Origin of the sequence: Paenibacillus praedii, from assembly GCF_049725345.1 — a bacterium.
GTDB lineage: Bacteria > Bacillota > Bacilli > Paenibacillales > Paenibacillaceae > Pristimantibacillus.
This window is the reverse complement of the sequence record NZ_JBMWAM010000003.1, coordinates 55,256-168,901: the sequence shown is the minus strand read 5'-3', so window position 1 is coordinate 168,901 and position 113,646 is coordinate 55,256. Positions and strand designations below refer to the sequence as shown.

At 47.4% G+C, this 113,646-nt stretch carries 115 protein-coding genes, 2 riboswitches and 1 other annotated feature (1 of these 118 running past the window's edge); of the genes, 84 read left to right on the top strand and 31 right to left on the bottom strand.

The annotated features are described in order from the left end of the window. From ACO9K6_RS04910 to ACO9K6_RS04895, 4 genes are all read left to right on the top strand, one after another. Positions 1-690 carry the 3' portion of a Gfo/Idh/MocA family protein gene (locus tag ACO9K6_RS04910; protein ID WP_424766426.1) on the top strand. It extends 330 nt beyond the left edge of the window, so the window shows 690 of its 1,020 coding nt (coding positions 331-1,020); its start codon lies beyond the left edge, outside the window; the stop codon is at positions 688-690. A gap of 199 nt (positions 691-889) precedes the next feature. Continuing rightward, the gene (locus ACO9K6_RS04905; protein ID WP_424766425.1) at positions 890-1,603 is read left to right on the top strand and encodes a peptidoglycan recognition protein family protein; all 714 of its coding nucleotides are present in this window, start codon (positions 890-892) and stop codon (positions 1,601-1,603) included. A 234-nt stretch (positions 1,604-1,837) separates the two neighbouring features. Then, complete coding sequence (locus ACO9K6_RS04900) at positions 1,838-2,590, top strand: CAP domain-containing protein (protein ID WP_424766424.1); 753 nt, start codon at positions 1,838-1,840, stop codon at positions 2,588-2,590. A 117-nt stretch (positions 2,591-2,707) separates the two neighbouring features. Beyond that, on the top strand, positions 2,708-3,349 hold the full coding sequence (locus ACO9K6_RS04895; protein WP_424766423.1) for a 3D domain-containing protein: 642 nt from the start codon (positions 2,708-2,710) through the stop codon (positions 3,347-3,349). A 54-nt stretch (positions 3,350-3,403) separates the two neighbouring features. Here ACO9K6_RS04895 and ACO9K6_RS04890 read toward each other — a convergent pair whose 3' ends face one another. Next, positions 3,404-4,228 (bottom strand): polysaccharide deacetylase family protein, encoded by an 825-nt coding sequence (locus tag ACO9K6_RS04890; protein WP_424766422.1) that lies wholly within the window; start codon positions 4,226-4,228, stop codon positions 3,404-3,406. A gap of 353 nt (positions 4,229-4,581) precedes the next feature. Then, on the bottom strand, positions 4,582-5,847 hold the full coding sequence (locus tag ACO9K6_RS04885; protein WP_424766421.1) for a methyl-accepting chemotaxis protein: 1,266 nt from the start codon (positions 5,845-5,847) through the stop codon (positions 4,582-4,584). A gap of 397 nt (positions 5,848-6,244) precedes the next feature. Between ACO9K6_RS04885 and ACO9K6_RS04880 the strand changes: the two genes are divergently transcribed. Beyond that, the gene (locus ACO9K6_RS04880) at positions 6,245-6,649 is read left to right on the top strand and encodes an O-methyltransferase (RefSeq protein ID WP_424766420.1); all 405 of its coding nucleotides are present in this window, start codon (positions 6,245-6,247) and stop codon (positions 6,647-6,649) included. 89 nt (positions 6,650-6,738) lie between these two features. Here the strand turns inward: ACO9K6_RS04880 and ACO9K6_RS04875 are convergent, their stop codons facing one another. Then, positions 6,739-7,164, bottom strand: a complete 426-nt coding sequence (locus tag ACO9K6_RS04875) for a DUF1980 domain-containing protein (protein ID WP_424766419.1) — start codon at positions 7,162-7,164, stop codon at positions 6,739-6,741. Further along, positions 7,161-8,174: a permease gene (locus ACO9K6_RS04870; RefSeq protein WP_424766418.1), complete on the bottom strand. Its 1,014-nt coding sequence runs from the start codon at positions 8,172-8,174 to the stop codon at positions 7,161-7,163. Before ACO9K6_RS04870 ends, ACO9K6_RS04875 begins: the two co-directional genes overlap by 4 nt. Positions 8,175-8,293: 119 nt before the next feature. After that, positions 8,294-8,553: a binding site (T-box leader), on the top strand. A 60-nt stretch (positions 8,554-8,613) separates the two neighbouring features. Here ACO9K6_RS04870 and trpS point away from each other — a divergent pair. After that, positions 8,614-9,603 (top strand): tryptophan--tRNA ligase, encoded by a 990-nt coding sequence (gene trpS / locus ACO9K6_RS04865; protein ID WP_424766417.1) that lies wholly within the window; start codon positions 8,614-8,616, stop codon positions 9,601-9,603. Positions 9,604-9,639: 36 nt separating this feature from the next. Here trpS and ACO9K6_RS04860 read toward each other — a convergent pair whose 3' ends face one another. Beyond that, positions 9,640-9,816, bottom strand: coding sequence for a hypothetical protein (locus ACO9K6_RS04860; RefSeq protein WP_424766416.1), 177 nt, complete (start codon positions 9,814-9,816; stop codon positions 9,640-9,642). Positions 9,817-9,949: 133 nt separating this feature from the next. Between ACO9K6_RS04860 and ACO9K6_RS04855 the strand changes: the two genes are divergently transcribed. Further along, positions 9,950-10,168 carry a small, acid-soluble spore protein, alpha/beta type gene (locus ACO9K6_RS04855; RefSeq protein WP_424766415.1) on the top strand — a complete coding sequence of 73 codons (219 nt, stop codon included), beginning with the start codon at positions 9,950-9,952 and terminating at the stop codon, positions 10,166-10,168. 129 nt (positions 10,169-10,297) lie between these two features. Here the strand turns inward: ACO9K6_RS04855 and ACO9K6_RS04850 are convergent, their stop codons facing one another. Next, positions 10,298-11,284 (bottom strand): metal-dependent hydrolase, encoded by a 987-nt coding sequence (locus tag ACO9K6_RS04850; protein ID WP_424766414.1) that lies wholly within the window; start codon positions 11,282-11,284, stop codon positions 10,298-10,300. A 61-nt stretch (positions 11,285-11,345) separates the two neighbouring features. On the opposite strand from ACO9K6_RS04850, the gene ACO9K6_RS04845 reads away from it, so the two are divergent. Further along, positions 11,346-11,678: a hypothetical protein gene (locus ACO9K6_RS04845; RefSeq protein ID WP_424766413.1), complete on the top strand. Its 333-nt coding sequence runs from the start codon at positions 11,346-11,348 to the stop codon at positions 11,676-11,678. Here the strand turns inward: ACO9K6_RS04845 and gerQ are convergent. Both gerQ and ACO9K6_RS04835 read right to left on the bottom strand, forming a co-directional pair. Then, entirely contained in the window at positions 11,668-12,306 is a 639-nt protein-coding gene (gene gerQ, locus ACO9K6_RS04840; protein WP_424766412.1) for a spore coat protein GerQ, read from the bottom strand. The two genes, ACO9K6_RS04845 and gerQ, sit on opposite strands and share 11 nt — an antisense overlap. A gap of 40 nt (positions 12,307-12,346) precedes the next feature. Continuing rightward, the gene (locus ACO9K6_RS04835) at positions 12,347-12,769 is read right to left on the bottom strand and encodes a cell wall hydrolase (RefSeq protein ID WP_424766411.1); all 423 of its coding nucleotides are present in this window, start codon (positions 12,767-12,769) and stop codon (positions 12,347-12,349) included. 239 nt (positions 12,770-13,008) lie between these two features. Here ACO9K6_RS04835 and cyoE point away from each other — a divergent pair, with 239 nt between their 5' ends. Together cyoE and ACO9K6_RS04825 are read left to right on the top strand one after the other, a co-directional pair. Then, positions 13,009-13,887 (top strand): heme o synthase, encoded by an 879-nt coding sequence (gene cyoE / locus ACO9K6_RS04830; RefSeq protein WP_424766500.1) that lies wholly within the window; start codon positions 13,009-13,011, stop codon positions 13,885-13,887. A gap of 19 nt (positions 13,888-13,906) precedes the next feature. Beyond that, a complete protein-coding gene (locus tag ACO9K6_RS04825; protein WP_424766410.1) occupies positions 13,907-14,512 on the top strand; it encodes an SCO family protein in 606 nt (201 codons plus the stop codon). Here the strand turns inward: ACO9K6_RS04825 and ACO9K6_RS04820 are convergent. Together ACO9K6_RS04820 and ACO9K6_RS04815 are read right to left on the bottom strand one after the other, a co-directional pair. Further along, positions 14,509-14,880: a toprim domain-containing protein gene (locus ACO9K6_RS04820; protein WP_424766409.1), complete on the bottom strand. Its 372-nt coding sequence runs from the start codon at positions 14,878-14,880 to the stop codon at positions 14,509-14,511. The genes ACO9K6_RS04825 and ACO9K6_RS04820 overlap by 4 nt on opposite strands. 182 nt (positions 14,881-15,062) lie before the next feature. Further along, complete coding sequence (locus ACO9K6_RS04815; protein ID WP_424766408.1) at positions 15,063-16,226, bottom strand: MFS transporter; 1,164 nt, start codon at positions 16,224-16,226, stop codon at positions 15,063-15,065. 161 nt (positions 16,227-16,387) lie between these two features. Here ACO9K6_RS04815 and ACO9K6_RS04810 point away from each other — a divergent pair, with 161 nt between their 5' ends. From ACO9K6_RS04810 to ACO9K6_RS04735, 16 genes are all read left to right on the top strand, one after another. Continuing rightward, positions 16,388-16,837, top strand: coding sequence for a hypothetical protein (locus tag ACO9K6_RS04810; protein WP_424766407.1), 450 nt, complete (start codon positions 16,388-16,390; stop codon positions 16,835-16,837). Between the two features lie 5 nt (positions 16,838-16,842). Continuing rightward, positions 16,843-18,000 (top strand): transglutaminase domain-containing protein, encoded by a 1,158-nt coding sequence (locus ACO9K6_RS04805; RefSeq protein WP_424766406.1) that lies wholly within the window; start codon positions 16,843-16,845, stop codon positions 17,998-18,000. Between the two features lie 44 nt (positions 18,001-18,044). After that, positions 18,045-20,144 carry a peptidoglycan D,D-transpeptidase FtsI family protein gene (locus tag ACO9K6_RS04800; protein WP_424766405.1) on the top strand — a complete coding sequence of 700 codons (2,100 nt, stop codon included), beginning with the start codon at positions 18,045-18,047 and terminating at the stop codon, positions 20,142-20,144. A 204-nt stretch (positions 20,145-20,348) separates the two neighbouring features. Next, positions 20,349-21,311 (top strand): metal ABC transporter solute-binding protein, Zn/Mn family, encoded by a 963-nt coding sequence (locus ACO9K6_RS04795; protein WP_424766404.1) that lies wholly within the window; start codon positions 20,349-20,351, stop codon positions 21,309-21,311. Between the two features lie 28 nt (positions 21,312-21,339). Continuing rightward, entirely contained in the window at positions 21,340-22,146 is an 807-nt protein-coding gene (locus ACO9K6_RS04790) for a metal ABC transporter ATP-binding protein (protein WP_424766403.1), read from the top strand. A 3-nt stretch (positions 22,147-22,149) separates the two neighbouring features. After that, positions 22,150-23,091 carry a metal ABC transporter permease gene (locus tag ACO9K6_RS04785; RefSeq protein WP_424766402.1) on the top strand — a complete coding sequence of 314 codons (942 nt, stop codon included), beginning with the start codon at positions 22,150-22,152 and terminating at the stop codon, positions 23,089-23,091. Beyond that, entirely contained in the window at positions 23,088-23,957 is an 870-nt protein-coding gene (locus tag ACO9K6_RS04780) for a metal ABC transporter permease (RefSeq protein ID WP_424766401.1), read from the top strand. Before ACO9K6_RS04785 ends, ACO9K6_RS04780 begins: the two co-directional genes overlap by 4 nt. A gap of 210 nt (positions 23,958-24,167) precedes the next feature. After that, positions 24,168-24,920, top strand: a complete 753-nt coding sequence (locus tag ACO9K6_RS04775) for a Cof-type HAD-IIB family hydrolase (protein ID WP_424766400.1) — start codon at positions 24,168-24,170, stop codon at positions 24,918-24,920. Between the two features lie 7 nt (positions 24,921-24,927). Next, a complete protein-coding gene (locus ACO9K6_RS04770) occupies positions 24,928-25,410 on the top strand; it encodes a DUF456 domain-containing protein (RefSeq protein WP_424766399.1) in 483 nt (160 codons plus the stop codon). A gap of 22 nt (positions 25,411-25,432) precedes the next feature. Then, positions 25,433-26,158 (top strand): ThuA domain-containing protein, encoded by a 726-nt coding sequence (locus tag ACO9K6_RS04765; protein WP_424766398.1) that lies wholly within the window; start codon positions 25,433-25,435, stop codon positions 26,156-26,158. Between the two features lie 20 nt (positions 26,159-26,178). Next, positions 26,179-27,819, top strand: coding sequence for a putative polysaccharide biosynthesis protein (locus tag ACO9K6_RS04760; protein ID WP_424766397.1), 1,641 nt, complete (start codon positions 26,179-26,181; stop codon positions 27,817-27,819). 187 nt (positions 27,820-28,006) lie between these two features. Continuing rightward, positions 28,007-29,614: a copper amine oxidase N-terminal domain-containing protein gene (locus ACO9K6_RS04755; protein ID WP_424766396.1), complete on the top strand. Its 1,608-nt coding sequence runs from the start codon at positions 28,007-28,009 to the stop codon at positions 29,612-29,614. 30 nt (positions 29,615-29,644) lie between these two features. After that, entirely contained in the window at positions 29,645-29,989 is a 345-nt protein-coding gene (locus tag ACO9K6_RS04750) for a thioredoxin family protein (RefSeq protein WP_424766395.1), read from the top strand. A gap of 189 nt (positions 29,990-30,178) precedes the next feature. Then, positions 30,179-31,114: a COX15/CtaA family protein gene (locus ACO9K6_RS04745; RefSeq protein WP_424766394.1), complete on the top strand. Its 936-nt coding sequence runs from the start codon at positions 30,179-30,181 to the stop codon at positions 31,112-31,114. A 170-nt stretch (positions 31,115-31,284) separates the two neighbouring features. Further along, the gene (locus ACO9K6_RS04740) at positions 31,285-31,998 is read left to right on the top strand and encodes a Cthe_2314 family HEPN domain-containing protein (protein ID WP_424766393.1); all 714 of its coding nucleotides are present in this window, start codon (positions 31,285-31,287) and stop codon (positions 31,996-31,998) included. Further along, positions 31,968-32,801 carry an SDR family oxidoreductase gene (locus tag ACO9K6_RS04735; protein WP_424766392.1) on the top strand — a complete coding sequence of 278 codons (834 nt, stop codon included), beginning with the start codon at positions 31,968-31,970 and terminating at the stop codon, positions 32,799-32,801. The genes ACO9K6_RS04740 and ACO9K6_RS04735 overlap by 31 nt, the downstream gene beginning before the upstream one ends. Positions 32,802-32,916: 115 nt before the next feature. Here the strand turns inward: ACO9K6_RS04735 and ACO9K6_RS04730 are convergent, their stop codons facing one another. Beyond that, on the bottom strand, positions 32,917-33,165 hold the full coding sequence (locus ACO9K6_RS04730; protein ID WP_424766391.1) for a NifU family protein: 249 nt from the start codon (positions 33,163-33,165) through the stop codon (positions 32,917-32,919). A gap of 86 nt (positions 33,166-33,251) precedes the next feature. On the opposite strand from ACO9K6_RS04730, the gene ACO9K6_RS04725 reads away from it, so the two are divergent. Further along, on the top strand, positions 33,252-33,524 hold the full coding sequence (locus ACO9K6_RS04725; RefSeq protein WP_424766390.1) for a YuzB family protein: 273 nt from the start codon (positions 33,252-33,254) through the stop codon (positions 33,522-33,524). A gap of 5 nt (positions 33,525-33,529) precedes the next feature. Here the strand turns inward: ACO9K6_RS04725 and ACO9K6_RS04720 are convergent, their stop codons facing one another. Continuing rightward, the gene (locus tag ACO9K6_RS04720) at positions 33,530-34,597 is read right to left on the bottom strand and encodes an NAD(P)/FAD-dependent oxidoreductase (protein WP_424766389.1); all 1,068 of its coding nucleotides are present in this window, start codon (positions 34,595-34,597) and stop codon (positions 33,530-33,532) included. A 63-nt stretch (positions 34,598-34,660) separates the two neighbouring features. Further along, positions 34,661-35,764: an aminofutalosine synthase MqnE gene (gene mqnE, locus ACO9K6_RS04715; protein WP_424766388.1), complete on the bottom strand. Its 1,104-nt coding sequence runs from the start codon at positions 35,762-35,764 to the stop codon at positions 34,661-34,663. Between the two features lie 265 nt (positions 35,765-36,029). Here mqnE and erpA point away from each other — a divergent pair, with 265 nt between their 5' ends. Further along, entirely contained in the window at positions 36,030-36,392 is a 363-nt protein-coding gene (gene erpA / locus ACO9K6_RS04710) for an iron-sulfur cluster insertion protein ErpA (protein WP_424766387.1), read from the top strand. Between the two features lie 121 nt (positions 36,393-36,513). Continuing rightward, a complete protein-coding gene (locus ACO9K6_RS04705; RefSeq protein WP_424766386.1) occupies positions 36,514-36,906 on the top strand; it encodes a hypothetical protein in 393 nt (130 codons plus the stop codon). 114 nt (positions 36,907-37,020) lie between these two features. Here ACO9K6_RS04705 and ACO9K6_RS04700 read toward each other — a convergent pair whose 3' ends face one another. After that, a complete protein-coding gene (locus ACO9K6_RS04700) occupies positions 37,021-37,407 on the bottom strand; it encodes a collagen-like protein (RefSeq protein WP_424766499.1) in 387 nt (128 codons plus the stop codon). Between ACO9K6_RS04700 and ACO9K6_RS04695 the strand changes: the two genes are divergently transcribed. Then, complete coding sequence (locus ACO9K6_RS04695; RefSeq protein ID WP_424766505.1) at positions 37,290-37,664, top strand: hypothetical protein; 375 nt, start codon at positions 37,290-37,292, stop codon at positions 37,662-37,664. The genes ACO9K6_RS04700 and ACO9K6_RS04695 overlap by 118 nt on opposite strands. A gap of 211 nt (positions 37,665-37,875) precedes the next feature. Further along, a complete protein-coding gene (locus ACO9K6_RS04690) occupies positions 37,876-38,166 on the top strand; it encodes a DUF7667 family protein (RefSeq protein ID WP_424766385.1) in 291 nt (96 codons plus the stop codon). A 93-nt stretch (positions 38,167-38,259) separates the two neighbouring features. On the opposite strand, the gene ACO9K6_RS04685 is transcribed toward ACO9K6_RS04690, so the two are convergent. Further along, complete coding sequence (locus ACO9K6_RS04685) at positions 38,260-38,610, bottom strand: hypothetical protein (RefSeq protein WP_424766384.1); 351 nt, start codon at positions 38,608-38,610, stop codon at positions 38,260-38,262. Between the two features lie 198 nt (positions 38,611-38,808). Further along, entirely contained in the window at positions 38,809-41,091 is a 2,283-nt protein-coding gene (locus tag ACO9K6_RS04680; protein WP_424766383.1) for a glycoside hydrolase family 3 C-terminal domain-containing protein, read from the bottom strand. Positions 41,092-41,248: 157 nt separating this feature from the next. Here ACO9K6_RS04680 and ACO9K6_RS04675 point away from each other — a divergent pair, with 157 nt between their 5' ends. Beyond that, positions 41,249-42,490 carry a helix-turn-helix domain-containing protein gene (locus ACO9K6_RS04675; protein WP_424766382.1) on the top strand — a complete coding sequence of 414 codons (1,242 nt, stop codon included), beginning with the start codon at positions 41,249-41,251 and terminating at the stop codon, positions 42,488-42,490. 245 nt (positions 42,491-42,735) lie between these two features. Here ACO9K6_RS04675 and ACO9K6_RS04670 read toward each other — a convergent pair whose 3' ends face one another. Then, a complete protein-coding gene (locus ACO9K6_RS04670) occupies positions 42,736-43,884 on the bottom strand; it encodes a metallophosphoesterase (RefSeq protein ID WP_424766381.1) in 1,149 nt (382 codons plus the stop codon). Positions 43,885-44,058: 174 nt separating this feature from the next. Here ACO9K6_RS04670 and ACO9K6_RS04665 point away from each other — a divergent pair, with 174 nt between their 5' ends. The 4 genes from ACO9K6_RS04665 to ACO9K6_RS04650 all read left to right on the top strand — a co-directional run bounded on the left by ACO9K6_RS04665 (position 44,059) and on the right by ACO9K6_RS04650 (position 47,846). Beyond that, positions 44,059-46,233: a DNA topoisomerase III gene (locus ACO9K6_RS04665; protein ID WP_424766380.1), complete on the top strand. Its 2,175-nt coding sequence runs from the start codon at positions 44,059-44,061 to the stop codon at positions 46,231-46,233. A 231-nt stretch (positions 46,234-46,464) separates the two neighbouring features. After that, entirely contained in the window at positions 46,465-47,136 is a 672-nt protein-coding gene (locus ACO9K6_RS04660; RefSeq protein ID WP_424766379.1) for a YheC/YheD family protein, read from the top strand. Positions 47,137-47,465: 329 nt separating this feature from the next. Then, positions 47,466-47,609: a sporulation histidine kinase inhibitor Sda gene (locus tag ACO9K6_RS04655; protein ID WP_424766378.1), complete on the top strand. Its 144-nt coding sequence runs from the start codon at positions 47,466-47,468 to the stop codon at positions 47,607-47,609. An 84-nt stretch (positions 47,610-47,693) separates the two neighbouring features. Next, entirely contained in the window at positions 47,694-47,846 is a 153-nt protein-coding gene (locus ACO9K6_RS04650) for a hypothetical protein (RefSeq protein ID WP_424766377.1), read from the top strand. 138 nt (positions 47,847-47,984) lie between these two features. Here the strand turns inward: ACO9K6_RS04650 and ACO9K6_RS04645 are convergent, their stop codons facing one another. Beyond that, positions 47,985-48,986, bottom strand: coding sequence for an NAD(P)/FAD-dependent oxidoreductase (locus ACO9K6_RS04645; protein WP_424766376.1), 1,002 nt, complete (start codon positions 48,984-48,986; stop codon positions 47,985-47,987). A 320-nt stretch (positions 48,987-49,306) separates the two neighbouring features. Here ACO9K6_RS04645 and ACO9K6_RS04640 point away from each other — a divergent pair, with 320 nt between their 5' ends. Both ACO9K6_RS04640 and ACO9K6_RS04635 read left to right on the top strand, forming a co-directional pair. Next, entirely contained in the window at positions 49,307-50,500 is a 1,194-nt protein-coding gene (locus ACO9K6_RS04640) for an NAD(P)/FAD-dependent oxidoreductase (protein WP_424766375.1), read from the top strand. Further along, positions 50,500-50,766: a hypothetical protein gene (locus ACO9K6_RS04635; protein WP_424766374.1), complete on the top strand. Its 267-nt coding sequence runs from the start codon at positions 50,500-50,502 to the stop codon at positions 50,764-50,766. Before ACO9K6_RS04640 ends, ACO9K6_RS04635 begins: the two co-directional genes overlap by 1 nt. A 77-nt stretch (positions 50,767-50,843) precedes the next feature. Here the strand turns inward: ACO9K6_RS04635 and hemQ are convergent, their stop codons facing one another. Then, positions 50,844-51,590, bottom strand: coding sequence for a hydrogen peroxide-dependent heme synthase (hemQ, locus tag ACO9K6_RS04630; RefSeq protein ID WP_424766373.1), 747 nt, complete (start codon positions 51,588-51,590; stop codon positions 50,844-50,846). Between the two features lie 164 nt (positions 51,591-51,754). Between hemQ and ACO9K6_RS04625 the strand changes: the two genes are divergently transcribed. The 7 genes from ACO9K6_RS04625 (at position 51,755) to ACO9K6_RS04595 (ending at position 58,201) form a co-directional block, all read left to right on the top strand. Continuing rightward, positions 51,755-52,045 carry a YuiB family protein gene (locus ACO9K6_RS04625; RefSeq protein WP_424766372.1) on the top strand — a complete coding sequence of 97 codons (291 nt, stop codon included), beginning with the start codon at positions 51,755-51,757 and terminating at the stop codon, positions 52,043-52,045. A 106-nt stretch (positions 52,046-52,151) separates the two neighbouring features. Further along, positions 52,152-53,684 carry a replication initiation and membrane attachment family protein gene (locus tag ACO9K6_RS04620; protein WP_424766371.1) on the top strand — a complete coding sequence of 511 codons (1,533 nt, stop codon included), beginning with the start codon at positions 52,152-52,154 and terminating at the stop codon, positions 53,682-53,684. A gap of 20 nt (positions 53,685-53,704) precedes the next feature. Then, positions 53,705-54,661, top strand: a complete 957-nt coding sequence (gene dnaI, locus ACO9K6_RS04615) for a primosomal protein DnaI (RefSeq protein ID WP_424766370.1) — start codon at positions 53,705-53,707, stop codon at positions 54,659-54,661. Between the two features lie 366 nt (positions 54,662-55,027). Next, positions 55,028-56,146, top strand: a complete 1,119-nt coding sequence (locus ACO9K6_RS04610) for a sulfate ABC transporter substrate-binding protein (protein ID WP_424766369.1) — start codon at positions 55,028-55,030, stop codon at positions 56,144-56,146. A gap of 34 nt (positions 56,147-56,180) precedes the next feature. After that, positions 56,181-57,020, top strand: a complete 840-nt coding sequence (gene cysT / locus ACO9K6_RS04605) for a sulfate ABC transporter permease subunit CysT (RefSeq protein WP_424766368.1) — start codon at positions 56,181-56,183, stop codon at positions 57,018-57,020. Positions 57,021-57,049: 29 nt separating this feature from the next. Continuing rightward, positions 57,050-57,934: a sulfate ABC transporter permease subunit CysW gene (cysW, locus tag ACO9K6_RS04600; protein ID WP_424766367.1), complete on the top strand. Its 885-nt coding sequence runs from the start codon at positions 57,050-57,052 to the stop codon at positions 57,932-57,934. A gap of 27 nt (positions 57,935-57,961) precedes the next feature. Beyond that, on the top strand, positions 57,962-58,201 hold the full coding sequence (locus ACO9K6_RS04595) for a YezD family protein (protein WP_424766366.1): 240 nt from the start codon (positions 57,962-57,964) through the stop codon (positions 58,199-58,201). Between the two features lie 108 nt (positions 58,202-58,309). Here ACO9K6_RS04595 and ACO9K6_RS04590 read toward each other — a convergent pair whose 3' ends face one another. Continuing rightward, positions 58,310-58,456 (bottom strand): YqzM family protein, encoded by a 147-nt coding sequence (locus ACO9K6_RS04590; RefSeq protein WP_424766365.1) that lies wholly within the window; start codon positions 58,454-58,456, stop codon positions 58,310-58,312. Between the two features lie 179 nt (positions 58,457-58,635). Between ACO9K6_RS04590 and uvrC the strand changes: the two genes are divergently transcribed. Next, entirely contained in the window at positions 58,636-60,570 is a 1,935-nt protein-coding gene (gene uvrC, locus ACO9K6_RS04585; RefSeq protein WP_424766498.1) for an excinuclease ABC subunit UvrC, read from the top strand. Here the strand turns inward: uvrC and ACO9K6_RS04580 are convergent. Further along, positions 60,539-62,164, bottom strand: coding sequence for a CPBP family intramembrane glutamic endopeptidase (locus ACO9K6_RS04580; protein ID WP_424766364.1), 1,626 nt, complete (start codon positions 62,162-62,164; stop codon positions 60,539-60,541). The genes uvrC and ACO9K6_RS04580 overlap by 32 nt on opposite strands. A 246-nt stretch (positions 62,165-62,410) precedes the next feature. After that, positions 62,411-62,613: riboswitch (cyclic di-AMP (ydaO/yuaA leader) on the top strand. Between the two features lie 92 nt (positions 62,614-62,705). Here ACO9K6_RS04580 and ACO9K6_RS04575 point away from each other — a divergent pair. Together ACO9K6_RS04575 and ACO9K6_RS04570 are read left to right on the top strand one after the other, a co-directional pair. Then, positions 62,706-64,046: a TrkH family potassium uptake protein gene (locus ACO9K6_RS04575; RefSeq protein ID WP_424766363.1), complete on the top strand. Its 1,341-nt coding sequence runs from the start codon at positions 62,706-62,708 to the stop codon at positions 64,044-64,046. 17 nt (positions 64,047-64,063) lie between these two features. Then, positions 64,064-64,726: a potassium channel family protein gene (locus tag ACO9K6_RS04570; protein ID WP_424766497.1), complete on the top strand. Its 663-nt coding sequence runs from the start codon at positions 64,064-64,066 to the stop codon at positions 64,724-64,726. Between the two features lie 58 nt (positions 64,727-64,784). Here ACO9K6_RS04570 and ACO9K6_RS04565 read toward each other — a convergent pair whose 3' ends face one another. Beyond that, positions 64,785-65,693: a LysR family transcriptional regulator gene (locus tag ACO9K6_RS04565; protein WP_424766362.1), complete on the bottom strand. Its 909-nt coding sequence runs from the start codon at positions 65,691-65,693 to the stop codon at positions 64,785-64,787. Positions 65,694-65,894: 201 nt separating this feature from the next. On the opposite strand from ACO9K6_RS04565, the gene ACO9K6_RS04560 reads away from it, so the two are divergent. From ACO9K6_RS04560 to sdhB, 3 genes are read left to right on the top strand one after another with little or no spacing between them, the layout of a single operon-like run. Beyond that, positions 65,895-66,566 (top strand): succinate dehydrogenase cytochrome b558 subunit, encoded by a 672-nt coding sequence (locus tag ACO9K6_RS04560; protein ID WP_424766361.1) that lies wholly within the window; start codon positions 65,895-65,897, stop codon positions 66,564-66,566. A 24-nt stretch (positions 66,567-66,590) separates the two neighbouring features. Then, positions 66,591-68,348 carry a succinate dehydrogenase flavoprotein subunit gene (gene sdhA, locus ACO9K6_RS04555; protein WP_424766360.1) on the top strand — a complete coding sequence of 586 codons (1,758 nt, stop codon included), beginning with the start codon at positions 66,591-66,593 and terminating at the stop codon, positions 68,346-68,348. 2 nt (positions 68,349-68,350) lie between these two features. Continuing rightward, positions 68,351-69,115, top strand: coding sequence for a succinate dehydrogenase iron-sulfur subunit (gene sdhB, locus ACO9K6_RS04550; RefSeq protein WP_424766359.1), 765 nt, complete (start codon positions 68,351-68,353; stop codon positions 69,113-69,115). A gap of 171 nt (positions 69,116-69,286) precedes the next feature. Here sdhB and ACO9K6_RS04545 read toward each other — a convergent pair whose 3' ends face one another. The 5 genes from ACO9K6_RS04545 to corA all read right to left on the bottom strand — a co-directional run bounded on the left by ACO9K6_RS04545 (position 69,287) and on the right by corA (position 73,501). Beyond that, positions 69,287-69,595, bottom strand: a complete 309-nt coding sequence (locus ACO9K6_RS04545; RefSeq protein ID WP_424766358.1) for a winged helix-turn-helix transcriptional regulator — start codon at positions 69,593-69,595, stop codon at positions 69,287-69,289. Positions 69,596-69,664: 69 nt separating this feature from the next. Next, positions 69,665-70,510 (bottom strand): EamA family transporter, encoded by an 846-nt coding sequence (locus tag ACO9K6_RS04540; RefSeq protein WP_424766357.1) that lies wholly within the window; start codon positions 70,508-70,510, stop codon positions 69,665-69,667. A gap of 165 nt (positions 70,511-70,675) precedes the next feature. Then, positions 70,676-71,485 (bottom strand): histidinol-phosphatase, encoded by an 810-nt coding sequence (locus ACO9K6_RS04535; protein WP_424766356.1) that lies wholly within the window; start codon positions 71,483-71,485, stop codon positions 70,676-70,678. 42 nt (positions 71,486-71,527) lie between these two features. Beyond that, positions 71,528-72,430, bottom strand: a complete 903-nt coding sequence (locus ACO9K6_RS04530; protein ID WP_424766355.1) for a LysR family transcriptional regulator — start codon at positions 72,428-72,430, stop codon at positions 71,528-71,530. Positions 72,431-72,565: 135 nt separating this feature from the next. Next, positions 72,566-73,501: a magnesium/cobalt transporter CorA gene (gene corA / locus ACO9K6_RS04525; RefSeq protein WP_424766354.1), complete on the bottom strand. Its 936-nt coding sequence runs from the start codon at positions 73,499-73,501 to the stop codon at positions 72,566-72,568. A 308-nt stretch (positions 73,502-73,809) separates the two neighbouring features. Continuing rightward, positions 73,810-73,917, top strand: a riboswitch (SAM riboswitch). Between the two features lie 140 nt (positions 73,918-74,057). On the opposite strand from corA, the gene metA reads away from it, so the two are divergent. The 10 genes from metA to ACO9K6_RS04475 all read left to right on the top strand — a co-directional run bounded on the left by metA (position 74,058) and on the right by ACO9K6_RS04475 (position 84,951). Next, complete coding sequence (gene metA, locus ACO9K6_RS04520) at positions 74,058-74,975, top strand: homoserine O-acetyltransferase MetA (RefSeq protein ID WP_424766353.1); 918 nt, start codon at positions 74,058-74,060, stop codon at positions 74,973-74,975. Positions 74,976-75,002: 27 nt separating this feature from the next. After that, on the top strand, positions 75,003-76,166 hold the full coding sequence (locus ACO9K6_RS04515; RefSeq protein WP_424766352.1) for an aminotransferase class I/II-fold pyridoxal phosphate-dependent enzyme: 1,164 nt from the start codon (positions 75,003-75,005) through the stop codon (positions 76,164-76,166). Positions 76,167-76,169: 3 nt separating this feature from the next. Continuing rightward, on the top strand, positions 76,170-77,342 hold the full coding sequence (locus ACO9K6_RS04510; protein ID WP_424766351.1) for a trans-sulfuration enzyme family protein: 1,173 nt from the start codon (positions 76,170-76,172) through the stop codon (positions 77,340-77,342). 168 nt (positions 77,343-77,510) lie between these two features. Continuing rightward, positions 77,511-78,647, top strand: a complete 1,137-nt coding sequence (mqnC, locus tag ACO9K6_RS04505) for a cyclic dehypoxanthinyl futalosine synthase (protein ID WP_424766350.1) — start codon at positions 77,511-77,513, stop codon at positions 78,645-78,647. 212 nt (positions 78,648-78,859) lie between these two features. After that, a complete protein-coding gene (locus tag ACO9K6_RS04500; protein ID WP_424766349.1) occupies positions 78,860-79,792 on the top strand; it encodes a putative sporulation protein YtxC in 933 nt (310 codons plus the stop codon). A 404-nt stretch (positions 79,793-80,196) separates the two neighbouring features. Continuing rightward, positions 80,197-82,131 carry a threonine--tRNA ligase gene (gene thrS, locus ACO9K6_RS04495; protein WP_424766348.1) on the top strand — a complete coding sequence of 645 codons (1,935 nt, stop codon included), beginning with the start codon at positions 80,197-80,199 and terminating at the stop codon, positions 82,129-82,131. 65 nt (positions 82,132-82,196) lie between these two features. Then, positions 82,197-82,730 carry a 3D domain-containing protein gene (locus ACO9K6_RS04490; RefSeq protein ID WP_424766347.1) on the top strand — a complete coding sequence of 178 codons (534 nt, stop codon included), beginning with the start codon at positions 82,197-82,199 and terminating at the stop codon, positions 82,728-82,730. A 61-nt stretch (positions 82,731-82,791) separates the two neighbouring features. After that, positions 82,792-82,926 carry a hypothetical protein gene (locus tag ACO9K6_RS04485; protein ID WP_424766346.1) on the top strand — a complete coding sequence of 45 codons (135 nt, stop codon included), beginning with the start codon at positions 82,792-82,794 and terminating at the stop codon, positions 82,924-82,926. Positions 82,927-83,130: 204 nt separating this feature from the next. Next, complete coding sequence (locus tag ACO9K6_RS04480; RefSeq protein WP_424766345.1) at positions 83,131-84,453, top strand: methyl-accepting chemotaxis protein; 1,323 nt, start codon at positions 83,131-83,133, stop codon at positions 84,451-84,453. Between the two features lie 93 nt (positions 84,454-84,546). Then, positions 84,547-84,951 (top strand): hypothetical protein, encoded by a 405-nt coding sequence (locus ACO9K6_RS04475; protein ID WP_424766344.1) that lies wholly within the window; start codon positions 84,547-84,549, stop codon positions 84,949-84,951. A gap of 56 nt (positions 84,952-85,007) precedes the next feature. Here the strand turns inward: ACO9K6_RS04475 and ACO9K6_RS04470 are convergent, their stop codons facing one another. Further along, positions 85,008-86,309 carry an ammonium transporter gene (locus ACO9K6_RS04470; protein ID WP_424766343.1) on the bottom strand — a complete coding sequence of 434 codons (1,302 nt, stop codon included), beginning with the start codon at positions 86,307-86,309 and terminating at the stop codon, positions 85,008-85,010. A gap of 265 nt (positions 86,310-86,574) precedes the next feature. Here ACO9K6_RS04470 and liaF point away from each other — a divergent pair, with 265 nt between their 5' ends. The 11 genes from liaF to serC all read left to right on the top strand — a co-directional run bounded on the left by liaF (position 86,575) and on the right by serC (position 99,340). Beyond that, positions 86,575-87,570 carry a cell wall-active antibiotics response protein LiaF gene (gene liaF / locus ACO9K6_RS04465; RefSeq protein ID WP_424766342.1) on the top strand — a complete coding sequence of 332 codons (996 nt, stop codon included), beginning with the start codon at positions 86,575-86,577 and terminating at the stop codon, positions 87,568-87,570. A 9-nt stretch (positions 87,571-87,579) separates the two neighbouring features. After that, positions 87,580-88,611 (top strand): sensor histidine kinase, encoded by a 1,032-nt coding sequence (locus ACO9K6_RS04460; protein ID WP_424766341.1) that lies wholly within the window; start codon positions 87,580-87,582, stop codon positions 88,609-88,611. Beyond that, positions 88,608-89,273: a response regulator gene (locus tag ACO9K6_RS04455; RefSeq protein ID WP_424766340.1), complete on the top strand. Its 666-nt coding sequence runs from the start codon at positions 88,608-88,610 to the stop codon at positions 89,271-89,273. Before ACO9K6_RS04460 ends, ACO9K6_RS04455 begins: the two co-directional genes overlap by 4 nt. A gap of 60 nt (positions 89,274-89,333) precedes the next feature. After that, positions 89,334-89,747 (top strand): YugN family protein, encoded by a 414-nt coding sequence (locus ACO9K6_RS04450; RefSeq protein WP_424766339.1) that lies wholly within the window; start codon positions 89,334-89,336, stop codon positions 89,745-89,747. Between the two features lie 191 nt (positions 89,748-89,938). After that, the gene (locus tag ACO9K6_RS04445; RefSeq protein WP_424766338.1) at positions 89,939-91,606 is read left to right on the top strand and encodes a S1C family serine protease; all 1,668 of its coding nucleotides are present in this window, start codon (positions 89,939-89,941) and stop codon (positions 91,604-91,606) included. Between the two features lie 88 nt (positions 91,607-91,694). After that, the gene (locus tag ACO9K6_RS04440) at positions 91,695-92,387 is read left to right on the top strand and encodes a response regulator transcription factor (RefSeq protein ID WP_424766337.1); all 693 of its coding nucleotides are present in this window, start codon (positions 91,695-91,697) and stop codon (positions 92,385-92,387) included. 3 nt (positions 92,388-92,390) lie between these two features. Beyond that, positions 92,391-93,914, top strand: a complete 1,524-nt coding sequence (locus tag ACO9K6_RS04435; protein ID WP_424766336.1) for a sensor histidine kinase — start codon at positions 92,391-92,393, stop codon at positions 93,912-93,914. A gap of 31 nt (positions 93,915-93,945) precedes the next feature. Continuing rightward, positions 93,946-94,932, top strand: a complete 987-nt coding sequence (locus ACO9K6_RS04430; RefSeq protein WP_424766335.1) for a 4-hydroxy-3-methylbut-2-enyl diphosphate reductase — start codon at positions 93,946-93,948, stop codon at positions 94,930-94,932. A gap of 380 nt (positions 94,933-95,312) precedes the next feature. After that, positions 95,313-96,374, top strand: coding sequence for a 3-deoxy-7-phosphoheptulonate synthase (gene aroF, locus ACO9K6_RS04425; protein ID WP_424766334.1), 1,062 nt, complete (start codon positions 95,313-95,315; stop codon positions 96,372-96,374). 242 nt (positions 96,375-96,616) lie between these two features. Then, complete coding sequence (glnA, locus tag ACO9K6_RS04420; protein WP_424766333.1) at positions 96,617-98,041, top strand: type I glutamate--ammonia ligase; 1,425 nt, start codon at positions 96,617-96,619, stop codon at positions 98,039-98,041. A gap of 213 nt (positions 98,042-98,254) precedes the next feature. Then, positions 98,255-99,340, top strand: coding sequence for a 3-phosphoserine/phosphohydroxythreonine transaminase (serC, locus tag ACO9K6_RS04415; protein ID WP_424766332.1), 1,086 nt, complete (start codon positions 98,255-98,257; stop codon positions 99,338-99,340). Between the two features lie 90 nt (positions 99,341-99,430). Here serC and ACO9K6_RS04410 read toward each other — a convergent pair whose 3' ends face one another. Continuing rightward, positions 99,431-100,147, bottom strand: coding sequence for a response regulator transcription factor (locus ACO9K6_RS04410; protein ID WP_424766331.1), 717 nt, complete (start codon positions 100,145-100,147; stop codon positions 99,431-99,433). A gap of 150 nt (positions 100,148-100,297) precedes the next feature. Between ACO9K6_RS04410 and trmL the strand changes: the two genes are divergently transcribed. The 3 genes from trmL to ACO9K6_RS04395 all read left to right on the top strand — a co-directional run bounded on the left by trmL (position 100,298) and on the right by ACO9K6_RS04395 (position 102,664). After that, entirely contained in the window at positions 100,298-100,762 is a 465-nt protein-coding gene (trmL, locus tag ACO9K6_RS04405) for a tRNA (uridine(34)/cytosine(34)/5-carboxymethylaminomethyluridine(34)-2'-O)-methyltransferase TrmL (protein ID WP_424766330.1), read from the top strand. A 121-nt stretch (positions 100,763-100,883) separates the two neighbouring features. After that, complete coding sequence (locus ACO9K6_RS04400; RefSeq protein WP_424766329.1) at positions 100,884-101,132, top strand: AbrB/MazE/SpoVT family DNA-binding domain-containing protein; 249 nt, start codon at positions 100,884-100,886, stop codon at positions 101,130-101,132. Positions 101,133-101,467: 335 nt separating this feature from the next. Then, positions 101,468-102,664: an aminotransferase-like domain-containing protein gene (locus tag ACO9K6_RS04395; protein ID WP_424766328.1), complete on the top strand. Its 1,197-nt coding sequence runs from the start codon at positions 101,468-101,470 to the stop codon at positions 102,662-102,664. Here the strand turns inward: ACO9K6_RS04395 and ACO9K6_RS04390 are convergent. Continuing rightward, the gene (locus ACO9K6_RS04390) at positions 102,648-103,373 is read right to left on the bottom strand and encodes a DUF2161 family putative PD-(D/E)XK-type phosphodiesterase (RefSeq protein ID WP_424766327.1); all 726 of its coding nucleotides are present in this window, start codon (positions 103,371-103,373) and stop codon (positions 102,648-102,650) included. The two genes, ACO9K6_RS04395 and ACO9K6_RS04390, sit on opposite strands and share 17 nt — an antisense overlap. Positions 103,374-103,614: 241 nt before the next feature. On the opposite strand from ACO9K6_RS04390, the gene ACO9K6_RS04385 reads away from it, so the two are divergent. From ACO9K6_RS04385 to ACO9K6_RS04355, 7 genes are all read left to right on the top strand, one after another. Further along, positions 103,615-105,510 (top strand): PrkA family serine protein kinase, encoded by a 1,896-nt coding sequence (locus tag ACO9K6_RS04385; protein WP_424766326.1) that lies wholly within the window; start codon positions 103,615-103,617, stop codon positions 105,508-105,510. A gap of 164 nt (positions 105,511-105,674) precedes the next feature. Then, positions 105,675-106,658, top strand: coding sequence for a protoglobin domain-containing protein (locus ACO9K6_RS04380; RefSeq protein ID WP_424766325.1), 984 nt, complete (start codon positions 105,675-105,677; stop codon positions 106,656-106,658). Between the two features lie 162 nt (positions 106,659-106,820). After that, positions 106,821-108,278, top strand: a complete 1,458-nt coding sequence (locus tag ACO9K6_RS04375; protein WP_424766324.1) for a circularly permuted type 2 ATP-grasp protein — start codon at positions 106,821-106,823, stop codon at positions 108,276-108,278. Positions 108,279-108,325: 47 nt separating this feature from the next. Continuing rightward, positions 108,326-109,321 carry an alpha-E domain-containing protein gene (locus ACO9K6_RS04370; protein WP_424766323.1) on the top strand — a complete coding sequence of 332 codons (996 nt, stop codon included), beginning with the start codon at positions 108,326-108,328 and terminating at the stop codon, positions 109,319-109,321. Continuing rightward, positions 109,318-110,208 (top strand): transglutaminase family protein, encoded by an 891-nt coding sequence (locus ACO9K6_RS04365; RefSeq protein WP_424766322.1) that lies wholly within the window; start codon positions 109,318-109,320, stop codon positions 110,206-110,208. Before ACO9K6_RS04370 ends, ACO9K6_RS04365 begins: the two co-directional genes overlap by 4 nt. A 169-nt stretch (positions 110,209-110,377) precedes the next feature. Beyond that, on the top strand, positions 110,378-110,998 hold the full coding sequence (locus tag ACO9K6_RS04360) for a YhcN/YlaJ family sporulation lipoprotein (RefSeq protein ID WP_424766321.1): 621 nt from the start codon (positions 110,378-110,380) through the stop codon (positions 110,996-110,998). Positions 110,999-111,123: 125 nt separating this feature from the next. Beyond that, positions 111,124-111,852, top strand: coding sequence for a polysaccharide deacetylase family protein (locus ACO9K6_RS04355; RefSeq protein ID WP_424766320.1), 729 nt, complete (start codon positions 111,124-111,126; stop codon positions 111,850-111,852). Between the two features lie 88 nt (positions 111,853-111,940). Here the strand turns inward: ACO9K6_RS04355 and ACO9K6_RS04350 are convergent, their stop codons facing one another. After that, a complete protein-coding gene (locus ACO9K6_RS04350) occupies positions 111,941-112,288 on the bottom strand; it encodes a WGxxGxxG family protein (protein ID WP_424766319.1) in 348 nt (115 codons plus the stop codon). 235 nt (positions 112,289-112,523) lie between these two features. On the opposite strand from ACO9K6_RS04350, the gene ACO9K6_RS04345 reads away from it, so the two are divergent. Both ACO9K6_RS04345 and ACO9K6_RS04340 read left to right on the top strand, forming a co-directional pair. Next, positions 112,524-112,790 carry a hypothetical protein gene (locus tag ACO9K6_RS04345; RefSeq protein ID WP_424766318.1) on the top strand — a complete coding sequence of 89 codons (267 nt, stop codon included), beginning with the start codon at positions 112,524-112,526 and terminating at the stop codon, positions 112,788-112,790. Positions 112,791-112,826: 36 nt separating this feature from the next. Next, positions 112,827-113,528: a class F sortase gene (locus ACO9K6_RS04340; protein ID WP_424766317.1), complete on the top strand. Its 702-nt coding sequence runs from the start codon at positions 112,827-112,829 to the stop codon at positions 113,526-113,528. Positions 113,529-113,646 lie beyond the last annotated feature (118 nt).

The window sequence follows — 113,646 nt, the reverse complement described above, 5'->3', positions numbered from 1 at the left end:
GCAGCTAAGAAAAACGGCGTTCATTTGATGGTTGGCCATAACCAACGCTTCATGCCGCCGCATGTGAAAGCAAAGCAAATTCTGCAATCGGGCGTGCTTGGCAAAGTATTGACATTCCGCACTTCCTTCGGCCACCCTGGACCAGATGCATGGAGTGTAGATGGAGCAAGCAGCTGGTTCTTCCGCAAGCCAGAAGCAATCATGGGCGCAATGGGCGACCTTGGCGTTCACAAATCGGATCTTATCCGTTGGATGCTTGACGATGAGGTTTCCGAAGTAGCGGGCTTCGTTGGCACGATTGACAAAGATACTGACGTTGATGACAACGCCTCCTGCTTGCTTCGCATGAAGAGCGGCGCTATCGGCACGCTTGTAGCAAGCTGGACATACTACAAAGGCGAAGACAACAGTACGATTCTATGGTGCGAGAACGGCGTCATGAAAATCGGTACGCACCATGACGATCAAGTTATCGTTGAATTGCGTAATGGTACAGTTGAAAAGCACAAGGTGGGCGCAATCTCCACTAACGACAAGCAAGAGACAAGCGGCGTTATTGATGCATTCATTGAGAGCATCGTGACGAACACCACTCCTGCTGTAACTGGAGAAGACGGCCGCGCATCCTTGAAGGTTATTTTGTCCGCATTTGAATCGCAAGCAACTGGCAAATTCATCAGCGTAAACTAATAATTCAAGCTTAACGATACCTCTGACAAGCGGATATGATCCGATTTGTCGGAGGTATTATTTTTTGTAGAAGCTTGGATCAGATAGGCTTGAGATAGGAGGGCTTTATCCAGCACGGGTTACATAACGTGCGGGAGAAAGTCCTCCTTTGTTTCTTACAGCCGTTTCGATTTCTACAATGATAGCATAGGATGTATAAATGTTTACAGGAATGGAGCGATGCATGATGGCTGTTGAACGCCAAAGCTTCCGTAGATTTACGTATGCGGAGTATGTTGAATATTTAAAAACTTTTGTTTCAAGGGTGAAATTTTCACAGGTTCACGTACATGGTACATGGAAACCGACGATTGCCGATTATCGTAAAGCAGCAGACAAGATGAGAATTATTCAAGCGATGTGGCGCTTTCACGAGATTACGAATAACTGGGGCGATATTGCACAGCATGCTACGGTTGATCCTGACGGCTACATTTGGGAGGGACGTTCATTGCTAGTGGCTCCGGCTTCTGCGGTAGGCTTTAACGATTCTGATCGGGATGGCATTCATCCATTCATGTTCGAAATGATCGGTAATTTTGATACCGGCGCCGAGAAGCTGGAGGGGGCGCAGCTGGCGACAGCGGTCAAGCTTACGAGCGCCATTTTAAAGCTATGGAACTTGCCGGATTCGCAAATCAAATTTCATCGGGAAATGAATCCGACAAAAACCTGTCCAGGCTCAGGAGTGAGCAAGGCTTCTTTTGTCCAACTCGTACAGGATTGGAGGAGTTCAGAAATGAGTATAGAGGATGCGAACAAAATCATTGCTACTTGGCTATCGCCTGCATGGTTCGCAGCAACTACCAAAGCGGAAAGAGATGAAATTCACCGCTTAGCGAACGAACTGCGCAAAGCTAGCGGTCAATTGTAAATTACGGCACTCTATCATGATGAGCATATTCTCATAAAGCAGTAATGATGCGGAGTTAAGGGCTACAATTGATAGATTACCAGTTTTTGTGTCATGAATCCTCCAAAATCCCATGATAAGATAAGTGGCGTCGGGAAGAACGACGCGCAAACAAAACGGATGCGCTGGTAGATTGGCAGTCGAGAACGCAAGACGTTTTGTATAAAAAACTTATTTTATTAGGAGGAAGTAATCATGAAGATGCAACCAATACGAGTAGGTGTCGCTAGCATAATCGCAGCAACGGTCATCGGCGCGGGCCTCACGGCTCCAACATCGGCAGGTGCAGCACCAGCTGTGAAAACGTACTCCATCCCTCAAAATTGTACGATTGATCAAAATATGCTTAACAATATCGCAAACCAATACCGCATTGATCTTAGCAAAATTTCGTTTAATGGCGGTACTATTCAATTCCCAGCAATGGGCGGTTCAACAGGCAACACTGGCGCAGTAACAAAACCAAGCACAGGCACAACAACGAAGCCAAGCACAGGGACAGTGACAAAACCAAGCACAGGCACAACAACAAAGCCAAGCACAGGCACAACAACGAAGCCAAGCACTGGTGCTTCTAATATGAGCGCATACCAGTCTCAGGTCATCGATCTTGTTAACCAAGAGCGTGCTAAAGCCGGTTTATCTGCACTGAAAAGCGATTCTCTGCTTGTAAAAGTAGCAACAGAGAAAGCAAGAGATATGGATGTCAACAACTACTTTAGCCATACTTCTCCGACTTACGGATCGCCTTTTGATATGATGCGTTCTTACGGCGTAACTTATTCCTATGCCGGCGAGAATATTGCATCTGGCCAAAGAACACCACAGGAAGTTATGAATGCATGGATGAATAGTCCGGGTCACAAAGCAAACATTCTAAACAAAAACTTCACAAAAATCGGCGTAGGCTATGTAAACGGCGAATGGGTTCAAATGTTTATCGGTTAATAAATACCTTTGGTATGAATGACTGACTGAACGTTAAGGGCGCAGGATGCCCTTAACGTTTTTTAATAACGCGGCTGAAGTTGCGAAACTTCAGAAGCGCACAGGAGGACAACCCCCATGATTAGAAAGAGCACTTTAGCGGCAGCCGTAATCGGCTTGTCTGTTATGCTGGCGGCAGGAACCGCGAGCGCAGCTTCAAAGACACATACAGCATCAGACAATGATACATTCTGGAAGCTATCGAAGCAATATAATGTAAATTTAAATACTTTGCTTCAAGCAAATCCAACGATTGACCCGCTTAATGTATATAAAGGATTAAAGCTTACGATTCCTGTTTCAGAAAGTGAAGCAGCAGCCAAGCCATCAAACACCATGCAAGCCTTTTCCAGCAAATCTGAACCAATGGTTAAAGCTATTGATGGAAAAGAATACGCTTACTCTAAGGCGATGGACGTAAAGGCAACGGCTTATACAGCAGCGGCATCGGAGAATAGCGGATGGGCAGGGCTTGATTATTTCGGCAACAAGCTGGCAGTAGGAACAATAGCGGTTGATCCGAACATGATTCCACTCAATTCGAAAGTATATGTGACGGGCTATGATTATAGAGGCTTGCCGGTAGGCGGGATGGTTGCAACAGCGACAGATATTGGCGGCTCTATTAAAGGCAATCGCATCGATTTATTTGTGCCGGGCACGACAAGCCAAGCAATGTCCTTTGGAATTCAGAATGTTAAGGTTTATGTTTTAGAATAATTCATGTAAAAGCCGGTACAGCTCTCCAAGAGAGGTGAACCGGCTTTTTGTACATCATCGGCTGGCTGGTTGATTTACAAGCTCGGGAAGTGTTACAAATTCGTACCCTTTGCTTCGTAAAAGCCGGATCAGCTGTGGAAGAGCATTTATTGTGCCAGACAGATCCTGCCCAGCGCCTCCACCCGCATGCTGCAGCACGATTGATCCTGGCTGCAGTGTTTTTTTTATATTTTTGATGATGCTTACGCTGCTAGGATTGTTTTTCCAATCAATGGAATCAACATCCCAATTAACAATTGTGAACCCGGCTTGCTTGCTCCACATGACCTGCTGAGGAAGAAGTTCGCCATAGGGAGGACGAATAAAATGCGGAGAATAACCAATTTCGCTTCTTATAATGGAGTCAGTTTGCAAAATCTGCTGGCGGAATTGATTTAAGGTCAAGGTGGATAATACAGCATGATTATAAGAGTGATTGCCGATGATGTGGCCTTCATTATGTATTCGTCTTACGATTGAAGGGTGTTTGGCAGCGCGATTTCCAACAACGAAAAAGGTGGCGCACACATCATATTTTGCTAATATATCCAAGATTGCCGGGGTAAATCTGTGGTCTGGGGCATCATCGAACGTCAGGGCAATCCGCTTGCGATTACGCGGTCCATTGGTGAGAAAAGCGTCAGGAAACTGCTTATGCAGCTCAACCCATGACATATTCGCTTTACGTCGTTTACTGCTTTTTTGAACCGGCTTTACTATGGTTTCATGATGCTTAATAGCCTGGAGAGCAGATGAATGAACAGTTTGATGAAACGGGATAGCGCTTAGTAAAGCAGCTGTCGCAAAAAAAGTTGTTGTCATTCTTAATAATTTCCACATGCCATATCATCCTCAATGTGTATTAATAATACATAAGCTGTGCAGATATTTTACCCAAGCAGCTTGCTTTCATGCGTTATCTTCCTTCATTGAATTTGATAATCATTATCAACTTTTTATAATAAGTGCTATTAAAAGTGCATGAAATGCAATAGGTGTGAGAGAACATGATCTGTCACGCACAAGTCGAGATCATGTCGTATATCGCTTGTCCGCAGCCGACTGCTGTTTGTCGTTAAGATGAAGGAGCTATTAGAGCTATATACTCCGATGATAAGAGGAGATGAAGCCGCATTGACGACAAAAGAAAGACCTTCACTCACTTGCAGCAAATGGAGTGAAGGCCTTTTTTATTATTTCATTTTAAAAACGTTAATGGTGCGCAGGAGCTGAGCGGCCATCGTGCGCATACGCTCTGTTTCCTCAACAACCGCTTGTACAGAAGCGATTTGCTCATTCATAGAAGCAGATACCTGCTCTGTGCCTGCTGCTGATTGCTGCGTGATGGCAGAAATATTTTGAATAGCTTCTGAAATCTTTTGCGCGCTTTCAAGCATAACCTCGCTTTCTTGTGAGAAAGCATATATTTTATCGGTTATAAACTGGACGCTATGTACGATTTCCGAGAAAACCATTTCCGATTCTTTAATGTGTTCGGTTTGCAGCTTAACGACCTCTTCATTGATTTTCATATTATTGATCGTTAGTTTTATGCCCTCGTCAATGCTTCTGACGAGTTGAAATACTTCCTTCGTAGAAGCAGTCGATTCTTCCGCAAGCTTGCGTACCTCCTGGGCGACGACTGCGAAGCCTCGTCCATGCTCGCCTGCTCGGGCGGCCTCGATGGAGGCATTAAGCGATAATAAATTTGTTTGTTCGGCGAGATCGGAGATTGTCGTCGTAATAGCACTTATTCCCTGCGCTTTGCGGGCAAGCTCTTCAATTGTTGATGATACCTTCTCTGTTGCTTCAACGTTGCGGCGCATGCCTTCGGATTGAACGTCAAGTGCTTGACGACCCTTGTTCACAAGCTCAAGCGTTTGCTCGGAGCGTGAGTTCATTTCCTTTGCAGAGCTGGCATAGCTGGATACCTTTTCTTCAATTTCGGTAATGGATTCACTCATCTCCGCTACATCTTCCGAAATTTCATTCGCGCCGGTTGCAAGCTCGTTGGCGGAAGCCGCAACCTGCTGCATAGCGGTTTGAATATTATTGTTCTTATCAAAGATGCTGTGGCTTGTATCTGATACATGACGGATAATATTCGAGGTTTCCGTCAGTATGTCTCTGAGCTTATCGATCATGCTGTTGAAGGAATGGCCGAGTTCTCCCAGAGAAGATGAAGAGCTGGTATCAACTCTTTGAGTAAAGTCCCCTTTGGCAATACGAAGCGCCGTACCTGAAATTTCATCAAAGGATTGATTTATGGATTTCTCGATGAAGGAGGCAAGCGGATACGCTGCAATAGCGACAATGATGGTCACAATGATTCCGGCTAAGATAGAACCTCCTGAAAAATGTAAAACGAGAAGCATGATGAGTGAAAAAAGCAATAAATTGGAATACGTTGTGGTCAGAAGCTTATTGCGCACCGATAACGAATAGTACCATTGGACCATTATGTAAGCGCTCCTTTTATAAGAATATCCATATTGTAGCACTTCGTACGAATTTGGTCTATATTTGTCGAATTTATAATATTAAGAAATAGGACCGCATGCGGTCTTTCGGAAAATACTAATGATATTTTCGGTGTCAGAATTAGTATATGGTGCTACCATTATAAGCATGAAGTATCAAATGAACATAAATACATTACAATGCTTCTTGGTTGTCTACCAAAAAGCTTATTTATATTTGTACTAAATGTAATTTAATAGAATTATAAATCAAAAATACTAGAATTTTGTATTATTTTGTTAACAATATATTGCAATTATGATAAAAGAACTATATAATAAGCTCTGAGACCTAGATAGAAACAATAATGTTATTTTAAAAAGGAGGATAATTTGTATGCAATTGGATTCTGTATCACTCGCACGACAAGTTGATTTTGTATTTCGTCAGCTCGAGGGGGAGCTGACGAATGCCGCTGCCGGAACGGTATTGATTCATATTCGGAACAATGCGGTCGGGAAGTTTGGTCTTCGACATCATCCAATCGAAAGCAAGAACGGTAAGTTTGAAGCTGGAAGCCAAGGATTGACCTCTACGCAAGTACAAGCCTTCCGCCAAATGGCAATCGAGGCGCTAAAGTACAGAAAAGATTGGACGCACGGAGAAATTATGTATGATTTCTCGGTTCGCTCCAGCGCAAACACTTGGTCGGCAAGTATACTCTACGAATCTAATTACAACATGGCAAATTGGAACTCCCGCTTTTATCCGAAACCAAACGTATTTAGAGAATCGCAATAATACATATTGCAATTAAGCTGTTCAATCACGACACACTTCACAAAAATATAGGACCGTTCCCTGCAGTCTTGCCTGACTGAGGAACGGTCCTATTTATCTTCGGATGGGAACAACAGATCGATTGCTCGGGCTGATTGTTGCCCATTGCTTTCTTGCGTATGTGTCTGGTCCGCATCATGCGCTGCAAAGGCGCTTCCTAAAGTTCCTGTTGGGACGAGAAATCCGAGCAGGAGCGGGAAGATGAATATACTGTATATGAGGATGTTTTTAAAAATAGATGAAGAAGGCTCATGCTCTTGCTCACAAACACAGGAAGGAGTCTGCTTGCCCATTCTTTTCTGCAAAGCAGCATATACTTGATATATTGCAGCGGCATACAGTCCCAGCGCAGAAAGCTTAATATAGAGCTCCATATGCGGAGCAATATACAACCTCATTTCACCGGTACGATCCAAATAGACAATAAACATGGCAAAGCCTGTGAGAATCGCCGCTCTTATCAAGTGATGTATCATAGAAGCACCTCCATGAACCAAGCTCCAATAAGCGTGAGGGAAGCCGTTAAAGCAATAAGAATAAGTACGAATTTAACACGGAAAGTTGTAAGCAGCATAAATGTGTTTTTCAAATCGGTCATCGGCCCAAATACAAGAAAGGCAAGCAGCGGGCCGAAATCGAACATGCCGCTGAACGACGAAGCGATGAAGGCATCTGAAGTCGAGCAAATCGATAAAATAAAAGCGAAGACCATCATAAACAGGTAGGCGAACATCGGCTGATCGGCGAAGGACTCAAGTGTGCTGCGTTTAATAAGGGTCTGTATGATAGCGGTTAGGAAGGCGCCGAAAATAAAATATTTTCCCATTTCGAAAAATTCATCCGAGGAATGAGCCAGAATCGATGCTGTTCTTCCGCGCAAGCCTTTGCGATGCGTACTGTGATCGTGGCTGTGCTCATGATGCAGTACTTTGAGGGCGGGCGAAGCCTTTAGCGGACTGCTGCGCATAAACTTGTAGAGAAGCAAGCCGATGACAACAGCTACTGTAAAGGCTAGTCCCATCCGAGAATAAGCCATTTCGGGTGTTGTGCGGAATGCAGTATATGTGGAGGTAAAGACAATCGGATTGACGATAGGGCCAGCCAGCAAATATACGACACCAATATAAGCAGGCATACCTTTACGAATAAGACGGCGTATGACGGGAATCATTCCGCATTCACACAATGGAAATAGTAACCCGAGCAAGCCTCCGAATAGAACGCCTGCAATCGGGTTTTTCGGTGTGAATTTCTGAATCAGCTCGTCCGTAACAAATACCTGCAGTAGTGCGGAGAATAGAACGCCAAGCAGAATGAACGGAAATGCTTCCAGAATAATACTTATAAATAATATTTTAAAGGATTGCAGATTGGCAACGCTAAACAGATGAACGGGCATTTCACGATTCGTTGCGATGAGTACAGCCATAATAAGACAGCCTATCGCGAGTGAAGGAGTGCCGAAGCGAAATACAAATTTTAGCATACTGAAAATCCTCTCTTAATGTAAGGATTACGAATGTCAGTATAGCTTATGCATGAATAGCCTAAGATAGGACAACTTTCTAACTGCTTGACATTGCTGTATACATAAGTATAATCATTTTAAATGCAATGATGGGAACAAGTAAGCTCGATTGATTTGCTGCAGAGAGCCGGTGGTTGCTGTGAACCGGTGCAAGCGTCGAAGCGGAATGGGCCCCGGAGCATATGAACGGAAGTCGGCAGCAGCGCTGCGGATGATGTTTGTACGGCAACTCCCCGTTACGGAGAAACAAGGCTTATGGATCATTGTCGCGGGGCGTCACGCCTATCGCGCATACTATAAGCGAATTAGGGTGGCACCACGGTCCCTCGTCCCTTGCGGCGGGGGTTTTTTGCGTTTTTATCGTTTGAATAATTGGGAACGAAGGAGTTGAAGTCCAATGAAGAAGGTGCTATCAGGCATTCAGCCAAGTGGTCAGCTGACACTCGGAAACTACATCGGGGCGATGCAAAATTTTGTGAAGCTTCAGAACACCGAGGAATGCTTTTTTATGGTCGTCGACCTGCATGCCATTACGGCCGCGCAGGAGCCGGCAGCTTTAAGAGAGCAGACGGAGGCAGTGGCTGCACTATTTATTGCGGCAGGCATTGACCCAGCGAAGGCAAATGTATTTGTCCAATCCCACGTGCGCGCGCATGCGGAGCTTGGCTGGTTGTTTACAACGCTTGCCAATATGGGCGAGCTCGAGAGAATGACACAGTTTAAGGATAAATCAGCAGGCAAGGATTCGGTAGGCGCAGGTCTTTTTGTATATCCGACGCTTATGGCAGCTGATATCCTCATTTATAATGCCGATCTTGTTCCTGTAGGTGACGATCAGAAACAGCATTTGGAGCTCACGCGTGATTTGGCGCATCGTTTTAATACCAGATTCGGCAACTACTTCACTATACCAGAGCCCTATATTCCTAAGGTTGGCGCACGGGTTATGTCGCTGGATGATGCAAGCAAGAAAATGAGTAAGAGTAATCCTAACGCGGGCAGCTATATTGCGCTGCTTGATTCACCCGATGTCATTCGCAAGAAAATTAGCCGGGCTACCACAGACTCAGGCCGCGAAGTAAAATATGATCCAATAAACAAGCCGGAGATCAGCAATTTACTGAGCATATACGCGCATTGCGCGAATATGACGATTGAAGAAATTGAGGCCCGCTACGAAGGTCAGGGCTATGGTCCGTTTAAGAAAGAGCTTGCTGATTATGTCGTCTCGGTCATTGAACCGCTTCAGGCCAAGTATAACGATATCCGCAGCTCAGGAGAAATCCATCATATTCTGAAGCAAGGCGCTGAGAAAGCAGCGGTCATTGCTGATCGTACGTTAGCCGATGTGAAGGAAAAAATGGGTTTTCTGCCTCCGCGCGGCTAGTATCTATAATAGAAAAAAGGCTGACGCTCGCTGGCGTCAGCCTTTTTTTCTGCGGAGCATGCGCGCCCGTACGATAAACCCGGCTCCAATTGTGAATAGTGTCAGCAAGCCGAACAGCAGCACGAGCCAGATGCTGTGGCTTATGGAGATGGACATTGCACTCATAAAGATTATGGCGAGCACCGAAAAAAACAAAGACAACGGTTTGGACATCAAATAATTTCTCCTTTACAAGCAGTTAATATCTTTTTTTAGAATGTAGAATAGTTTGCAGACGCGAGCACATAATAAGTTTGCAAGCTTGCAACACACATCAAAGCGCAGAAGACGAAAGGAGAAATAGCTTATGGCAGGAAACAGAAGAAGCAATCAACTCGTTGTTCCACAAGCTAATCAAGCTTTGAATCAAATGAAACTTGAAGCCGCGCAAGAGCTAGGCGTGCAAATTCCGCAAGACGGCTATTACGGTAATGTTTCAACTCGTGATGCAGGCTCCCTAGGTGGTTACATTACGAAAAAGCTGGTCCAAATTGCTGAGCAACAGCTATCTGGCGGCAGCCGTTAATCGCTTCTCATACACAACGAAGAATTGAAGCCCCGGGCATGCCCGCGGGCTTCTTTTCTATATCACCATTTTAACACAAATAAGAAAGCCCCTCTATTAATTGAAGCGAGGGACTTCTGAGAATCTGTATTAGTAGGTGTTCATCCGCAATCTTTTCATTAAGCGCTCATCACTAAGCCAACCGACATACGAGCCGATTGTTTCATAATGCTTGTTCATGAGCAGTACGCCAACGAACGGGTATTGCTTGCGATGCCGGTAACGAACGTCCGACCATCTGACCTCATATCCCCATTCATGCTCCCGGACTTCTGCACAGGCAAAGCTTGTGAAATACAGAAAAGAGTAGATCGCAGGGTCGCTTTTAGACCGCTCTGCAGCAGGATGATCGGAGCAATGCGCGTGATCGAGCCATCTTAATACGCCGTTATTGAGGTCTCCAATCACAAAACTGCCATTTTTTAAATGTTTGACGACATTCCATTTACTTAAGGAAATCGTTGGAATAGCAATATAATTATCGCCAGTCTGATGCTCTTTGTCGATCACTGGCAATAGTTGAACCGTTTTTCTGGCTGTTAAAGTTCGCCACACAAAGTAGATCGTTAAAAATAAATACATCAGGGGAAACAAAAATGCGGGATTTACGAAACCACCTGCCCACAGTAAAATGGCTATGACATGTACCGTGAAAATAATCGGATCGAAGATGTGGATAATATTCCATGATATCCATTTTTCACTGAAGGGTCTCATCGCCTGCGTACCATAGGCATTGAACAAATCTGTAAATACATGTATACCTACAGCCAGCAGAACCCATCCTCCTATATGCAGCAAAGGCAGCGCACCTTGGTATATCAATTGCAGCAGGCCTGTAATTAGCGCGGTCCATATGGCGATTGCAGGCAAGGAATGAGAAATGCCGCGATGATTGCGAATATAGCTGGCGTTTCCTTTTAGTCGAAGCAAGGTATCCAGATCAGGCGCCTGTGATCCGACAACTGTTCCGAGCAGTACAGCAGTTAGAACCGTTTGATTTGTCGCAACAACGGGATCAACGGTAGCTAGCCCAGCTAATCCAATTCCCATAACAAGATGTGTGCCTGTATCCATGTTGTGTCCTCCCATGTTAATTGATTAGGAGTAGTATCGGCTGAGCGGGGGAACTTTATCAATGTTAGCAAAAGGAGACGAAGGGGAAATGTACATTTGTTTTGCAGAATATAAAATATTGCCTGAGCATCGAGCGCAGTATATCATTTACACGAAAGGTTTGCTTGCTGAGAGCGGGAACAGCGTCTATTTATATGAAGGAACAGATCAACCGGGACTATTCGTCGAGGTGTGGAACGCAGCTTCCGAGGCAGAAGCCGAGCGCATCAAAAAAGAACGCTGCAGTGAGCGTTCTTCTTGGTTCCGTATAGCTTCTTGGATCTCTGGGGGGATGGAGAAAATGCATGTCTGGACCTTTAAGCCGGTACATCAGGCTGATAAATTTAACGGCTAGAGCTCACTGTCCCTAAGGTTGCCATGCCAAGGGGGGTGGTTGAGCTTACAACGCCGCCTTGAAACGGGTATTCGTAAGCGATCGGCTCATCAAATGTGACATAGTCGAGGTTCAGCGTCAATAATAAGTAACGCATACCTGTCGTTGGATCGCTAATAATAATATGATCGCGACCGGCAGCCTCAACGACTCCTTTGAATATTTTGGCATTCCATTCACGATTGTTTTCGTAGGTCATATAGAAGGTTCCGATTTTACCGCGATTTAGACGCAAAATGTTCTCAACATAGGATTCCTCTGTGACCGGAGAAGGAGCGATTGTGCCGCCAGTTGGTGTAACAAAGGAGCCGCTCGGAACGGCTGGCGGCATTTGCGAAGGCTGCATTTGCATAGAAGGCATTTGCGCATTTGGCATCATGGACTGTGCCTGCAGATTAGGGGCCAACGACTGCAATTGAACGTTAGGCGTCAATGATTGCACTTGCATATGAGCAGGCAATGTTGCCGGTAAAGCAGTCGGCTGCGGACTGCCCATGGGATATGAATAATTTCCGTAGCCGCCGTAGCCTTGGTAAGAATGGACGTTAGCCGGGCTTACTTGATTTTTGAAGCCGTAACCATTAGACATTCAGATATTCCTCGCTTTCACATTTTACAATCGTATAAATTTAATAAACAGTAGGACAATCCTCAGGGGTAGGTACGAAGAAGCAATGATTCTTATAACGTCCGCTGTTGCCTTGGTCGTACCAGGTGTCCGGGCAGTCTCCAGCCGGACGGAAAAACCAAAGCGCATTCGATGCCGGATGCTGGCGCTCGCCGTTTATGACTCGTTGTGCCAATCGGATATCGCTTTCCCGGGCCCGTTGATAGAAATAACCCTTCTGCGTTGCTTCGAAACCGCCTGGCGACTGGAAAACCATATCCGGAATCGAACGAATATTTCTAAAATCCAAGCAATTTCCGCGAATGCGGTTTACGCCGACATTGCCTACCATAAGCATTCCTAGCTCGCCTTCCCCCTCAGCTTCCGCTCTCATGAGCCGGGCGAGCATCCTCGTGTCCGCGGTGTTTGTTTTTATGACGGCCATAGACTTGATGGTTCACTTCCCTTCGAATACGGATGGACGGTTTGATGCGGGATTGAAATAGGCACCAAACTATATAGTTATTGTATTGGCAGCCCAGCCAAATGGTTACTAGAAGATTTGTCACAATTTGAGTGGCAAAATGATGAACAAAGCCAGTGAACGTTGTCATTGGATACTTTTTTCGGTATGATTAGTAACGATTCATCAATGAAAGATAGACGCCTGCGGCGTCTTGTCGCATAACTCGGGAGGCTAGCTTCGTGCTGAAGGACTTTATTGCATTAACAAAACCGCGGCTGCTTCGGCTAAATGTATTCGCTGCGTTAGGTGGTTTCTTGGTTGCTTCCAAATGGGACATTAATGTTCCATTGCTGATATGGATGCTGATCGGTTCGACGCTGACGATCGCTTCCGCGACCGTCATTAATAATTTCTGGGATCGAGAGCTTGACCAGAAGATGGAGCGGACGAAGGATCGGGCGCTTCCTACGGGTCGTATGCAGCCTGGAACAGTGCTTGCTTATGGTATTATTTTAGGACTGGCTGGGCTTGTTGTCCTGTTTGCAATTGTCAGTCCTTTGGCTGGCTGGCTCGGATTTCTCGGTTGGTTCGTATATATCGTGATCTATACGATGTGGCTGAAGAGAACCTCAACTTGGAGTACCTCGGTCGGGGGGATTTCTGGAGCAATGCCTCCGGTAATCGGCTATTGCGCGGTGACGCAGGAGATCGATGCTGGCGCTTGGATTTTATTCGCGCTTATGTTCTTATGGCAGCCGGCTCATTTCTGGTCGCTGGCCATTCGCAGGGTAGAGGAATATCGGGAGGCAGGTTTTCCGCTGCTGCCGGTAGTAAAAGGAATTAAGCGCACCAAGCTGCAGATGATCCCTTATATCGCGTTACTGATTCCAACCGGAATTTTGTTTTATATGTATGGCTATGTGGGTATTTATTTTCTCATTATTTCCGTTATCGGCGGAGTTGTATGGCTGATCCATACGCTGCGCGGCCCAAGTGCTCCAGATACCGAGAAATGGGCAAAAACAAACTTTTTGATCTCAGTTAACTATTTGATGGTTGTCTTTTTGGTTATGATTTTGGATACGATTGGTTCTTAATGTTTAAGGAGTGATTATAGTGGCATTTGTAAAGAAACATAGCTTTAAAATTGCTGTGCTGGCACTGTGCGCCGCAATGGGCATTTATTTATTGTTTACTTACGTTATTCAGCCTAAGGAGCCGCTGCCGATTCTGCAGGCTGCTCCCGCATTTGAGATGACAGACATCGACGGACAGCCGGTATCGCTCGAATCGACCAATGGCAAGGCGCGCATCGTTTATTTTTATTTTGCGAATTGTCCGGACGTCTGTCCACCTACGACCTTCCTGCTCTCGCAAGTGCAGGATCAGCTCGAAGCGGACAAGAAGCTTGGCAGTGAAGCGGAGCTGATCTCGATTACGTTCGACCCCGAGCGGGATACGCCTGAAGCGATAAAAGATTTTGTTGACCGCATCGGTGCGGACACGAATGGCTGGCATTTCCTTCGCGGCGATGAGGATGAGACGTTAAAAGTGGCTAGAGAGTTTGGCGTAGGCGTTAGAAAAGAGGAAGATGGCTCCTATACGCACACGAATGTGATTACGCTGGTTGACCAAAACGGACAAATCCGAGCATGGATCAATGGCAGCGACGAGGATTTGACGGCCGAACAGATCGTTGAAGAGATGAACAAGCTGCTTTAAAATTGTTCTTTATTCCACATAGAAGCGGGACTCTGAGCAGGGTACAGGATATGCTCATCGAGGCCCGCTTTTTCTAATTGCTCGATCAAATATTCCTCGGGCGTATGCTCAACGCCGGAATAACCTCTGCGAGTATAAATATGCTCGGCATCGGGAAAGGTTTCCCGCAATAAAAAGCGAATCCGTTTGCCGGAGGCATCATTGTCTGTAAATATGTAAACCTGACTGTGTCCTACCTGCTTAACCAGCTTCTGCAGCTGCTCGGAGCCAGGTGTCCCAAAGGTGCAATAAATAGGTACGCTATCAGCGAGAACACGCTTTAGCCGGCTCTTATCATTTTTTCCTTCCACGATAATAGCTATGTCCATGAGGTCACCTCAAATCAGCGATAGTTGGCAATTAGATTATTAAAGCTATACGATTAGTTTACCACTGAATAAGGTTTTTCAACATGAATATTCATCGACTGCAGCGTAGCTGTTTTAGCAGGTTAACTGCCTAATTTATTAGATATCCCATCGTGTTCAGCGAACTATGCATATACCCATTGTTATGAAAAATGGGTGCGTGAGGAAATCAACCGTGAGGTTTGAAAAGGAAGCACCGACACGGCGATCATTAGTGCCAGGAATGCGATATAGTAAGGCGAAATATAGTCGCGAACCTGTCCAGCCGCCATAGGTCCTATGAAGGCTCCAATGGAAAAAGCTATCGAGAGCACGGAGAACGTACGGCCGTATCGCGCTCCCCCGCTTAGCTCGATTAACAGCGTAGAAAGGGCAGGTAAAATGATACCTTTAGCCATACCGACCAGCAGTAGCATCATTGCAAGCGGTACTTGCGCATCGGAAGCGATGCAGAAATAAATGATCGCTAGTCCAAGCGAGCCCCATAATGTCCGTTGAAAGGCAGATACGCGATTTAAAAACAGCATACTGAGCGTGACGAGCGCGCCGATGCTTACAACGGAAAATAATAGGCCGGTCGTGAGCATCGCTTCCTGCGTCTTGGCAAGCAACGGGAGCTCGAAGGAGAGAATGCCTTGGGCGCAGCTAAGTGCAATTGGCAATATATAGACTAGCCAAGGTGTGGGAAGTGCTGGTTCTAGTGGAAGCTTTTTTTTTGGCAGCGGATTATTTGCTGGTGAAGGTTCCGGATCAACCGTTGCAGGCATGTCTTTGATGAAGAAGAGCGCGCATATAGCAGTAGCAATCAGAATCCAGCCTAGCAAGGAGAAGGCGGTTGTAAAACCGATTTTAGCAACGAGATAAGCTCCTGCTGCGGGAGAGACGACGGATGCGAGTGTATGTACGAGACCATTGCCGGCCATCAGCTTCCCTTGCTCTGTTCGGTCGCTTGTCATTTTGGCCAGCAACGATAGACATGCCGGGGAAAGGAAGGCAAGCACGAAGCCGCTGATCGAGCGAAGAATGAGCAATTGCCAAGGATCATCTACATGCGATTGAAATAGAAGCACAATACCGCCCGCCATTAAGCTGAATACAATAAAAAATCTGCTGCCGTAACGGTCGACGCCAAAGCCGGCAATAAGATTGCCTGGCAAATGTGTTATCGAGTACATGCCCATCATGAGTCCAATAAAAGATGGCGCAGCACCTAAAGAGATAGCAAAAGGTGTCAGGATCGGATATTGCGCATGCAAATCAAAAAACGCCACAAACAAAAATAAATAAAGCCATACAGCGGTTTTCAAAGGGCCGCACCTCCTTGCCGATTATGTTCTTATATACTTGTACGTTTCAATGGGACAGGATATGTCTGGTGAAACTGAGCACATGCGTTTACGCCTCATTATTCGTAGGTTATAATATTTTGTAATGGGAAAATGTACGAGGTATAATGGAGGAGATACAATTGGATTTTTTAAATTTTTCTGCGTATGACTTAGACACATGGACGGCCTTCTTCAAGGAGCATTGGCTTGTGCTTGCCATAGCGTTGGTTGTGCTGTTTCTCATTATTCGGATTGTGAAGACGGTTGTGAAATGGGCAATCGTTGTCGTTATTGTACTTGGTCTTGTTGTATACAGCGGCTATACGATGGATGATCTGAAGGAGATCGGAACTAAGGTTGCCGATACCGTAAAGCAGGAAGCTATAAACGCGATGGTTGGCGAAGCAGAGGATGCCACCTTTGTGGATAATGCCGATGGAACCTTTTCAGTAAAAACAAAAAATGTAGAGCTTACCGGTGAACCAGGGGTGAACGAGGTTGAGCTTTCCTTTCGCGGAACTTCGTTAGGGAAATGGGAGCTTGATAGCACGATACAAGCCTTCATCGATCAAGCGAAGCAGAACGGGTAGCGCTTATGAGTGAATTCATTCAATTATTCCGCGAGCCGGAGCCTATTGCTTTGATCGTGCTGCTGCTCTTAATCGGCTCGCTTGTGCAAGGGATGAGGAGAGGCGCATCGGGTTCTGCGAGGCGCTTTTTCTTTTTTGTGTGGGAGGGCGTTGTCGTCATCGTTTGTCTGGTGCTTGCTGGACAGCTTACAAAGCAGCTATCGCCGATCGTGGCCGACTGGCTCGTGCGGGTCGTTGATGTACCGCTGCGCGAGCTGAGTGGCATTGAACAGGCGTGGTTCACGCTGCTAACGAGCCTAAGGGATTTCGCGCTTCTTCGCTTTGGTGTGCTGTTCTTGCTCGGCTATTTACTGCTCCGGGCAATAGCGGCATTTGCTGAGCCTCTGCTTGCACGGGCTGTAGATGCTATGCTGCATCGTGAGCGACCAGAGCCTGCAGATCGCGCGTCAGGCGGGCGGAGCGCAAGTCGTGTAATTGGGGCTCTCATCGGCGCGGCGCATGGTGCGGGACGCTCCTTCATCTTTGTAGCTTTATTGTTCGTCTATGTCTCGCTATTGCCTAATGGCTGGTACGCGGACAAAATTTCAGAGTCTCCGTTATATCGAGAAACGGCTTCTTGGCTTGTTCCGGTAGCAGGAGATATGCTTGCAGGACAAGGCCCGGTGCTGAGCGATGCCGTTCAGGCGCAGTTTCAGCAAGTTTTGCAGCGCAAATACGAAATTGTTGATTACAACATACCTGTGGAAATTGAGCAGGCAGCGCTTTATGTGACGAAGGACGCGCAGACAAAGGAAGAGAAGGCGCGTATACTTTATGATTGGTTAGGCAGTAGAATCGCATACGACTGGGACAAAGCCAATAATTATGTCCAGTATGGCATTTGGAAGGAACAAACGCCGCCGGAGACATTTGATTCACGCCGCGGCGTATGTATAGATATAGCCCGTTTGTATGTTGTGATGGCGCGAGCTGCCGGACTGGAGTCGCGGGTGGTGACGGGTATGGGCTCCGACGGACGGGGGGGCTATGGTCCGCATGCCTGGAACGAGGTTCAAATTGGCGAGAGCGGGCAGGAATGGATTCCGCTTGATGCGACCTGGGCAACCTCGGGGGACTGGTTTAACCCGCCGCGATTTGAAGAAACGCATATTCGAGACGTTTAAGTAGGGCAGGAACGGATTTATTTAAAGTTAAGAGGTGGTTCAGTATGCAAGACGATCCGCAAAAGCGGGATATTATAAATCGGCGTCATTTTTCTTTTCGTTTAAATTTCTTTTTCTTTATCACCTTTGCTTTATTCAGCGTGTTGATCGTTCGGCTGGCGATTTTGCAATTTGTCGAGGGGCCTATTTTAAGCGCCGAGGGCATTGACAAAAGCACGCGGAGCGTCAAATTGCCGCCGATTCGCGGTAATATTTATGATTCAACGGGTTCACCAATCGCCTATTCGACATCGACGCAATCCTTATATTTCAGTATTCAGTCTGATTTAAGCGTGTCTGACGCTACGGAGAACGCGAAGCAGCTGGCGGTGGAGCTCGAGAAAGTATTCAAAAAATACGGAGATCCGGAGAAAGCGATGACGGTTGACGATATTATTCGTCAAATGGATCTGGATTTCAGAAGAAACAACATATCGACGCCGCGTCGAATTAAATCTGGACTGACTAACGGGGAAATTGCTTATTTTATGGAAAATAGAACCTCCTATAAGGGGATAGACATTATGGAGGAGAGTGTCCGCAATTACGATAAAAATTCCGTCGCTGTGCAATTGGTCGGTTATTTGAAGAAGTACAAGGGCGTTCGCGAGACCGTTGATTTTTATAAGGAAAAGCGTCTCGAGAAGGACGAGAAGCTTCAGTATTTAGAGGAAGAAGATGTTGGCCTGGATGGTTTGGAGCGCATGTACCAGGACGTGCTGCGCGGTAAGAACGGACTTAAGACTTATCCGGTCAATAATGCGGAACGGATTATCGGACCGATGCAAATTACGAATCCGGAGAAGGGCGCCGATCTCTACCTGACCATTAATAAAAACGTCCAGTTAAAAACGGAAACAGCCATTATGGAGCATTTGAAAAAAATATCAACGTCCACGAATAGATATGAGAGGGCAGAATACGCCAAAACCGGCTTTGCGGTAGCGATGGAGGTTGATACAGGCAAGGTGGTCGCCATGGCGAGTATGCCTGATTACGATCCGAACATTTGGTCGGGCGGAAGCATAAGCCAAGAGGACTACGACAATTTTGGAAATGTTTTACAAAATGGTACCATTAGCACTGTCTATGGGAAGTATGAGACGGAGGAAGAGCGAAGCAAGCATCCTTCATCTATTGTACCGTCTGGCTCTACGCTTAAGCCGTTATCCGTGCTTATTGGCCTGAATGAAGGCCTGTTCACAACTACAACTCGTTATATGGATACAGGCGCATTTTATTATGGTAAAAAAGGCTATGAGACAAGAGTTGGAAACTCACAAGGTCATGTATACGGAAGTATTGACGGGGCGGGTGCGATTCGGGATTCCTCCAATCCGTTCATGGCTGCGATGGTCGGCAACCAGCTTTATATGCGCGGCAGCCAAAATGGCAAGAGCAGCGTTGAAATCTGGGATGAGTATATGAAGCAATTTGGCCTTGGCGTGCTTACGGAAAGCGGCTTGCCCGGGGAGTCAAGAGGAGTCATCGATTATTTCAATTCGGCTGAGAGATTCAGCGCTCAGTCCGCGCTTATAATGGCGTCCTACGGCCAGCAGGGCCGTTACACGACTCTTCAGCTCGCGCAGTATACAGTAATGCTTGCGAATCGCGGCAAGCGATTGAAGCCTCAATTCGTGAACGAAATTAAAGATACAGACGGCAATGTTATCCAGAGCTTTACTCCGCAGGTGTTGAATACGGTAGATTTTCCTGATTCGTATTGGGAAGAGGTTGAAGATGGAATGTCGCAGGTTAAGTCACAGGGCTTTGATGGTTTCCCTTATAGCTACAATCGAAAGACGGGTACATCTGAGCAGGATGTTGCTACCCGACGTGCGGAGAATGCTGTATTTATCGCGTATGCGCCGGCCGAGAACCCCAAGCTGGCGATAGCGGTTGTCGTACCTGACGGCGGCTTCGGCGGCTATGGCGCCTCGCCGATCGCCCGCAAAATTTTTGATGCATACGACGAGGAGATCGGTCTTACTGGCGTGCCAAAGAAGAAAACGGCTGATGCGGCAGCGGGAACCGATACGCAAGTCTCACAAGCTAACACAACTGAAAACGCATCGGTGAACGGAGAAGCAGTTGGCGCAGAGTAAAATGGATATAAACGAGAAAAGGAGTTGTCCCGCAGGGTCTTATCGACCTGAGGGACAGCTCCTTTTATTTTTGATGCAAAAAAAATGTTGCACAAGAGAAACATTTTTGTGTATTATTAAAAAAAAGGCGTATGGCAAAATAAGATTCAGAGGGGCAAAATTAACGGCGTTTAATAATTGAATTTGGTGCAGGAGGTTTTATTCATGCGTAAAGCTCGACAAATGAATTCAGCGCTTTGTCGTTTTATGATCACGATCGTATTTCTGGCAGCGGCACTCATGCTTGTAACGGCCTGCGGTCAGAGAGCGACCGCAGGCAATGACGGACAAAAGCTGAAGGTAACAGCTACAACAGGCATGATTGCCGATGTTGTACAGCAGATAGGCGGCGAGCATGTTGAGGTCAGCGGCTTGATGGGACCTGGAATTGATCCCCATTTGTATAAAGCGTCACAAGGCGATGTGAAGAAGCTGGACGACGCGGACGTTATTTTTTACAACGGGCTCCATCTTGAAGGAAAGATGGCGGAAATGTTCGAAAAGCTGGAGAGGAGCAAGCCGACCGTAGCTGTATCCTCCGCGCTTACGGAGGACCAGCTCCATTCCGACCCTCAGGCGGGGGATGGCATGCATGACCCGCATATTTGGTTTAACGTCAAGCTGTGGATTTCGGCTGCGGAGGTCATTCGCGATACGCTAGTCGAGAAAGATTCCAGCCATGCGAGTTCTTATGAGGAACGTGCTGCGGCTTATATCAAGGAGCTTGAAGAGCTGGACGCTTATGCGAAGGAGCAAATTGCGCTTATACCGGAAGAGAGAAGAATACTCGTTACGGCGCATGATGCATTCGGTTATTTTGGAGCAGCATACGGGTTAACTGTCACGGGCCTGCAAGGGATGAACACAATGTCGGAAATAGGCTCTAAGGATGTTAGTGAGCTGCGCGATTATTTGGTGAAAAACAAAATAAAAGCCGTATTTATTGAGTCCAGCGTTCCAAAGAGAACGATTGAATCAGTCATTGAAGGGGCGCGTCAGTTAGGTCATGAGGTATCGATCGGGGGAGAGCTGTTTTCCGATGCAATGGGCGATGCGGGAACGGTGGAAGGCACTTATATCGGCATGGTTAGGCACAATGTGGATACGATAGTGGCTGCTTTGAAATAAAGAACTAGACCGGCGAAAGAGAGTGATTATGATGAGCCATATTTCTACAATTGCAGCGGATAAAAAGACGGCGGCTCCATTGGTAATTCATGGATTAAGCGTAGCCTATCAGAAGAAGCCGGTGCTGCGAAATGTTTCTTTCGAAGTGAACGAAGGCGAGCTGATTGGCGTTATCGGTCCTAATGGAGCGGGTAAATCAACGTTGATGAAAGCCGCTCTCGGGCTTATTCCGAGCATAAGCGGTGAGGTGCTTGTTTATGGCAAGCCTTATAAGCAGCAGAGAAAGCTGATTGGGTATGTACCGCAGCGCGAATCGGTAGACTGGGATTTTCCAACCAATGCGCTTGACGTTGTGTTGATGGGCAGATATGGGCATCTTGGCTGGTTCCGCCGTCCAGGCGCGAAAGAGAAGGCGATTGCGATGGAATGCTTGAGCAAGGTTGGAATGGCTGACTTTGCAGGTAGGCAAATTAGCCAGCTTTCAGGCGGTCAGCAGCAACGGGTGTTTCTGGCCCGCGCCTTGGCGCAGGATGCGACGCTGTATTTCATGGATGAACCATTTGCCGGCGTTGACGCAGCTACTGAGAAAGCAATTATTACTTTGCTGCAGGAGCTGAAGCTGCAGGGAAAAACTGTCATTGTTGTCCACCATGATCTTGCCACGGTTCAGGATTACTTTGACTCCGTACTGCTGCTGAATGTTGAGCTGCAAGCTTATGGGCCTACGGATCAAACCTTTACGCAGGAGCAGCTGCAGCGTACCTACGGCGGCAGATTAGCGTTTCTTGAACGTCATTCGCAGCCTGCGTCCATTCCCGTTGGAAAGGGTGAGTAAGAGATGGAGACGTTATGGTCAATGCTCACTGATCCGAACATGCAGTGGATTTTTCTCGGCTGTACGCTGCTCGGCTTAAGCAGCGGAATTGTTGGATGCTTTTCTTATCTCCGCAAGCAAAGCTTATTAGGTGATACGCTTGCTCATGCCGCATTGCCAGGCATATGTATTGCTTTTATGCTCACAGGGGTAAAGTCCATTGGCATTTTTCTGATTGGCGCAGCCATTGCGGGGTTGGCTGCAACGTTTGGTATTGGCTTTATTACCCGGCACTCCAAGCTAAAACAGGATTCGGCGCTGGGGATCGTTTTATCAGCATTTTTTGGTTTTGGCATTGTCTTGCTTACTTTCATTCAGCATGGCGATTACGGCAATCAGGCAGGTCTGGATAAGTTTTTGTTTGGGCAGGCGGCTTCGTTGATTGGTAAAGACGTGCTGACAATGAGTATCGTGTGTGCTTTTTTAATAACGGTTTGTACACTTTTATTTAAGCAATTCAAAATTATTTCCTTCGATCCCGGCTTTGCCAAAGGCATCGGATATCCGGTTGCATTTCTTGAGCAGCTGCTTATGATGCTTATCGTTGTTGCTGTTGTCGTCGGTATACAAGCGGTTGGTGTTGTACTTGTTGCGGCGCTTCTTATTACACCGGCTGTATCGGCAAGATATTGGACAGATCGGCTTGGTGTCATGGTTATCTTCTCTGGATTATTCGGAGCCGCCAGCGGCGCGATTGGAACGCTCATTAGCGCCTCCGTCTCAAATTTGCCTACAGGTCCAATAACGGTGCTTGTCGCAACCCTATTGTTTTTTATTTCAATTTTATTCGGACCTCAGCGCGGAATAATTGCCAAGCGGCTGATGAGAAAACGAGTGAAGCAGAGCTACAGCCGTGAGGGTGAGCTGCTAAGCCAAGGAAGCGCGCAGAAGGAGGCAGCCTTATGAGTGAATTTTGGATACTGCTTACTGGATCGCTCGTCGCTTCCTGCTGCGGGGTGCTTGGCGTATTTCTAGTGCTGCGCAAGATGGCCATGATTGGCGATGCCATCAGTCACTCGGTCATGCCAGGCATTGTGATCGCCTTCCTGTTAAGCGGTTCTAGGGATTCCATGCTGATGATGATTGCCGCACTCCTATTTGGATTGCTAACGACTTTTTTGATTCAAATGTTTCAGCAAAGCGGCATTCAAGCCGATGCGTCGATCGGCGTCGTTTTTACCGCATTGTTTGCGGTCGGAGTCGTACTCGTAAGCTTATTTGCCAGACAGGTCCATCTGGACCAGGATGCGATTCTATATGGCGAAATCGCTTACGTGCATTGGAACATTTGGGAGCTTGGCGGGATGAGCATGGGGCCGAAGGCGGTCTGGCTTCTCGGATTTACGCTCATTGTTATTTCGATCGTTCTCGGCTTGTTCTATAAGCAATTCAAGCTTTGTGCCTTCGATCCGACGCTCGCTGCCGCAATCGGGATTCCTGTCGCCCTTTTCCATTACTTGCTCATGGGACTTGTATCGATGGCAACGGTAAGCTCTTTCGAAAGCGTAGGGGCAATACTTGTTGTTGGCTTGCTCATCATCCCGGCATCAACCGCTTACCTGTTAACGGATAGGCTTGGCGTTATGATCGGGCTTAGCGTAGCTGTCGGAATTGCAAGCACCTTCATCGGGTATGGAGCAGCAGCTCTACTGGACGTATCTATCGCTGGAAGCATGGTGTGCGCTGCCGCGCTGCTGTTTATTGCAGCGTTTCTATTCTCGCCTTCGCAAGGCATCGTAGTTAAAAAGCTTAGGCTAAAGCAAATGGCGTAGCCCAGTTTTATTAGATATGATCCCTATAGGGAAAGCATTCGTTAACGTTGAGGAAGCATGCATTCGCGATTTGGCGGAGGCTGCTTCTTTTTTATGATTGTGACTTTCGTTTGGAAATTGGCGCAAATGTGCTAAAATGATTTACTAGTTAGATATTTACCGATTGGATGAACAGATGACAAATGTTTAGGCTTGCGAGGAGGCACGGAATTGGAAGAATATAAACTGATTGCGCTTGATATGGATGGGACATTGCTGAATGACATGAGTGAAATAAGCTCGGAAAATGCGGAGTGGATACATAAAGCGCTCGCTGCGGGGATCATTGTGAGCTTTTCGACGGGGCGCGGCTTTCGCAGCGCATTGCCTTATGCGGAGCAATTAAACCTTGAAACGCCGATGATTACGGTTAACGGCAGCGAAATTTGGCATCGGCCGCATGTGCTGCATAAACGGACGCATCTAAGCTCGGCATATGTGAAGAGGCTGCATGAGCTTGCGCAGGCACATGGTGAGCCTTGGTTCTGGGCGTATACAACCGATGATATTTTCAATAAAGAAAAGTGGATCAGCCCAGAAGATGATTACGAGTCGCATCATTGGCTGAAGTTCGGCTTTTATACAGAGGATGACAGCATACGCGAGCAGATTTTGGCTGAAGTGCAAAGCTGGAACGCGCTCGAAATAACTAATTCGTCGCCGTGGAATCTCGAACTGAATCCGCTTGGCGTATCGAAGGCGTCTGCTCTTCACGAGCTTTGCGGCTTGCTGAATATAGAGATGTCGCAAGTAATAGCGGTAGGAGACAGCTTGAATGATATTGCTGCCATTCGCGAGGCAGGGTTAGGTGTGGCCATGGGCAATGCCCAAGACGCTGTGAAGGAAGCCGCAGACTTTATTACCCTTACCAATAATGAGCATGGCGTGGCGGAAGTCATTAAACGTTATGTGTTGAAGGGATAAGGATCGTATGGATATTATAGGCTGGGTTTTAGTCATTTTGCTGTTTGTGGTGGGCATGGCCGGCGCTATTTATCCGATCCTGCCTGGTGCGCTGGCTATTTATGGTGCATTTTTTGTTTATGGACTTTTTTTTTCCTTCAGTGAGTTTGGTATTTGGTTTTGGCTTATTCAGACCGTCATTCTCATCGTGCTGTTTGTGGCGGATTATGCGGTCAGCGCCTGGGGCGTCAAGCGATTCGGCGGCTCGCGGGCTTCGATCATCGGGAGCACGATCGGTCTCATTATTGGTCCTTTCGTCATTCCCGCGTTTGGTCTCATTATCGGTCCATTCGCCGGCGCGGTTATCGGAGAGATGATTGTAGGCTCTAATTTTGAAAAATCGCTTAAGGTTGGACTGGGCTCGGTGGTTGGGCTTTTCACTAGCGTTGTTGTGAAAGTTATTCTTCAGCTTGCGATGATTGTGCTATTTATTCTGTGGTTAATATTCTAAATTATAAAAAGGTGGATATCAGATGATTAAAGTAACGGTTTGGAACGAGTTTTTGCACGAGAAGCTTCATGACGAGGTTAAAGCGGTTTACCCGGATGGGATCCATTATGCGATAGCGAAAGGAATCGTTGGCAAAGATATTGAGGTTGCAACAGCTACGCTGGAGGAGCCGGAGCATGGCTTGACTGAGGAGCGTCTTGCGAATACTGATGTTCTTATTTGGTGGGGCCACATGGGTCATGACAAAGTGGATGATGCAATCGTGGAACGCGTTCAACAGCGCGTGTGGAACGGTATGGGCTTGATTGTGCTTCACTCTGGTCACTTCTCGAAAATTTTCAAAAAGCTTATGGGCACAGGCTGCGACTTGAAATGGCGTGAGGCTGGCGAGAAGGAGCGTATTTGGGTTGTGAATCCAGCGCATCCCATCGCAGCGGGCCTGCCTGAATATATTACGCTGGAACATGAGGAGATGTATGGGGAGCATTTCGACATTCCGACACCAGACGAGCTCATTTTTGTCAGCTGGTTCGAGGGCGGCGAAGTATTCCGCAGCGGCTGTACGTTCAGCCGCGGCCAGGGCAAAATTTTCTACTTCCGTCCAGGACATGAAACGTACCCGACTTACTACAATCCGCAGGTATTGCAGGTCATTCAGAACGGCGTACGCTGGGCTGCCCCTTCAGGTGCTGCTGTGCCGGTTCGCGGCAACCACCAGCCGTTAGAGCCAATTGCGAATAAGGAATAGGGAGACTTGACTGAATTATTATGCTGAAAAAAGACTCCTTAATTAAAGGTACGCTGATCCTGGCGGCAGCAGCGCTGACAGCCCGCTTTCTCGGGCTCTTTCAGCGTATTCCACTCGATTATATACTAAGCGCGGAGGGGCAGGCTGCCTTTAATGCGGCGAATCAAGCCTACTTGCTCCTGCTTACGATAGCTACAGGCGGCATTCCGATTTCCATTAACAAAATGATATCGCAGCGCTATGCACTTGGCAGACCCGATGAAGCGAAACGTATTTATAAGGCAGCATTAATATTCGGTACGGTTGCCGGTCTTGTGCTTGCCGTCGCGATGTTCGGCTTAGCGCCGCTCTATGCGCGAATCTCGAAGGTGCCTTCTTCGGTCCTATCCCTTCAAGCCATTGCTCCTGCGCTGCTGCTGTTTCCCATCATCGCGATGATGCGTGGTTATTTTCAGGGCAGGCAATTCATGTCCGCGGGCGGCATTTCGCAAATCGTTGAGCAGATATTACGGGTTATCGGTGGAATCGGCCTGGCGCTTATCGTGCTCGGCTTAGGCTGGGGAGACGAATGGGGCGCCGCGGCTGTCGCGTTAGGCAGCGTATTCGGCAGCATAGGCGCTATGGCGGTTATGCTCTGGTTTGCAAGAAAGCTGAAGAAGCATGATCAAGCGGAGCGTTTAAGTTCTCACGCTGGAAGGAAGGCGGAAGCGTCAACAGAAGCGCCGCTTCCGTTTCGCTCTATTTACCGGGAAATATTCAGCATGTCGATTCCTGCGGTTGTGACGGCGATGACTGTTAATTTTGTATATTTCTTTGATCAAACATTTTTCATGAGGCTAACACAATCGTTCTACAACGAGGAAACAGCTACACAAGTACTGACAAGCTACGGAACAAAGGCAATGGCGCTTGCGGGTATTCCCCCGATTCTAGCCATTGCGCTCGGCGCTTCGATGATACCCGTTATTTCATCGGCTTTTTCGCTGAACAAATTGGATGAAGTGCAGCGGCAAGCGTCTCTCGTCATGAGAATCGTCTGCTTTACTGGAGTTCCCATTGCCTTGATGCTAACCGTTGCGGCTTATTCCGTAACGGGCTTGCTGTTTTCCAGTCCAAGCGGCAGCGGAGTGGTAGCCCTGCTTACTGCGGGCACGATCTTTCAAATAACGATGATGACAACCAATTCGATTTTGTTCGGACTTGGTAAACCTAATTTACCGATGATACACACATTTATTGGCTTTGGGCTGAAGGTGCTGTTTAGTATCGTGTTATCGCCATGGCTTGGTGTATATGGACTTATTATCGCTTCATCTATATGCTTTATTGTTATCACTGTGCTAAATGTAAGGAAGATCAATCAGAACGTGAAGCTGAATGTGCTTGGACGTCGCTGGGTTCCCTATATGGCCGCAATTGCAGTAGCGGCGCTGGCTGGATGGGGCGCTGAATACAGCATGCTCGCCTTGTCGGCATCTTGGGCGAATAAGCTTTCTTACTTGGCATCGGGCGGTGCAGCTGCGCTGGTTATCGGAGGGCTTTATATTATTTTGTTAGCCGCGCTTCGCGTCATAACGCCGGAGGACGCTCGTTCCTTTCCGGGACCGCTTCGCAAGCTGATGACGCTTATATTGAAGCCTTTTTACCGGAAAGCAGTATAACAGGATTCATAGATACAAGAAGAAGAGGATGCATCCAGCAGGCTGGAGAGCGTCCTCTTCTTGTTCCCTTTCGACAAAACTAGTGTATTTCCATACATTTACAAGTGATAGAGTCTCCTGTACAATTTAGAATAGTTTTTCATAGCAGTTAGGTTATTATTTTAATTATAAGGGAGAGGTCTTCAAGATGAGGAAATTCGGTAGATTGAGCAAGTTGATTGCGCTCTTGCTGACGTTGACGCTTGTATTTGTCGCGGGCTGTCAATCGATTGGAAGTGTTAATTTCAACACGGTGTTAAAAAATGCGCTTAAAGTAACGTCAAGCGAAAGCAAGCAAACGGTTGAGCTCAAGCTGATGCTTGATGAGAAAGCGTTTGTCGGCTTGCCGGAGAATGATCTGGCGCTGATGAAGCTGGTGTCCAGCATCAAGCTGGAGCTAAACAACGTGAAGCTTCAGGATACTGAGCACATGTCGTTGGACGGCAATTTAATTTTTGGTGATGAAGCGACCATTGCTTTTAACTTGAAAATGTCTAATACGCTAGCTGTTCTGGAGCTTGATGGCGCGAAGCAGCCAATCGTGCTTGATCTGACGAGCGAGGCTCTGCTTGGCTTCTCGGGTATGCCGGCGGATGCAGCTCAAGAAGCAGAGGCAACTGCTCCAGCGCTGGATAATGCTTCGCTGACAGCGCTCGGTCATCAATTCGTTGATACGATTGCCGATTATATCATTCATAATATGCCTAATCCGGAAGGCATCGAAGTAAAGCCTGCAAACGAAACCATCAATGGGCAAGTAACGTCCTTGATGCATGTTCATTTGGCGATGAATGGTCCGGAAATTTGGGCATGGGTGAAAAAATATGTCGATGCGCTCGTTGCGGATCGCGCGGGTATGGACAAAATGATTGCAGGCGTTTTTGAAGTTCTTGCAAGCAACCCGGAAATTTTGGAAGCGGCAGGATTCATGACTCCTTTTGAGGAGGGTGGTCTTGATGCTCCTACTCCTGAAGAAACGCTGAAGGCGACTACGGACGAAATTGCTGTTCTGCTGACTGATTTGCAGGCAGAGCTTAAGTTGCTTGAGGAAGAAGAGCAGGAGACGATGCAGGAGATATTCAGCGAGGAGCTTGTGATAACCGCCGACGTCTATGTCGACAGTAAGCTTGATATCCGTAAGCAGGTTTATGAGCTGTCCTACATGCCAGGCGAGGCGTCAGAGCTCGGTATGCTTCCATTTAAGGGGCTCAGTATTAAATTGTCGGGTGAAGCATGGAACGTGAATGGGGAAGTGAAAGCAGATGCTCCAGTCGCTTCAGATACAGCTATTCCTGCTGAGGACCTGGCGATGATGCAGGGCTACCAGATTTTAAAGCAGCTTGACGAGAAGTCCGTCATTTATGATTTGTTGAAAAACAAGCTTCATATTGGAAAGCAAACGATTAATTGGTATCCTTATGATGATTACAATCCAGCCATTATTACAGCTGCAAATATAACGATTATTCCACTTCGTGACACAGTTGATCAATTAGGCGCAGAGATTGCATACGATGCGAAGACAAAAAACCTCAAGGTGTTTGACGAAGCGACGAATACAACGATTAATGTGAAGATTGGCAGCGATACAGCCGTTATTAATGGCAAGTCGGTCAAGTGGTCATTCCCTGCTACGGCAATTGAGGGTACGACGTATGTTTCGGCACGAGATGTTGCAAAAGCGCTTGGTGCAAAAATTTACTGGACAACGATCTACATAGATGAGAAAGTATTTACATTCGAACGGGAAGTCTAAGCTGTAGAAATGAACATATAGGGGTGCATCATGAGAAAATTAACGACTGAAGCAGAATTCCGTGAAGTGGTCGCCAATGATGAATTGACGATTGCCGTATTCAAAACAACCTGGTGCCCGGATTGTCATTTTATTAATCCATTCATGCCTGATCTAGAGCGCCAATACGAAGGCCGCGTAACATTCGTTGAGCTTGACCGCGATGATCTGCCTGACCTGTGCTCAGAGCTGAATATACTGGGCATTCCCAGCTTTATTGCTTTCCGCGGCAGTCAGGAGCTGGTAAGATTCGTCAGCAAGCTTCGGAAGACACGCGAGGAAATTGAGCAGTTTGTGGAAAGAGCGATACAAGTAAGCGATACGCTTAACCAATAGTTGAATGTTAGTCCGCGCATAATGGGATGAATTCCTTTCCCTAAAGCGCGGGCTTTCCTTTTTTAGAAGTGAGTTTCGTTGGAAGTGTCACATTTTCAACATGGCTTTTGCTGTTTTTTATGGCTATAATTGAACTGTTCCTAATTAAGACGTTATTTATTATATATTTTGAAAATAGGTGATTTTATTATGGTAACCGGCCGTTTTCGCGCGTTAGCGATTGCTGCGTGCATCGGAATGCTTGTTGTACTATTAGGCGGGGCACTTGTGACAAATACCGATTCAGGCCGTGGCTGCGGTGATGATTGGCCGCTGTGCCATGGGAAATTTATACCCGCTTATACACTGGAGTCGATGATTGAATATATGCACCGGCTTGTAAGCGGTATTGAAGGGCTGCTTGTTTTGGCCATTTTCATTATGGTCATCATGAAGTTCAGAAGAAATCGTCCTTTTTTTAAGGAGCCGCTCTTTTATGCGGGGGGCTCGCTGCTCTTCACGATCATACAAGCGCTGATGGGGGCCGCAGCCGTCAAATGGCCGCAGTCACCGCCTGTTATGGCGATTCACTTCGGTATTTCGTTGATTGCCTTTGCCTTCACGCTGCTGCTGGTCATTTGGACCTTTCGAGTTAAAAATGGACCGCAGGCCGTATTCCAAGTGCCTCGCTCTATTTTTCCAAGGGTACTTCTTGTTTCTATTTATTGCTACGTCGTTGTTTATTTAGGAGCCTTCATCCGACATACGGAATCCGGGGGGGGCTGCATGGGCTGGCCATTATGCAATGGAGAGGTCATCCCTGAGCTAAGCGGTGCTTCAGGGGCTGTATTTATACACCGCGTAGCCGCTCTATTGTTGGCAGTTTCCCTTGCCGCTCTATATATCCACATCCGCAAGGTAAGCAGTGGCGGAGCAGGATTAACGAAGGCGTCAGCGTGGACGCTGGGACTCGTCGTTACACAAATATTTAGCGGTGCCCTGCTGACTGTGACGATTACAAATCCAGATGTATTCATTTTTACGAATTTAATTCATAATTTAATCGTTACCGGTTTATTCGGAATATTAATGGATATGTTAATTCGTTCATGGCGGCTTAGGGAAGGAAGTTCACGTAACAATTAATCGAAGCGTTTGTCGATCCGTATTTTGAGCTGACTGAGATCTATCGACGCTTCATCGAGAAGTAAGGAACTGCGCTGCTTTTCACGAATGTGAAGGCAGCTATTTCATTATTGTGACGAATTTGCTCGGAACAAGCCATGATAATTTCAGGTGAAGGAGTCTGTTCAATTATGCTGCGTTTTCTGTTTGATGAGCCTCAAAGAGAAGCAGAAGGAACACTGGCAGAGACGCTCCGTTTAATGGAGCAATTTGCTTCGATGGTTTCACAGCGAATTAAGGCCGGAGACGACAATGGGCTTAAGCTCCGCAAATACGAAATATGGACGCTCGGCTTGCACGCGTCTTTGGATGAGCTTGAGCAAAGCCACTTTGCGGCCTTAAGATTTCAGCAAAAAATTACATCCTCCTCGGTGAAACAAATGACAGATGAGGAGAAAATCAATTATAATCGATATATCTATTTCGATAAAAACGGTTTTATCCGTGTTTTTTCCTTACTGGATAAGCTTGGCACACTGCTTAATGAGCTTCTTGCTATGCGTACGGAACGGATTAAGCCCCATTTCTCCTACTTTACGGTTTTGCGCAACATGCGGGAAAAGAAGGCGCATCCTGAGCTAACGTGGAAGCTGAATCAGGTGAAGGAAAAATATAAGGAGCCAACGGCCAGGCTGCGTAAACGAAGAAATACAGAGATTCATTATATGAATTCGGAAATGCAGGATGATTTGATCCAAAGCAACCGTATGTATGGGCAAGAGATTCAATTGGAAAATATTACGGAGCAATCTGCTGATTTGTCACAAGGCTTATATTTTGTGATGGAGTCTTTATTGCTAACGTTCCAATACGCATGCCAATTAATGCGAAAGCAGCAACCATAATCCCGTGGGGGGGAAATCTTGTGGAGCTCAAGGGAAAAACGGCATTAGTGACAGGAAGTGCCAAAGGACTTGGAAAGCGGACCGCGCTTCAGCTGGCAGAGCAGGGCTGCAACATCGTTATTAATTATTTCGAGAGCGAGCTGGAAGCGCATCAGGTGAAGCAGCAAATCGAACAGCTGGGCATGCAGGCCATTACCGTGCAAGCAGATATCTCGACGACAGAAGGCGCACACAAGCTGGCTGACGCTGCGGAAAGCTGGGCTGGCGGCGTTGATATTTTGGTGAACAATGCCGGTCCATTCGTGCGCAAGCGGACACTATTCAGCGAATATGACGAGGAGACGATTGTCCGCTTGCTGCATGGCAATCTGCTTAGCGTCATGCTGCTTGATCATCGACTACTTCCCGGAATGCGTGACCGCAAATGGGGACGAATCATACACTTCGGCTTTGGGCATGCGAATGAAGCGAGGGCATGGCCGCATCGGGCGGTTTACGCAGCAGCTAAGACGGGACTCGTATCCTTCACCAAATCATTAGCAGTTGAAGAAGCGCCGCATGGCATTACAGTGAATTTGATCGGACCAGGCGATATTCGCGGTGTCAACAAGGAGCGTTCGATTGACGAGGCGGAGAATGAATATGATTCGGAATCCCCTCTGGGACGTCCAGGAACCGGCGAGGATGTTGCCAGAGTCATTCTATTTCTATGTGAGAAGAAGTCGAATTTCTTGACTGGCAATGTCATTGACGTCACTGGCGGCTTCGATCCGATTCGAGCTAACATTAAAGGAATGTTCTAGACACGAAATCATAAAATAAGAGTCTTATCTGACAGCGCTGGAGCTGTGCTCCATGCTCTCCGATAAGACTCTTTGTCATACTAACCTAAAGATGGGATCTGTTAGTTCAATTATATTAGAATACTTGAACGACTTCGACTACGCCCTCAACCTCTTCAAGAAGAGCGCGTTCGATACCCGCTTTAAGCGTAATCGTCGAGCTTGGGCAGCTGCCGCATGCACCCATCAGGCGCAGCTTGACGATGCCATCCTCTACATCAACCAATTCTACGTCGCCACCGTCGCGTTGCAAAAACGGACGAAGCTTATCTAATACGTCTAATACTTCATCGTACATCGTGTCTTGTGTTTGTTGTTCACTCATTGCATTCATCTCCTTTCTCCTCTATTATAGTACAAAGCGCATGAAATGAAAATGGTTAGTAACTAAGAAAAGTAAGGTGAGACATGATGTTTAAACCAATGATCGAATTTTGTGCCAGTAATATGCATCACGGCACGGATCGAATCATGAAAATATTTGAACAAGATGATGAGTACGAAGTTACCGAATACGGCTGTCTTGGCAATTGCGGCGAATGCTACTTAAATCCGTTCGCGCTCGTGGACGGTGCGATCGTATCGGCCGAAACATCGGATGAGCTGCATGATAACATTTTGAAAGCAATCGAGCAGCAGAAAGCCGACCGCGAGGCGCTCAATAAGCTGCTGGACGATCTGTAAATCAATTACCCTAAATGGCGCTTCGAGCGCCAGAGCACACCGCTTTTGATGAGGCGCGGAACGCGTCCCATGATTGGCGTGCCGCCCATAAGACCAAAACCGCTCTTCTTCCCAAGTGAGCCGAGGACGCCCTTCAGCTTGATTTTACCGAGCCGAGGGGTTTTGTCATTCCAAATCGCTTGAAGCACCTCGGCGATTTGCTTGCCCTGCGCTCCAGCTGCTTGGCCGCTTGGAGACAATGGCAGCGCGGCACAATCGCCGACGACGAATACGTCGTTGTAGTCTGGCAGCTGATGATACTCATTGATAATTAATCTGCCTTGATTATCCTTCGGCAGGTTCAACTGTTGGACTAGCGATACAGGCTGAATGCCTGCCGTCCATACGGTGGCATCCGTATAAATTGGAGTGGAGGTGTTCGCATCATGCAAAATGCCTCCTTCAAGCCTCGACAATGCAATATGACCGCGCATCTCAACTTGATGCTCCTGAAACCATTCCGCAACAAAGGCTTGAAGCTTGCCTGGAAAAGCAGACAATATCTTTGGTCCCCTGTCCAAAATACGAATATTCAGATCAGGTCGGCTCTCGCGCAGCTCAGCAGCAACCTCTACGCCGCTAAGCCCTCCACCAACGATCGTAACCTGTCCGTATGGCTTTACATCGTTTAGCATCGCATAGGTTCTTCTTGCCGATGAGAAAGTTTGAATACTTGTGGAGAACTGCTCAGCACCTTCAATGCCGTGGTATTTGTCGGTGCAGCCAAGTCCGATCACGAGCCAATCGTAGGAAATGGGATCAAGACTTTCCAAATGTACGAGTTTAAGCTCCATATCGATATCCGTGACTTCGCCGTAGGCGAGAGAAATTCTAGGGTCAACCGGAAATTTAACCCGCAGCTCCAAATCGGATACCGTTCCTGCCGCTAATGCATAATATTCCGTTTTTAAGCCTTGAAAAGGCATTCTATCTATAAGAGTAATCGTAACGTTATGCGGCAGCTGCTTCTCCAGCAGCTCATTCGCGATGGCTAAACCGCCATAGCCGCCGCCCAAAATAACAAGGTTTTTCATATCATTTCCCACTCCAAAATTCTAGATGATGATTTTATCATGTGCTTCCGTCGATCAGATTACTCATTCGTAAACTTTGATTTCGTTGTAAAAGGTATCACGTTCTACTGGGATGCGTCCCGCACCCTTAATCAACCAGATCAGGTCCTCGCGTGTAATGCCTTCTGGCGTGAGTGCGCCTGCCGCGTGGCTGATTTTTTCCTTCACGATCGTACCGTGCGCATCGGAAGCGCCCATCGTCAAGGCGACCTGCGTCAGCTGAACGCCGATATTAATGAAATATGCTTTGATGTGCTGGAAGTTATCAAGCATTAATCGGCTGATCGCGATCGTCTTCAGATCCTCAAAGGCGGAGTTGCGGCGGCGAATGCCGGCTCTCGGGTTAATCGGCTGCATCGACAGCGGAATAAATACGAGGAAGCCGTTCGTTTCATCTTGAAGCTCGCGAATATGAATCATATGATTAATTCGTTCTTCCTTCGTTTCGATTGAGCCGTACAGCATTGTCGTATGCGTTTTTAATCCCAGCTCGTGCGCTGTCCGGTGAACCTGCAAATACTGGGTAACATCGGCTTTGTCAACGCGCATTTTTTTGCGGTAATGATCAGATAATATTTCGGCACCGCCGCCCGTCAGCGATTGCAGTCCTGCTTTTATAAGCTCCTGCAGCACTTCCTTATAGGAAAGACCGCTGATCCGCGAGAAAAAGTCGATTTCCGCAGCGGTATAAGCTTTTAGCGTGACCTCTGGGAAACGCTCCTTCAACGCTTTAAGGGAATCGACATAGTATTGAAAAGGGACATTTGGATTATGACCGCCGACAATATGGAATTCTCGAACGCCCGGGTGAAAATGCTGCTCAACATACTCGATCATTTGCTGGCCGCTAAGCGTATAAGAGCCTTCCTCTCCTTCATCCTTTCGGAAGTTGCAGAACGCACAGTGCGCCTCGCATACATTCGTGAAATAAAGGCTCATGTTCTCGATAAAATAAACCTTTTTGCCGTTTTTGCGCAGCGCTACCTCATTGGCCAATTGACCAATCGTAAGCAGATCATTCGATTGATATAAGAAAACACCATCTTCCAGCGTTAAACGCTGGCCATGACGCACTTTTTCAATAATGTGCTGCATTTGTTTATCCTCTGTCGGTATAACGACGTTCATGGCGGGCCTCCTGTAATAGTTAGTTTGTGAAAAAAATAACTTGCTTTTCCGATTAAGAAGCTGTAACTATTATAAACCTCCCGTGAAGCAGGGGCAATAAGAAAAGTATTTTCATAGCGAACCGGCAATTGCCAAGCCAAGAGGGATAACTTTTACCTGGCTGCTTACTCTTGAGGAAGTGAACAAAAAGGAGTATACTACAGATAAGTAAGTGAACTCTTATGGATGAACTAAACGATTAGACTTGCAAATGGAGGGATGTAGCATGATCACAATCAGTGAGCTTGCATCTGACAAAATAAAAGAAATGCTTGAGCAAGAAGAAACGCCTGATTTGTTTCTACGTATTGGCGTGAAAGAAGGCGGCTGCAGCGGCTTCTCCTATGGAATGGGCTTCGATGATGAGCAGCATGACGGAGACAAAGCGCTGGAAATGCAGGGATTAAAGGTTGTTGTCGACGAAGATAGCATTAAATATTTGAATGGTCTTGTTATCGACTTCAAAGAGTCGGCAATGGGTGGCGGATTCACCATTGATAATCCGAACGCATCTGCTACATGCGGTTGCGGCAGCTCGTTCCGTACGGCTGCTGATGCAGGTAAGCCTGCTGCTGCCGGCGAGTGTTAATAACGTATGATTAAGGATATCTTCCGAAATGCGCATGAGGAACGTACGCATTTCGGAAGGTTTTTTTGTTGTCTATTTTGCTTCAAGACTATTAATCAAACATCCCGGGGGATAACAACTAATGAAATTTATTCATGATTATAGACACTTTATCGAGGTAGGATGTACGTCATGCGGCAGGAAGCATACGGTTCAAATTGGCAGCTACAACGTTTCCCCGCAAGGCTATAAGTTCCATTCGCCCGTAAAATGCGTTTGCGGCCATACTGCTGTTACGGCAGGCAAAGAAGACAAAAAAACATGGATAAATAAGACTGAAAATAATGAATTTTTGAAGAGAAATAAAGCGACAACTATCAAAGTGCTGCTTGTCATGGCCTTTGTAATCGTATTTTTTGCAGCCGAGATCACTTTTATGTTCAAGACGAATGAAACCGAACAAAAAAGCGCTCACCATGAAGCGGATCGAGAGGTCTCAAGTCATTTTGTTCAGAAGCAGAGCTCTAGATTATAGGGAACAAGCCATTCTTTTGAATGAATCGAATCGAACTATCGGGCAGGTTGATGATGGAATAAGAAAAAAGGAATGGCGATGCGGCCCAGGCTGCATCGCCATTCCTTTTGAAGCCTAAAAGCAGGTAAAGGTGCTGATTTGTCTTAAATCAAAACCGGTATACATCCAAAATCGTCCATTCCATCTAAATCCGGCAACTGAATTGCGTCCGACAAAAACAGGGAAATACCAGAAGTTTTGTCCGTTGTTGAGCCAAATATAAGTATTTCGGAATAAACAGCGGGCAATGGCTCCCGGGTCAACGGCAAACGGTGATGCCATTGGCTGCTGGGGGATGAATTGCGGCGGAGGAGCTGTAGGAGCCTGAAATCCCTGAGGATCTTGTGATCCTAACATGCCGGGAAATCCCGGTCCAGGCATGCCCAGCATTCCCGGAAATCCTGGTCCAGACATTCCAGGTCCAGGCATACCTTGCATTCCCGGAAATCCTGGTCCAGACATTCCAGGTCCAGGCATACCTTGCATTCCCGGAAATCCTGGTCCAGACATTCCAGGTCCAGGCATACCTTGCATTCCCGGAAATCCTGGTCCAGACATTCCAGGTCCAGGCATACCTTGCATTCCCGGAAATCCTGGTCCAGACATTCCAGGTCCAGGCATACCCTGCATTCCCGGAAATCCTGGTCCAGGCATTCCAGCTCCAGGCATACCTTGTGGTCCTTGAGGGAATAAAAATGACATTTAAATTCACTCCTTAGTTAGTAGGCTAAAGCAGTGTATGCCGTTATGGGCGAAGTGGATTGGGCATGTTAAATATTTACAATTAACAGCGGGGAGCGAATGAATTCTCTTTTAAAAGATGTTACAATTGCCAATGCAAAAGGCTAGCTTTGTTCCAATAAAACACAGGAAAGTGAATGCTGTCTGCTTATTAACAGAAATGACTATCTCCCTCATAATAGGGACAGAATGGTAACAAAGACAATGATGATTGGGCTGATTAGCATGATGCACATTCATTGGCGGTTGGCGGAGCTGTGGCTACTGCAGCAGAGTAGATCGTTATCGGGGCAGGAATGCTTTGAGCTGGAAAGCTGTTTGAAGCTGAATGCCCAATACGCTCAGAATCTGGCGAGGCAGTATAATCTGGGTTTGCTGGCCAGCATGACCTGCGATAGGGGGTGGCTGCACGAGGTTACCGCCGAGATGGATAAGCTGGAGACCCGCTACCAGAGTAAAAGGCCATCATATTTCGAATGATGACAGAGAAAAAACAGCGCCGCTGCGCAATTCGGAACGGTAACCGCGAGCGGTCGCAGTTTTCGAATACGCAGGCGCTGTTTTTTTATCCTTTTAACGCTCATAGCCCGGATAATTATAATCGGTATTCTGCAGCTTGTTCAAAATATTCATTTGTTGGATATGCTCCTTCGTCTCCGCCGTACCTAGCTCGTAAATGGCGCGATAGACCTTCAGAATATCCTCGTTAAACTGTTCAGTTGCCTGATCATGATCGGCGGACTTGTAAGGAATGGGCGCCCGAAATTGGGTTCTCTCATCATCCTTCTGAATGGTTTCGAGCAGCAGCTGCAGCTTGTCGATTTCCTCTGTCGTTCCATTCACCGTTAGCTGATCATTCATGGAAGCTGTGGGCTCGACTCTCTTGCCGGATACAGATACATAATAGATTTGTTTATCATCCATGGCTATCACTCCTCGGTCTCATTGTTACTATGTTATAAAACAGTATTACAACAAATGAAACGCTGGATTAAACTTATCAATTGAGAGAGCTTAAAGAGAATAAATAAAGAAGCTATCCTTCATGCCATTTAGCTGAGGATAGCTTCTTTCATTTCTACTATGTTGAACATAACTCAACTGAAATCGCCAGTTTTTCGGTTATGCCTCGTCGACCGCATTCATGCGCTCGATCAATCCCATGAGCATCTCTTCTGAGACCGCGCCTTGACTGAACATGGCAAGGGCGCGAAGCGGCATATAATTGAGCATGGCTGACATCATCTCAGGAGCATCCTCGCTTAAGGAGTCCATCAGACCGCCGCCTCCGGCAAATTGCTGCAGCATCTCGTTAGCGATTTCCGCCCGCTGTGGATCGCTCAGCAGATCGCCAAACGTCGTATTCAAAGTGACTGGATGACGAACCGTAACGGTAGACAGAACGTTGACTGCAGCGCTGGCGGCAATATCCCTCGAGGAGGCGCCCACCAAAATTTCGAACAGGCCGGTCTCTACATGCCAATCCTGCAAATCGACGTTGTAATAAGCGAAGGCTCTTTTGCCAAGCTCGAAGGTCGCTGTTTTTGTTTCGCCGGGCTGAAGCTCAAGCTTGGCAAAGCCCTTCAGTTCCTTGGAGGGACGGATGACGGAGCTGACCACGTCCTTCACGTACAGCTGCACGATTTCTTTACCAGCCCGCGAGCCTGTATTCGTTACATCGACGCTAACCGTTACCGTGTCTTGATCCGTCAGCTCCGTACGGCTTACCGTCAAGTTGCTGTAAGCGAAGCTCGTATAGCTAAGTCCGTAGCCAAAAGGGAATAGAGGCTCGATTTCCTTCGTATCGTAGTAGCGGTAGCCAACGAACACGCCTTCCTTGTATTCAACCTTGTCGCCTTCACCCGGAAAATTCAAAAAGGAAGGGTTGTCGCTAAGCTTCAGCGGGAATGTTTCCGCCAGCTTGCCTGAAGGGTTTGCATCGCCGAACAACAGCGCCGCGATCGCTCCGCCGACCGCTTGCCCGCCTAAATAGCCTTCAAGCACCGCTTTTGCTTTATCGAGCCAAGGCATGACGATCGGTGCGCCGTTGCTGAGCACAATGACCACATTGCTTTGAACTTCGGCAACCGCATCGATCAACGCACGTTGATTGTCCGGAATGTTCAGGTGCTGGCGGTCATAGCCCTCTGACTCGTAGCGATCCGGCAATCCGATGAACAACACGGCAACATCGGCTTCAGCGGCATGAGCTTTCGCTTCCTGCAGCAGCGCTTCATCTATATCGTCATTTTCGAGCTTGTAGCCTTGAGCGTAAGCAACCTTTGCTCCAGGGCCGGCTGCGCGAGTAATTTCGGCATAGGTGTGATCAAGCCTAGTCGGTTTAATATGCGAGCTTCCTCCACCTTGGTAACGAGGCTTATTGGCAAAAGCACCGATAACAGCAATCGAACCGCTTTTCTGAAGCGGGAGAATGGCGTCCTCGTTCTTTAGCAGCACCATGCTTTCCACAGCGACCCTCGCGGCCAATTGGTGATGGGCTTCTGCATCGTATACCGCATTTTCCTTTTTATTGTCGACAGCTTTGAACACAACCGTCAAAATCCGTTCAACCGCGTTGTTTAGCGTATCCTCTGACAGGGCTCCACTGCGAACGGCCTCGACGATTTTGCGGTCGCCTGCACCATTGCTGGATGGCATCTCAAGCTCTAGTCCTGCCGCTAAGCCTGCCACCCGCTCGTTAACAGCGCCCCAGTCGGAAACGACAAATCCTTCATGACCCCATTCCTTCTTTAATATTTCCGTCAGCAAGCGTGTATTCTCAGAAGCGTAAGCACCATTCACTTGATTGTAAGCGGACATTACCGTCCAAGGCTGCGCCTTGATGACGGCACCCTCAAAGCTGGCCAAATATATTTCACGAAGTGTGCGCTCATCCACAACCGCGTTCGTCGTCATCCGGCGATGCTCCTGATTGTTGACAGCAAAATGCTTAAGAGATGTGCCGATGCCCTGGCTTTGCACACCGTTAATATGAGAAGCTGCCATCTCGGAGGACAAGTAAGGATCCTCTGAGAAGTATTCGAAGTTTCTGCCGCACAGCGGTGAGCGTTTAATATTCGCGCCAGGGCCGAGCAGGACGGCAACGTCCTCCGCCTGACATTCCTCGCCGAGCGCCACGCCTACTTGGCCCACCAGCTCCACGTCCCAGGAGCAAGCAAGCCCTGCCGCCGAAGGGAAGCACGTAGCCGGAACACTGTCGAGCAGGCCGAGATGATCGCTGCTGCCGCTTTGCTTGCGAAGGCCGTGCGGGCCGTCCGTTACCATGACTGATGGAATGCCTAATCGTTCTACACCCTTGGTATGCCAAAAATTAAGTCCTGAGCATAACCCTGCTTTTTCTTCCAGTGTTAATTCAGCTATGATTTGCTTCAAATCTCTTGTCATTATATTTGCTCCTTCCGCTCTATTTACAGCGCTTTCATTTTATTGTGTAGATCTATTTTAATCGAAAGAGTGTGGAAATTATGGTACATTTTAAAGAAAAATAGTATTATTATTTCGTTCCCTAATGTGGAAAAAGTGGCCGAAAGAGGGGCGTGCGATGGAACCATTAACGTTGGAGCAGCAAATCGTTTTTATATGTAAGCTTATGTATAATAATTTTCAAATTCCGGCTCGATACATAAATAACGATAGGATTGTTATTTTCGAGGCGGGTCCCCCGGAGCTGACAGTCCATCCGCTCTATCCGACCGTAAACTTGTTAATGAAGCAGTTGGATGCGGGGGCTGCAGCCACGACTAAACCATTAGTAAGGAGCCTTAATAAGCTGGAGAACTATGTCATCTTAAACATTCAGCGGAAGGATCGAAATCAAGGATATATTTTATTCGGGCCCTCCGCCTACAATAGTATTTCAGATAAAGCCGCTACGGGCTTAATGAATGATTTTCATATTCGGGGACACGCGAAGGTGACACTTCGTTCCTATTTTGCTTCGCTTCCTATTATTGGAGGACTTCATTTGCTGCATGCCGCTGTGCTTTTGAATTATATGGTTTATGGCACGGAACTGGAGGCAGTTGACCTGCTCAAGCAGAACGAAGGTTATCTGCGTGAGGATCACGAAAGCTTTGAGCGCCATCTGGACCGCAGCTTGTCCGCACGGCGTGAAACAACGATGCTTCATCATGACAGTGAGGCTGAGAAAAGACTCCTTGAGGGCATCAAGGAGGGGCGGCCGGAGAAGCTCCTGGAGTTGTCGGCTCTTGAAACAGAAAAGCTGGGCATATTGTCCAAAAGCAGCCATTTGCGAAGCCAGAAAAATTTGGCAATTGCCGGGATAACGCTTGCGACGCGAGCGGCGATTGAAGGCGGTCTTCACTCCGAAATTGCCTATACGATGAGCGATCTATACATTCAGCACCTGGAGGAGCTGCACGATATTGAAAGTGTGAGCCGTTATCGAACTGAAACGATGTATGCATTCGCAGAGCGGGTAAAGCAGAATCTGGCGGGCAACTATTCGAAGGCGGTTGCGCAGTGCCGCAGCTATATTTTTGACCATATTTACGAGGGGATCTCGGTTGAGCAGCTGGCGGAACGTGCTGGGCTGCATTCGAATTATTTGTCGCAGCTGTTCAAGAAAGAAGTCGGCATACCGCTACAAGCCTATATTACGCAGGAGAAGGTAGAGGAGGCGAAGAAGCTGTTGTCCGATTCAAGCTTGACGCTGACAGACATCTACACGCGGCTTAACTTTTACGATCAGAGTCATTTTACAAAAGTATTCAAGAGACTTACTGGCATTACACCGAAGCAGTATCGTCTGTACCAGCGGTAGCGCTTGGAAAGCCATTCAAGCCGTTCAAAGGCAGCATACGCTCATTATTCCCAATTGGATTGGAATGAGCTGGGCGCCTAACGGGCGAGAGCGTATCATGGCGGAGCTGCTGCAATGGAAGGCTTTCAAATAAATAGTGGCAGGATTATGTATTAAAGGGTCTTATTTATCCAATGGCTCGATTGCGGGCAATTGGATAAATAAGACCCTATTTAACAACGACGTGATGCAATGAAAAGAAACACCTAAGCTTTCACGAACTCTACCTCGATTTGAACGACTTCCGAACGACTGCCGATCCGAATGGGAGGCCCCCATGTGCCAAAGCCGGAGGAAACGATGGCATGCAGCCCGCCTTTTTTCAAATATCCCCAATCGAGCTCGAAGATCCTTCTCGTAATGAGATGGTTTGGCAGCATTTGTCCCCGGTGCGTATGGCCGGATACAGAAATGTCGATACCGTTCTCGGCGGCTTTCGCAATATCCGATGGCTGGTGATCGAGCATAATGAGCGGACGCGATTTGTCGAGCGGAGCAATAAGCTCATCGATCGGCAATCTCTTGTCATTGGCAAAGCCCCCGGAGGCTTTATCCTTTCGTCCGACGACATAGAAGCTGTCATTAATGAGCGCGGCTTCGTCCATAAGGACGCGAATACCAATGGCATTCATGGCCGAGATGAATTCGGGAACCTTTCGGCCGATATATTCATGATTACCGGTCACCGCGTAAACGCCGAGCGGAGCCTTCAACTTACCGAGCACGGCTGACATATTTTTGCGGAGAAAAGGCTCAATATCATCATCCAATATGTCACCTGGCAGTAGGATTAAATCCGGCTTGATCTGCTGCACCTTATCGATAAGTCGTTCTAAATGCCGATTGCCAACGATATTGCCTAAATGAAGATCGGAGGCCATCGCGATCCGCAGCTTGTTCAGTTTTCCAGCTTGTTTAGGAACCTGCACCTCGTATTTTCTGACGACGGGGCTCCAGGCATTCCAGCTACCCCGAAGCAGGAGGAAGGCCATGATCAACAAGGCAGCACTGCCGACACCTACGATATAAACGGACTCCTGCGCGCCCGCCGCTTTCAATAGCAGTGCTGTAATATTAGCGAGAGGAAGGATGAGCACCGCATATTCCAAAATAGCAAACCAATAGGAACCGACTAGCTTAAGTACTTCCGCCAGCGGTTTGAATGGTGCACGGTAGGCTGCACGCCCTATGATATAGGCATAGGTGATAATGGCCACGGCTGCTGAATATAGGCCTGCATTGCTCCAGTCCAGCAGGGTAGAAAGAAACAGCCAGCCGTTCCAGCCAATATAGAAGGAAATACCGCTGTATACGAATAAAATAACAAAGAGAATAGCAATAAAACGTGGCTTCATTTCTCAACGCTCCTTGAATCATAATCTAATAGCAATCAAGCTGGAATTACTATATCATATCGGGATTATGGTATCCAAATGGATACAATAAGCAGGAATAGATTGCTAAAGGACTATTAATTATTTAACATAGGTATGGAAACCCGTATTCAATGAAATGGAGCGAATAAACCAATGAAATCGCTGGTACTGGCAGAGAAGCCGAGCGTGGCGAAGGAAATTGCCCGGGTACTCGGCTGTGGACAGAAGCATAAAGGATATATGGAAGGCCCAAGGTATGTTGTAACCTGGGCGCTGGGCCATCTTGTTACATTAGCGGAGCCCGAGGAATACGATCCTAAGTATAAAATATGGAATCTGGAGGATCTGCCTCTGCTTCCGAAAAAAATGAATTTAAAGGTTATGAAGGAAACCTCGCAGCAGTTCCGATCAGTGGCCCAGCTATGCAAGCGGCAGGATATTAACGAGCTTATCATTGCAACGGATGCAGGACGCGAGGGCGAGCTGGTAGCGCGCTGGATCATGGAGCTTGTCCATTGGCGCAAGCCGTTCAAGCGGCTGTGGATTTCATCGCAGACGGATAAAGCCATCAAGGATGGCTTCAATCATTTGAAGCCTGGCAAGGATTATAACCATTTATATGCGTCAGCGGTTTGTCGTGCGGAAGCGGATTGGTTGATAGGCCTCAATGTGACTAGAGCGCTCACAACTAAATACAACGCGCAGCTGGCTGCGGGCCGCGTTCAGACGCCGACGCTGTCGATGCTGATAGAGCGCGAGCAGGAAATAGAGTCTTTTCAGTCTCAGCCTTACTGGAATGTGACGGCGGACTTCGGTACATTCTCAGCGCTGTGGAAAGAGCAGGAGGGTCATGACGGACGGGTTTGGAATTTTGCAGACGCGGAGGCTGCGGTTAGCCGTATCCAGAAGGGGTCGGTTAAGGTGGATAAGCTTCGGACAGTCGAGAAGACGGAGCCTCATCCGCAAGCCTACGATTTGACCGAGCTGCAGCGGGATGCGAATAAGAGGTTTGGCTTCTCGGCGAAGCAGACGTCGAACATTCTTCAGAAGCTTTATGAGCAGCATAAGCTGGTTACGTATCCGCGTACGGACTCACGTTATTTGTCCAGTGATATGGTATCGACACTGAAGGCTCGACTGGAGAGCATCGCTGTCGGTCCCTATGCGCAGCTTGCCCGCAGGCTGCTCAGAGGTCAGCTTAACGTCACGAAGCGGATTGTCGATGACAGTAAAGTAACCGACCACCATGCTATTATTCCTACAGAGCAATTTGTCAATTTGGCCGCTCTTAGCAACGAAGAAAGAAAGCTGTACGATCTTATTGCAAAACGGTTCATTGCTTTATTTTATGGTCCTTATCGTTATGATGAGACAAGTGTTGTGCTTGCTCTTGGAAAGGATCGTCTTTACGCGAAGGGGAAGATCGAGAAGGACAAGGGCTGGAAGGAAATCTATCAGGCTGATTCCTTTTCTGCACCTCTAGATGAGGAAGAGGATGACGATAGCCAGGATTCGGGACAAAGCAAAGCTGACCGGCAGCCGGCGCAGCTGCTTCCCCCACTCACGCTAGGACAGGCACTGCCTATCAAGCAAAGCAGAGTCCGTGAGCTTAGGACTCTGCCGCCTTCGCGATACACCGAAGCAACGTTGCTTACTCGCATGGAAAAGCACGGTCTGGGAACGCCTGCGACCAGGGCAGATATTATAGAAAAGCTGCTGGGAACGGATACCATTGCCCGAACGCAAAACAAGCTGATGCCTACTGGCAAAGGCAAGCAGCTGTACGAGCTTGTTGTGAACGAGCTGAGAAGTCCGGAGCTAACCGCGCGATGGGAGCAGGAACTGGAGCGGATTGCCAAAGGGAAGGGCGATCCAGCAGCATTCATGACGAATGTTCGCGAGCAAGCCTCTAAATGGGTCTCTGAGGTTATTGCAGAGACGAAGGAATACAAGCCGCATAATTTGACGCATTCCCGTTGTCCGGAGTGTGAGAAGCCTTTGCTCGAGATTAAGGGAAAACGCGGCAAGTCGCTTGTGTGCTCAGATCGCGAATGCGGCTATCGCCGCGCAGCTGAGCCGATGCTGTCTAATAAGCGCTGCCCGCAATGTCACAAGAAAATGGAAATTAGAGATGGAAAAGCTGGGAAGTTCGCGCAGTGCAAGCCCTGCAATGTAATCGAAATGCTAGGAGACAAGCAGAGCCTGGGCGGGAAAGCAGGCCGCAAACAGAGTCAGAAGCTAATCGAGCAGTATAGCGATAACACAGCGCTTTCCAATAGTCTAGCTGATAAGCTGAAGGCTGCGCTTGAGGGTAAGTCAGATAAATAACTGTTTACTCATTCGAAGGGGCTGTTCAAAATGGTCGAAAATGACCTGAGGACAGCCCCTGCTTTATTTTCGTATGGGTTTCTAGCTTATTCGAATCCTAATAAAATCGCAAACTGAAGCTCGCATCGCGGCTTGGTAATAAAGGCTCTTAACTAACGACATTCATCCAAGAGACAGATAGCACGTAATCATATGCTATGGATGAAGCAGCAGGAAAGGAGAGTGAAGGCTTTGGGTCAACACCAGGGTAGGCAGCTTGCCAGTAAGTGGGCTAAGACTGCTGCACTGCTGACCAACGCAATTCTAGCTCCGCATATCCCCCCTACAAAAAAGTTTACATCCGGTAATTTGCGGAGCATGCTTAATGAGCATCAGATGGTCGTTGTGAAGCCTGTGGTAGGTGCTGGAGGTCATGGTGTGATAAAGGTGATGCACGATAGCGATGGATATGCCTATACCTATTATTCAATGACAAAACGATTTACTAGCTTTGAAGAGTTAAAAGCTAGTCTCAACAAGCAACGTAAAGGTCGTTCATACCTTATTCAAAAAGGGATTTACCTGGCTACTGTAGACGGCAAGCCTATCGATTACCGCGTAAAGTATGTGAAGACGGAGTCCGGCTGGGTTTACCGCTCTATGGTCGGTCGTATTGCCAGGAAAGGTTTGTTTGTCACAAATTTATGTCGCGGAGGTAAGATGGTTTCGGCTTCAAAAGGAATTAGCCGTTCCTTGTCCTCTAAGGAAGTATCTGATAAGAAAGCGAAGATGAGAGAGCTTACCGTATTGTCTACTAGTGTACTGGAATTGAAGTATCCAGGTATTGGGCAGTTGGGCTTCGATTATGGTATCGATAAGCAGGGCAAGATTTGGATCATCGAAGTGAACACCAGGCCACAATAAGCGAAGCGGTATAGGGAACACGACAGGATAGGAAGAAAGCCTTCGATTGGGCTTTTTTTCGTGAGAAGATTTAACGCTGTTAATATATTCCATTGATAGATTTATAGTATTCAATTAAAGTTTTTTATTGATTTGAGGCATCTTCTGGTTGTGGATAACTGTATCCACATTATCCACGCTGATATTCCTCATCATTCGATAAATATGCACATGCTATTCACACTGTATCCACAGTATTGTGTGCGTAAGTAGGACTGTTGTCCTCTGGAATAGTACCATGCTACTATGAGATAGTAATCACCAAAGGATGGAAGAAAGGGTGTGTAGTAATGGAGCTACTATCTGACGAAATGCTGGTAGAAACTTATTATGCAGCTATTCAATTTCAACTAGAGCCAGACTTTATTCGAATGTTAGCTGTTGAATTGAAGCGTAGACATGTTAACCCAGAGGCTCGTAAAATTACAGCTTAGTGAGTTCATCATTTTAATAGAAGCTTAACGCCATTCTGTAATCGAAACCTCAGTTTTTTGCGTGCAGGACGGACAATAAATAAGATGTTTGCAGATGGGGCTGTCGTGCATTTGTATGTCGTCATGAGAAAGCTGCTCGTCAATTTGCCCGTATGGGGAATAAGGGCCAGCCAAATCGGACAAGCGTCCAAAATCGACTGCTTCTCCGTTACAAGCAGGGCAGCTTTCTTGAAGTAATTGTAATCCGTTGCAAACGGGACAAAGCATAAGGGTATCCTCCTCGGCGTGCCGCGCATATAGATGCGATAGGCACATGTCATGATTTTGCCATGGTTAGGATACCCTTAATTGTATTGTTTTAATGCTAATGCTGTATTACAGCTTCATGTTGCTGCTATGACCAGGTGAAAGCTTGGCAGTTGGATCGACGTATACCTTCGCGTTATTGATAGCCGTTGGTGCTTCACCGAAGCCGACAGCAATCAGCTTGAGCTTGCCCGGGTAGGTTGTTATATCGCCCGCTGCGAAAATGCCAGCTACATTCGTCTCCATTCTTGTATCCACAATGATGGAGCCGCCTTGAATATCGATCCCCCAGTCAGCTATAGGTCCAAGTGATGAGATGAAGCCGAAGTTCACGATAACAGCATCAACCTCCAGCTCGGAGGTTTCTTTACTTTTAACATCGGTTAAGATGACCTTGTTAATGTTTTGATCACCGTGAAGGGCTGTAATTTCTACTGGCGTTAACACCTTCACCGATGAACTCATCAAATTTTGGACGCTGTGCTCATGTGCCCGGAATTTATCGCGACGATGAATGAGCGTGACGCTTTCTGCAATAGGCTCGAGCATAAGCGACCAATCGACCGCAGAGTCGCCACCGCCGCTTACGAGCACCCTCTGTCCCTTGAAGCGCTGCAAATCGCCGACAAAATAATGAAGATTTGTTTTCTCATAGCCTGCGGCCTCCGGCAATTCAAGCCGGCGGGGCTCGAATGCTCCAACTCCAGCAGTGATTATAACGGCTCTGGCATAATGAACGGCTTTGTCTGTCACAACTTCAAACAGCCGCTCATCATGCTTGATGACGTTCACAACTTTCTCCTCCAGGCAAATTTCCGGCTTGAAATGCTCAAGCTGCTCGATGAGCCGGTCCACAAGTTCCTGCGCCGTTACTTTAGGAAACCCTGCAACGTCGTAAATGTATTTTTCAGGATAAAGGGCTGCAAGCTGACCGCCCAGCTGCGGCATGCTCTCGATGAGCTTGACCGAGGCCTGGCGCATTCCGCCATAGAAAGCAGCGAACAATCCTGCAGGTCCGCCTCCGATAATAAGGATATCCACAGGGGTGACGGATGTTTCCGTATTAGACAATATAACCACCTCCAAAGTAAGCTTTACGGTTATCATTATAATCTTTCGTACTGGAAGAAGGAAACAACTAATTTGTATAGAGTTCTAAACAATTTCGTACATTTTGCTCTTGAACTTTTTATGAAAACTCTGTAATATTTCTGATGTATGTAATGTACGGACTGGCTGCAAAAAATGGAGTAATCTTCCATCTGCAGCGAGAAGCACACTGATAAAAAGGTTTCAAAATGAACACACTGAACATATCTCATTATTTTTTTGGTATGCTTGTGTAATTTTTCACAATATAAAAAGACATTAGGAATGGATGGGATCATACTATGAGTAACATACCCAAAATCGTTATTCTTGGCGCGGGCTATGGCGGCATTTTGACAGCGCTGCGTCTGCAAAAGGAACTTAATTACAATGAAGCAGACGTAACGCTCGTGAATAAACACGACTACCACTATATTACTACTCATCTTCATATGCCTGCTGCGGGTACCGATAACCCTGAAAATGCGCGCGTGAGCATTTCCAAATTAATCGATGAATTTAAAATTGATTTTGTAAAATCAACGGTCGTACAAATTCGTCCGCAAGATAAGAAGGTTATTTTGGAGGATGGCACACTCTCTTATGATTACCTTGTCATCGGTCTTGGCGGCGAGCCGGAAACCTTCGGTATTCCAGGCCTGGGCGAGTATGCCATGAACATCCGAAGCATCAACTCGGTTCGTTTGATCCGTGAGCATATCGAATATCAATTCGCCCGTTATAAACGCGAGCCTCATCGTACGGACTATTTGACATTTATCGTCGGCGGCGCAGGCTTCACGGGCATCGAATTCGTAGGCGAGCTTTCTGATCGTATTCCTGTGCTTTGCAAGCAGTTCGACGTAGATCCAGCGCTTGTCAAAATTTATAATATTGAAGCTGCTCCAACAGCGCTTCCAGGCTTTGATCCTGAGCTTGTTCAGTACGGAATGGATGTATTGACGAAGAAGGGCGTAACCTTCCGTATTGGTACGGCCATCAAGGAATGTTCGCCAGAGGGTGTTATTGTTGGTGAAGGAGAAGAGATTAAATCACAGACCGTTATTTGGACCGGAGGTATCCGCGGTAACCGTCTGATTGAAGAGGCTGGCTTCGAAACGATGCGCGGCCGCGTGAAGGTGGATGAATTCCTTCGTTCGCCAGGTACAGAGAACATTTATATTGTTGGGGATAACTCGTTGATGTTTAATCCGGAAGGTCGTCCTTACCCGCCAACTGCCCAAATCGCGATGCAGCAAGGTGTTGTGTGCGCGCACAATCTTGTGGCTTCGATTCGCAATCAGCCGCTGAAGAACTTTACATTCAGCAACAAGGGCACTGTGGCATCGCTAGGTAAAGGTGAAGCAATCGGTATCGCTTTCGGAAAGAAATACAAAGGCCGAACCGCAGCTTGGCTGAAAAAAATGATCGACCTTCGTTACTTGTTCATTATCGGCGGTATTCCGCTTGTACTTCGTAAAGGGAAGTTTCTATAATGAGACACTGCAGCGTACAAGTCCGCGGTTTGTTAACGAGAGATGAGCTTGATCGTTACAACGCGTTGATGGAGGTCGGTTCCTATCTGGAATCGCAAACACGGTATGACTTGGCCTATACGGTGCAGAAGGAAGTTGACCTGCTCATTCAGCCCGCCATCGAGCGTTTGAAGGACAAAGGGCGAGCGCGAGACAAAGCGACACAGGATTATTTGGAAGCAAAGCGTCTTGGCTTGGATGTAGATGACGAGGAAGACGATAACTAATTAGAAAGGCTCTCCATTATCAACTTGCATGAAAGTGCAGGTCGATCACGGAGAGCCTTTTTATAATATTTACAAATTTAGACGAGCAGTAAGGCAGCGAACTTCCGCTCATCGAGAAGGTTGCCGACATAGAAGTCGCCAAAGTCTGCGAAACGCGCGCTAACCTCGTCAAAACGCATTTCGTAAATCAATTTTTTAAATTGAAGAGCATCGTCCGCGAAGAGGGTTACACCCCACTCCCAATTGTCGAAGCCGACGGAGCCGGTAATGATTTGTTTGACCTTGCCGGCGTACGAGCGTCCAATCATGCCGTGACTGCGCATCATTGTGCGACGCTCGTCCATGCTTAGCATGTACCAGTTATCGCTACCCTCCCGGCGCTTGTTCATCGGGTAGAAGCAGATGTGGTTAGCCTTCGGCAGAGCAGGCTTCAGTCTTGCGGCAACCTCCGGGTTATCCATCGGATCGGTGCCCGGCTTAGCCATATAATTACTTAGCTCCACAACGCTTACGTATGAATACACAGGATAAGTAAAGCTTGCGAACGATGTTTTATTAAACGCCATTTCAATGGCGTTCAGCTCCTCGAGCGTCTCGCGCAAATGCATGAATACGAAGTCAGCCTTCTGACCGACTATGGAATATACAGCGGTACTGCCTTGTTTATTCGTTTCAACCTCTGTCCACTGCTGCAGGAACGACTGCAGCTCATCTAATGCGCGTTTGCGCTCGCTTTCATCGGCTAAGCGCCAAGCCGTCCAATCGATGCTGCGGAAATCATGCAGCGCGTACCAGCCTTCTAATGTCTGTGCTGCTTCACTCATAAGATAAATGCTCCTTTCAAGCTCTTTAATGATGCTGCAACCATTGTATCGTAATGTGGCTAAGCGGAGCAAATGGCGGTCTTGTGACATTTGTCGTCATTCAATTGACTTCCACAGCCCCATTAATTAAACTAAGTAACGAGAGTCTGAAAGGGGAAGTTTGGATGCTGCAATTAATAATAGCGACGGTGCTCTTTATGGTTATGATGTTTGGCATCGGCTTTATTTTGAATATGCTGTTAAAGACAACATGGTTTCCAATCTATTTGTTTATTCTCGTATTGATTCCGCTTGGCATATGGGCGCCTTGGGATCCGAACGCTACGGCTACGGTAGAAAATTTTTCAAACTATACAATAATAGATTATATTCCTGTAATTGGCGCATTGGTTGGTGCCTATGTAAGCGGTTGGGCCATTCAAGCGCTGCGCAAGGGCGGATACAAAATGTTTTAATACGAAAATCCCTCATTCGGGGGATTTTTCTATTTTTTTGACTCCTCCTGGAGCGTGGATTTTATGCTAAAATGATAGAGAGAAAGCAAGGGATGGAGTCGATGCAATGCGCATCCATAATATATTGCAATATACAGAACATCACCGGTATTATATATTTCGTGATTTTTCGCTAAGCAGCTTGGACTATAAAATGTTATCGCTAATCTATCAGCCGATGGTTGGCGGTTTTGCAGTCGCATTTTATCAGCAGCTGTATCACGGAATTGCGGAGGGATGCTCAGGATATTCCACACTAGAGCCGCAGCGCAAGCTGTTTCTTGGTTTGGGGCTGGAGATGAATGAACAGGGACGCAAGTATCTGATCGAGCAGGCATCGAAGCTGGAAGCAGTCGGTCTGCTGCAGACGTCAAGGCTCGGTTTACCCGATAATGGTGATGTTATTTATGAATACGAGCTGGCGCAGCCGCTCTCGCCTGCCGAATTTTTCCGCAATATGCATTTGACGATGCTGCTGCGGGATAAAGTAGGCAAATATGCAGTTATTTCCTTGCGTGAATCATTTGGTGCGAATGAGCCGGATGAGCTGGCAGGTGCACAGTTGACCAAGGAAAATATTTCGGTTCCGTTTTATGAGCTGTTCAAGCTTAATATGCAATCCGTCGATGATGAGCTGGAGCAGGCACTTGCTGAGGTCGCGCCCTCGCGCCAAGCGTCTTCGAGGCCTGCGCTTGCAACGGCGGGTATTCCATATGGCGAAATCATTTTGCGTTTTCCCCGTAATTCTGCGAACCGCCGTTTTGTGGAACGGCTTCGAGGTGATGAGGAGCAGCTGGCGCAGGTCAACTATGTCGCTTACAAATATAGCTTGAACGTACCTGATCTATGCCGGCTGCTTGATGAGGACGCTGTATTCAACGATAGCGGCGAGTTGAATATTGACGAGCTTCAGCTGAGAGCCAATCAGCTTTATCGACAGGATAAGAAACGAGAAGGCGAACGTGAGCGCACGCTCGCTCGCACGCAGATTATAACAAGTGAGGAAACAGTCGACACAGATGATTTGACGGAGGAGTATGAGGTAAAGGAGCAGCATTATTTGCAGGTGCCGAATCAGCTGATGGGGCGTTGTGATATACAGCAATACAATATGCTGATGCGCAATGAGCCTCATACACGATTCCTGCAGCGGTTTTTCCCTGGTGCTGTGCCGGAGTGGATCGAGCGCGTCTTTGAACGAATCGACTTGAATTATAAGCTGGCAGCGCCAGTTATTAATGTTCTTATTCATTATGTTATTGGAGCGAATGATGCTCAGCGTGTAACAAAAACCTTTCTTGATGCTGTGGCATCAAACATGCTGGTTAAGCAAATCGATACCTTCGAGAAGGCCGTGCAATATGTAAGGGAGCAAGCGCAGATTGAGCAGGACAAAGAGCGTCGTAAGGAAGCGGCAGTCTATAGCGGTACGAGTGGAGCTTATAGCGGAGCAAAAGGCGGCGCTCGAAGCGGAGGCAGTCGCGGCATATCGCGCAAGCCAGCTATCCCGATCGTACAGAACGGTCAATCCGGCGGGGCTGTATCAGCGGAAGAGCTTGAAGAGCTCCGAAAGCTGGCACGAAAATTGGATGGAAAATAAAGGGGTGAGGTGAGCGGACTATGGAATCTTTAGGCGAAATGCTGAAGGCATGGCCAACAGGTCGAGCGATAACGGAGCAGGCTGAACAGAAGCTGAAAGAGCTGCTCGCGGAGCCGCTTGTCGAGAAGCTTCGGAACAAATATCCCGAGCTGGATGAGCATACCATCCGAATCAATCTCAATCGCGTTTACCAGTATGTAACGGAATATAAGAGCTGCTCCAATTGTCCGGGTCTTGAGAATTGCCCGAATGATTTCGAGGGACACTACACGCTGCTGAGCTGCGATACCGTGAATGGCTATACCCAGTTAAATGATCGCAAGGCTGCTTGCAAGAAGTTTATCTCTAGACAAAAGGAAGACCAAATTCGGAGCCGCATCCGCAGCTTTTACATCGATGAGAAGGCACTGCAGCGCGGATACTCATCGGATGAGATTTTGGAAAATGATCCAGAACGCATGAAAGCAGTGGGACAAGTGCTCCGCTATATCGACCGGACGAAGGAGCATGGTCTGCAGGAGGAAGGACTGTATTTGGCAGGACGGTTTGGCACGGGCAAAACCTTTCTTATGTGCTACCTGCTGCACGAGCTTGCGAAGGCGGGATATTCTGGCGTGATCGTCTATATGCCTGACTTTGTGGAGGACCTGAAATCGCTGATGCATGAGCCTGGCAAGCTGAAGGAAACGGTCGAGATGATGAAGGAAACGGATCTTCTCATCTTCGACGATATGGGTGCGGAAAACTTGAATCCTTGGGTGCGCGACCATGTGCTTGGTGCCATCCTAAATTATAGAATGCAGCGCAAGCCGACGTTCTATACGTCCAATTACGAGATGGATGCGCTGGAGAAGCATTTTAGCTTCACGAACAAGGATGGCGATGAGCTTCACAAAGGCCAGCGAATTATGGATCGTATACGGCCTTATGTGGAGGTAGTCATGGTCGCGGGAGACAATAAGCGCGGTCGGAAATAATTGGACTGTTTATAAATGGATGTCTTCAAGGGTCTTAATAAACCCATGGGACATCCTTTTTTATTTCCTGAAATCAAGAACACATACGTGCTTACAGCAACCACTCGCTCATCCTGCGACAAAAGCCTATATAAGCTTCGCTTATGAAAACAATAATTTTTTAAAAATAATGTATTGACAGCTTATGGGGGACGCTGGTAATATTCACACATAACCAACTAAACAGGTAGGAATAATTGTTTAACTACCGGACGAACCGGAGTAGACACCTATTTGACCGCGGAATGAGCTTGCTGCTGCTGCAAGAAGTGTAAGGCATACGTCGATTTCCGTTATCCTGTCAAATTTATTAAGGGGTGTATTCTTATGAGAAAGCTTACTCAAGTTCGTTCCGTCGTTATTATTTTTCTATTGGCGCTGGTACTGGCCGCTTGCGGTCAAGGAGGCGGCAATGAAACAACCAACAACGAGAGCAATAAACCGGGTAATGGCTCAGGAGGTACGGATACGGCCGCAACGAATGCGCCGGTCAAGGAAGAACCGAAGTCTCCAGTAGAGCTTCTGAACGTATCTTATGACCCGACCAGAGAGCTCTATGTTGAATTTAATGAAGCATTCGCCAAGCACTGGAAAGCAGAAACCGGCCAAGAGGTTACCATTAAACAATCACATGGCGGATCCGGCAAGCAAGGTCGCGCCGTCATCGACGGACTAAAGGCAGACGTTGTTACTTTGGCGCTTGGCTACGACATCGATGCGATTGTGGAATCAGGTCTGATCAATGAGGATTGGCAATCAAAATACAAGCATAACAGCTCCCCCTATACATCTACAATCGTGTTCTTGGTCCGAAAAGGAAATCCGAAGGGCATACAGGATTGGAACGATCTCGTGAAGGAAGGGGTAGAGGTCATCACGCCAAATCCAAAAACCTCTGGCGGCGCACGCTGGAACTATCTCGCGGCTTGGGGCTTTGCTTTGAAGCAGAACGGCGGCGATGAAGCTAAAGCGCAGGAATTTGTAGCTCAATTGTTCAAAAATGTGCCGGTGCTTGATTCCGGAGCCCGCGGATCAACGACGACTTTTGTAGAACGCGGTATCGGGGATGTATTGCTCGCATGGGAGAACGAAGCCTTCTTGTCCATTAATGAGCTTGGTCCGGATAAGTTCGAAATCGTATATCCGTCGCTTAGTATTTTGGCAGAGCCGCCAGTCGCAATCGTCGACAAAGTGGTAGATAAGCACGGAACCCGTGAAGTGGCTGAAGCTTACCTGCAATATCTGTATACAGAAGAAGGGCAGGAAATTGCGGCGAAAAACTACTATCGTCCGATCTCCGAAAAGGTAGCGGCTAAGTATGAGGAGCAGTTCAAAGCGCTTGAGCTTTTGACCATTGACAAGGATTTCGGCGGTTGGAAGGAAGCGCAGTCGAAGCATTTTGCGGACGGCGGCGTATTTGACAAAATTTATACGCCAGGCTCGTAATGACCGATTTGATGAAGATTGGAGCTGACTTCACATGAAAGGTTCCAAGCCCCGTAACCGCAACGTTCTGCCGGGTTTTGGCTTGTCGCTAGGATTTTCATTATTTTATTTAGGCATCATCGTTTTAATCCCGCTGATAGCCGTTTTTATCAAAACAATGGAGATTAGCTGGCAGGAGTTTTGGAGCACAGTAACAAGCGCCCGAGTATTAGCTTCCTACCGGATCAGCTTTACTACCGCTTTCGCAGCGGGGGTTGTAAATGCCGTGTTTGGCTTAATTATCGCATGGGTGCTGGTCAGATTCCGATTCCCGGGTAAAAAGCTGGTAGACAGCTTGGTGGATTTGCCGTTTGCGCTGCCGACAGCCGTTGCCGGGATCGCATTGACCGCAATTTATGCTCCGAACGGTTGGGTAGGCTCGCTGTTAGAGCCGCTGGGCATCAAGGTTGCCTACTCCCCGATCGGGATCACAATTGCTCTTATTTTTATTGGATTGCCGTTTGTTGTCCGAACTGTTCAGCCGGTGCTGCAGGATTTAGAGAAGGAAACGGAAGAGGCTGCCGTAATACTAGGCGCATACAGACTGCGGACATTTTGGAAGGTTATTTTACCGGAGCTTATGCCAGCGCTGTTAACAGGGTTCGCGCTTGCATTTGCAAGAGGTATCGGCGAATATGGCTCGGTTGTATTTATTTCCGGCAATATGCCGCTTAAGACGGAGATCACGCCGCTCCTTATTATGACGAAGCTGGAGCAGTATGATTATGCCGGAGCTACCGCAATCGCACTCGTTATGCTTGTAGTGTCCTTCCTTATGCTGCTGGTCATCAATCTGCTGCAGTGGCGCATGAATCGCCGCACAGTAACGGAATAAGCCAAGTCTTACGATGGAGGGAATCTAATATGGCTGGAGCAATCACCGTCCACACCTCTGATGAGGCTGCAAAGCGGCCTCTGCATATAACCGAATCTGCACCTATTCGCTGGACGCTTATTGGAATCTCTATGCTTTTTCTTAGTCTCGTTGTTTTATTGCCGCTTGTTTCGGTATTTGTTGAAGCCTTCAAGAAAGGCGTGGGGGTCTACATCGACTCCATTACTGAACCGGATGCGCTGGCGGCGCTTAGACTTACGTTAATGGTTGCGCTGATTGCTGTCCCCATCAATACAATCTTCGGTATCGCGGCGGCCTGGGCCATCAGCAAGTTCCGATTTCGGGGCAAAAACATACTTATTACGCTCATTGATTTACCCTTTGCCGTATCGCCTGTCATTTCCGGTTTAATCTATGTGCTCCTATTCGGCGCACAAGGCTTTTTCGGACCTTGGCTCAACGAGCGGGGAATACAAATTATTTTTGCGCTTCCGGGCATGGTGCTCGCAACGGTGTTCGTAACGGTGCCGTTCGTTGCGCGTGAGCTTATTCCGCTCATGCAGGCTCAAGGCGTGCAGGAGGAAGAGGCGGCAGCAAGCCTCGGAGCGAAGGGCTGGCAAATATTTTGGAGGGTAACGCTACCGAATATCAAATGGGGATTGTTGTATGGTATCATTTTGTGCAACGCGCGGGCGATGGGCGAATTCGGAGCTGTATCTGTCGTCTCGGGCCACATTCGCGGCGAAACGAACACGCTGCCGCTCCATATTGAGATTTTGTATAACGAATATCAGTTTTCCGCATCGTTCGCGGTCGCATCGCTGCTTGTTATGCTGGCAGTCGTCACTTTAATTGTGAAAAGTATTGTGGAATGGAAGTCCGGTCAGCAAAAAGCCGTCATACCAGAGGGTTAAAAACAATAAAAAATGGAGGGGTTTTCTATGGCAAAGCCGTTTGAAGCGGATCAGCACTGGTTGGAGCGTATTGCCGATCAGGTAAGTGGAATTTCTTATGGGCAAGTTACCATTACGGTTCATGATGGTAGAATCGTACAGATCGACCGGACGGAAAGAACCCGCTATGACGGATCTTCCCAGAAGCAGGCTCCCTCCGAGCCAAAGCAGCAGTCCCGGTCGCGCGAGGCCCATTCCGCTGGTGAGACGCTCCGCATTGTGCAGTAGAACAATTGAAGCTAACTGTAAAAAGCTCCGCAACGTGGCTGTTGGCCGTGTTAGCGGAGCTTTTTTGGGTGAAGATAAAAAAAGGAGCAGCACGCTGCTCCCTCCCCATTACGAGATGATAAACTTCACAATTACGGCTACGGCGAAAATAACGGTCATAAAAGCGAGCATGCCGCCAAAACCGAATACAACATCCATTAAGTCGTGGCGCGGTTCTTCGTTGTAATGCTCGCGCGGATCTCTTATGTTTTCCATGGTTGACGTCCTCCTTGAAAGAAGCTTGGCTTTCATTAGTATACCCAAAGTTCCGAACAGTTGTAAAGCAAAGTAAAGCAATTACCGGTGACAATTGTAAGACAAAATAACGTCCAACTATGCTAAAATGTGTACAGAATGTTATGGCAGTCGGAGGTGAGAGCATGGATCAACAGTCAATGGATTGGCGTCAGGCCGAGCAGCAGCTCGCGGAAGCCAAAGGAAATATACGGAACAAGCTAGCCTTGCTCCCTGATCAGCCGGGCTGTTACTTAATGAAAAATAGTGATGGTGTTATCATATATGTCGGTAAAGCAAAGGTGCTCAAAAACAGGGTGCGCTCCTATTTTAACGGTAGTCATAACGGCAAGACACAGCGGCTCGTATCGGAAATTCGCGACTTTGAATTTATCGTGACCTCTAGCAATATGGAGGCGCTTATTCTTGAATGTAATTTAATTAAGCAGCATCATCCGAGGTATAACGTACTGCTCAAGGACGATAAAACCTTCCCTTATATAAAAATAACGAATGAGAAACACCCAAAGCTGGAAATTACGCGCCGGGTCGTAAAGGATAAAGGCAAGTACTTTGGACCGTATCCGAACGCTTACGCGGCGCAGCAGACGAAGAAGCTGCTTGACCGCCTTTATCCGCTGCGCAAGTGCAAGACGCTGCCGGATAAAGTATGTCTCTATTATCATTTGGGGCAATGCATAGCGCCATGCGAATTTGATGTGGAGCAGTCGGAGTATGACAGGATGACGCAGGAAATAACCCGTTTCCTGAACGGCGGACAAGACGTTGTGAAAGCCGAGCTTCAGCGCAAAATGGAGGAAGCAGCGGAGCAGCTTGAGTTCGAACGAGCGAAGGAATTTCGTGACCAGCTCATCGCCATCGACGAGGTGATGGAGAAGCAGAAAATTACGATGTCGGATGCGCTTGACCGCGATATTTTTGGCTATGCCGTTGATAAAGGCTGGATGTGCGTGCAAATTTTATATATGCGCCATGGCAAGCTGATCGAGCGGCGTGGGACGACATTTCCTTATTACGGGGAAGCTTATGATGACTTTATGACCTTCGTCACGCAGTATTACAGCGACAATCCAGCGCTGCCGAAGCAAATATTGCTGCCGCAGCCGCCAGAGCAGGAGCAGGCTGACGCGTTCGTCCAGGAAGAGCCTCCTGTTAAGCAAGAGGCTGCCGAAGAAACGAAGGAAGAAGCATTCACGCCTGAGGAGCAGGCTGGATCGCGAGCGGATGACGTGATTGCGTCCCTCCATAGCTGGCTGAAGGTAAAGGTGCTCATGCCGCAGCGCGGCCGCAAGAGTGAGGTCGTGACCATGGCAATAGACAATGCCAGGGTCATGCTTGACGAGAAATTCCGGTTGATCGAGAAGGATGAGGAGCGAAGTGTCAAGGCTGCGGAATCTTTGGCCGGCTGGTTAGGGCTGGGGGAGATTCGCCGTATTGAAGCGTTTGATAACTCGAATATTCAAGGCACGAACCCTGTGTCCGCTATGGTCGTATTCACAGACGGCAAGCCGGACCGTAAGGAATACCGCAAATATAAAGTGAAGAGCGTACAAGGTCCTGACGATTATGAGACGATGCGCGAGGTGATTCGCAGACGCTATGAGCGGGTACTGAAGGAGGGACTGACGCAGCCTGATCTTATCGTTGTCGACGGAGGCAAGGGTCAAATATCGGCAGCGCTGGACATATTGGAAAACGAGCTTGGCCTTTATATTCCCGTATGCGGCCTGGTGAAGGATGCAAAGCATAAAACGGCGCAGCTTATGACGGGCGATCCGGCTGGAATTGTGCCGCTGCCGCGCGACAGCCAGGAATTTTATTTGCTGCAGCGCATACAGGATGAGGTTCACCGCTTTGCGATTACGTTCCACCGCGAGCAGCGCGGCAAGTCGATGATTGAATCGAAGCTGGACTCGATTCCCGGCATTGGCGAGAAGCGCCGAAAGGTGCTGCTGAAGCATTTTGGTTCTATTAAAAAAATAAAAGAGGCCGCAGTCGAAGACTTTCGGCCCCTATCTATCGGTGAAAAGTTAGCTTCTCAAATTATTGCTGCTCTAAATGAGGAGTCGTCGTAACGGACGGCTTCTTTTCTTTTTTGCTGCTGAAATATTTGATCATCCAAGCGATCGGTACAGGCAGGATAGTGAAGAAAATAGCGGAAACGATGTTTGGCGCTGAACCGATTGTCAACAACGATATACCAACGGCAACGCTGTTAAATATCGCATGGGTAAACATCGCTGTAATGAGCCCGTATCGCACAAATATAAAACTGAATAGGAGCCCGATAATCATTAGCTCTATTAACCTTGTTGTTGAGGGGTAGAATGGATACATGACATGTCCAAGCGCCCAGAATAATGTCGGCAGCAGCGCTGCGGCGAATGTGTTTTTGAACCATTTGCGGAACAAACCGATCCCGAAGAAACGGAACACCGCTTCCTCCGATATGGCTGCCGCCCAGGCAAGAACAGGCATAAGCCATAGGATGCCCATGTTATAGGGCGATTGTGTGGCATCTGTTGTGCTCCATGTGCCGATCGTGAATTCGAGAACTCTAAATATGACGGCTTGTATGGCGAAGAGGATGATCGCGAATAAATACGACAAGCCCATGCTTCGCCAAACATAATTTCCGTAGCCCTGCTGCCCGAAGCGTGGCCACAATGCGCGCCCCTGCGCCTTCCACAGCCCGTCGCCGGCGATAAGCGAGATGTAAATGGAGCCTGCCATCGGAATGGCAAGGAATACGGTGAAGATGGCCGTAATGAGAATAGCGGAGTCAGCAGCATCCATTTCGCCCATGGATGCGCGAATCCCGTCCAGAACGTTCAGATTCATGATGACATAAGTAATAAAGAATATGATGGTCAGCACAATCCCATACTTAAACGAGGTGAATTTGCGATAAAGCACTGCGTAAATAATGGCTAGAATGCCCAATACAATGCTCATGCAAAGGTACCCGATGCCGGTCAGCCAGCCAGCCAGCGAATCCTGTCCTTCTACATACTTGACATAGTCAGATGGTGCGACGAAGGCAGGCTTGTATTTTGTAATGACTACGCGGTTATCAATGAAGCGGGCGTCTACGTCCACGTTTAGTGCCGCATCTTTTATGCTGTAGCCTGCAGGCTTCGAATACCATTCGCCATTTTCAAACACTTGCCCGCTGCTTATTTCCTCTGTACGAAAGCCTTGGCTTACTAAAAAGTCGGCGGCAGCCTGCTCGATATCTGCTTCGGCAAGCGGCTGTCCATCTATATGAAGGTTCCAAGCGACGACGTCGCCGCTTTGCATATGCACATAAACGAAGCCGCTGCCCCGCGGCTCGAATTTTAGTTCGACCTGAAAGGTATCCGTAGGGTAACGGGCGTCGTATTGATCGCTGTAGTCTGTAATTAGTTCTTCCTTGGACAGGTAGCCATTCATCATTTTATCTGTTTGATGCACGGCTTTAGCGGATTTGACCGCGAGTCCGGCTTGCTGCTCCGCGAACGCTGCGGCCTGCTGTTCCGCTTCTGATTTGTCAATTACCTTTGTAACATATTCGCCTGAAGAAATTGACTTCAACATCGGGCTAATATCCAAGTATAGATAAATAGCAAAGCAGGCGAGAGCGGCCCATACAAATCGTTTCCATTCATTCGGTTTAATTGAATCGATCATTAGTTCACCTCAAGTAAATGTATTATTAAATGTACTATTCCATTACCATATCATATTAATCCCTGAATTATCCAACCCAAAAGTACGTTTGCGGTCAATAGAATGAGAAATAACGATGTGCAACAAGCTTTAGGGATGCTGTTATTGGCGGTTGCCCGTTTTTGGTCAAAAATCGTCTCTTTTGTACTTAATGCAAGCTTTATATGGGGCCTGCTTTGGGATTATAATCGTAAACGTCATACTAAATGAATAACACAGCCGAATTTCCTTAGGAAAACGGGGGAACCATAAAGCCGTCGCACAAAATGAAACAAGCTGCTCGTCAAGCTGTTCTCATGCGGAGGCAAGGGGTGAATTTTAGCAAGAGGAACATTTTCTCAAGCTAATTAGGGCCGCCTGTCCAGGCCCGAATCCGTCAGCTAACCTCGTAGGCGTATTGGAACAGGACTCATCGCACAGAGCACTTGAGTTTCCAGTGCTTTTTTTTATGCCCGCAGAGTGCCTGCCGATTATAACACAACATGCAAAAGAAGGTTGGTACATGAAAATCAGTTGGAATATATGGAAAGGGTCTCCGCCGCGTGTTTTGGTTACGGGCTTTGCGCTTATTATATTATTAGGAGCTTTCCTGCTATCTATGCCTTTTGCTTCGGCAACTGGCGACCGGCTTCCATTTATAGACGCGTTATTTACTGCGACCTCAGCCACCTGTGTTACAGGTCTGGTGGTGGTGGATACAGGAACTTATTTCTCTGTTCCGGGTCAAATTATATTAATGGTACTGTTTCAGCTAGGCGGCTTAGGGTTTATGACGATGGCCACGCTCTTCGCGCTCGTGCTGCGCAAGAAGATTTCTTTGAGGGAGCGGCTGATTTTGCAAGAAGCGATGAATCAGGCCAGCATGGAAGGAATCGTTCGCTTAATTCGGCGCGTAATTATTTATTCTCTGACCATAGAGCTGATTGGCGCGACATTCTTTGCATTCCGGTTCGCAGCGGATATGCCGCTCGGCAAAGCGATTTATTTTGGCATCTTCCACTCCATTTCAGCCTTTAACAATGCCGGCTTTGACATATTTGGCGATTTTCGAAGCTTGACGATGTACGTCACCGATCCTGTTGTGAATATTACAGCGATGCTGCTTGTTGTGTTCGGGGGTCTGGGTTTCGTCGTCTTGTCAGACTTGTCGGAGCTTCGCAAAAATCGCAGGCTGTCACTGCACAGTAAGGTTGTCTTAACGATGACTGGCTCGCTTATTGCATTCGGAACGGTGGTCATTTTCATATTTGAATTTTCGAACCATTTGACACTGGGCCCGCTCGATTGGGGAGGGAAATTATTTTCATCGTTTTTCCAATCGGTTATGCCGAGGACAGCCGGCTATAACTCGCTTGATTTGAGTGTACTGCGTCAAGCTACACAGTTTTTTATAATTATATTGATGTTTATCGGGGCCTCTCCGGGCTCGACGGGGGGCGGGATCAAAACGACGACGTTCGCTGTGCTGATCGGGGCCGTATTGGCCATGATTCGAGGTCGTGAGGATATTGTGCTATTCCGCTATCGCTTGGGCAAGGACCGCATCTTTAAAGCATTAACGATTACGATGCTGTCGCTTGGGCTCGTCGTTTTCGTCACGATGCTGCTTTCCATGATAGAGGATCATAAGTTCCTTGATTTATTGTTCGAAGCGACCTCGGCATTCGCCACAGTGGGATTATCGCTTGGCTTAACGCCAGAGCTGTCCGAGATTAGCAAAATTATTATTGCCATTACGATGTTTGCCGGGCGGCTTGGACCGTTAACGCTAGCTTATGCGCTGGGTAACGGAGCAGAAAAAGAATTGTACCGGCATCCTGAAGGGAAAATTACGATTGGATAGGGGAAACACAAGTGGGGATTAAGAAAAGTCAGTTTGTAATAGTCGGCCTGGGACGATTTGGCTCTAGTCTGGGACGGGAGCTGGTAGAGCTTGGTCATGAGGTGCTCGGTATTGATAAGGACGAGGAGGCCGTTCAAGATATGAGCAGCTTGCTGACGTATGCGGTTTCTGCCGATTGTACGGATGAAGAGGCGCTGCGATCGCTTGGCGTGCGCAACTTTGACTGCGGTGTCGTTGCGATTGGCGATGATATACAAGCAAGTATTTTGACGACGATTCTGCTTAAGGATCTGGGTGTAAAGAAGGTTGTGGCTAAGGCTATGAGTGAGCTGCACGGTCGTGTGCTTGAGAAAATTGGTGTCGATCGCGTCGTTTATCCAGAGCGTGATATGGGAATTCGAGTAGCGCATCAGCTAGTTTCGCCTAACCTACTTGATTACATCGAGCTTTCCAAGGATTACACGATCGCAGAGCTAGCCGTACCGCAATGCTTAAACGGTAAATCGCTTCATGATCTCAATCCGCGGGCTCGGTTTGGCTGCAGCATCGTAGCGATTAACAAGCCTGGCGGCATTATTATTGCGCCTACCGCAGTTGATGTGCTGACGGAACGCGATGTCATGGTTATTATTGGTACAAATGAGCAGATTGAGGATTTTGAGGCTACGGTTATCCGTTAGTGTTTTGTACGGATGTTTAATAGTTTAATTGGAAAAGATGAAGGACAGCAGCCTTATTTTAGAAGCTGCTGTCCTTTTGCGTAGGGAAGTTCGCGGCTATTTCATTAATCCACATCCGTACAGTAGGGCTTAATGCGGCTCCATCGGCATGGATAAGCGATGTCATGCGTTTCGTATCCTCCAGCTCGCGGATCGGAATGACGAGAAGCTCATTATCCTCAAGCAGCTGATGGCGCATATAGGAGTGCGGAAGCAGGGTTGCTGCTCTGCAGGTGTGCAGCAAGCGAAGGATCGCTTCGAAGGAGTCAATCTCCATTCGCACATCCGGCTGCAAATGATATTTATCGAACAGCTCGTCCGTCAACAGACGGTACCATGTTCCTTTGGAGAACAGGATCATCGGCATGCCGGTCAAATCCTGAATGCCCAGCGTTCCTTTATCGGTAATGACCTGATTACGCGGGAGCACGAGCGATAGATGATCCTCGAACAACGGAATGCAGCGCAGCGTCGAGTCCTCAATGCTGGAAGCAACGACTCCGATATCAACCTTATGATCGCGGACCAGCGAGACAATTTCATGTGTTTTGCCGGTAACGGCTTTAATATCGATTTCCGGATGGGTGTCCGTCAAAGTGCGAATGAGATCGGGCAGCGTCGTTTGCAGCGTCGTCAGGCTGGCGCCGATCGTCAGCGTAGTATGGCCTAGGGCGGTGAAGTCAGAAACGGCCTGCAAATATTTGCGATGCAGCTGCCTCACCTCGAGCGCGTATTCATAGGTAAGCTGGCCGATTCGGGTGAGCTCTAGTCGTTTTCCGATGCGGCGGAATAAAGGCGTACCGATTTCTTGCTCTAGCTTCGCTATTTTGCGTGATAGCGCAGGCTGAGATAAATTGAGCAGGACGGATGCTTTGTTCATGCTTGACTGCTCAACGATAACGGTGAACACATGCATCTCTTCATTCATGGAAGTACTCCTTATGTCGTTTTGTTATAAGAATTTATAAAAAATAAGCAATTCCATTATAAGCTGAAAAGGAGTAGGATGGGAAGTATGGCTAATCTGTGTCAAGAATTGTTGACGGGTGTACATGCTGGGGTTACAATGTAGAATGATTTGTTAAAAATGCATGAGAGCACTCACAGTTTTGAAAGGAGAAGGAATGACATGAAAGGAAATTCGTATTTCTCGCGCAAGCTTCACTCGCTTCTCGGGATCATTCCACTCGGCGGATTTATCGTCGTGCACGGATTGACAAATTACCAGGCGTTTGAGCGAGGACCCGAAGGCTTCGACAAGGGCGTGCATTTGATCAACAGCTTGCCGCTTATTCCAGTGCTCGAGATTTTCGGTATTTACCTCCCGTTATTGTTCCATGGTATTTACGGCTTATATGTCGCATATCAATCGAACACTAATACAGGACGCTTTAAATACGGCCGCAACTGGGCATTTACCGCTCAGCGAGTTACAGGGGTTATTACCTTTGTATTCGTGTTCTGGCACGTATATCAAACAAGGATGCAAATCTACCTCGGCAATATTACACATGAAGAGCTTGGCTCCACGATGCATCATATCGCGAGCAATCCGACATACTTTGTCCTTTATGTAATCGGGGTGCTTGCTGCTGTATTCCATTTCAGCAATGGACTATGGGCATTCCTCATAAGCTGGGGAATTACGATTAATCCTAGAGCGCAGCGCATTTCTTCGTACATTTGCATGGGTATTTTTGTTATCGTTTCCGCATTGTTTATACTTTCACTTATCGCATTTAGCGGCAACGAGTTCAAGGAAGCTGCAAGTGCAGCATGGACACTTACGAATATCGGTTAGTTTGAAGACAAGGAGCGAAGCGTTATGGCAAAAAATAAAATTATCATCGTTGGCGGCGGTCTGGCCGGCTTAATGGCTACCATTAAAGCGGCTGAAGCAGGCGTGCATGTTGACTTGTTTTCTCTTGTTCCGGTCAAACGTTCCCACTCCGTATGCGCGCAGGGCGGAATCAACGGCGCGGTTAATACAAAAGGAGAAGGCGATTCGCCATGGGAGCATTTCGACGATACCGTATATGGCGGCGACTTCCTAGCTAATCAGCCTCCCGTTAAAGCAATGTGCGACGCAGCACCGGGCATTATTCATTTGATGGACCGGATGGGCGTTATGTTCAGCCGCACGTCCGAGGGCTTGCTTGACTTCCGCCGCTTCGGCGGGACGAAGCATTCCCGTACAGCATTCGCGGGCGCGACGACTGGCCAGCAGCTGCTGTATGCATTGGACGAACAAGTTCGCCGCTGGGAAGCAGCGGGGCTGGTCAATAAATTCGAGCACTGGGAATTCCTTGGCGCAGTAGTTGATGACGACGGCATTTGCCGCGGCGTATCGGCACAGGATTTGCGTTCTATGGAGGTTCATACCGTTCGTGCGGATGCGGTTATTCTGGCATCAGGCGGCCCTGGTATTATTTTCGGAAAAACGACGAACTCGGTTATCAACACAGGTACTGCGGCAAGCGCAGTGTACCAGCAAGGCGTGAACTACGCGAACGGTGAGTTCATTCAAATTCACCCAACGGCTATTCCGGGTGATGACAAGCTTCGCTTGATGTCCGAATCTGCTCGCGGTGAGGGCGGTCGTATCTGGACTTATAAAGATGGCAAGCCTTGGTACTTCCTGGAGGAGAAATATCCGGCTTACGGAAACCTTGTTCCTCGTGACATTGCAACACGTGAAATCTTCAGCGTGTGCGTAGATCAGAAGCTGGGTGTCAATGGGGAGAACATGGTCTATCTTGATCTGTCCCATAAGGACCCGAAGGAGCTTGATGTTAAGCTTGGCGGTATCATTGAAATTTATGAGAAGTTCATGGGCGATGACCCTCGTAAGATCCCGATGAAAATCTTCCCGGCGGTTCACTACTCGATGGGCGGCATGTGGGTCGATTACAATCAAATGACGAATATTCCCGGACTCTTCGCAGCCGGCGAATGCGAGTATCAATACCACGGCGCTAACCGTCTTGGCGCGAACTCCTTGTTGTCTGCCATTTACGGCGGTATGGTTGCCGGACCGAAAGCGGTTGAATACATTAAAGGTCTGAAGAAATCGGCTGAAGATGTAGCATCCTCCGTATTCGATCGCGCAACGAAGCAGCAAACCGACAAATACAACAACATTATCAAAATGAACGGTACCGAAAATGCATACGTAATCCACAAGGAGCTTGGCGAGTGGATGACGAACAACATGACGGTCGTTCGCTTTAATGACAAGCTGGAAGCTACGATTCAGAAGATCAAAGAGCTTAAGCAGCGCTATAACAACATTAACATTAACGATACCGCGCAGTGGAACAACGCTGGCGTAGCCTTCACGCGTCAATTATGGAATATGCTTGAGCTTTCCGAAGCCATGACACTCGGCGCGCTTCTGCGTAACGAGAGCCGCGGAGCTCATTACAAGCCTGATTTTCCAGATCGTGATGACGACCATTTCATGAAGTCGACGATTGCGAAATGGACGAAGGAAGGCCCGCAAATTTCGTACGAGGATATTGATGTTAGTCTGATCAAGCCTCGTAAACGCGACTACTCGAGCGATAAGAAGAAAGGAGAATAACGATGGCTGAAACGACTGTAGCTACAAAAACGGTTAAGTTTATCATCACGCGACAAGATACTCCTGATTCAAAGCCTTATACGGAAGAATTCGAAATTCCTTACCGCGCGAATATGAACGTCATTAGCGGTTTGATGGAAATTCAACGTAATCCGAAGAAGGCGGACGGCGCTGCAACTGCACCTGTATGCTGGGATTCCAACTGCTTAGAAGAGGTATGCGGCGCTTGCTCGATGGTTATTAACGGCAAGCCGCGTCAAGCATGCAGCGCGCTCATCGATAAGCTGGAGCAGCCGATTCGTCTTGAGCCGATGAACACATTCCCTGTCGTTCGCGACCTTGTTATCAATCGCGAGCGTATGTTTAATGCGCTTAAACGAGTGAAAGCTTGGATTCCGATCGACGGAACCTATGATCTCGGACCAGGACCGCGCATGGCTGAGACGAAGCGCCAATGGGCGTACGAGCTGTCCAAGTGCATGACCTGCGGCGTATGCCTTGAAGCCTGCCCGAATGTTAACGACCGCAATAGCTTTATCGGTCCAGCTGCGATCTCTCAGGTTCGCTTGTTCAATGCTCACCCGACAGGGGAGATGAATCAAGAGGAGCGTCTCGATGCGCTAATGACTGATGGCGGTATCGAAGGCTGCGGCAACTCGCAGAACTGCGTTCGCGCATGTCCGAAGGGCATTCCGCTTACGACCTCAATTGCTGCAATCAACAAGGATACAACAAAGCATATGTTTAAGAAATGGCTTAGCGTTTAAGACGTATTATTGTATGGATCTTATCGAACCCTCGGAACATTCGGGGGTTTCTTTTTTTCACTTATTTGATATTGATTATTATTATCAATAATAATAGATGATAAATCCTTTGTCAATTAGGGACGTTCGGCAGGATGGTCAAATAAAAAAAACCGCATCAGCGGTTTTTAATTACATCCATTGTTCGCCCCATTTTTGAATGGATTCGATGACGGGCTCAAGCTCATGCCCTTTGCTGGTTAGCTCATACTCAATTCGTACAGGCATCTCAGGATAAACCTGTCGTTTAATAATATTAATAGATTCTAGCTCTTTCATCCGGTCCGTTAGCATTTTGTCGCTCATTTCGGGTATTTGTTCTTTGATCTCTTTGAACCGTTTTGGTCCTCCGAGCAACACCCGAATAATTCGGCCAGTCCATTTCTTACCTAATATGTCGGCCGCAGCTTCATACTTTGGGCACATTGTCGAATAATCCAACTATATCACCCCACTTTTTGTACTCCTATTGTAGCATATGAACGAACGAAAAGTAAGTTTATTTCATAACTATAACCGAATAATAATCAACCCTATTATAGTTAAAACAAAAGACGCCGATTGTACAAGGGTTAGCTTTTCTTTATAAATTGCAATGGCACCGACAGCGACAACAAGGCTGTTGGTCGCAAAAATCGGAGCTGCAAGATTCGCCTGACCGGTTGCGAGCGCGACAGCATAAAGCTGAAGACCTCCATAAGAGAATAGTCCGGCAATGATTCCAAGCCGTAGACCTGTTCTTTTGGCAGATGCTGTGACCGTCTCTTTGGACGGGATAAAGAACCAAGCCAGGGATAGCGCATAAGCAATAAACAGAATAGGCGCGCTAGGCAGACCGAGCTCGTCCGTTACCTTAAGCCCGCCATTCCGTAAAGCAAATAATACAATGGCTGCAGCAACAAGCACGAACCAGCGTTTTTCTTTTATCGTCAGAGGTTCTTTGCGCTTATGGGCAATGAAAATGACGGCGAGCAGCAGAAGCGTAATACCGACTGCTTCAGAGGCGCTAAGCGGCTCTCTGTACCACCATGTCGCTAGAGCAATGACCAATATGATATTCATATTCGTAAGCGGAGAGGTAAGGCTTGCGGGACCGTAATGAAGTGCCTTCATAAACAGTGCATTGCCCCAGGCTGAGCCTGCACCTATAATTATACCTGCAATCCAGACCTGAGGATGGGCAAGCATCCTTATCGAGCCCTCGAGCATCGCATGAACACCGAAGCCCAGCGTGCCTGAGGCATATAAACCGAGCAGCAGCAGCCTTGTTGAACCGCCGCGCATTTGCGATACCTTCATCCACCAGCCGGCAAGCCCGAACAGAATAGCGCTGCTGATGGCCGTGATGAGCCACATCGAAGTCCAACTCCTCAAATTTGTTACACAAATGAAATCGTTCTGTTATCGTCCTATTACATTAGCGGGTTATTATAATTAACAAGACCCCCTTTTTTCATATATCCTTTGGGACCTGCAGCGTGCAGGTCCACTTTTTTTGTCCATTTATTCAAAATGATCCGTCTAAAACGGAACAACGACCTGCTGACGCTTCCGGTAGAACACCCATTGCGTGTAGCCGATTTCCTGCAGTCTCTTCTGTACAAGCTCCCACTCATCGCCAACTCTGTCCGGTATATGAGCATCGGATCCGAAGGTGACATTAACCCCGAAATACAACGCCCGCTCTAGAATGGCGTCCGATGGGTACCAGCCGCCAACATCCTTCGTGCTGCCCGATGTGTTAATCTCAATCGAGACGCCGCTATCGGCAATAACCTGAAGCGTTTCATCCACATACCCGGTCGCAGGAATATCCGAAAAAGCGGGATAGTAGCCTTTCATTGCATCGATATGACCGAGAATATCGAACATACCGCTGCGCGCTGATTGCTGAATCAGGTTATAATAGCTCTGTTTTTCGCTGATATGCTGCTCTTCATTCAGCCCTTTCCAGCGGTTGCGGTTAAAAATGCTGATTCCGCCAACCTGATGGACCGATCCGATCAAATAGTCGAAGGGAACACCTTCATATGCTTTTTTATAGAAATCGACGTATTGTGGAAAAAAATCCGATTCCATCCCAAGCAATACTTCTATTTTTCCTTCATACTTTGCTTTAAGCCGCAGAACCTCTTCCACATAGCTGGAGAAATCGCTTCGAGCCATAGCAATGCCTGGCGATGGTTGATCCTGCTCGTGATAGAAATATGGAGAATGATCAGAAATACCGATAACCTGAAGCCCGGCTTTTATTCCTGCTTGAATATAATCCTCAATGGTGCCGTTCGCATGTCCGCATCTTACATGATGGGTATGTAGATCGAATTTCATTGTAATCTCTCCTATCTGCTGATTGGCAATGGATATATGCTTTTATTCACTGCTAATAAAATGATGCTCGGGCATTCCCTTCAGATCACTGAGAAATTGCTGCATAGCTGTATTTAAATAACGTCCAGATTTATAAACAACCCCTACAGGGTGGCTGGTCTCCAGCTCATTCACCTTAATCATCTTCAGTGTGCCCAATCGGAGCTCATTCGAAATGGACAGCTTGGACACGACAGCTGCGCCAAGATCAATCTCAACCATCCGTTTCACTTCCTCGCTGCTTGAGAGCTCCATGACAACATTGGGCTGAATATTGTATTTACGGAATATTTGATCGATGAATCTGCGCCCCAAGGTGTCAGGAGCAAGCATAATCATCGGTATGTCCTTCAGCTTATCTACTGTCGTATGTGTCAATTTGCTCATGGGGTGAGACGGTGATACGACAAGCTCGAAGGTATCATAATAGAGGACCGAGGAGCTGATGTTAGGGTTTTTCTCCGTTAAGTACGTTATGCCAATATCAACGGATCCGTTCTCGACGCTGGTCATTACTTGAGATGAGGGCATGGTATGAATTGTTGTTTTAATTAAAGGAAACTGGTTTTGAAAATAGGAAAGCACCCGCGGTAAAATTTGTATGGCCATGGAAGAGGTGGTTCCTAATAAAATGTGACCTTGAGGCGTTAGATTGAGATCAGAGAGCTTCTGCTTCAACTCTTCTACGATGGCTAATATTTGTTCGGCATGGTCCAGAAAAACTTGGCCATGATCGGTTAATGTGACGGGCTGGTTACGATCAATAAGGACCGTCTTGAACTCATCCTCCAGACTTTTGATTTGCGCCGATACGGCAGGCTGTGTTAGATTGAGCAACTCGCCGGCTTTTCGGAAGCTCATCGTTTTGGATATCGTAAGGAGTGTTTCAAGCTGGTTAATGTTCACGCCAATCCCCCTTTCTTGGTTACATCTGTCTCATTATTATAAAGGATTGAAGAAGTTACAGCAAAAACAGACAGCAACGCGAAAGGCATTGTCTGCCTTAACCATTGCTGTCTGTTTGAATGAAACCCTAACAAGCTACAGCCATTCCTTTTTGCGGAATATGAAGAACATGCCAGTACCGAGAAGCAGCATAATCACCAGCAAAACGTATGACCCCATTCGGAAATGAATGCCGGGTATAAAGTCAAAGTTCATCCCGTAAATGCCCGTAATAAAAGTAAGCGGCATGAAAATCGTTGTAATGGCAGTGAACACGCGCATAATTTCATTGGCACGGTTGGACACACTAGACTGATATGCCTCGCGCAAGTTGCCCATTAGATCACGGTACGTATCGAAGGATTCGGCGATTTTGAGCGCATTTTCATAAATATCGCTAAAATATTTTTGCAGCTGGTCATCGATGAGCTTTAGGTCCTTCTTATTTAAGGTGGCGATGACATCGCGCTGCGGGCCCAGCACCTTCCGGAGCCATAAAATTTCTCCGCGCAAACCGATAATTTCGTTCAAATGCGATTTTTTGGTATGCATCAATATATCTTCTTCAAGCGTCTCGATGCGATTGTCAATTCGATCGCCGACGAGGAAATAATTATCGACGACAATGTCGACAAGATGGTATAAGAAATAATCCGGCCGGCTAACCTCTTGCTCCCATAACATGGGTTTGAGGGAGCGCAGCTCATTTATTTTCTGTTTTGTTACTGTAATGATAAAATGCCGGCCTAGAAATATATTCAACGCGCGCAAAAATATTTCTTCATCATCAAATCGAATGCTGTTAATCACAATAAAATAATGGCTCTCATAAATTTCGATCTTTGGACGCTGTTCCTCTTCACTGAGGCAATCCTCTACGGCCAGATCATGCATGTTGAACATAGGCTGCAATACAGCAAGATCATCAACATCGGCATCAATCCAAAAAAAACCTTCCTTTGCAGGTACTAGCGTTTCGGCAATATCCTCGACAGTGGTAAAAATGCCATTGCTAACAAGACGGATCTTCATCCGCAGTCACTCCCTTCTTTCTCTAGAGGAAACTGCCGGCTGAATCGGGGGCAACCGGCAGTAACCGTATTCGATCGTTTTCGGGCTTCGGTCGGCCGTCATCCATGTCCGTTTGCACCCCTTTATTAATGGAATAGGTATAATAATTCTTGTCTAGTATACTCCGGCATCAGCTTTACATTCAAGCACAAAAAACGGCTTGATTCGGCTAGATTTTGCAGGATATGCGAAGTGGGTTCTTGACGTGAATAACAGAATGCATTAAAGTAAAAATTGAAATATAACCGTGAAAAATTGAATAGACTACTTTCTTATCAAGAGCAGGCGGAGGGACTAGCCCGATGAAGCCCGGCAACCGGCATAACATGCACGGTGCTAATTCTTGCGGAAACTTTTTGGTTTCTGAGAGATGAGAGAGGCGGATGGCTTCTTCATTGAGCTTACGACCTTTTCTCACAGCAGAAAGGGTCTTTTTTGATGTTCAAGCGGTCATACGCCTCAGGCTTAGCTTTTCGATGTTAAGTTTTGGGGACAAAACTTATGGGAGTGGATTCATATGCCGATTAAAGTTCCTGACAACCTGCCCGCCAAAGAGATTTTAAACAACGAGAACATATTCGTCATGGATGAAAGCATCGCCTATCAGCAGGACATTAGGCCGCTTCGAATTGCCATTTTGAATTTAATGCCTACAAAGGAAACGACGGAGACTCAGTTGCTGAGGCTCATCGGAAACACACCGCTTCAGGTTGAAATCGTACTGCTCCATCCGAAGACGCATACATCCAAGAACACATCAGCAGAGCATCTGGAATCGTTCTATAAAACGTTCGATGAGATCTCGCATGAGTACTATGACGGACTCATCATTACGGGTGCGCCGGTCGAGCATTTGCCGTTTGAGGAAGTGAACTATTGGGAAGAGCTCAAGGAAATTATGGATTGGAGCACGAAGCACGTAACGTCGACGTTCCATATTTGTTGGGCGGCGCAGGCTGGGCTTTACCATCACTTCAATGTGCCCAAATATAATTTAGACAACAAAATGTTCGGTGTATTTCCGCATACGGTGGAGAAGCGGAACGTCAATCTGCTTCGCGGGTTCGATGAGCTGTTTTTTGTACCGCAATCCCGTCATACGGAGGTTCGCCGAGAGGATATCGAGCCGATCGAGAGCTTGGATATTTTGTCGGATTCGCCTGACTCCGGTGTATATATCGTGGCCTCTAAGGACGGACGGCAAATTTTCGTAACCGGTCATTCGGAGTACGATCCGACTTCCTTGAAATTCGAGTACGATCGCGATAAAGCAAAAGGTCTTCGCATTGACGTGCCTAGAAATTATTTCCCAGGAGATAATCCGGCAGCGCTGCCGCTCTCGACTTGGCGCGCTCATGCGAATCTTCTGTTTTCGAATTGGCTGAATTACTATGTGTACCAGCAAACACCGTTTGATTTAGGAGCGGGCATTTAACCCTATACGAAGGAGTGCTTCATCACAATGAAAATCGAAAGTCATTTGGCTCAAATCGGTTCGATTAAGGAGCCCGTAACCGGAGCGGTAAGCTTCCCAATCTATCAGTCCACTGCATTTCGTCATCCTAAGCTGGGACAAAGCACAGGTTTTGATTATGCGCGAACAAAAAGTCCGACGAGATCGGTGCTTGAGGAAGCTGCAGCGCAGCTCGAATCCGGTGACGCGGCATTTGCTTGCAGCTCCGGCATGGCCGCGCTGCAAACGATCTTTGCTTTATTCAAGCAAGGCGATCATCTAATCGTATCGCTTGATCTATACGGCGGCACTTATCGCTTGCTCGAGAAAATTATGTCGCGCTTCGGAGTGACGGCATCCTACGTGGATACGAATGATATTGATGCAATGGCTTCGCTATATACACCGAAAACGAAAGCGGTTCTTATTGAAACGCCAACTAATCCGCTGATGATGATTACAGATGTGGAGCGTGTATCAGCTTGGGCAAAGTCGAAGGGCTTGTTGACGATTGTTGACAATACGCTGTTGACCCCTTTCTTTCAACGTCCAATCGAGCTGGGTGCGGATATTATCATCCATAGCGCGACCAAATACTTGGGCGGCCACAATGATGTATTAGCCGGCTTGATCGTTACAAAAGGAAAAGAGCTTTCTGAAGAAATGGCTTTTCTGCACAATTCCATAGGCGCCGTGCTTGGTCCTCAAGATTCCTGGCTGCTAATGAGAGGGATGAAGACGCTGGCCCTCCGCATGGAGCGTCATCAATATAACGCGACAACAATCGCTAATTATTTGTTGGAGCATGAAGCGGTTGAGGAGGTTTATTATCCGGCTTTGCCGCATCATCCAGGTCATGATATTCAGAATCGGCAATCCTCCGGCAATACCGGCATTTTCTCGTTCCGATTGAAGGATGCCCGCTACGTAGAGCCAATTCTTCGCCATATTAAACTGATTGCCTTCGCGGAAAGCTTAGGCGGCGTCGAATCCTTAATGACCTACCCTGCAGTGCAGACGCATGCGGATATTCCGCTTGACATTCGTCAGGCCATCGGAGTAGACGATCGGTTGCTGCGCTTCTCGGTCGGTATCGAGCATACCGATGATTTGATCGCAGATTTGGAGCAGGCGCTTGCTGCAGCGAAACGCGAGATCGGGGAGGAGCTGTAAGCGATGATTGAAAATCAGAATAAGGCTCAGGCCTCCAATCGACGTTTTGCGACGAAGCTGCTTCATTTCGGCGCTGAGATTGATGGGAATACGGGCGCATCCAGTGTTCCTATTTTTCAAGCGTCAACGTTCCACCATCACGATATATTTAATCCGCCTGAATATGATTACAGCCGCTCTGGCAACCCGACTCGTCAAGCACTTGAGGATTACATAGCACTGCTTGAGGGCGGTGCTCGCGGCTTTGCGTTCGCATCGGGCATGGCTGCTATATCGACGTCCTTCCTTCTCCTATCTGCAGGGGAACATGTCATTGTTACTGAGGATGTGTATGGCGGCACGTATCGCTTGCTTACATCGATTCTGGACAGACTCGGCATTGAATCTACTTTTGTGGATATGACGGATTTCGCAGCAGTTAAGGCGGCCTTGAAGCCGAACACGAAGGCCGTCTTTATGGAGACGCCGTCGAATCCAACGCTAAAAATTACGAATATTGCCGAGACAACAGCTTGGGCCAAGGAGCATGGGCTGCTGACGATGCTCGACAATACTTTTATGACGCCTTATCATCAACGGCCGATCGAGCATGGCGTTGATATCGTGCTGCATAGCGCTACGAAATTTCTGAGCGGTCATAGCGATGTCCTAGCTGGTTTGGCAGTCACAGCGGATGAGAGTTTGGGCAGACGTCTGAAGCAGTTGCAGAATGGACTTGGGTCGGTGCTTAGCGCCCAAGAATCATGGCTGCTTATGCGCGGAATGAAGACGCTGCAGGCACGGATGGAGCATAGCGAGCGGAGCGCACGCAAGCTTGCGCAATGGTTGGCGAAGCATGAGGAAGTGACAGCAGTCTTTTATCCTGGGCTGGAAGGCCACCCGGGCCGCGCTATTCATGAGCAGCAGTCGCTTGGCTATGGCGCAGTCGTATCCTTTGATGTTGGCAGCGGCGAACGAGCCAAAGCCATGCTTAGTAAAGTACAGCTGCCTTTGGTTGCCGTAAGCCTTGGGGCGGTAGAAAGTATACTTTCATACCCTGCCATGATGTCCCATGCGGCGATGCCGAAGGAGGTCCGGCATGCTCGCGGCATTACGGATGGTTTGGTTCGTTACTCGGTTGGACTCGAGGATATCGAGGATTTAATTGAGGATTTGGATCAAGCGCTTCGCGCTTAAATTTCTACAATACGGAAGAAAAGCACGGATGTCCTCGCGGACATGCCGTGTTTTTCCTCATTTTGGGCGAATCGCGCATCTTATTAAAGGTGACTTCCGGCGGCAGTTTATGATAGGATGAAGTGATCGACATTTAATAAAAGTACGGAACTAAGGAGGTCTTACGGCATGGGAACGTTAGACCATATATTGGATAAAGCATTGCGTGGAGAACGAATTAATCTGGAAGAAGGCATGGAGCTGCTAGCCTCGGATCAGATCGAGAAGATGGGCCATGTTGCGAATCAAATCATGTTAAGGCATCATCCAGAGCCGATTACGACGTTTGTCGTAGGGCGGAATGTCAACTATACGAATGTATGTGACGTGTATTGCCGCTTTTGCGCGTTTTACCGTGCGCCTGGCTCGAAGGAAGGCTATGTGCTGTCGGACGATACGATTTTGAATAAAATTCAAGAAACGGTAAACGTCGGCGGGACAGAAATTCTTATGCAGGGCGGCACGAATCCGGATCTTCCATTTACTTATTATTTGGATTTGCTTCGTAAAATAAAAGAGCAATTTCCAAGCATTACAATGCATTCCTTCTCACCGGCTGAAATTCAGAAGATGAAGGTAGTATCGAATGGCCTGTCGCTTGATGAGGTCATCAGACAGCTGCATGAAGCTGGACTGGATTCGCTTCCAGGCGGCGGGGCGGAAATATTGGACGACCGTACGCGCCGCAAAATCAGCCGTATGAAGGGTTCTTGGACGGATTGGATGGACGTTATGAAATCTGCCCATAGACACGGTATGAACACGACTGCCACGATGGTTTATGGGTTAGGAGAAACGATTGAAGAGCGCGCTTTGCACATGCTGCGCATTCGTGACGCTCAAGATGAATGTGTGACGAACAACTATCCTTCACCAGGCTTTCTTGCATTTATTTCATGGCCGTTCCAGCCTGACAACACGAATCTGAAGCTGGAGAAGGCGAAGCCTGAGGAGTACCTGCGTATTGTAGCGGCAAGCCGCATTATGCTGGATAATATTCCGAACTTCCAATCCTCATGGGTGACAATGGGGCCTGAGATGGGCAAGCTGTCTCTTTCCTACGGCTGCAATGACTTTGGCAGCACGATGATCGAGGAGAATGTCGTTTCGGCTGCGGGCACCACGCATAAAGTTAACATCGAGCTTATTTTGCAGCTCATCCGCGAATGCGGCAAAATTCCTGCTCAGCGGGATACGAAGTACAACATTTTGAAGGTGTATAATGAAGCTGATAAGGCGGATTTGGATTTTGTGATGCAAAATTAGTATAAGCTGCAGCAGCTCGCCAATCATAAATCTCTCCAATAGGGGTTTATGATTGGCGAGTTTTTTTATGGATTGCCGCAGGCTGCTGCATAGGGTTGAAGACAGACTCTTATATATATTAAACTCCCCTCGCTCCCTTACATTCCAATACCTTCATCGTATATCCCCGTACACGGGGCCATATACTGATAAGGAAGGAAAGGGGTGAGCTTATGGAGCTGTTTACGGTTTCATTACCGAGAGATCTCCAGCAGTCAGTGAATAAGCTTTCAAAAATGTTGACAGAACAAGCGCATGTCGATTTACATATTGGTACTTCAAAAGAACAGACAGCTATTATTGAATTTGTAGCTGCGTCTGAGCAGGATATAATTTGTCGAGCTGTCCTACCGCATTTTCAGCTGCAAATGCATGGCTCCGCGGTGTATAAAGCAGCAGCCGAGGCTCTGGCGGAATTTATTATCAGTGAGCTTGAGCCCTCGCTGCTTGCAGCGATTATACGCAAAAAATATCGAAACCAAATGGATACGGAAGCGGCTGTCATTGAAAGATATTGTCATGAATTGCTGCATGGAAGAGAATGGGATGGCCTGGGCACGAGAGTATTGGATGCGGATCGGTTAAGACGGAAAAATAAAATCACCGTTGAAGTTGATCAATATCTGCACGTTCATACGCAGCTTAATATGCAGGGCTTTACGACATTCCGCTTAGAGGCCTACCGAAAGGAGCTTGCGGAGGTTGTGGAGTATGCGTTAGATGAGTATGTGCTGGATAAGCAATATCAAGAGTTCATTTCCCTCTTGAAATACTTTGTCTACCTTCAGGATAAGAAGGTACCGATGGTTCATCTGCTTCATAAGGGCAGCCATGATTTTATGCTTTATGATGACAGTTTTCAAAGGCTGGATCCTAACCCTCCGTCGGATCGTATTGTTGCGGAAATGCTGGAGACAGAAATGAATATTGAAGATATGGTTATCAGCTCGCTCATTGCTGTATCTCCAAAGCATATTACGATTCATACAAGACAGCCTGAAATGCAAGTCATTCGCACAATCGAGACCATATTCGATCAACGGGTAACCGTATGCGAACGTTGTGTTTCTTGCAGCAATAGCCTGGATGGTCTTATTCAACCTTGACCGATGGCCAAAGCCGAGTTATAATGACACACATATACGATGCAATCGGCAATGACAAAGACATGTGTCTGCATGTGATGTCCGGCTCAGAGAGAGGAAACTAGGCTGAAATTTCCTTCCATGATATCTGCAGATGTACCCCTTTGAAGCTGTATAGTTGAAACCTTAGTATTTTTTTGTCTAGGGCAGTAAGCTGTACCGGAACTCTCCGTTAACAGAGCATACAAGAACTGCGAAGTGACAGCCAGAGACGGGATCATTCGCAGTTGAAGTAGGGTGGAACCACGAGCACACAAGCACTCGTCCCTTTATAGGGATGCGTGCTTTTTTTTGTGCTTATTTTTGTGCTTGCAATGATGGAGTTTTAGCGAATTGTTCGTAGAAAAACAGGAGGATGATTAGAAATGGCAATTCAAGTTACATTTCCAGATGGCGCGATAAGGGAGTATGCCGCTGGCACAACTATTGAGGAAGTTGCGGGCTCTATTAGCTCCGGACTTCGTAAAAACGCTATTGCCGGAAAAATAAACGGTAAAGTGGTCGATGTCTATACGCCGATCGATGCGGATTCCGCAATCGAAATCGTTACTGTCGAAACGGCTGACGGATTGGAGGTTTATCGTCACAGTACGGCTCACTTGCTTGCGCAAGCGATTAAACGTATTTATGGGGATGAGAATGTAAAGCTCGGAATAGGCCCGGTTATTGAAGACGGCTTCTATTACGATATCGATATGGAGCAATCGTTAACGCCTGAGGATCTTGTGAAGATCGAGAAGGAAATGGATAAGATTGCTCAGCAAAATCTCGACATTCGTCGCCGTGAGGTTAGCCGAGAGGAGGCGCTAGCAATCTTCACGAAGCTGAATGATAATCTTAAGCTTGAGCTTATCCGAGACCTGCCTGAGGATTCGGTTATTACCATTTACGATCAAGGCGAATTTTTTGACTTGTGCCGCGGCCCGCATTTGCCGTCAACCGGCCGAATCAAAGCTTTTAAGCTGCTGAGCGTGGCAGGCGCATACTGGCGTGGGGATTCGAAAAACAAAATGCTTCAGCGCATTTATGGAACTGCGTTTCCAAAGAAGGCTCAGCTTGATGAGCATCTGCATTTCCTGGAGGAAGCGAAGAAGCGCGATCATCGTAAGCTTGGGCGCGAGCTCAAAATGTTTACCTTTTCACGTGAGGTTGGTCAAGGTCTTCCATTATGGCTGCCGAACGGCTCGAAGCTGCGCAGAACAATGGAACGTTACATTGTTGATCTCGAAGAAAGACTTGGCTATGAGCATGTATATACTCCAGTTCTGGCGAATGTAGAGCTCTATAAAACATCTGGTCACTGGGAGCACTACAGCGAGGATATGTTCCCCAAAATGGTCATGGACAACGAAGAGCTGGTTCTTCGTCCAATGAACTGTCCTCATCATATGATGGTGTTCAAAAGTGATATGCGCAGCTATCGCGATCTGCCGGTTCGGATCGCCGAGCTAGGTACGATGCACCGCTATGAAATGTCCGGCGCCTTGACTGGCTTGCACCGCGTGCGCGCTATGACCTTGAATGATGCGCATATCTTCTGTCGTCCGGATCAAATTAAGGATGAGTTCGCTCGTGTAGTAAATTTAATTCGCAAGGTGTATGACGATTTTGGCATCAAGGACTACCGCTTCCGTTTATCTTACCGTGATCCGAAGGATACAGAGAAATATTTCCAAAATGATGAAATGTGGGAAATGTCGCAGCGCATGCTGCGCGAGGTTGTGGAGGAGCTTGAGCTTCCGTTCTTCGAGGCAGAAGGCGAAGCCGCTTTCTACGGGCCGAAGCTTGATGTTCAGATCAAAACAGCGCTTGGCAAGGAAGAGACTCTATCGACTGCCCAGCTTGATTTCTTGCTTCCTGAACGGTTCGAGCTTGAATATATCGGCGATGACGGTAAAAAGCATCGTCCGGTCGTTATCCACCGCGGCATCATAAGCACAATGGAGCGAATGACTGCATTCCTGCTTGAGAACTTTGCAGGTGCGCTGCCGCTATGGCTGTCTCCAGTTCAAGCAAAAGTTATTCCCGTATCAACGGCTTATGAAGCATACGCGCGTAAAGTGGCTGAGGAGTTGCAAGCAAACGGAATCAGAGTGGAGAGCGATCTCCGCAATGAAAAGCTTGGTTACAAAATCCGCGAGGCGCAGCTTGAAAAATCGCCGTATATGCTAGTAGTAGGCGAGAACGAAATGCAGGCGGAAGCCGTATCCGTCCGCAAACGCGGTGAAGGCGATATCGGAGCTATGCCTGTGAAGGAGCTCATTGCTTTGCTGCAGAAGCAGATCGCGGACAAAGAATAATAATAAACAGCGTATAAAGCTTGGGCCATCAGGGCATTATTTCTTCTGAGGAGGAAGTAATCCAGATGGCTACAAGCTTTTTTTGTATGAAAAAAAATATACCTGCATTGGTGCTCCTGATTGTTATGGTATCGGCTTTTAATGCGCTAAGATGCGATGCGGCAGCAGAGCTTGCCTCGAATAGAGGTAAGCCGGACTCGATAGTGGTCGTGGCAACTGGCTATACGGCAGGCGTCGAGTCCACGGGCAAGCGTCCCGGTCATCCGCAGTATGGCATTACGTATTCAGGCGTGAAGGTAAGAAGAGATCAAGTATCAACGATTGCGGCCGATCCCAAGCTGTTTCCGATTGGCACCCTGTTATACATTCCTGGCTATGGCTACGGCGTAGTTGCAGATACAGGCTCTGCTATAAAAGGCAAACGCATCGATTTATATTTTGATACGATCAAGCAGGTATACGAGCAATGGGGCAAGCGAAGCGTTCAGGTTGAAGTGCTGCGCAGAGGGACAGGGAAGCTGTCTCAGGCTTGGTTGAATCAAATTAATCGAGCTATTGAAGCAGGAAAGCCAATCCCGCAGACTTATTTGGAAACCTAAATTAACCGTATATTTAGAGAAAGAATTGTTATACTAACAATGAACCGGGGAGGTGAATACAATGGCTAAAAACAAAAACAACAAAGCTCAAAACAACCAATACAATGCTGAGTTCGCTGAAGAGGTAGGCCAGAATCAAACCAATGCTGCCGGTAAGCAAGCGTCAAATACAGCTCAACAAAAAGCTGAGAAGTGATTGCGAAACATATTGAATTATTGAAACAACAAAGAGGGACCTTGCGGTTCCTCTTTTCTTTTGGCATAAGCTGATATATAATTTAGAAAATTTTGTGTTTTACGTCCTGAGGAGATGAAACCTGACATGACTGGAACTGCTCGTTGGTTTACCCGGAATAACAAAACGTCTCAAGCTTCCCTCGGAGCCGAGGAGCGGAAACGAATGACAAGCTTATTGAATGAGTCCGTCGTTATTTCAGATCAATTGAAGGCTGCGGTAGATGAGGTCGATCGTACTAGCCGTAATTTAACTGAAATTGCAGATCAAACGTTGGCCAAGGAGCAAATCCTTCGCGCAACCAGCTCTCGTGCTATGAATCGCATCGAGGAAGCGTTCTCTTCGCTTCAGGAGGTCGCCTCCGCTGCCGAGCAAATTAGCGGAGCTTCTTCTCATCTGAATACAAAGAGCAAGCAAACGAAGGGAATTGTATTGGATGTACGCCAATCATTTACGACAACGGATCAAGTGATGAGTGAGTTGAATGAAAATAATCGCACGATGGAACAGCACATTCGTCAATTGATCGAGCAAACATCGCATATTAATGAAATTAATCAATTTATTGAAGAGATCGTGTCCCAGACGTCGCTGCTAGCGCTTAACGCTTCCATTGAAGCAGCGCATGCCGGTGAGTATGGAAGAGGATTTTCTGTTGTGGCGCAGCAAATCAAGAAGCTTGCGGAGCAAAGCGGCGAGGCCGTAAAGCGGTCCACAGCGCTTGTCGATAAAATTGAACAAGGTGTTAGGCTTGTTGTTCATGCCGTAGACCGAGAGAAGTCGTCGGTCGAACGCGGTGTTGCGGAAATGGCCGAAAATCGAGATCGTATGGACCTTATTTTTACTCAGATCAATGAGGTAGATAATCTTGTTGAACAAACGAGTATCGCGAGCAAGCAGCAAACGGAGCATATGAATGCTTCTGCATTGATGCTGAAAGATGTCGTGGATGCTGTGAATGAAACGCTGGAGAGCGTAGACAGCACACTCCAGATGAATCAATTACAGCGTGAGGAAATTAGCAATCTAAACCGGATTAGTCGGAATCTTCAGCGTTCATCAACAGATTTATCGCACGCCATTGAGCAAGTTGAGCAGAAGCGAACCATTGCGGAGTCGAACCTGAATGTACCGGCTGTTCAGGAATGGTTAAATGCTGCAGCGATTGATTTACGGTTGTTCCCGCTAGAGGAAAGCACGCATGCATCCAAGTTGACACAACTGCTTCATTCTAAAAAGGATATCGAAGCGATTTGGTCTAATCACTCGGATGGATCCTTCGTTTTCTCTTATCCAGAAGCCGGCTTGTTAAATGCAAAGGGACGTGAATGGTGGAGAAGAGCGATGATGGGGCAGAACTTTCAATCTGAAGCTTATATTTCGGCGATAACGAAGCAGCTGTGTATAACGATATCGGTACCCATCCGCAGCGAAGCTGGCGAAGTAATCGGCGTTATTGGAGCAGATATTTCAATTTCGCAGCAATAGAGAGCTTACTGAAAAAATAGTTTTCAATCCCTCCTTGGATGTTGTATGATACATATGTGAGAAATAATAACATGACAAGACGGGTGAAAACTGATGATAAATCCAATCTCTCATACAGGCTATGCCGATTCTGCTCATCATCGTAAAGCGGGTGAAGTATTTCCGTTTATAGAAGCCTATGTGGCTAAGAAGGAGCAGGAAATAGCTGAAATAGAACAGATGGTTGAGCGTTATGAGAAGCGCAGACTAATGGAAGAGCGCGCTTATCAATCCATGTCTACGTTAAGAAGAATGCTTACAGGAAAGAAGCCCGATCATCATTTAGCGGTTGAATATATTCATTTTGTAAGAAAGCCGATGGAGAAGGCTCGTGCACTGCGGCTTGAAATTGAAAGCGTCCGTTCGATTCAGAATGGATCAGCAGGCGATATCGTATCCGTGTCGGATGGTTTTGCGAGTGAGATCAACGAAATTAATCTTGTCACCAGACATCAATAAATTAAGAAACCGTCTAATGCCTTCCGAGGCTTTAGACGGTTTCTTTTTATGATCGTTTATTTTGTGCCTCTAAGGCGGTCGTAATCGAGGAAATCGTGCTCATGGCTGTAGGCAGGAACTCCGTGAATGCCTACATCAAGTCCAATAAGCTCCTCATCCTTCGATACGCGCACAGGCATAACCTTTCGTATAAGCCACAATACGCTCCAAGTTAAGGCGAAGCCCCAAACGGATACGATAACTAGACCTAGTGCTTGTATGCCAAGCAAATGCCAGCCTCCGCCGTAAAATAAACCGTAATAGCCTTTGCCTGCTTCCCCCGCAAGCTCAGGCAGCGCGAATAAACCAACGGCCAGCGTACCTACGCTGCCGCTAATGCCGTGTACTGCGAACGCCCCCACGGGGTCATCGATTTGTCTGCGTTCCAGCCGCTCGGTGACAAGCACCATTGCGATACCAGATACAGCGCCGATAAGGATAGCCGCGCCGTCGGATACGAATGCGCAGCCTGCAGTAATACCGACAAGGCCCGCAAGTGAGCCATTGATGACCATCGGCGGATCTGCTTTCTTATAACGAAACATGGTGAACAGAATACAGGTGGCGCCCCCTGCTGCTGCAGAGAGCATTGTCGTAATTGCGATATGGCCTATGGAGCTGTTTGTTGCGCTCAAGGTGCTGCCCGCATTGAAGCCGAACCAGCCGAACCATAAAATAAAGGCTCCTACCGATGCGAGAGGCAAATTAGAGGGAGGCACGATATTCACTTTGCCGTTCGCGCTAAATTTACCGATCCGAGGACCGATAAATATGGCGGCTGCAAGCGCGGAGAACCCTCCTAAGGCATGAATGACAGCAGAGCCGGCAAAATCGATCATACCCAGCTTTCCGATAAAGCCATTGACGGACCAAACCCAATGTCCCGCAAGCGGATAGATAAATCCTGTCATGGCGATGGTCAACAAAATATAAGCTCGAAAATTGATCCTCTCCGCTACTGCCCCGGAAACGATGGATATGACAGCGATGACGAATGCGCATTGGAAGAGCCAGTAGGTTTCATGCGAAATATTATTTACGATATGAGACAGGTCGCCGTTGATTAGAAAACCAGTTGAGCCAATGAGTCCAAGGCCTCCGGCATCTTGACCGTACATTAATGCGAACCCGAAAAAGTAAAAGACGAGCGCTCCGAAAGCGATATCGACGAATACCTTCATAATAATGCTAACCGCATTCTTTTGCCGCACGAATCCTGCCTCAAGCAACGCGAATCCGCCCTCCATTAGCAATATCATGGCGGCAGTCAAAACGACCCAGATCGTATCGAGTCCCTTCGACAGTTCTAATACGTCCATATTTTCATCTCCTATTGATCTGTATTGTGAGTCAGGTTTGTATACATTAACTAATTCGATGATCATTATAAGGAGAAAGAGTGAACTATGTCAACGCAATATGTTATATTTCGTTACTCGTGTTAGGTTGTAATTGGTTAATATGAACAATGACTCCGTCTAGAGACTGAGGTTGATTTCAATCGGCCGTCCCCTGTTGCGATTGCAGGACGTCCGTTATACTAAAGCTATCAAATGACGTTGAAAACGTAAGGAGCTGGGCTGCTTGAATGGTAACTTCTTAAACCGGCTGTTCACCGGATTAATCATTATTGCGGTAGGTGTTGTGTTTTTACTGCGGCAAATGGGTCATGTGACCATCGATATTGGCGATATCATCTCGACCTACTGGCCTGTTATTCTGATTATTGTCGGTATAAAAGGATTGCTGACCGGCCGATCGCATGGCTCGGGCTCAGGCTGGTGGGGCGCAATCGTACTGCTTATCGGGTTTGTATTTCTCGGGCGGAACCTGGGATGGTTCGCATGGTCACTCGGTGATATTATTTCTTACATTTGGCCGGTTATTATTATAATCGTGGGAATTAACTTAATTTGGCGACCTAAATCACGGCGTTATCAGCCCCCTGCGGATGATTGGAAGTCGTACCGGCCTTATCAGGACAACTCGGATGTTCCGCCAGCGCCGCCGCTTCATCCTGATCCGACGAAGTCTTCGCCCGAGAAAACGGGAATCGACTTAGGAAAAAGCTCGCAGGAAGCGAAACAAAGTTATGGAAGCCATGCGCACAGCGAAGAGACCGCCTCTTATAAAAAGAGCCATAAGCACCATAAGCGAAATTATAAGGAGCATATGGAGTGGTGGAATCACAGTGATCCGAACGTACAGACGCGTTCAGGCTTTATTGGCGATATTCATATCGGTCATGACTATTGGGATCTGAAGCCGCTTAATATCTCGCATTTTATTGGCGATACCGTGCTCGATTTAACGAAAGCGCAGATCGGACTTGGAGAAACCAAGATTTGCATCTCTTCTTTTATAGGAGATGTAAAGATTTATGTGCCAAATGACTTCGAGGTTGGTGTGCAGGTTGTTTCGAGCGCCTTTATCGGCGATGTAAAAGTATTGGAGCGGAAGGAAGGCGGCATGTTCAACAATATCAACATTCAATCTCCATTTTATACGGAATCGGACAAAAAAATTAAGCTTATCGTCAGCACCTTTATCGGTGATGTGCGAGTCACGAAAGTAGGGTGATCCGCTTTGATGGTTCGCTTATTAAGAAGCGGCAAGTGGGAGCTGATTGGCATGTTCGTCCTTGCATCCGCGGTGTCTCTCGTGCTTGGAGCGGCAGCCTGGATTGGACTTGCCAAGGAAGGCGGATTGACGGAAGTGCGCTTAGGCGCTGCCTCCGTCTTCTTGCTCGTAAGCGCAGCCTTCGGTTACTGGGCGGCACAGCGTATTGGCCGCCGCATTGACGTTCTGCTTCTCTCCTTAAAGCAGGCTTCAAATGGGAATTATAGCGTACGTATTACGGAGAGCGGTCATAATTCATTTGTTGAGGTATATCGTGAGTTTAATGAGCTGGCTAAGCAGATGGAAGAAAAAATGAAATGGCTTCAGAAGCGGGGCGAGGAGTATGTAATGACCGAGTCGGCATCGAATGAAGCGGCGGTACTGGAGGAGCGCAAGCGCTTAGGGCGAGACCTGCATGACACGGTTAGTCAGCAGCTATTTGCGATCCATATGTGTGCTTCCTCGCTGCCGAAGCTGCAGCAGGTTGATCGCGAGCGAGCCGATTCGGTCATGGAGCAGCTTGTTCAAATGTCAAATTTGGCGCAAAAGCAGATGCGGAATTTTATAACCATGCTGCGGCCTATGGAGCTGGAAGGAAGAACGCTTTATGAAGCGCTGGACAAATGGTTTCCCGATTATTGCCGGCAAAACAATCTTCAGGGCGAGCTGGAATGGCGCATTAAGGAAAGGCTGTCTGAAGCGAAGGAGCATCAGCTGTTTCTTATTGCACAGGAGGCGATGGCCAACATCGTCAAGCATGCCAAAGCAGGGGGCTGTACGCTGGCCTTCTCCGATAATGAGCGGCAGGTTGTAATGTCACTGCAGGATGACGGGGTAGGTTTTAAGCCGGACGAGGTGAAGCGAGGCTCCTACGGGCTGTCGACCATGCAGGAACGGGCTCAGAAGCTAGGCGGCGCGGCGGAGATTTGGAGCAAGCCGGGAAGCGGCACGAGAATTAAAGTAACGATACCAAAAATGTTGCGGGGAGAGCCAGAAGAATGAGCCGAGCAGAATCTATAAGAGTCATGATTGTTGATGATCACGATATGGTAAGGATAGGCTTGCGCACCTATTTGATGTTGGAGCCGAAGTTTCAGGTGATTGCAGAAGCAGGGTCCGGGCAGGCAGCGCTGGATATGCTGGGGACGCTAACGGAAGAAAAGCATCCTCAAATCATATTAATGGATTTGATGATGCCAGGCATGAACGGAATCGAAGCGACAAGAGCGATCATGGCCAAATATCCGGAAATCCGAATCATTATGCTTACTAGCTTTCTTGAGGACGACAAGGTGTATGGGGCAATTGAAGCAGGCGCCGTAAGCTATGTGCTTAAGACCGTTTCTGCAGAGGAGCTCATATATGCGATAAGCGGCGCCTTCAAAGGGATGCCTGTCATGACAGCGGATGTGTCTCAGGCTTTGACGCGCGGTTTGCGCCAGCGCACCGCGCAATCGGGGGACGAAGGCTTGACGGAGCGGGAGAAGGAGGTGCTGCTGCTGATCGCCGATGGGCAGTCAAACAAGGAAATAGCGGAGGAGCTGCATATTAGCGTGAAAACGGTCAAAACGCATGTAAGCAATCTTCTAATGAAATGCGAGCTGGAGGATCGGACTCAGCTGGCCGTTCTGGCTCATCGCAAGGGCTGGGCCAATCGCACATAAATGATGACATGGCGGGTATACTACCTACTAGCAAATCGCTTGAGTAAAGGAGTAACCGTCATGATACCTATCTCATCCGTGCTTGAATCACGGGAGCAGCATTTCATTCAGATGAGGGAGCTGCTGGAGCGGCAGCAATTTTCGCTAGGCGGCAATTGGGATTACGATAAAGGTTTTTTTGATCGCGCGCTGGACGAAGAGCGTAAAGTATGGCTTCGAGTGCCGTTCGATGTTGTTAATGGAAATATCGATGTTGAGTCGACAGATACAGAGGCGATAATTAGGCTCGGGACACCTTATGTTCTGAAGCATCTCTACCGGGAAGGAAATGATCCTGAAGCGTCTGTTCGTGTCGTAGGCGCGTTATTCGATCAATTTCAAACGCCAGTGGATCCTGACGCAGAGGTGGAGCAGCAATGGGTGGATCGTGCGAAGCAGGCGCTTCATGAGGTGGAGCAGCTGTTTTCACGTTGAATGTCGTTCCATAGTATAGAGCAAAAAAACGCGTCCAAGCAGTTGCTGGAGCGTTTTTTTTATTTTTGTTTAAATTCCTTTTAAGTTTGTTTTAAGGTAGAATGTGCATGATAGTATTAATTCAACTAAAACGCATTCGAAGCTATCGCTTTGGATGCCTTATGGAATAAGATTCAAGGAGGAGTATGGACATGGACGATCAAAACAACAAAAAGGGCTATGATGACTTTTTTCGCCCGTCTAACGATGAACAGGGCAGCGCAGAAAAGAGTAAAAGTGAAATAAGTCCTTTGCAGGATGCAACTGCTGCACCTCAGGAGAAAGGGGATAAGCCATCCTATTATTATTCGTATGGTCCTTTCAAAGCAAATCCGCAAGAGGAGGCGCGTGCAGCGGGTCAAACAGGTGCACATCAGCAGCCTGAAATCATTCAGGATCAACCCTATGGAACGGCATCGTCGGTAACGTCTGCAACGAGCTATCCAAGAGAGGAGGAGGCGCAGCGCCAATATACATCAGAAGATAACATTACGTTAGCCAAGCCGCCTCAGAAATCACAAATTCGTTCCTTCACATCGTCGCAGCCATCGGGTAAGGGGCCTTGGCAGATTAGAGAGAAAAATCGCACTTCCTTCAAAGCAATCTTCCTATCCTTCCTTGCAGGCGTAGTGCTGGTAGGTGGGCTTATGTATACGGCGGATATAAATAATTGGTTCACTGGCGCTCAGCAGGCGCTGACAGGTCAACCGCAATCGACAAGCGCCAGCGGTACCGTAGCTTCGACTACAGGCGGAGGCGACAGTTCAGCTGCTGCTATTGCAGCAAGACCGGACAATATTGCACAATTATTCGAGACTGCCAGCCCTGCTGTAGTCAAAATTGAAACCTTTGTAAATGCTGCGAATCAGGGAAACGGCGGAGGTATGATGGATGATTCGTTTTTCCGTCAATTTTTCGGCGATAGCTATCCTGGCACGCAGAGCCCGCAGGAAGGGCAAGGCAATATGCAGCAATCGGGAATCGGAACCGGCTTTTTCTTCGATTCATCGGGCTACATTTTGACGAATGAGCATGTTGTTGGGCAATCTGATCAAATCAAAGTTATTGTCCAAGGCTTTGATAAGCCGTTTACAGCGGAATTGCTAGGCTCAAGCTATGAGCTGGACTTGGCGGTGCTGAAAATAACAGGCGACAAAGCATTCCCTACACTGCCGCTAGGAAGCTCTGATGATATTAATATTGGAGACTGGGTAGTTGCAATTGGTAATCCATACGGCTACGATCATACGATTACAGCAGGCGTGTTAAGCGCGAAGGAGCGTCCGATCGACATTCAAGATTCGCAGGGCCAGCGTCAATATGAGCATTTGCTGCAAACGGATGCTTCTATTAACCCAGGAAACTCCGGCGGACCTCTGCTCAACATAAATGGCGAGGTAGTTGGTATTAATACAGCAGTGAGCTCGCAGGCGCAAGGTATCGGCTTCGCGATTCCGACGAGTACGATTCAAGGTGTGCTGGAGAATTTGAAAAATAATGAAAAACCAGCCATTCCGTTCATCGGCGCAGAGCTTTCTGATGTGACGGAAGAGATCGCGCAGCAGCTAGGTATGGATAGCGTTGAAGGCTCGATCGTGCGGAATGTATATTATAACTCGCCTGCACATCAGGCTGAGCTTCAGCAGTTTGATGTTATCGTAGGCATAGACGGTAAAAAATACAATAATACGTCGGCTTTAATCAAAGCGATTCAAGCGAGCAAAGTCGGCGACAAAGTGCAACTGAACATCGTTCGCAAAGGCGCCGAAATGAATCTTCAGGTTGTTATTGGCGACAAAAATAAGTTTGGCGTACAATAAAAAATAAACAGTGGCTTGATCAAGCTGAACAAGCGCAGAGTGACAGCGGGCTCTGCGCTTTTTGTTGCAAATAGAGGGGGATGTCCGGATGAGACACCATATTGTTGTGGTAGACGATGATGATAAAATTATTTCCTTGCTGCGGAGAAGCTTAGCCTTCGAAGGCTATGAGGTTACTACTGCCTCCAACGGGATGGAAGGACTGAAGGTTCTGCTTACGACAGAGCCGGACCTGCTTATTCTTGATGTGATGATGCCGCAGGTTGACGGCTGGGAGGTGTGCCGCCGCGTACGCGAGGGAGGAAGCGCCGTGCCGATTCTAATGCTGACGGCTAAAGATGATATCGGTGATCGGGTTAAGGGGCTTGACCTGGGAGCGGATGATTATTTAGTGAAGCCGTTCGCTTTGGAGGAGTTGCTCGCCCGGACTCGCGCTTTGCTGCGCCGTAAAGCGGATAAAATCGAACAGGCCAGCAATCAGTTGGTTTATGAGGATTTAATACTTGATATGGATGCCAGGGAGGCCATTCGCTCAGGCCAGCGGATTGAGCTGACATCCAAGGAGTATGACCTGCTGCTTCTCTTTATGCAAAATCCGCGACGGGTGCTTACCCGCGATGCGATCATGGAGAGAATTTGGGGTTATGATTTTAGCGGCGAGTCTAATGTACTGGAGGTATATATCGCCATGCTGCGCCAGAAGGTAGAGGAGGGCGGAAGAAGTCGTCTAATCCAAACGGTGCGCGGCACCGGGTATGTGCTTCGCGGAGAGGCGGGTTGACGTATGTCCATTCGGCTACGGCTGACGCTTTGGTATTCAGGCTTGCTTGCAGTAACGATGATCGTATTTGGCATTGCGATATATTTTTTCGTGAATTGGAATACGTATGCGGAGATTAAAGACCAGCTTAAGGGCCATAGCGATAGGCTGGGCGTTGTGGCATATAATTTTATGGGTCAGAGGCTGGATTTGGGTGTAGTTGGAATTGAGTTAAAGGACATGTATGTTCAGATCGTCAACTATAAAGAAAAAGTCGTCTCTCAATCGGATAACTTACGGGCTCTAGAACTGTTTATTCCATATGCTGATTCAGAGAATAAACCCCAGCAGGGTTTTGTAAATGTACAGGTTCAAGTTGATAACAAGAAGTATGAGATGCTAACCTATCAAAAACCGCTTCTATTAGAAGACGGAAGTTTGGTCGGATTGCTGCAGGTCGGCACTTTTACTTATAATGAAGCAAGATTTTTAGAAGGTCTTCGCACAATACTGATATTCTCATCACTGGTAGTAGTCTTTATTGCCTTTACGGTTGGATTGTTCATTGCCCGTCAAGCGCTCCGCCCGATCGAGAGAGTCATTCGCGCGACAGAGCAAATCGAGAAGGGCTCCGACCTTAGCGTGCGTATCCCAGCGGTTGGTCCTAAGGATGATGAGCTCGGCAAGCTCGTCAGCACGCTGAATATAATGCTGTCGCGGCTTGAAATGGCTTACAACGAGCTCGATGATGCCTACAAGGCACAGAGAAGATTCGTCTCCGATGCTTCGCATGAACTGCGAACGCCACTCACTACGATACGCGGCAACATTGATTTGCTGGAGCGGATGTGGGATAAAGTACGTGAGACCAATTTGAGCAGTGACAGCGGCGAGTGGCTGCCGCTCGACAACGACCGGTGGGAGCTGTCCAAGGAAGCGATGAGCGATATTTCCGCGGAGGCGAAGCGAATGAGCACGCTTGTGAACGATTTGCTCGCGCTTGCAAGGGCGGATGCGGGCTATATGATGGAGAAGACACCGCATGAGCTGCTTCCGCTTACAGAGGAGGTCGTTCGCAGAGCGCAGCTCCTGCCGCGGACGGCGGAATGGAGAATTGGTGATCTGTCGCTCTTGAACGGCGTTCGCGTCAATGGCAACCCTAATTACCTGCAGCAGCTGCTGTTCATTTTCATCGAAAATGCTTTTAAATATACGCAGCAAGGCTATATCGAGTTGAGCGCTATTCGCAGGGAGTCTCAAATCGGCTTTGTCATCCAGGATACCGGCATTGGAATGAATCCGGATGAGATTCCGCATATATTCGACCGCTTCTATCGCGCGGATGAGTCTAGAGGTGTGACGGTCGGAACAGGTCTAGGTTTATCAATCGCCAAATGGATTATTGACGAGCATCGGGGCTCTGTCGAGGTTATGACTCGCGAGGGGGCTGGCACGAAGTTTACCATCTGGCTGCCGATAAGCTTTGCGGACAAGGCTGATTCGTCTATAATAGAAGTAACGGATGAGATGAAGGAAAAAAGGTTATAACGCAGATCCGGTCAGAAAGCGGGTGCAAGAGATGGAGATTGTAAAAATATCGCCGCGAGGCTACTGCTATGGGGTAGTTGATGCGATGGTGCTGGCGTTGCAAACGGCCAAAAATTTGGAGCTTCCACGGCCTATTTATATTTTAGGGATGATCGTTCATAACGCTCATGTCACGGATGCCTTCGAGCAGGAAGGCGTGATAACGCTAGATGGCGCGAACAGGCTTGAAATATTAGATCAAATTGAGCATGGAACGGTTATTTTTACGGCGCACGGCGTGTCGCCAGAGGTTCGTCAGCGCGCGAGAGAGAAGGGGCTTTCCGTTGTGGATGCGACCTGTCCTGATGTAACAAGAACGCATGATTTAATCCGCGCGAAGGCTGCGGAGGGCTATCATATTATTTATATTGGCAAGAAGGGTCATCCTGAGCCGGAGGGCGCGATTGGCGTTGCCCCGGATCGCGTGCACCTGATCGAACGCGAGGAAGAAATCGGCTCCCTGCAAATTCCGCAAGGACGTATTATTATTACGAACCAAACGACCATGTCGCAATGGGATATCCGTCAGATTATTAATCTTCTGGTAGAGAAATATCCAGCTGCGGAGGTGCACAACGAGATTTGTCTTGCGACGCAGGTGCGGCAGGAGGCTGTAGCCGAGCAGGCTGGCGAAGCGCAGCTTTGTATTGTCGTTGGCGATCCGCGAAGCAACAACTCGAATCGGCTGGCGCAGGTATCCGAGGAAATCGCAGGCGTCAAAGCGTACCGCGTATCCGATGTATCGGAGATAAAGCAGGAATGGCTGAAGGGAATTGACCGAGTAGCGGTAACCTCTGGCGCCTCGACACCGACACCGTTAACGAAAGAGGTCATCACTTATTTGGAGCAATATGACCATAACAAACCCGATACCTGGGAAATTCGCCGTACCGTCAATATGAATAAGCTGCTGCCGAACATTAGAGTGAAGTCTGCGGTTAACACATCCGCCGCGGCAACTGCGGAGAAAACAGAATAAGAATTTTAAGGATTGCAGCCAGCATTGGTTACGCATGCAATCGATAACAATAATGTAAAGTTAGGAGAATCTCAAACCAAGGGCTGGAAATCGAGCAGCGACGGGGATTGGTTCTCCTTTTTCTATATGAAGTAGAGCGGAAGCAGTTACACAGCTAATGCCGAAACAGAATATTTTTTTGCAATATAGGTTGACGAGAAGCGACTTCTCTTGTATATTTACTTTAGTGATTAAAAGCATAAAAGCCACAAAGCATAAAAGCTATAAAGCGTATAAGCGTTGAAGTGAGAGGGCAGGCTTGCTGGATCATCTTTTTCGGTATTTACGAAGTTAGTTAGATCGGGAAACCTGCTATTGAAAAAAACTGAGGAGTGAATCATATGATCGTTATAACAAAAGCAAATATTGAGGATGAGCGCATTACGGAAATTGTTGCCTACATCGAGAAAGCGGGTGTGCAGGCCCATGTATCGCGAGGGACGGACCGGACGGTTATCGGTATCATCGGCAAAGTTGAACCTATCCTTTCTGAGCATTTGCGTCAAATGAAGGGAGTCGACAATGTCATCAAAATTTCAAAATCCTACAAGCTGGCAAGCCGCGACTTTCATCCGGACGATACGATTATCGATATTAAGGGCGTTAAGATCGGCGGCAGCAACCTTGTCATTATGGGCGGGCCTTGCGCAGTCGAATCTCCAGAGCAAATCGATGAAATCGCACGTTTGGTTAAAGCGGCAGGCGGCCAGGTACTTCGCGGAGGCGCATTTAAGCCGCGTACAGGTCCTTACAGCTTCCAAGGCGTAGGTGTAGAAGGACTCGTAATGATGGCGGAAGCCGGCAAAAAGCATGGTCTGCTGACCATTACAGAAGTTATGACGCCGGAGTATGTGGAGGTATGTGCAGAATACGCTGACATTCTGCAAGTCGGCACGCGCAATATGCAAAACTTTGATCTGCTGCGCAAGCTGGGCACTATTCAAACGCCGGTTCTGCTCAAGCGTGGATTCAGCTCAACCTACGACGAGTTTCTAAACGCAGCGGAATACATTTTGGCAGGCGGCAATCCAAATGTTATGCTTTGTGAGCGTGGTATCCGAACTTTCGAAACCTACACACGCAACACGCTTGACTTGTCAGCTATTCCCGTACTCCAATCGCTCAGCCACCTTCCGGTAATATCAGATCCGAGCCATGGCACTGGCCGACGTGAATTGGTAGAGCCGATGTCGAAAGCGTCGGTGGCGGCGGGAGCCAACGGTCTAATCGTAGAAATGCACACTGATCCAGACAACTCCATGACAGGAGACGGCGTACAATCGCTGTTCCCGGATCAATTCGCTAATTTATTGAAGGATCTGGAGCAGCTAGCTCCGATCGTTGGCAAGCAATTTGATACGGCGAAAGAGCCTGCAGAGGCATTCAAGGAATGGAAAATCTAATTTAGCCAGCGAAAAAGCCTTGTCATCCTGGGATGGCAAGGGCTTTTTAATTGTCTATAAGGAGTAATTGTGAACATCTGTTCAAACTTGTAAGTATAGCTTACATAGCTATAAAAAATACCTTACATAGCTATTGACGGAGATTGAGGCCTAGTTTTATAATAACGACATGGATTTGGAGCAATAATTGAACAATGTCTGTTCAACAATACGCTAATGTTCGGAAATGGAGGAAATTATTAATGTCAGTTCAAAATGTTTTGGACAATATTAAAGAAAACAGTATTATGTTTGTAGATTTCCGCTTCGTGGATCTTCTTGGTCATGCACATCACATCACGCTGCCGGCTGCTGAGGTAGATGCTGATACTTTCGTAAACGGGGTAGCTTTTGACGGTTCTTCGATCCATGGTTTCCGCGGTATTGAAAACTCCGATATGGTTATGATGCCGGATACAGAATCCGTATTTATTGATCCTTTCACTGATCACCCTACACTAAACGTTATGTGTAATATCTATACACCTGATGGCGACCGTTATGATCGTGATCCGCGGAGCATCGCTCAAAAGGCAGAAGAATATCTTCAAACAACTGGCGTTGGTACGACAGCATTTTTCGCGCCAGAGCCTGAGTTTTTCATTTTCGATGAAGTTCGTTTTGAAAGCACAATGAATTCTTCTTCTTATATGGTTGAATCCGAGGAAGCTGGCTGGAACACGAACCGTAAAGAAGAGGGTGGAAACCTTGGTTCTAAAATTCCGGTTAAAGGCGGCTACGTCCCAGTAGCTCCAGTTGACTCCCAACAAGACATCCGCAGTGAAATGGTTCGCCTTTTACAAGAAACGGGCCTTCGCGTAGAACGTCATCATCATGAAGTTGCAACAGCTGGTCAAGCAGAAATTAACTTCCGTTTCGACACATTGACAAAAACAGCTGACAATCTTATGAAATTTAAATATGTGATTCATAACACTGCTCGCCAATACGGCAAAACGGCTACTTTCATGCCGAAGCCGCTGTTCGGTGACAATGGTAGCGGTATGCACGTTCATACATCTATCTTCAATGGCGACGCTCCTTTGTTCTATGATAAAGGTGCTTATGCTAACCTTAGCGAAATGGCAATGCACTACATCGGCGGCGTGCTTTACCACGCTCCGGCTTTGATCGCTATCACAAACCCAAGCACAAACTCGTTCAAACGTCTTGTGCCTGGCTACGAAGCACCAGTTAACCTTGTATTCTCTAAAGGTAACCGTTCTGCAGCAATCCGTATTCCAATTGCAGCTGTAACACCTAAAGGCTGTCGTATTGAATTCCGTACACCAGACAACACGGCTAACCCTTACCTTGCTTTCGCAGCAATGCTGCTTGCTGGTTTGGACGGCATCAAGCGTAAGCTTGATCCAGTTGCTCTTGGCTACGGTCCTTTCGACAAAAATATTTACGAATTGCCTGAAGAAGAGAAAAAAGAAATTCGCAGCGTACCTGGCACGCTTGACGAAGCGCTTAACGCTCTTGAAGCAGATTCCGATTTCTTGACTGAAAGTGGCGTATTCTCCAAAGACTTCATCGAGAACTATGTAGCAATCAAGCGCCAAGAAGCGAAAGCTGTTGCAATTCGTATTCATCCGCATGAGTTCAGCCTATACTACGATTGCTAATCCAATCGTGATAATTAATAAACGGACCCCACTGGGGTCCGTTTTTTGATATAATATGAATTGTTAACGATAAAACCCGAATGTTTTTTGTCAGTAAATCGACATACGTTCGACTTTTTGTTGATTAACTATGTGGATTAGACTTGAAGCCGACCGTCAAACTTGCTATCATAGCCATATCATGTATAAAGAATCGAAGGTGGTTATCCGAATATGACACGAGCATTTAATTTTAATGCAGGACCAGCCGCAATACCGCTTGAGGTGCTGAAGCAAGCACAGGAGCAATTTGTCGATTATAAGGGCGCAGGCATGTCCATTATGGAAATGTCCCACAGAAGCGCTTTATACGAGCAGGTGAACAACGATGCGCAGGCTTTGCTGCGCGAATTGTTCGGAATTCCTGAAAATTATCATGTATTATTGCTGCAGGGCGGAGCGAGTACCCAATTTGCTATGCTGCCGATGAACCTTTTGCGTCCAGGCAAGCCAGGTGCATATGTGATGACAGGAGCGTGGGCTGACAAGGCGTTGAAGGAAGCAAAGCTTGTCGGTGAGACGGTTGTTGCTGCTACGACCGAGTCTGACAAGTTTATGCGCATGCCGACAATGTCCGAAATTGTTGTTCCAGACAACGCGGCTTACCTGCACTTGACTTCAAATGAAACGATTGGCGGCACGCAGTTCCAGGAATTCCCGAATACAGGCGATATTCCTCTCGTAGCGGATATGTCGAGCGATATTTTGTCCCGTCCAATCGATGTCAGCCAGTTCGGCGTTATTTATGCCGGCGCACAAAAAAATCTTGGCCCATCGGGTGTTACTGTTGTGATCATTCGCGATGATCTGGTAAAGGAGAGTCCGAAAACAATTCCATCCATGTTCCGGTATGATACACATGCCAAAGCAGCCTCACTTTACAATACGCCACCATCCTTCTCGGTGTATTTGGTAAGCCTCGTGCTGCAGTGGATCAAGGACAAGGGCGGAGTAGCGCAATTAGAGCAATATAACCGCGACAAAACGAAGCTGATCTATGATGCGATCGATCAAAGTGAAGGTTTCTATTTGGGCGCAGCGCAGCGGCAAAGCCGTTCGCTTATGAATATTACCTTCCGTATTCGCACCGAAGAGCTGGAGAAGCTGTTCATTAAGGAGTCGGAGCAGGAAGGCTTTGTCGGCCTAAAGGGTCACCGTGACGTTGGCGGTCTTCGTGCTTCGACTTACAATGCCGTACCTTTGGAAAGCTGCCAGGCGCTTGCGCAATTTATGGCTGATTTCCAGAAACGTAACGGTTAAACGACGAGTTCAGTCATCGGATGAGAATAGCAAGGGTAGCATAAAAACCGCCCTCACCCTCTGTATAAGAAGGGAAGGGCGGTTTTGGCGTTAAGCGTAGGAGGTTTCAACTGCAGAAGGTCCGTTAAGCTTGTAGCCAACATTGCGCACGGTCATTATATATTCGGGAGCGCGGGCGTTGTTTTCGATTTTATCTCGCAAATGGCTGATATGTACGTCAACAATTCGCGTATCGCCAAGGAAATGATAATCCCAGACACCGTGCAGCAACTGCTGTCTGCTGAGCACCTTTCCTTTATGGCGGCAAAGAAACAGCAGCAGCTCGAATTCCTTTGGCGTAAGCTCAATCGGTCTGCCGTCTACATAGACCTCACGTTGTTCGGTCATAACATTCAGCCGTCCGATTTCGAAGACGGTTTCGTCTCCTGCACCAGGCAGAGAATGAACGCGACGAAAGATGGCTTGAATACGGGATATGAGCTCTTGAGGACTAAATGGCTTTGTCATATAATCGTCCGCGCCATTGTTGAGCCCGGCTATTTTATCTGTAACATCTTGAAGCGCGGTCAGCATTACGATGGGAACAGCGTTGCTTTGCTTTCGAAGCTCCTGGCAAACTTGTATTCCGTCCATTTTTGGCAGCATGAGATCTAGAACAATGAGATCCGGCCGAAAGGGCTTCAGCATATCGAATACGGCTTCTCCGTCGCCTACGGTTCTAACATCGTAACCGGCAAGCTTTAAATTAAATTCAATCAGCGTTGAGATGGAAGGCTCGTCATCCACGACCAAAATTCTTTTTCGCATTGTTCAGCACTCCTTCATGCGCTTGCGCCTAGTTTAGCCTTTATTATGAAGGTCGACCTTATGCTTAAGATTAACGGTACGTTAACTGGGTGTAAAAATATTATTACTTTTCGTGTATAATAGTCAGAATGAGAGGTGAAATAGAGGGCTATGCCATTTCATATCGTATTAGTAGAACCTGAGATACCCGCTAACACGGGTAATATCGCTCGTACCTGTGCGGCAACGGGAACGCATCTGCATCTTGTTAGACCGCTTGGCTTTGATACAGATGACCGCACATTGAAGCGTGCTGGACTTGATTATTGGCATTCCGTGCATATCGAATATCATGATTCCTTCGATGAGGTGCTTGCGCTATATCCGCAGAGTCGGTTTTTTTATGCCAGCACAAGGGCGACAAAGGTATATTCGCAATTTGAGTATCAGGATGGCGATTTCTTTGTATTCGGCAAGGAAACCAAAGGATTGCCGCAGCAATTGATTGATGCGAACCTGGAAACCTGCATTCGAATGCCGATGACAGACAAGGTCAGATCGCTCAATTTGTCCAATTCAGCGGCGATAATTGTATACGAGGCGCTGCGGCAAAATCATTTTCCGGCACTAGATTAGATTTGCAGGATGTTAAGAAATTATTATTCTAGGAAGGAAAAGTCGTTTTACCATCGAAACACTATAACGCAGAGGTTTCTCAATATGGCTTGCAAAAAAAGACACAAAAGAGGTGAAAGTGATGAAACCAGCAGGTGTAGTAAGAAAAGTGGACCAACTCGGCCGAATTGTACTTCCTAAGTCGTTGCGTAAACGTTACTTGATGAATGAGGGGGATCCCGTTGAAATTTTCGTCCAGGGCGATCACATCATTCTAGAGCGATACCGTCCAAAATGCGTATTCTGCGGCTCAATAGTCGAAGTTCGTGAATTTAAGGAACGTTATGTATGTGGTGTGTGTATGGAGGAAATGGCGGAGATCAAGCATTAATTGGTGCGTTAGATTGCTATTTTTACGAAATGAAGCTTCCCGTGACGAGCGCAAGCGCTCAGCGGGAAGCTTCATTTGTTTGGAATATAAGCTAATGGGTCTGCTTATAGTCCTTTTGTTTTGTCGTCATTGTAGGAGCTGGTCAACATCGCTGCAATAAATAACCCTAACACAGTCATGACAATAATCAAATTCATCTGTCCTGCACCTCCAATTAGCTGTCTTTATTATAACCAACACCAGTAAAAAAGAAAACTTTAAAAGTTGTGAACACATTGTTAACATAGAGAATGAGAATAAAGCAATTGATAAGCCTGTAAGGAGGAGTGCATAATATGGATTATCATTTTTCAGCTAGAATATCACAGCTGAAATCGTCAGCTGTTCGAGATATATTAAAGCTGACGCAAGGCAGAGATATGATTTCATTCGCGGGGGGGCTTCCCGCTGAAGAGCTGTTTCCTGTTCAAGCTATTCGTGAAGCAGCCGATCGTGTGTTCACGGCTGGGGCAAATGCACTGCAATATGGATTAACCGAGGGTTACTTGCCGCTGCGTGAGCAGCTTTGCCAGCGGATGGCTGCTAAGCAAATGTTCGTAACGCCCGAGCAAATGATCTTGACGACTGGCTCGCAACAGGCCATCGATTTGCTTATCGGCGTGCTAACGGAGCCCGGAGATGCTGTTCTTGTCGAGAAGCCGACTTATCTCGCAAGTCTTCAGGTGTTTGCGCTGCACGGCTTAAAGGTCATAGCGGCGGAAAGTGATGAGCATGGCATTATCCCTGCGGATGCAGAACGTTTGATCCGTGAGCATCGACCAAAGCTGCTTTATGCGGTCCCGACTTTCGGCAATCCTACTGGACGCGTATGGAGCCTGGAACGCCGACAGCAGCTGCTGGCGCTGTGCAAGCAGTACCAAATGCCGATTATAGAAGATGATCCTTACGGGGATATTCAATTCGATGATATGGAGCAGTTTCCTACGCTTTTTTCGCTTGAGGGCCAGGCCGAGAAAGGAGCGGTGTTCTATACGAGCACATTCTCTAAAACGGTAGCTCCCGCCCTTCGGACAGGATGGGCTATTGGTGACAGCAGCGTTATTCAGATGATGGCTAAGGCTAAGCAGGCTGCCGATCTGCATTCCAGTACAATCGATCAGCAAATACTGAGCCAGCTGCTCAGTGGTTTTAATCTGGATGAGCATATCAGGCGCATTTCAGATTCCTATGGCAAGCGGATGGAGGAGATGCATGGATTGCTGAAGCGGCAAGGATTGCAGAATATCCATTGGGTGAAGCCAAAGGGCGGCATGTTCCTGTGGCTGGAGCTGCCTGAAGGAATGGATGCGGAAGCGCTGCTTCGCGGTGCAGTTCGTAAGGGCGTCGCATTTGTGCCGGGAAGCTCGTTCTATGCGGATAATCCGCAGCGGAACACTGCCCGCCTGAATTTCACCTATAATACAGGTGCGCGTACGGAGCAGGGAGTCGAGCGCTTCGTGGAAGCGCTCGGTGAATTTACGGCGCGGAGCTGAGCGAGCCAACCCATTCCGCGATGACATATCGATATTCTTCTAAAGCGGCTGCTCCTTCTGGCCGCAGCGTATACTTGCCTCGTTCGATGCGTTCGAACCAGCCGTAGTAATTGTTGCGCATTGTCTGGCCGCTGCTGCTGTACCCGGTAAAGGCGGCTACCTCGCGTGGCGCAAGCGGGCCCGACATATGCAGCGCATGTGCGCAGCGAAGCGCCTTTTCCCGGTAGGCGGTAACCAGCTTGCGCCTCGTGCTTCCACCTATATTATAATCGCCGCTGCGTTCCTTGAACTCAAGGAGCAGCTGGGCTTGCTTCCTGCGTCTGACGCCGCGCTGCGGCGGATCTCCGGGCTCGCACAGCAGTTCAATGACCGGAGGCTTCGTTTTGTAGAACGTGACCGTCATAAAGCCAAGTCCGAGCATGCGGCACAGCTCAGTTAAATCGCCAAACCGTTGATTATGAGCGCCGCTTTTTTTGCGATTGCGTTCAACCGCGAGTATGACATGTTTGTTTATTCGCAAGCGTTCAACCCCCTGAAGCAGCAGGGCAAGGTTGAACGTTTTTTTCATTTCAACAATAATCGTTTCTGAACGCTCGGGGTGGATGGCGACCAAATCGCAATGCAGTACCTCGCTCTTTACGATGTACCCAAGCTGCTCATAGTATTTTTTTATAGGATTGTAAAGCTCTTCCTCGCGTAAAACGGCCAAGTTTTGTTTCTCCTCTCCGTGCCTTACTAACTTTACCTGTACCGCTATTATAGCAAAGGATTATGCAAGCTTGTCGTAATTTGCTGGATGAAGGACAAAAATAGTGGTCAATTTCCTACCCGAATAAGCATAGAAATGTAATACTTCAATAAAAGTTGGCACCACTCGATAGAGCGTCTAGAAACCAATCCCGGGCGTAGAACGATTAGTGGAATGCGGAAGCGATGGGAGGAGGCACGGTATGGATATTTTTAAGCGAATATCAGATTATCAGGCCGAGAGTGAGAAGCTTGCATGGACAGGATCGTTCAAGGAATATATTGAGCTGCTCAGGAAGGATCCAGCTCCGGCTATGACTGCGCATTCTCGCGTTTATGAAATGATTGAATCCTATGGGGTGGAAGAGGTCGGGGGTAACAAGAAGTATAAATTTTTTGAGCAGGAAATATTCGGATTGGATCGTGCAGTTGAGAAGCTGGTGGAGGAGTATTTCCACTCGGCAGCTCGGAGGCTGGACGTTCGCAAACGGATATTGCTGCTGATGGGACCTGTAAGCGGCGGCAAGTCAACGATAGTCACGATGCTCAAAAAAGGTCTAGAACGTTTTTCGCGAACGCAGCGCGGCGCTGTGTATGCGATTAAAGGCTGCCCGATGCACGAGGATCCGCTGCATCTTATCCCGCATGAGCTTCGTCCTGAGGTCGAGAAGGAGCTTGGCATACGCATAGAAGGCAATCTCTGTCCGTCCTGCCAGATGAGACTGCAAACCGAGTACGGCGGAATGATCGAAAATGTGCTTGTGGAGCGGGTATTCATTTCGGAGGATAACCGCGTCGGGATAGGAACGTTTAGTCCATCCGATCCGAAATCGCAGGATATTGCCGATTTGACAGGCAGCATCGACTTTTCGACCATTACGGAATACGGCTCGGAATCGGATCCGCGCGCTTACCGTTTTGACGGTGAGCTGAACAAGGCCAATCGTGGTCTCATGGAATTCCAGGAAATGCTAAAATGCGATGAGAAGTTTCTGTGGAATTTGCTTTCGCTTACGCAGGAAGGGAATTTTAAGGCAGGGCGCTTTGCTCTTATCAGCGCCGATGAGCTTATCATCGCCCATACGAATGAATCGGAGTACAAATCGTTTATTAGCAATAAGAAGAACGAGGCGCTTCATTCCAGGATGATCGTCATGCCGGTGCCCTATAATCTGAAGGTATCAGATGAGGAAAAGATTTATGCGAAGCTTATTTCGCAGAGCGATATGAGGCATATTCATATCGCGCCGCATGCCTTACGCGCGGCTGCTATTTTCTCCATACTTACCAGGCTGAAGGAAACGAAGAAGCAAGGAATGGATCTCGTCAAAAAAATGCGCATGTATGATGGCGAAGAGGTCGAGGGCTTCAAGGAAGCGGATCTGAAGGAGATGCAGAGCGAATATATGGAGGAAGGCATGACGGGCATCGATCCGCGTTATGTCATTAACCGAATTTCGAGTGCGCTCATCAAGCAGGATACCCAGTGCATTAATGCGCTAGACGTGCTTCGCGCGCTAAAGGACGGTCTCGACCAGCATCCATCCATTACGAAGGAAGAGCGGGAGCGATATTTAAACTTTATATCCGTAGCGCGGAAAGAGTACGACACGCTAGCCAAGAAGGAAATTCAGAAGGCCTTTGTTTATTCTTACGAGGAGTCTGCCCGGACCTTGTTTGAAAATTATTTGGACAATATCGAGTCCTATTGCAATTGGTCCAAGATAAAGGATCCTTTAACCGGCGAGGAAATGGATCCGGATGAGCGGCTTATGCGTTCTATCGAGGAGCAGATCGGTGTCTCGGAAAATGCGAAGAAAGCGTTCCGTGAGGAAATATTAATCCGTATCTCCTCCTATTCGCGCAAAGGCAAAAAGTTTGATTTTACGAGTCATGAGCGGCTGCGTGAAGCGGTCGAGAAGAAGCTGTTCGCCGATTTGAAGGATATCGTGAAAATTACGACCTCCACGAAAACGCCGGACGAAAACCAGCTGAAGAGGATCAACGAGGTGACGAAGCGCCTGATGGATGAGCACGGATACTGCCCGATTTGCTCGAATGAATTGTTGCGTTATGTGGGAAGTTTGTTGAATCGTTAATGATTTTATATACTTGGCGAATGCTGCTGCCGGCAGCTTCGCCGCACAAATTAACAGTGTCGTTTTTGTTGATTATTGGCGGAATAAAGTGAATGACAAAAGAAGCAAATCAAGCTGCAAACGGTCGATAGAAAAAAGTCTATCGGCCTTTTTAATTTAAGGGTATGTTTTCCGATAAGGTAGTAGATGAAGTGGTGGAGCGCTTTTATGACAACATCAGTCAGCAGCCGGAGCTCGTAGCGCTCATAGCGAGAGTCAGCACCATCGATAGATTGAAGGAAACGCAGCGCTGGTATTGGCTTTCGTTGACGGCAGGCGTTATTGATCAATCGTATATTGAAAATCGAATAAAGATAGGTTCCGTCCACTCGCGTATAGGCTTGACGACGGATTGGTATTTAGGTACATATATGATTTATTTGGACATCGCGACGAATGTGCTTCAACGGGTTATTCCAGAGCAGTGGCAGGAGGTTGTGTATGCGCTGACGAAAATGTTCAATCTGGACTCCCAATTCGTACTGGAAGCTTACAATCAGCATGAGCAGCAGCAAATACAAGAGCTTGCAGACAGCCGTTCGACCATGCTCTCTACCGTGACGAATGCGGTGCAGCAGTTAGCTTCGCTTATGGTCGAACTGGACGAGGGCGCTCAATCCATTGCCGCTACCGCAATTTCGACTTCGCATTCCCAGGATAAGACGCATACATTATTAGGAGAGCTTCGCGAGGAGCTGGACGGGATAAACGAAATGGGTACTTTAATTCGAGGCATATCGGATCAAACCCATCTGCTTGGGTTGAATGCGGCTATTGAAGCGGCGAGGGCCGGTGATCATGGCCGAGGCTTCGAGGTCGTCGCCAATGAAGTACGCAAGCTTGCCGCATCGTCGCGCAGCGCGCTGGAAGGCATTCAATCGAAGCTCGAGGAAATTGAGAAAAAACTGTCTGCTGTGCGCAATGAATCGGAGCAAACCTCCGTGGAAGCCCGTAACCAAGCGGCACGCTCGCAGGAGCTGGCTTCGTTCGTTCAAATGGTAGACAAGGTTACTAAGGACCTGCAGCAATTAAATCAATCCTGGCTCCATATGCAGCTTAGAAAAAGCAGGAATTCTCTCGAATGGAGGGTTCCTGCTTTTGTGTTATAAAAGTTGACACAATTTTCAGAATTTAGTATGATAATCCTAACAATATTAGGGAAGTGTATCAATAATGTTAGGTTTTTTGACGTAAATTGAAATACAACGATTGAATATGTATACAGTAAGCACGAATTAGGTGCTTTGTCCATCAAGGAGGAGGCGGTTGTCATGCCGATAGCAAAGCAGTCGCAAGGCCAATATTATGATGCCCAGGCCTTTTACGATGAAATGTTCGACAAGAACTTTTCCGTTCGGGCTCATTATGAGAATGTTCATCGGCTGTTCGGAAAAATGAAACCGGCTGAGCTTGCCATTCGACAGCATGCAATCAATCAGCGAATGATGGAGGAGGGTATTACCTTTACTTTATACAGCAGCGCGCAAAATGAGCCCCTCGAACGAACAATTCCCTTCGATTACATTCCGAGAGTTATCCCGAAGCATGAATGGGAAGGTGTGGACCTAGGCGTCAGGCAGCGCATAAGCGCGCTCAATGCTTTCCTCCATGATATCTATCATGGACAAAGGATTGTAAAAGACGGTATCATTCCCCGGCGGATGATCGTATCGAATACTTATTTTCGCCCGGAAATGGCTGGTCTACATGTACCGGGCGGTGTATATATTACAGCATCGGGTATTGATTTGATTCGTGATGAGAAGGGTCTCTACTATGTGCTGGAGGATAACTTACGCTCACCTTCGGGCTTCTCCTATTTATTTAAAGGCAGAACGCTTATGAGCGAGCTGTTCCATGATTTATATTTAAACAGCTCCGTGCAAAGCATTGACCGCAGTTTGAACTGCTTTTTAAGCTCGCTCCGCGCACTATCCCCTAACGGCAAACGTGATCCGCTTATCGTGCTTTTAACGCCAGGTGCCTTCAACTCCGCGTATTATGAGCATACCTTTCTCGCGCAGCAAATGGGTCTGCACCTCGTAGAAGGCAGAGATCTCGTATACAAGGATCATAAAATTTATTTGCGCGATCTCCGCGGACTTAGGCAGGTTGACGTCATCTACCGGCGAATTGACGATAATTTTCTTGACCCTTTGGCTTTTCAGCCTGACTCGCTGCTCGGCGTGCCGGGCTTAATGAATGCCTATCGTGCTGGTAATGTCGCTATCGCGAATGCGCCGGGTACGGGTGTGGCTGACGATAAAGCGGTGTATGCCTATGTTCCGGATATGATTCGTTATTATTTAGGCGAGGAGCCGATTCTACACAACGTACCAACCTATATATTGTCGCGCAAGGAAGAAAGGGATTATGTCCTGGATCATTTAGAGCAGCTTGTCGTGAAGGAAACGTCCTTGTCCGGCGGCTACGGCATGCTGATCGGACCGAGTGCGACTGCGATGGAGCTCCAAACGTTTCGGGAAGCGATTCAGCGTGAACCGGAGCGCTATATTGCGCAGATGACGATGAAGCTCTCCCGCGCACCGGTCATGGTGGATGGGAGCATGACGCCCCGACATATCGATTTGCGCGCCTTTGCGCTCATGGGCGGGGAAACGCATGTCATTCCAGGTGGATTAACGCGTGTGGCCATGAAGGAAGGATCGCTTGTCGTTAATTCTTCGCAAGGCGGCGGAGTCAAGGATACATGGGTGCTCAAGCGCTAAGTGCTAAGCGTCTGGTGTCTTAGTTACTCTACGAAGGAGGAAAGTGTATGTTGGACCGGAATGCAGAGGCGTTATTTTGGATCGGACGTTATATGGAACGGGCTGAAAATCATGCGAGACTAATCGATGTGTATTATCATCTGCAAGCAGATGAAGAAGGCATGGAGACGGATGGGAACCAGGAGGCTGATAAGACCGAGTCTTATTCGAAATGGGCGAGAATTGTTGATGCGCTAGGCAGCCGTGAAGCATACGAGCAGCAATACAGCACCTATAATGAGCAGGATGTGCTTTATTACACGACGCTGGATCGCGATAATGCCAATTCCCTAGTCTCCTGTGTTAGTCATGCCCGGGGAAATCTTCGCACATTGCGGGAGAAGGTGCCGAGTGAACTATGGGATACGACCAATGCCTTTTATTTGTGGCTGCGCGAAAAGCAGCCTGAGGATATGCTGCTGGAGTCTCCGCATTTGTTCTTTGGACGCATTAAGGAGTGGACGGCCTTATTTTTGGGTGTCAGTCAATCGGTTATGCCTCGTGAGAATGAATGGCATTTTATTGAATGCGGACGTTATTTGGAGCGATCGGAGAATACGCTGCGCATTATTAAGGCGATTAGCAATGTTGCAAGCGGTGCAGGCTGGAACAGCGTGAACGCTTATCCTTATTTGCAGGCTGTGCTGCGTTCTGTCAGCGGCTACCAGGCGTTTCGCCGTTACTATGCCGACGGCATATCGGTGGAAACCATCATTGAATTTGTTGTGCTGAACGGCGCTTTTCCACGATCACTGCATTATTCGCTTCATACGCTGGATGATCATATGCGTGAGATCGAGCTTCAGGATAAGCAGCTACGGACGGCTCATGAGCGCCTCATCCGTCAGGTCGGAAAGGTGACGGCCGATCTGGCATGCTTAGAGCGGGAGGATATGGTTATTGACCGTAATGGAGCAATCGTTGCTCATTTGCTCGATGCTTGTCAACAGCTAGGGGCGGCATTCGCTAAAACCTTTTTTCGGATGGGAGAGGCGAGTGCATGAAGCTGAGTATTTTACATGTGACGCAATACGAATATGCGGAGCCGGTGACCGACAGTGTCAATGAGATCAGGCTTACGCCCAGCACGAATGAGCGGCAATCCTGCTATCAGCATGCGATCACAATTGAGCCGAATACCTCTTTGTTTGCATACGAGGACTATTTTAACAATCGGGTGCACGCCTTCTCTGTGAACGGACCTCATAAGCGACTGACCATTCGATCTTCCATGACGGTCGTGACCAAGCAGGCTCCGACGGCTGAGGAGCACTCGTTATACTTAAGCAAGTATACACCCGAGCAAGCTTGGAGTTGGCTGAGGACGGAAGAAGCAGTCAACCGCTACACCGAGTTTCTGGTCACAACGGCGTACACGACGATTACGCCTGAGGTTGAACAATTTATCAATGAGGTCGGTAAGGGAGATGAGCGCAGTCAAGTAAGCGTACTGGACTGGCTTACAGCACTATCGAGCAAGATTCGCTCCGAGTTCATCTATGACCCGGAAGCCACGGATGTAAAGACTAAAATTTCTGAAATGTTTGAGCGCAAGCGCGGTGTTTGTCAGGATTTTGCTCATCTGATGATCGCGGGCTGCCGCTCCTGCAGCATTCCGTCCAGATATGTGAGCGGCTATCACTTCGTTGGCGACCTACAGGGTGGCAGTGCGGACTTCGAGCAAGCTTCGCATGCCTGGGTTGAGGCCTTTGTGCCAGGTCTTGGCTGGTGCAGCTTCGATCCAACGAATGCCGATCCGGTTGGCGAGCGATACGTGAAGCTGGGGCATGGGCGCGATTATAAGGATATCGTACCCGTAAAGGGCGTGTATCGAGGGACTGGGGAACAGGCGCTTCATGTAACGGTCGATGTGCGTAATCTTGAAGATTGATGAAATTAGATGGGCAAAAAAGAACAGAAATCCGCTGGATACCTTATATCCAGGATTCTGTTCTTTTTTTGTGCTTCTCGGAGGAAACAAACCTTGAAAAAAATGTAACTCATAATCCAGACGGATCGGAGAAAAATAAGAATCAATACAGCAGGGAGGATGATAAAAAATGTATAAGCATTTGCCCAAAATTACGCTTGTCATGATTGTTGCAATGAGTTTGATCCTTGGAGCATGTGGTACAAGGCACCCGGCAGATCGTATGCAAACAAGAGCAAGACATGATGTAGGAAGAATAGCTAACAATATGGCCCCACGAACTGACAGAAATATCGTATCCCCCATTGCACCTCGAACAGACAGAAATATTGTATCTCACATTGCACCTCGAACAGACGGTACCGTAGTCGAAAGAGGGTATGGAACGAGTGTAACGGATACAACGAATACAGCGAGTCATTTGAAAAAAGCGGAGCAAATAGCGAAAAGCGCTGAAAAGGTAAGCGGTATAAGAAAAGCAACCGTTGTTTTGCACGGTAAGGATGCTATTGTCGGACTTGATGTGAAAAACACAACAGATGCAGCGCGTATCGAGAAGCATGTTCAGCATGCTTTGAAGAAGGAATATCCACAGCACAACATACACGTAACAACAGATAAAGCTCTACATGCTCGTATTGTGACCACACACTCGCATATGACAAGCACTCATCCGGTGAAAAACCTGGCTGAGGATGTCCGTTTGATCATTCGTGATATTGGAAGTGCCATCACCGCTCCTCTTCGCTAATCACTTTGTATGCCAACCGACAGTTAGTTTCTAACTGTCGGTTCTACGTTACAGTTCATAGGATAAGCCATACATATTTTTAGCCATGACTGATCGTTAAAAATCGCAACGTAGGAGGGATATTTATGTGGTTAAACCGTTTTATATTAGCTCTATTGTGTGTTGTCATTTTTAGCGGATTCCAGTATCCAGTTACAAAAAGAGACCGCTTTTTCTATGAGAAGCGGGGGGAAATTGTTTGGGAGGTGCCTCTCAAGGCAAAAAAGATAGCCTTAACCTTCGATGACGGACCCTATCCCAAAACAACGGATCCGATATTAGATCTTCTGAAGCAGTATAATGCAAAAGCAACCTTTTTTGTATTGGGCTATCGTGCTGAACGATATCCAGAAATAATCAAACGAGAAATATTTGAAGGTCATGAAGTCGCTAATCATACTTTCAATCATGTTTACTTCAATCGTAAAGTCAATTCTTCAACGATTAAAGACGAGATTTCTCGAACGGAGCAATCGTTAATTCGATTGACTGGGAAAAAGCCGCTTTTGTTCCGTCCGCCCGGAGGGTTTTATAATGATCAATCGATTCAAATCGCCAAGAAGCTTGGATATACGACTGTATTGTGGTCTTGGCATCAGGATACGAGTGATTGGAGAAAGCCGGGAGTTGATCATATTGTAAAAAAGGTGTTGAATAATGCACGGAATGGAGATATCGTTCTCCTTCACGACTATATCCAGGGATCACAGGACACAGTTGAAGCTTTGAAAATCATCTTGCCTGAATTAGTAAACAGAGGATATCAAATTGTAACGGTATCCGATTTAATAAACAATAAAAATAAAATCGAATAAATGGAGACATGAATAGCCGATTGGAACCTATTGTTTAAAGCCAAAATAAAAAACCGCTCATGTGCAGCGGTTTTTTATTTTCATTAAATTAGGTGCGGTCGCGGTCACGTTCCCGACTGCGCATCCCAGCCAATCCAATTAATCCGAGCAAACCTAGCCAGCCCCAATCGAACCCATCATCTGTTGCAGTTGTCGCTCTGTAGTTATTCACACTGTAGCGGGTCGCATTCGTGTTCATTTGATTTGTGTTGCTGATTCCGCGGGTAACGTCATTGCGTGTATCATTGCCAATCGCATGATCGCTGCTGGCCTGTGATTTGTAATAGCCCATATCTGTATAATTCGAATTTCGACCCGTGTTATCTGCGAACGCTGGAACAGTGAAAAACAACATCAGACAGGTTAGAAAACTTAGTTGAACAAAAGCTTTTTTCATGCTCGTACCCCTTTTTCTCTGATTTGGTTACAGTCTTATTTTTTTCTAAGTGAAGTCGAATTATTCTGGGGGAATTGAGGATAAAATGTCATTTACATCATCGATATGAAACGATAATTCCTTTCTTGGTTTGGTAAAAATAGGACTACTTTCTGAGGTCCTTCAAATTCATAATAATTAAAAATGAGGACAACCTGATATAGGGTAATCCCAAAATAATCGAGGAGGCATCAACATGAAAAAAATGGTTTTTGCATTTGTGTCAGCGTGTATGCTTTTGTCAGCAGGCTCAGCAGCATATGCATCCGCTCCTGTAACTGAGAAGAAGCACGAAGAAAAAGTGCATATGAAGAAGATGCATGAGAAAAAGATGCACGAGAAAAAGTTACATGCAAAAAGTAAACATAAGGCTCACAAACTGCATGCCAAAAGCTTAAAAGCAAAAGATATTACGCAAATGCCTAAAACAGGGCATGGCGGCGCAAGCGAGCAATCAGAATAGGGAGTGGAAAAGAGGGGGGATACCCCTCTTTTTCAAATGGATATGAAAAAGTGGATAGTAGTTGGTCTGACGATAATGATGATATCCTGTAGTACAGCTTGCTCCAAATTCAACCGTGCGAATAATAATTCCGGCTCAAGCATTTCAGAAGAGAAATCCGTTCGCACTGATCTCAATCATCCAGATTCCGGAAAGAAAAAGATTGCTGAAGTCACGAAAATAAAGGAAACGAAAAAGGAAATAAAAGATATTCAAATAACGAAGAAATTGAAATCTCAATCAAAATCGAAGGTTGGAATTATTCCTGATTCATTGTACATTCCAGCCGTCCGAATTAATGCAAAGATTGAGCCTGTAACTATAAAAAATGGACAAATGGGCGTTCCCCGCAATACAGCACGAGTGGGGTATCTCGCATCAACAGGCATACTGCCAGGGGCTCCTGGCAATGCGATTATAGATGGGCATGTGGACAACTACAAGGGGCCTGCTGTGTTCTATCGATTAAAAAAACTAAAAAAGGGTGATATTGTCGTTATTAAGAGCAAGAAAGGCGAAAAAATTAAATTCATCGTGGAATCTGTTGAAAAATTTAAAACAGATGAAGCACCTATTCAAAAAATTTTTGGAGCGTCGAATGAACCAAGATTAAACTTGATTACTTGTGGCGGTAAATATAACCGAAGTAAAAAAGAATATGACGCTAGGCTTGTCGTTTTTACAAAACGTGCCCAATAATCACAAAGTCAGGGCGAATCCGTACTTTTATATTTGGCTTGGTTTTTTCAAAATGGGACTGTCTCAAAAGTAGGTTTGCTCGCTTGATGAGACAGCTCGCTTCATGAATGAATCGGCG

What these genes read in the sequence shown, in the direction of transcription:
- ACO9K6_RS04905 (WP_424766425.1), top strand. Translation starts at nt 890, where the DNA reads ATGTTTACAGGAATGGAGCGATGCATGATGGCTGTTGAACGCCAAAGC.
- ACO9K6_RS04900 (WP_424766424.1), top strand. Translation starts at nt 1,838, where the DNA reads ATGAAGATGCAACCAATACGAGTAGGTGTCGCTAGCATAATCGCAGCA.
- ACO9K6_RS04895 (WP_424766423.1), top strand. Translation starts at nt 2,708, where the DNA reads ATGATTAGAAAGAGCACTTTAGCGGCAGCCGTAATCGGCTTGTCTGTT.
- ACO9K6_RS04890 (WP_424766422.1), bottom strand. Translation starts at nt 4,228, where the DNA reads ATGTGGAAATTATTAAGAATGACAACAACTTTTTTTGCGACAGCTGCT.
- ACO9K6_RS04885 (WP_424766421.1), bottom strand. Translation starts at nt 5,847, where the DNA reads ATGGTCCAATGGTACTATTCGTTATCGGTGCGCAATAAGCTTCTGACC.
- ACO9K6_RS04880 (WP_424766420.1), top strand. Translation starts at nt 6,245, where the DNA reads ATGCAATTGGATTCTGTATCACTCGCACGACAAGTTGATTTTGTATTT.
- ACO9K6_RS04875 (WP_424766419.1), bottom strand. Translation starts at nt 7,164, where the DNA reads ATGATACATCACTTGATAAGAGCGGCGATTCTCACAGGCTTTGCCATG.
- ACO9K6_RS04870 (WP_424766418.1), bottom strand. Translation starts at nt 8,174, where the DNA reads ATGCTAAAATTTGTATTTCGCTTCGGCACTCCTTCACTCGCGATAGGC.
- trpS (WP_424766417.1), top strand. Translation starts at nt 8,614, where the DNA reads ATGAAGAAGGTGCTATCAGGCATTCAGCCAAGTGGTCAGCTGACACTC.
- ACO9K6_RS04860 (WP_424766416.1), bottom strand. Translation starts at nt 9,816, where the DNA reads ATGTCCAAACCGTTGTCTTTGTTTTTTTCGGTGCTCGCCATAATCTTT.
- ACO9K6_RS04855 (WP_424766415.1), top strand. Translation starts at nt 9,950, where the DNA reads ATGGCAGGAAACAGAAGAAGCAATCAACTCGTTGTTCCACAAGCTAAT.
- ACO9K6_RS04850 (WP_424766414.1), bottom strand. Translation starts at nt 11,284, where the DNA reads ATGGATACAGGCACACATCTTGTTATGGGAATTGGATTAGCTGGGCTA.
- ACO9K6_RS04845 (WP_424766413.1), top strand. Translation starts at nt 11,346, where the DNA reads ATGTTAGCAAAAGGAGACGAAGGGGAAATGTACATTTGTTTTGCAGAA.
- gerQ (WP_424766412.1), bottom strand. Translation starts at nt 12,306, where the DNA reads ATGTCTAATGGTTACGGCTTCAAAAATCAAGTAAGCCCGGCTAACGTC.
- ACO9K6_RS04835 (WP_424766411.1), bottom strand. Translation starts at nt 12,769, where the DNA reads ATGGCCGTCATAAAAACAAACACCGCGGACACGAGGATGCTCGCCCGG.
- ACO9K6_RS04820 (WP_424766409.1), bottom strand. Translation starts at nt 14,880, where the DNA reads ATGGACATAGCTATTATCGTGGAAGGAAAAAATGATAAGAGCCGGCTA.
- ACO9K6_RS04805 (WP_424766406.1), top strand. Translation starts at nt 16,843, where the DNA reads ATGAGTGAATTCATTCAATTATTCCGCGAGCCGGAGCCTATTGCTTTG.
- ACO9K6_RS04800 (WP_424766405.1), top strand. Translation starts at nt 18,045, where the DNA reads ATGCAAGACGATCCGCAAAAGCGGGATATTATAAATCGGCGTCATTTT.
- ACO9K6_RS04795 (WP_424766404.1), top strand. Translation starts at nt 20,349, where the DNA reads ATGCGTAAAGCTCGACAAATGAATTCAGCGCTTTGTCGTTTTATGATC.
- ACO9K6_RS04790 (WP_424766403.1), top strand. Translation starts at nt 21,340, where the DNA reads ATGATGAGCCATATTTCTACAATTGCAGCGGATAAAAAGACGGCGGCT.
- ACO9K6_RS04785 (WP_424766402.1), top strand. Translation starts at nt 22,150, where the DNA reads ATGGAGACGTTATGGTCAATGCTCACTGATCCGAACATGCAGTGGATT.
- ACO9K6_RS04780 (WP_424766401.1), top strand. Translation starts at nt 23,088, where the DNA reads ATGAGTGAATTTTGGATACTGCTTACTGGATCGCTCGTCGCTTCCTGC.
- ACO9K6_RS04770 (WP_424766399.1), top strand. Translation starts at nt 24,928, where the DNA reads ATGGATATTATAGGCTGGGTTTTAGTCATTTTGCTGTTTGTGGTGGGC.
- ACO9K6_RS04765 (WP_424766398.1), top strand. Translation starts at nt 25,433, where the DNA reads ATGATTAAAGTAACGGTTTGGAACGAGTTTTTGCACGAGAAGCTTCAT.
- ACO9K6_RS04760 (WP_424766397.1), top strand. Translation starts at nt 26,179, where the DNA reads ATGCTGAAAAAAGACTCCTTAATTAAAGGTACGCTGATCCTGGCGGCA.
- ACO9K6_RS04755 (WP_424766396.1), top strand. Translation starts at nt 28,007, where the DNA reads ATGAGGAAATTCGGTAGATTGAGCAAGTTGATTGCGCTCTTGCTGACG.
- ACO9K6_RS04750 (WP_424766395.1), top strand. Translation starts at nt 29,645, where the DNA reads ATGAGAAAATTAACGACTGAAGCAGAATTCCGTGAAGTGGTCGCCAAT.
- ACO9K6_RS04745 (WP_424766394.1), top strand. Translation starts at nt 30,179, where the DNA reads ATGGTAACCGGCCGTTTTCGCGCGTTAGCGATTGCTGCGTGCATCGGA.
- ACO9K6_RS04740 (WP_424766393.1), top strand. Translation starts at nt 31,285, where the DNA reads ATGCTGCGTTTTCTGTTTGATGAGCCTCAAAGAGAAGCAGAAGGAACA.
- ACO9K6_RS04735 (WP_424766392.1), top strand. Translation starts at nt 31,968, where the DNA reads ATGCCAATTAATGCGAAAGCAGCAACCATAATCCCGTGGGGGGGAAAT.
- ACO9K6_RS04730 (WP_424766391.1), bottom strand. Translation starts at nt 33,165, where the DNA reads ATGAGTGAACAACAAACACAAGACACGATGTACGATGAAGTATTAGAC.
- ACO9K6_RS04725 (WP_424766390.1), top strand. Translation starts at nt 33,252, where the DNA reads ATGTTTAAACCAATGATCGAATTTTGTGCCAGTAATATGCATCACGGC.
- ACO9K6_RS04720 (WP_424766389.1), bottom strand. Translation starts at nt 34,597, where the DNA reads ATGAAAAACCTTGTTATTTTGGGCGGCGGCTATGGCGGTTTAGCCATC.
- mqnE (WP_424766388.1), bottom strand. Translation starts at nt 35,764, where the DNA reads ATGAACGTCGTTATACCGACAGAGGATAAACAAATGCAGCACATTATT.
- erpA (WP_424766387.1), top strand. Translation starts at nt 36,030, where the DNA reads ATGATCACAATCAGTGAGCTTGCATCTGACAAAATAAAAGAAATGCTT.
- ACO9K6_RS04705 (WP_424766386.1), top strand. Translation starts at nt 36,514, where the DNA reads ATGAAATTTATTCATGATTATAGACACTTTATCGAGGTAGGATGTACG.
- ACO9K6_RS04700 (WP_424766499.1), bottom strand. Translation starts at nt 37,407, where the DNA reads ATGTCTGGACCAGGATTTCCGGGAATGCAAGGTATGCCTGGACCTGGA.
- ACO9K6_RS04690 (WP_424766385.1), top strand. Translation starts at nt 37,876, where the DNA reads ATGGTAACAAAGACAATGATGATTGGGCTGATTAGCATGATGCACATT.
- ACO9K6_RS04685 (WP_424766384.1), bottom strand. Translation starts at nt 38,610, where the DNA reads ATGGATGATAAACAAATCTATTATGTATCTGTATCCGGCAAGAGAGTC.
- ACO9K6_RS04680 (WP_424766383.1), bottom strand. Translation starts at nt 41,091, where the DNA reads ATGACAAGAGATTTGAAGCAAATCATAGCTGAATTAACACTGGAAGAA.
- ACO9K6_RS04675 (WP_424766382.1), top strand. Translation starts at nt 41,249, where the DNA reads ATGGAACCATTAACGTTGGAGCAGCAAATCGTTTTTATATGTAAGCTT.
- ACO9K6_RS04670 (WP_424766381.1), bottom strand. Translation starts at nt 43,884, where the DNA reads ATGAAGCCACGTTTTATTGCTATTCTCTTTGTTATTTTATTCGTATAC.
- ACO9K6_RS04665 (WP_424766380.1), top strand. Translation starts at nt 44,059, where the DNA reads ATGAAATCGCTGGTACTGGCAGAGAAGCCGAGCGTGGCGAAGGAAATT.
- ACO9K6_RS04655 (WP_424766378.1), top strand. Translation starts at nt 47,466, where the DNA reads ATGGAGCTACTATCTGACGAAATGCTGGTAGAAACTTATTATGCAGCT.
- ACO9K6_RS04650 (WP_424766377.1), top strand. Translation starts at nt 47,694, where the DNA reads ATGTTTGCAGATGGGGCTGTCGTGCATTTGTATGTCGTCATGAGAAAG.
- ACO9K6_RS04640 (WP_424766375.1), top strand. Translation starts at nt 49,307, where the DNA reads ATGAGTAACATACCCAAAATCGTTATTCTTGGCGCGGGCTATGGCGGC.
- ACO9K6_RS04635 (WP_424766374.1), top strand. Translation starts at nt 50,500, where the DNA reads ATGAGACACTGCAGCGTACAAGTCCGCGGTTTGTTAACGAGAGATGAG.
- hemQ (WP_424766373.1), bottom strand. Translation starts at nt 51,590, where the DNA reads ATGAGTGAAGCAGCACAGACATTAGAAGGCTGGTACGCGCTGCATGAT.
- ACO9K6_RS04625 (WP_424766372.1), top strand. Translation starts at nt 51,755, where the DNA reads ATGCTGCAATTAATAATAGCGACGGTGCTCTTTATGGTTATGATGTTT.
- ACO9K6_RS04620 (WP_424766371.1), top strand. Translation starts at nt 52,152, where the DNA reads ATGCGCATCCATAATATATTGCAATATACAGAACATCACCGGTATTAT.
- dnaI (WP_424766370.1), top strand. Translation starts at nt 53,705, where the DNA reads ATGGAATCTTTAGGCGAAATGCTGAAGGCATGGCCAACAGGTCGAGCG.
- ACO9K6_RS04610 (WP_424766369.1), top strand. Translation starts at nt 55,028, where the DNA reads ATGAGAAAGCTTACTCAAGTTCGTTCCGTCGTTATTATTTTTCTATTG.
- cysT (WP_424766368.1), top strand. Translation starts at nt 56,181, where the DNA reads ATGAAAGGTTCCAAGCCCCGTAACCGCAACGTTCTGCCGGGTTTTGGC.
- cysW (WP_424766367.1), top strand. Translation starts at nt 57,050, where the DNA reads ATGGCTGGAGCAATCACCGTCCACACCTCTGATGAGGCTGCAAAGCGG.
- ACO9K6_RS04595 (WP_424766366.1), top strand. Translation starts at nt 57,962, where the DNA reads ATGGCAAAGCCGTTTGAAGCGGATCAGCACTGGTTGGAGCGTATTGCC.
- ACO9K6_RS04590 (WP_424766365.1), bottom strand. Translation starts at nt 58,456, where the DNA reads ATGGAAAACATAAGAGATCCGCGCGAGCATTACAACGAAGAACCGCGC.
- uvrC (WP_424766498.1), top strand. Translation starts at nt 58,636, where the DNA reads ATGGATTGGCGTCAGGCCGAGCAGCAGCTCGCGGAAGCCAAAGGAAAT.
- ACO9K6_RS04580 (WP_424766364.1), bottom strand. Translation starts at nt 62,164, where the DNA reads ATGATCGATTCAATTAAACCGAATGAATGGAAACGATTTGTATGGGCC.
- ACO9K6_RS04575 (WP_424766363.1), top strand. Translation starts at nt 62,706, where the DNA reads ATGAAAATCAGTTGGAATATATGGAAAGGGTCTCCGCCGCGTGTTTTG.
- ACO9K6_RS04565 (WP_424766362.1), bottom strand. Translation starts at nt 65,693, where the DNA reads ATGAATGAAGAGATGCATGTGTTCACCGTTATCGTTGAGCAGTCAAGC.
- ACO9K6_RS04560 (WP_424766361.1), top strand. Translation starts at nt 65,895, where the DNA reads ATGAAAGGAAATTCGTATTTCTCGCGCAAGCTTCACTCGCTTCTCGGG.
- sdhA (WP_424766360.1), top strand. Translation starts at nt 66,591, where the DNA reads ATGGCAAAAAATAAAATTATCATCGTTGGCGGCGGTCTGGCCGGCTTA.
- sdhB (WP_424766359.1), top strand. Translation starts at nt 68,351, where the DNA reads ATGGCTGAAACGACTGTAGCTACAAAAACGGTTAAGTTTATCATCACG.
- ACO9K6_RS04540 (WP_424766357.1), bottom strand. Translation starts at nt 70,510, where the DNA reads ATGTGGCTCATCACGGCCATCAGCAGCGCTATTCTGTTCGGGCTTGCC.
- ACO9K6_RS04535 (WP_424766356.1), bottom strand. Translation starts at nt 71,485, where the DNA reads ATGAAATTCGATCTACATACCCATCATGTAAGATGCGGACATGCGAAC.
- corA (WP_424766354.1), bottom strand. Translation starts at nt 73,501, where the DNA reads ATGAAGATCCGTCTTGTTAGCAATGGCATTTTTACCACTGTCGAGGAT.
- metA (WP_424766353.1), top strand. Translation starts at nt 74,058, where the DNA reads ATGCCGATTAAAGTTCCTGACAACCTGCCCGCCAAAGAGATTTTAAAC.
- ACO9K6_RS04515 (WP_424766352.1), top strand. Translation starts at nt 75,003, where the DNA reads ATGAAAATCGAAAGTCATTTGGCTCAAATCGGTTCGATTAAGGAGCCC.
- ACO9K6_RS04510 (WP_424766351.1), top strand. Translation starts at nt 76,170, where the DNA reads ATGATTGAAAATCAGAATAAGGCTCAGGCCTCCAATCGACGTTTTGCG.
- mqnC (WP_424766350.1), top strand. Translation starts at nt 77,511, where the DNA reads ATGGGAACGTTAGACCATATATTGGATAAAGCATTGCGTGGAGAACGA.
- ACO9K6_RS04500 (WP_424766349.1), top strand. Translation starts at nt 78,860, where the DNA reads ATGGAGCTGTTTACGGTTTCATTACCGAGAGATCTCCAGCAGTCAGTG.
- thrS (WP_424766348.1), top strand. Translation starts at nt 80,197, where the DNA reads ATGGCAATTCAAGTTACATTTCCAGATGGCGCGATAAGGGAGTATGCC.
- ACO9K6_RS04490 (WP_424766347.1), top strand. Translation starts at nt 82,197, where the DNA reads ATGGCTACAAGCTTTTTTTGTATGAAAAAAAATATACCTGCATTGGTG.
- ACO9K6_RS04485 (WP_424766346.1), top strand. Translation starts at nt 82,792, where the DNA reads ATGGCTAAAAACAAAAACAACAAAGCTCAAAACAACCAATACAATGCT.
- ACO9K6_RS04480 (WP_424766345.1), top strand. Translation starts at nt 83,131, where the DNA reads ATGACAAGCTTATTGAATGAGTCCGTCGTTATTTCAGATCAATTGAAG.
- ACO9K6_RS04475 (WP_424766344.1), top strand. Translation starts at nt 84,547, where the DNA reads ATGATAAATCCAATCTCTCATACAGGCTATGCCGATTCTGCTCATCAT.
- ACO9K6_RS04470 (WP_424766343.1), bottom strand. Translation starts at nt 86,309, where the DNA reads ATGGACGTATTAGAACTGTCGAAGGGACTCGATACGATCTGGGTCGTT.
- ACO9K6_RS04460 (WP_424766341.1), top strand. Translation starts at nt 87,580, where the DNA reads ATGGTTCGCTTATTAAGAAGCGGCAAGTGGGAGCTGATTGGCATGTTC.
- ACO9K6_RS04455 (WP_424766340.1), top strand. Translation starts at nt 88,608, where the DNA reads ATGAGCCGAGCAGAATCTATAAGAGTCATGATTGTTGATGATCACGAT.
- ACO9K6_RS04450 (WP_424766339.1), top strand. Translation starts at nt 89,334, where the DNA reads ATGATACCTATCTCATCCGTGCTTGAATCACGGGAGCAGCATTTCATT.
- ACO9K6_RS04445 (WP_424766338.1), top strand. Translation starts at nt 89,939, where the DNA reads ATGGACGATCAAAACAACAAAAAGGGCTATGATGACTTTTTTCGCCCG.
- ACO9K6_RS04440 (WP_424766337.1), top strand. Translation starts at nt 91,695, where the DNA reads ATGAGACACCATATTGTTGTGGTAGACGATGATGATAAAATTATTTCC.
- ACO9K6_RS04435 (WP_424766336.1), top strand. Translation starts at nt 92,391, where the DNA reads ATGTCCATTCGGCTACGGCTGACGCTTTGGTATTCAGGCTTGCTTGCA.
- ACO9K6_RS04430 (WP_424766335.1), top strand. Translation starts at nt 93,946, where the DNA reads ATGGAGATTGTAAAAATATCGCCGCGAGGCTACTGCTATGGGGTAGTT.
- aroF (WP_424766334.1), top strand. Translation starts at nt 95,313, where the DNA reads ATGATCGTTATAACAAAAGCAAATATTGAGGATGAGCGCATTACGGAA.
- glnA (WP_424766333.1), top strand. Translation starts at nt 96,617, where the DNA reads ATGTCAGTTCAAAATGTTTTGGACAATATTAAAGAAAACAGTATTATG.
- serC (WP_424766332.1), top strand. Translation starts at nt 98,255, where the DNA reads ATGACACGAGCATTTAATTTTAATGCAGGACCAGCCGCAATACCGCTT.
- ACO9K6_RS04410 (WP_424766331.1), bottom strand. Translation starts at nt 100,147, where the DNA reads ATGCGAAAAAGAATTTTGGTCGTGGATGACGAGCCTTCCATCTCAACG.
- trmL (WP_424766330.1), top strand. Translation starts at nt 100,298, where the DNA reads ATGCCATTTCATATCGTATTAGTAGAACCTGAGATACCCGCTAACACG.
- ACO9K6_RS04400 (WP_424766329.1), top strand. Translation starts at nt 100,884, where the DNA reads ATGAAACCAGCAGGTGTAGTAAGAAAAGTGGACCAACTCGGCCGAATT.
- ACO9K6_RS04395 (WP_424766328.1), top strand. Translation starts at nt 101,468, where the DNA reads ATGGATTATCATTTTTCAGCTAGAATATCACAGCTGAAATCGTCAGCT.
- ACO9K6_RS04385 (WP_424766326.1), top strand. Translation starts at nt 103,615, where the DNA reads ATGGATATTTTTAAGCGAATATCAGATTATCAGGCCGAGAGTGAGAAG.
- ACO9K6_RS04380 (WP_424766325.1), top strand. Translation starts at nt 105,675, where the DNA reads ATGTTTTCCGATAAGGTAGTAGATGAAGTGGTGGAGCGCTTTTATGAC.
- ACO9K6_RS04375 (WP_424766324.1), top strand. Translation starts at nt 106,821, where the DNA reads ATGCCGATAGCAAAGCAGTCGCAAGGCCAATATTATGATGCCCAGGCC.
- ACO9K6_RS04370 (WP_424766323.1), top strand. Translation starts at nt 108,326, where the DNA reads ATGTTGGACCGGAATGCAGAGGCGTTATTTTGGATCGGACGTTATATG.
- ACO9K6_RS04365 (WP_424766322.1), top strand. Translation starts at nt 109,318, where the DNA reads ATGAAGCTGAGTATTTTACATGTGACGCAATACGAATATGCGGAGCCG.
- ACO9K6_RS04360 (WP_424766321.1), top strand. Translation starts at nt 110,378, where the DNA reads ATGTATAAGCATTTGCCCAAAATTACGCTTGTCATGATTGTTGCAATG.
- ACO9K6_RS04355 (WP_424766320.1), top strand. Translation starts at nt 111,124, where the DNA reads ATGTGGTTAAACCGTTTTATATTAGCTCTATTGTGTGTTGTCATTTTT.
- ACO9K6_RS04350 (WP_424766319.1), bottom strand. Translation starts at nt 112,288, where the DNA reads ATGAAAAAAGCTTTTGTTCAACTAAGTTTTCTAACCTGTCTGATGTTG.
- ACO9K6_RS04345 (WP_424766318.1), top strand. Translation starts at nt 112,524, where the DNA reads ATGAAAAAAATGGTTTTTGCATTTGTGTCAGCGTGTATGCTTTTGTCA.
- ACO9K6_RS04340 (WP_424766317.1), top strand. Translation starts at nt 112,827, where the DNA reads ATGGATATGAAAAAGTGGATAGTAGTTGGTCTGACGATAATGATGATA.